This window comes from Acinetobacter sp. YH12126 (assembly GCF_013418745.1).
Taxonomy (GTDB): Bacteria; Pseudomonadota; Gammaproteobacteria; order Pseudomonadales; family Moraxellaceae; genus Acinetobacter; species Acinetobacter amyesii.
The window spans coordinates 115,344-230,686 of the sequence record NZ_VPBM01000002.1; the positions used below are offsets into that span (position 1 = coordinate 115,344).

At 41.5% G+C, this 115,343-nt stretch carries 102 protein-coding genes, 5 tRNA genes and 2 pseudogenes (2 of these 109 cut by a window edge); 43 read left to right on the forward strand and 66 right to left on the reverse strand.

All coding sequences use genetic code 11. The features are described 5' to 3' along the window. From glyQ to FTU62_RS00630, 8 genes are all read left to right on the forward strand, one after another. Nucleotides 1-823 carry the 3' portion of a glycine--tRNA ligase subunit alpha gene (glyQ, locus tag FTU62_RS00595; RefSeq protein WP_078192785.1) on the forward strand. Its footprint begins 161 nt before the window's first position, so only the last 823 of its 984 coding nucleotides appear in the window; the start codon falls outside the window, past its left edge; it ends in the stop codon at nucleotides 821-823. Then, the gene (glyS, locus tag FTU62_RS00600) at nucleotides 823-2,892 is read left to right on the forward strand and encodes a glycine--tRNA ligase subunit beta (RefSeq protein WP_180101464.1); all 2,070 of its coding nucleotides are present in this window, start codon (nucleotides 823-825) and stop codon (nucleotides 2,890-2,892) included. Before glyQ ends, glyS begins: the two co-directional genes overlap by 1 nt. A 68-nt stretch (nucleotides 2,893-2,960) precedes the next feature. Continuing rightward, nucleotides 2,961-3,689: an adenylate/guanylate cyclase domain-containing protein gene (locus FTU62_RS00605; RefSeq protein WP_180101466.1), complete on the forward strand. Its 729-nt coding sequence runs from the start codon at nucleotides 2,961-2,963 to the stop codon at nucleotides 3,687-3,689. Further along, nucleotides 3,682-4,296 carry a hypothetical protein gene (locus FTU62_RS00610; protein WP_180101468.1) on the forward strand — a complete coding sequence of 205 codons (615 nt, stop codon included), beginning with the start codon at nucleotides 3,682-3,684 and terminating at the stop codon, nucleotides 4,294-4,296. Before FTU62_RS00605 ends, FTU62_RS00610 begins: the two co-directional genes overlap by 8 nt. A gap of 58 nt (nucleotides 4,297-4,354) precedes the next feature. Further along, nucleotides 4,355-4,744, forward strand: a complete 390-nt coding sequence (locus tag FTU62_RS00615) for a hypothetical protein (RefSeq protein WP_078192789.1) — start codon at nucleotides 4,355-4,357, stop codon at nucleotides 4,742-4,744. Between the two features lie 352 nt (nucleotides 4,745-5,096). After that, nucleotides 5,097-5,744: a hypothetical protein gene (locus tag FTU62_RS00620; protein WP_180101470.1), complete on the forward strand. Its 648-nt coding sequence runs from the start codon at nucleotides 5,097-5,099 to the stop codon at nucleotides 5,742-5,744. Nucleotides 5,745-5,951: 207 nt separating this feature from the next. Beyond that, nucleotides 5,952-6,494, forward strand: coding sequence for a hypothetical protein (locus tag FTU62_RS00625; RefSeq protein ID WP_373886307.1), 543 nt, complete (start codon nucleotides 5,952-5,954; stop codon nucleotides 6,492-6,494). A gap of 111 nt (nucleotides 6,495-6,605) precedes the next feature. Continuing rightward, nucleotides 6,606-7,115 carry a hypothetical protein gene (locus tag FTU62_RS00630; protein ID WP_180101472.1) on the forward strand — a complete coding sequence of 170 codons (510 nt, stop codon included), beginning with the start codon at nucleotides 6,606-6,608 and terminating at the stop codon, nucleotides 7,113-7,115. A 30-nt stretch (nucleotides 7,116-7,145) separates the two neighbouring features. On the opposite strand, the gene FTU62_RS00635 is transcribed toward FTU62_RS00630, so the two are convergent. The 4 genes from FTU62_RS00635 to FTU62_RS00650 all read right to left on the reverse strand — a co-directional run bounded on the left by FTU62_RS00635 (nucleotide 7,146) and on the right by FTU62_RS00650 (nucleotide 10,266). Next, a complete protein-coding gene (locus tag FTU62_RS00635; protein ID WP_180101474.1) occupies nucleotides 7,146-7,571 on the reverse strand; it encodes a hypothetical protein in 426 nt (141 codons plus the stop codon). A 56-nt stretch (nucleotides 7,572-7,627) separates the two neighbouring features. Next, nucleotides 7,628-8,581: a 2-hydroxyacid dehydrogenase gene (locus tag FTU62_RS00640; protein WP_180021166.1), complete on the reverse strand. Its 954-nt coding sequence runs from the start codon at nucleotides 8,579-8,581 to the stop codon at nucleotides 7,628-7,630. A 97-nt stretch (nucleotides 8,582-8,678) separates the two neighbouring features. Further along, entirely contained in the window at nucleotides 8,679-8,870 is a 192-nt protein-coding gene (locus FTU62_RS00645; RefSeq protein ID WP_078189765.1) for a hypothetical protein, read from the reverse strand. Nucleotides 8,871-8,994: 124 nt separating this feature from the next. After that, a complete protein-coding gene (locus tag FTU62_RS00650) occupies nucleotides 8,995-10,266 on the reverse strand; it encodes an alpha/beta fold hydrolase (protein WP_180101721.1) in 1,272 nt (423 codons plus the stop codon). 116 nt (nucleotides 10,267-10,382) lie between these two features. On the opposite strand from FTU62_RS00650, the gene FTU62_RS00655 reads away from it, so the two are divergent. Continuing rightward, nucleotides 10,383-11,159, forward strand: a complete 777-nt coding sequence (locus tag FTU62_RS00655) for a class I SAM-dependent methyltransferase (protein WP_180101475.1) — start codon at nucleotides 10,383-10,385, stop codon at nucleotides 11,157-11,159. Nucleotides 11,160-11,168: 9 nt separating this feature from the next. Further along, nucleotides 11,169-11,747: a hypothetical protein gene (locus tag FTU62_RS00660; RefSeq protein WP_111885921.1), complete on the forward strand. Its 579-nt coding sequence runs from the start codon at nucleotides 11,169-11,171 to the stop codon at nucleotides 11,745-11,747. Nucleotides 11,748-11,824: 77 nt separating this feature from the next. Here FTU62_RS00660 and FTU62_RS00665 read toward each other — a convergent pair whose 3' ends face one another. The 3 genes from FTU62_RS00665 to FTU62_RS00675 form a co-directional block, all read right to left on the reverse strand. Beyond that, the gene (locus tag FTU62_RS00665; RefSeq protein ID WP_180101477.1) at nucleotides 11,825-12,235 is read right to left on the reverse strand and encodes a GFA family protein; all 411 of its coding nucleotides are present in this window, start codon (nucleotides 12,233-12,235) and stop codon (nucleotides 11,825-11,827) included. 73 nt (nucleotides 12,236-12,308) lie between these two features. Next, nucleotides 12,309-13,514: a TIGR03862 family flavoprotein gene (locus FTU62_RS00670; RefSeq protein ID WP_180101479.1), complete on the reverse strand. Its 1,206-nt coding sequence runs from the start codon at nucleotides 13,512-13,514 to the stop codon at nucleotides 12,309-12,311. 6 nt (nucleotides 13,515-13,520) lie between these two features. Further along, the gene (locus FTU62_RS00675; protein ID WP_180101722.1) at nucleotides 13,521-14,171 is read right to left on the reverse strand and encodes an SAM-dependent methyltransferase; all 651 of its coding nucleotides are present in this window, start codon (nucleotides 14,169-14,171) and stop codon (nucleotides 13,521-13,523) included. An 83-nt stretch (nucleotides 14,172-14,254) separates the two neighbouring features. On the opposite strand from FTU62_RS00675, the gene FTU62_RS00680 reads away from it, so the two are divergent. Further along, the gene (locus FTU62_RS00680; RefSeq protein ID WP_078189771.1) at nucleotides 14,255-14,440 is read left to right on the forward strand and encodes a DNA gyrase inhibitor YacG; all 186 of its coding nucleotides are present in this window, start codon (nucleotides 14,255-14,257) and stop codon (nucleotides 14,438-14,440) included. Between the two features lie 87 nt (nucleotides 14,441-14,527). Here the strand turns inward: FTU62_RS00680 and FTU62_RS00685 are convergent, their stop codons facing one another. From FTU62_RS00685 to FTU62_RS00705, 5 genes are all read right to left on the reverse strand, one after another. After that, complete coding sequence (locus FTU62_RS00685) at nucleotides 14,528-15,172, reverse strand: MBL fold metallo-hydrolase (RefSeq protein ID WP_180101481.1); 645 nt, start codon at nucleotides 15,170-15,172, stop codon at nucleotides 14,528-14,530. Nucleotides 15,173-15,184: 12 nt separating this feature from the next. After that, nucleotides 15,185-16,207: a ferrochelatase gene (gene hemH, locus FTU62_RS00690; RefSeq protein WP_180101483.1), complete on the reverse strand. Its 1,023-nt coding sequence runs from the start codon at nucleotides 16,205-16,207 to the stop codon at nucleotides 15,185-15,187. A gap of 65 nt (nucleotides 16,208-16,272) precedes the next feature. Beyond that, on the reverse strand, nucleotides 16,273-17,301 hold the full coding sequence (locus tag FTU62_RS00695; RefSeq protein WP_067764038.1) for a DUF4062 domain-containing protein: 1,029 nt from the start codon (nucleotides 17,299-17,301) through the stop codon (nucleotides 16,273-16,275). A 121-nt stretch (nucleotides 17,302-17,422) separates the two neighbouring features. Next, complete coding sequence (murI, locus tag FTU62_RS00700) at nucleotides 17,423-18,307, reverse strand: glutamate racemase (RefSeq protein ID WP_067764041.1); 885 nt, start codon at nucleotides 18,305-18,307, stop codon at nucleotides 17,423-17,425. Between the two features lie 48 nt (nucleotides 18,308-18,355). Further along, nucleotides 18,356-18,964: a DUF1285 domain-containing protein gene (locus FTU62_RS00705; RefSeq protein ID WP_180101485.1), complete on the reverse strand. Its 609-nt coding sequence runs from the start codon at nucleotides 18,962-18,964 to the stop codon at nucleotides 18,356-18,358. A 194-nt stretch (nucleotides 18,965-19,158) separates the two neighbouring features. Between FTU62_RS00705 and FTU62_RS00710 the strand changes: the two genes are divergently transcribed. Further along, on the forward strand, nucleotides 19,159-20,871 hold the full coding sequence (locus FTU62_RS00710; RefSeq protein WP_180101487.1) for an electron transfer flavoprotein-ubiquinone oxidoreductase: 1,713 nt from the start codon (nucleotides 19,159-19,161) through the stop codon (nucleotides 20,869-20,871). A gap of 222 nt (nucleotides 20,872-21,093) precedes the next feature. Here FTU62_RS00710 and FTU62_RS00715 read toward each other — a convergent pair whose 3' ends face one another. The 5 genes and pseudogenes from FTU62_RS00715 to tusA form a co-directional block, all read right to left on the reverse strand. Continuing rightward, nucleotides 21,094-21,486, reverse strand: a complete 393-nt coding sequence (locus tag FTU62_RS00715; RefSeq protein WP_180101489.1) for a hypothetical protein — start codon at nucleotides 21,484-21,486, stop codon at nucleotides 21,094-21,096. A 219-nt stretch (nucleotides 21,487-21,705) separates the two neighbouring features. Further along, entirely contained in the window at nucleotides 21,706-22,164 is a 459-nt protein-coding gene (locus FTU62_RS00720) for a hypothetical protein (protein ID WP_180101490.1), read from the reverse strand. A 26-nt stretch (nucleotides 22,165-22,190) separates the two neighbouring features. Further along, nucleotides 22,191-22,631 (reverse strand): hypothetical protein, encoded by a 441-nt coding sequence (locus tag FTU62_RS00725; protein ID WP_180101492.1) that lies wholly within the window; start codon nucleotides 22,629-22,631, stop codon nucleotides 22,191-22,193. A 1,159-nt stretch (nucleotides 22,632-23,790) separates the two neighbouring features. Next, nucleotides 23,791-26,351 (reverse strand): annotated as a pseudogene (locus FTU62_RS00730) (type VI secretion system Vgr family protein); the annotation flags it as partial. 134 nt (nucleotides 26,352-26,485) lie between these two features. Further along, complete coding sequence (gene tusA, locus FTU62_RS00735; protein ID WP_078189780.1) at nucleotides 26,486-26,743, reverse strand: sulfurtransferase TusA; 258 nt, start codon at nucleotides 26,741-26,743, stop codon at nucleotides 26,486-26,488. A gap of 200 nt (nucleotides 26,744-26,943) precedes the next feature. Between tusA and FTU62_RS00740 the strand changes: the two genes are divergently transcribed. Then, nucleotides 26,944-27,783: an HlyC/CorC family transporter gene (locus FTU62_RS00740; protein ID WP_078189781.1), complete on the forward strand. Its 840-nt coding sequence runs from the start codon at nucleotides 26,944-26,946 to the stop codon at nucleotides 27,781-27,783. Then, nucleotides 27,780-29,339 carry an apolipoprotein N-acyltransferase gene (lnt, locus tag FTU62_RS00745; RefSeq protein WP_180101494.1) on the forward strand — a complete coding sequence of 520 codons (1,560 nt, stop codon included), beginning with the start codon at nucleotides 27,780-27,782 and terminating at the stop codon, nucleotides 29,337-29,339. The genes FTU62_RS00740 and lnt overlap by 4 nt, the downstream gene beginning before the upstream one ends. 84 nt (nucleotides 29,340-29,423) lie before the next feature. On the opposite strand, the pseudogene FTU62_RS00750 reads toward lnt, so the two are convergent. From FTU62_RS00750 to gspF, 4 genes and pseudogenes are all read right to left on the reverse strand, one after another. Further along, nucleotides 29,424-29,762: pseudogene (locus tag FTU62_RS00750) on the reverse strand (tRNA-binding protein). A 250-nt stretch (nucleotides 29,763-30,012) separates the two neighbouring features. Next, nucleotides 30,013-30,348: a hypothetical protein gene (locus tag FTU62_RS00755; protein ID WP_078189783.1), complete on the reverse strand. Its 336-nt coding sequence runs from the start codon at nucleotides 30,346-30,348 to the stop codon at nucleotides 30,013-30,015. A 283-nt stretch (nucleotides 30,349-30,631) separates the two neighbouring features. Beyond that, nucleotides 30,632-31,048 carry a type II secretion system major pseudopilin GspG gene (gene gspG, locus FTU62_RS00760; protein WP_373683025.1) on the reverse strand — a complete coding sequence of 139 codons (417 nt, stop codon included), beginning with the start codon at nucleotides 31,046-31,048 and terminating at the stop codon, nucleotides 30,632-30,634. Between the two features lie 57 nt (nucleotides 31,049-31,105). Beyond that, nucleotides 31,106-32,311, reverse strand: a complete 1,206-nt coding sequence (gene gspF, locus FTU62_RS00765; RefSeq protein ID WP_078189785.1) for a type II secretion system inner membrane protein GspF — start codon at nucleotides 32,309-32,311, stop codon at nucleotides 31,106-31,108. 150 nt (nucleotides 32,312-32,461) lie between these two features. Here gspF and FTU62_RS00770 point away from each other — a divergent pair, with 150 nt between their 5' ends. From FTU62_RS00770 to FTU62_RS17305, 10 genes are all read left to right on the forward strand, one after another. Continuing rightward, nucleotides 32,462-34,684, forward strand: a complete 2,223-nt coding sequence (locus tag FTU62_RS00770; RefSeq protein ID WP_180101496.1) for a primosomal protein N' — start codon at nucleotides 32,462-32,464, stop codon at nucleotides 34,682-34,684. 79 nt (nucleotides 34,685-34,763) lie between these two features. Continuing rightward, complete coding sequence (locus tag FTU62_RS00775; protein ID WP_180101498.1) at nucleotides 34,764-36,605, forward strand: monovalent cation:proton antiporter-2 (CPA2) family protein; 1,842 nt, start codon at nucleotides 34,764-34,766, stop codon at nucleotides 36,603-36,605. Between the two features lie 50 nt (nucleotides 36,606-36,655). Beyond that, on the forward strand, nucleotides 36,656-37,531 hold the full coding sequence (gene hslO / locus FTU62_RS00780; protein WP_111885623.1) for an Hsp33 family molecular chaperone HslO: 876 nt from the start codon (nucleotides 36,656-36,658) through the stop codon (nucleotides 37,529-37,531). 244 nt (nucleotides 37,532-37,775) lie between these two features. Then, nucleotides 37,776-38,228 carry a DUF2147 domain-containing protein gene (locus tag FTU62_RS00785; protein WP_180101500.1) on the forward strand — a complete coding sequence of 151 codons (453 nt, stop codon included), beginning with the start codon at nucleotides 37,776-37,778 and terminating at the stop codon, nucleotides 38,226-38,228. A 284-nt stretch (nucleotides 38,229-38,512) separates the two neighbouring features. Continuing rightward, nucleotides 38,513-38,977 carry a DUF2147 domain-containing protein gene (locus FTU62_RS00790; RefSeq protein ID WP_180101502.1) on the forward strand — a complete coding sequence of 155 codons (465 nt, stop codon included), beginning with the start codon at nucleotides 38,513-38,515 and terminating at the stop codon, nucleotides 38,975-38,977. Nucleotides 38,978-39,164: 187 nt separating this feature from the next. Then, nucleotides 39,165-39,629: a DUF2147 domain-containing protein gene (locus tag FTU62_RS00795; RefSeq protein ID WP_078192815.1), complete on the forward strand. Its 465-nt coding sequence runs from the start codon at nucleotides 39,165-39,167 to the stop codon at nucleotides 39,627-39,629. 141 nt (nucleotides 39,630-39,770) lie between these two features. Beyond that, complete coding sequence (locus FTU62_RS00800; RefSeq protein ID WP_180101723.1) at nucleotides 39,771-40,733, forward strand: DnaJ C-terminal domain-containing protein; 963 nt, start codon at nucleotides 39,771-39,773, stop codon at nucleotides 40,731-40,733. A 10-nt stretch (nucleotides 40,734-40,743) separates the two neighbouring features. Continuing rightward, the gene (locus tag FTU62_RS00805) at nucleotides 40,744-41,082 is read left to right on the forward strand and encodes a chaperone modulator CbpM (protein ID WP_111885626.1); all 339 of its coding nucleotides are present in this window, start codon (nucleotides 40,744-40,746) and stop codon (nucleotides 41,080-41,082) included. Nucleotides 41,083-41,163: 81 nt separating this feature from the next. Continuing rightward, nucleotides 41,164-41,427: a YdcH family protein gene (locus tag FTU62_RS00810; protein ID WP_180101504.1), complete on the forward strand. Its 264-nt coding sequence runs from the start codon at nucleotides 41,164-41,166 to the stop codon at nucleotides 41,425-41,427. A gap of 400 nt (nucleotides 41,428-41,827) precedes the next feature. Beyond that, a complete protein-coding gene (locus FTU62_RS17305; RefSeq protein ID WP_180066201.1) occupies nucleotides 41,828-42,034 on the forward strand; it encodes a DUF2147 domain-containing protein in 207 nt (68 codons plus the stop codon). A gap of 35 nt (nucleotides 42,035-42,069) precedes the next feature. Here the strand turns inward: FTU62_RS17305 and FTU62_RS00820 are convergent, their stop codons facing one another. From FTU62_RS00820 to FTU62_RS00845, 6 genes are all read right to left on the reverse strand, one after another. Beyond that, complete coding sequence (locus FTU62_RS00820; RefSeq protein ID WP_180101506.1) at nucleotides 42,070-43,338, reverse strand: magnesium transporter CorA family protein; 1,269 nt, start codon at nucleotides 43,336-43,338, stop codon at nucleotides 42,070-42,072. Nucleotides 43,339-43,476: 138 nt separating this feature from the next. Then, nucleotides 43,477-45,564, reverse strand: coding sequence for a polyribonucleotide nucleotidyltransferase (gene pnp / locus FTU62_RS00825; protein WP_111885640.1), 2,088 nt, complete (start codon nucleotides 45,562-45,564; stop codon nucleotides 43,477-43,479). 272 nt (nucleotides 45,565-45,836) lie between these two features. Next, complete coding sequence (gene rpsO, locus FTU62_RS00830; RefSeq protein ID WP_067761248.1) at nucleotides 45,837-46,106, reverse strand: 30S ribosomal protein S15; 270 nt, start codon at nucleotides 46,104-46,106, stop codon at nucleotides 45,837-45,839. Between the two features lie 868 nt (nucleotides 46,107-46,974). After that, nucleotides 46,975-48,702 carry an exodeoxyribonuclease V subunit alpha gene (gene recD, locus FTU62_RS00835; RefSeq protein WP_257223030.1) on the reverse strand — a complete coding sequence of 576 codons (1,728 nt, stop codon included), beginning with the start codon at nucleotides 48,700-48,702 and terminating at the stop codon, nucleotides 46,975-46,977. A gap of 194 nt (nucleotides 48,703-48,896) precedes the next feature. Then, nucleotides 48,897-52,667: a UvrD-helicase domain-containing protein gene (locus FTU62_RS00840; protein ID WP_257223020.1), complete on the reverse strand. Its 3,771-nt coding sequence runs from the start codon at nucleotides 52,665-52,667 to the stop codon at nucleotides 48,897-48,899. Beyond that, nucleotides 52,664-56,446, reverse strand: coding sequence for an exodeoxyribonuclease V subunit gamma (locus tag FTU62_RS00845; RefSeq protein ID WP_180101508.1), 3,783 nt, complete (start codon nucleotides 56,444-56,446; stop codon nucleotides 52,664-52,666). The genes FTU62_RS00840 and FTU62_RS00845 overlap by 4 nt, the downstream gene beginning before the upstream one ends. Nucleotides 56,447-56,625: 179 nt before the next feature. On the opposite strand from FTU62_RS00845, the gene FTU62_RS00850 reads away from it, so the two are divergent. Continuing rightward, nucleotides 56,626-57,147, forward strand: coding sequence for a hypothetical protein (locus tag FTU62_RS00850; protein ID WP_180024754.1), 522 nt, complete (start codon nucleotides 56,626-56,628; stop codon nucleotides 57,145-57,147). A gap of 141 nt (nucleotides 57,148-57,288) precedes the next feature. Here FTU62_RS00850 and FTU62_RS00855 read toward each other — a convergent pair whose 3' ends face one another. Continuing rightward, nucleotides 57,289-58,707: a phosphate--AMP phosphotransferase gene (locus FTU62_RS00855; protein ID WP_078192821.1), complete on the reverse strand. Its 1,419-nt coding sequence runs from the start codon at nucleotides 58,705-58,707 to the stop codon at nucleotides 57,289-57,291. A 205-nt stretch (nucleotides 58,708-58,912) separates the two neighbouring features. Here FTU62_RS00855 and FTU62_RS00860 point away from each other — a divergent pair, with 205 nt between their 5' ends. The 7 genes from FTU62_RS00860 to FTU62_RS00890 all read left to right on the forward strand — a co-directional run bounded on the left by FTU62_RS00860 (nucleotide 58,913) and on the right by FTU62_RS00890 (nucleotide 65,204). Beyond that, nucleotides 58,913-59,626 carry a hypothetical protein gene (locus FTU62_RS00860; RefSeq protein WP_111885630.1) on the forward strand — a complete coding sequence of 238 codons (714 nt, stop codon included), beginning with the start codon at nucleotides 58,913-58,915 and terminating at the stop codon, nucleotides 59,624-59,626. Nucleotides 59,627-59,852: 226 nt separating this feature from the next. Further along, nucleotides 59,853-60,797: a bifunctional demethylmenaquinone methyltransferase/2-methoxy-6-polyprenyl-1,4-benzoquinol methylase UbiE gene (gene ubiE, locus FTU62_RS00865; protein WP_180035008.1), complete on the forward strand. Its 945-nt coding sequence runs from the start codon at nucleotides 59,853-59,855 to the stop codon at nucleotides 60,795-60,797. Between the two features lie 16 nt (nucleotides 60,798-60,813). Then, nucleotides 60,814-61,482 carry an SCP2 domain-containing protein gene (locus FTU62_RS00870; RefSeq protein WP_180035009.1) on the forward strand — a complete coding sequence of 223 codons (669 nt, stop codon included), beginning with the start codon at nucleotides 60,814-60,816 and terminating at the stop codon, nucleotides 61,480-61,482. A gap of 18 nt (nucleotides 61,483-61,500) precedes the next feature. Beyond that, nucleotides 61,501-63,120, forward strand: coding sequence for an AarF/ABC1/UbiB kinase family protein (locus FTU62_RS00875; RefSeq protein ID WP_111885633.1), 1,620 nt, complete (start codon nucleotides 61,501-61,503; stop codon nucleotides 63,118-63,120). Between the two features lie 103 nt (nucleotides 63,121-63,223). Next, nucleotides 63,224-63,631 (forward strand): hypothetical protein, encoded by a 408-nt coding sequence (locus FTU62_RS00880; RefSeq protein ID WP_180101510.1) that lies wholly within the window; start codon nucleotides 63,224-63,226, stop codon nucleotides 63,629-63,631. 106 nt (nucleotides 63,632-63,737) lie between these two features. Then, entirely contained in the window at nucleotides 63,738-64,817 is a 1,080-nt protein-coding gene (locus FTU62_RS00885; protein WP_180101512.1) for a patatin-like phospholipase family protein, read from the forward strand. Nucleotides 64,818-64,889: 72 nt separating this feature from the next. After that, nucleotides 64,890-65,204: a hypothetical protein gene (locus tag FTU62_RS00890; protein WP_078189807.1), complete on the forward strand. Its 315-nt coding sequence runs from the start codon at nucleotides 64,890-64,892 to the stop codon at nucleotides 65,202-65,204. Nucleotides 65,205-65,274: 70 nt separating this feature from the next. On the opposite strand, the gene FTU62_RS00895 is transcribed toward FTU62_RS00890, so the two are convergent. Continuing rightward, entirely contained in the window at nucleotides 65,275-67,455 is a 2,181-nt protein-coding gene (locus tag FTU62_RS00895; RefSeq protein ID WP_180101726.1) for a SulP family inorganic anion transporter, read from the reverse strand. Nucleotides 67,456-67,704: 249 nt separating this feature from the next. Beyond that, nucleotides 67,705-70,065 (reverse strand): Tex family protein, encoded by a 2,361-nt coding sequence (locus tag FTU62_RS00900; RefSeq protein ID WP_180101514.1) that lies wholly within the window; start codon nucleotides 70,063-70,065, stop codon nucleotides 67,705-67,707. Nucleotides 70,066-70,400: 335 nt separating this feature from the next. Here FTU62_RS00900 and ompR point away from each other — a divergent pair, with 335 nt between their 5' ends. The 5 genes from ompR to FTU62_RS00925 all read left to right on the forward strand — a co-directional run bounded on the left by ompR (nucleotide 70,401) and on the right by FTU62_RS00925 (nucleotide 75,977). Beyond that, complete coding sequence (gene ompR / locus FTU62_RS00905; RefSeq protein WP_078189809.1) at nucleotides 70,401-71,165, forward strand: two-component system response regulator OmpR; 765 nt, start codon at nucleotides 70,401-70,403, stop codon at nucleotides 71,163-71,165. 246 nt (nucleotides 71,166-71,411) lie between these two features. After that, a complete protein-coding gene (locus FTU62_RS00910; protein ID WP_180024744.1) occupies nucleotides 71,412-72,872 on the forward strand; it encodes an ATP-binding protein in 1,461 nt (486 codons plus the stop codon). 206 nt (nucleotides 72,873-73,078) lie between these two features. Next, a complete protein-coding gene (locus FTU62_RS00915) occupies nucleotides 73,079-74,596 on the forward strand; it encodes an acetyl-CoA hydrolase/transferase family protein (protein WP_078192882.1) in 1,518 nt (505 codons plus the stop codon). Between the two features lie 126 nt (nucleotides 74,597-74,722). Further along, nucleotides 74,723-75,142, forward strand: a complete 420-nt coding sequence (locus FTU62_RS00920) for a GNAT family acetyltransferase (protein ID WP_078189811.1) — start codon at nucleotides 74,723-74,725, stop codon at nucleotides 75,140-75,142. Nucleotides 75,143-75,290: 148 nt separating this feature from the next. Then, nucleotides 75,291-75,977 carry a DsbA family protein gene (locus FTU62_RS00925; protein WP_180101516.1) on the forward strand — a complete coding sequence of 229 codons (687 nt, stop codon included), beginning with the start codon at nucleotides 75,291-75,293 and terminating at the stop codon, nucleotides 75,975-75,977. Nucleotides 75,978-76,053: 76 nt separating this feature from the next. Here FTU62_RS00925 and FTU62_RS00930 read toward each other — a convergent pair whose 3' ends face one another. Further along, the gene (locus FTU62_RS00930; RefSeq protein ID WP_067761311.1) at nucleotides 76,054-76,254 is read right to left on the reverse strand and encodes a dodecin family protein; all 201 of its coding nucleotides are present in this window, start codon (nucleotides 76,252-76,254) and stop codon (nucleotides 76,054-76,056) included. Nucleotides 76,255-76,491: 237 nt separating this feature from the next. Here FTU62_RS00930 and FTU62_RS00935 point away from each other — a divergent pair, with 237 nt between their 5' ends. From FTU62_RS00935 to FTU62_RS00955, 5 genes are all read left to right on the forward strand, one after another. Beyond that, nucleotides 76,492-76,740 (forward strand): glycine zipper domain-containing protein, encoded by a 249-nt coding sequence (locus FTU62_RS00935; protein WP_218948552.1) that lies wholly within the window; start codon nucleotides 76,492-76,494, stop codon nucleotides 76,738-76,740. Nucleotides 76,741-76,974: 234 nt separating this feature from the next. Continuing rightward, a complete protein-coding gene (locus FTU62_RS00940) occupies nucleotides 76,975-77,163 on the forward strand; it encodes a hypothetical protein (RefSeq protein ID WP_111885834.1) in 189 nt (62 codons plus the stop codon). Between the two features lie 351 nt (nucleotides 77,164-77,514). After that, on the forward strand, nucleotides 77,515-77,694 hold the full coding sequence (locus tag FTU62_RS00945; protein WP_078189814.1) for a hypothetical protein: 180 nt from the start codon (nucleotides 77,515-77,517) through the stop codon (nucleotides 77,692-77,694). Nucleotides 77,695-77,705: 11 nt separating this feature from the next. After that, the gene (locus tag FTU62_RS00950) at nucleotides 77,706-79,154 is read left to right on the forward strand and encodes a hypothetical protein (protein WP_180101518.1); all 1,449 of its coding nucleotides are present in this window, start codon (nucleotides 77,706-77,708) and stop codon (nucleotides 79,152-79,154) included. Between the two features lie 98 nt (nucleotides 79,155-79,252). Further along, nucleotides 79,253-80,413, forward strand: a complete 1,161-nt coding sequence (locus FTU62_RS00955) for a hypothetical protein (RefSeq protein WP_180101520.1) — start codon at nucleotides 79,253-79,255, stop codon at nucleotides 80,411-80,413. A gap of 68 nt (nucleotides 80,414-80,481) precedes the next feature. Here the strand turns inward: FTU62_RS00955 and FTU62_RS00960 are convergent, their stop codons facing one another. From FTU62_RS00960 to FTU62_RS00985, 6 genes are all read right to left on the reverse strand, one after another. Further along, nucleotides 80,482-80,757, reverse strand: coding sequence for a hypothetical protein (locus FTU62_RS00960; protein ID WP_180101522.1), 276 nt, complete (start codon nucleotides 80,755-80,757; stop codon nucleotides 80,482-80,484). A gap of 154 nt (nucleotides 80,758-80,911) precedes the next feature. After that, entirely contained in the window at nucleotides 80,912-82,831 is a 1,920-nt protein-coding gene (gene htpG / locus FTU62_RS00965) for a molecular chaperone HtpG (RefSeq protein ID WP_180101524.1), read from the reverse strand. 117 nt (nucleotides 82,832-82,948) lie between these two features. Then, on the reverse strand, nucleotides 82,949-83,296 hold the full coding sequence (locus tag FTU62_RS00970; protein ID WP_078189819.1) for a lysozyme inhibitor LprI family protein: 348 nt from the start codon (nucleotides 83,294-83,296) through the stop codon (nucleotides 82,949-82,951). A gap of 157 nt (nucleotides 83,297-83,453) precedes the next feature. Next, nucleotides 83,454-84,062 (reverse strand): OmpW family protein, encoded by a 609-nt coding sequence (locus FTU62_RS00975; protein WP_180035020.1) that lies wholly within the window; start codon nucleotides 84,060-84,062, stop codon nucleotides 83,454-83,456. A 306-nt stretch (nucleotides 84,063-84,368) separates the two neighbouring features. Next, on the reverse strand, nucleotides 84,369-85,736 hold the full coding sequence (locus FTU62_RS00980) for a Na+/H+ antiporter family protein (protein ID WP_180101526.1): 1,368 nt from the start codon (nucleotides 85,734-85,736) through the stop codon (nucleotides 84,369-84,371). A gap of 97 nt (nucleotides 85,737-85,833) precedes the next feature. Then, entirely contained in the window at nucleotides 85,834-86,709 is an 876-nt protein-coding gene (locus FTU62_RS00985) for an alpha/beta fold hydrolase (protein ID WP_180101528.1), read from the reverse strand. A 128-nt stretch (nucleotides 86,710-86,837) separates the two neighbouring features. Between FTU62_RS00985 and FTU62_RS00990 the strand changes: the two genes are divergently transcribed. Then, nucleotides 86,838-87,320 carry a DUF4442 domain-containing protein gene (locus FTU62_RS00990; RefSeq protein WP_078189823.1) on the forward strand — a complete coding sequence of 161 codons (483 nt, stop codon included), beginning with the start codon at nucleotides 86,838-86,840 and terminating at the stop codon, nucleotides 87,318-87,320. Between the two features lie 50 nt (nucleotides 87,321-87,370). Here the strand turns inward: FTU62_RS00990 and FTU62_RS00995 are convergent, their stop codons facing one another. The 29 genes from FTU62_RS00995 to FTU62_RS01135 all read right to left on the reverse strand — a co-directional run. Then, complete coding sequence (locus FTU62_RS00995; protein WP_078192840.1) at nucleotides 87,371-87,727, reverse strand: DNA transfer protein p32; 357 nt, start codon at nucleotides 87,725-87,727, stop codon at nucleotides 87,371-87,373. 130 nt (nucleotides 87,728-87,857) lie between these two features. Next, a complete protein-coding gene (locus FTU62_RS01000) occupies nucleotides 87,858-88,400 on the reverse strand; it encodes a hypothetical protein (protein WP_180101530.1) in 543 nt (180 codons plus the stop codon). A 160-nt stretch (nucleotides 88,401-88,560) separates the two neighbouring features. After that, nucleotides 88,561-92,760, reverse strand: coding sequence for a DNA-directed RNA polymerase subunit beta' (gene rpoC / locus FTU62_RS01005; RefSeq protein ID WP_078192842.1), 4,200 nt, complete (start codon nucleotides 92,758-92,760; stop codon nucleotides 88,561-88,563). 141 nt (nucleotides 92,761-92,901) lie between these two features. After that, nucleotides 92,902-96,990: a DNA-directed RNA polymerase subunit beta gene (rpoB, locus tag FTU62_RS01010; RefSeq protein ID WP_180101532.1), complete on the reverse strand. Its 4,089-nt coding sequence runs from the start codon at nucleotides 96,988-96,990 to the stop codon at nucleotides 92,902-92,904. 304 nt (nucleotides 96,991-97,294) lie between these two features. Next, nucleotides 97,295-97,666, reverse strand: a complete 372-nt coding sequence (gene rplL, locus FTU62_RS01015) for a 50S ribosomal protein L7/L12 (RefSeq protein ID WP_078189828.1) — start codon at nucleotides 97,664-97,666, stop codon at nucleotides 97,295-97,297. Nucleotides 97,667-97,714: 48 nt separating this feature from the next. Continuing rightward, nucleotides 97,715-98,221 carry a 50S ribosomal protein L10 gene (gene rplJ, locus FTU62_RS01020; RefSeq protein WP_111885844.1) on the reverse strand — a complete coding sequence of 169 codons (507 nt, stop codon included), beginning with the start codon at nucleotides 98,219-98,221 and terminating at the stop codon, nucleotides 97,715-97,717. A 301-nt stretch (nucleotides 98,222-98,522) separates the two neighbouring features. Next, complete coding sequence (gene rplA / locus FTU62_RS01025) at nucleotides 98,523-99,218, reverse strand: 50S ribosomal protein L1 (protein WP_078189830.1); 696 nt, start codon at nucleotides 99,216-99,218, stop codon at nucleotides 98,523-98,525. Between the two features lie 3 nt (nucleotides 99,219-99,221). Further along, entirely contained in the window at nucleotides 99,222-99,650 is a 429-nt protein-coding gene (gene rplK / locus FTU62_RS01030; RefSeq protein WP_004868049.1) for a 50S ribosomal protein L11, read from the reverse strand. Between the two features lie 115 nt (nucleotides 99,651-99,765). After that, complete coding sequence (nusG, locus tag FTU62_RS01035) at nucleotides 99,766-100,299, reverse strand: transcription termination/antitermination protein NusG (protein WP_078189831.1); 534 nt, start codon at nucleotides 100,297-100,299, stop codon at nucleotides 99,766-99,768. Nucleotides 100,300-100,306: 7 nt separating this feature from the next. Continuing rightward, complete coding sequence (gene secE, locus FTU62_RS01040; protein WP_078189832.1) at nucleotides 100,307-100,747, reverse strand: preprotein translocase subunit SecE; 441 nt, start codon at nucleotides 100,745-100,747, stop codon at nucleotides 100,307-100,309. A gap of 76 nt (nucleotides 100,748-100,823) precedes the next feature. After that, nucleotides 100,824-100,899: transfer RNA gene (locus tag FTU62_RS01045), tRNA-Trp, on the reverse strand. 55 nt (nucleotides 100,900-100,954) lie between these two features. After that, a complete protein-coding gene (gene tuf / locus FTU62_RS01050; RefSeq protein ID WP_180077405.1) occupies nucleotides 100,955-102,145 on the reverse strand; it encodes an elongation factor Tu in 1,191 nt (396 codons plus the stop codon). A 155-nt stretch (nucleotides 102,146-102,300) separates the two neighbouring features. Continuing rightward, nucleotides 102,301-102,375: transfer RNA gene (locus FTU62_RS01055), tRNA-Thr, on the reverse strand. 23 nt (nucleotides 102,376-102,398) lie between these two features. Next, nucleotides 102,399-102,474: transfer RNA gene (locus FTU62_RS01060), tRNA-Gly, on the reverse strand. A gap of 38 nt (nucleotides 102,475-102,512) precedes the next feature. Next, a tRNA-Tyr gene (locus FTU62_RS01065) sits at nucleotides 102,513-102,596 on the reverse strand. A gap of 54 nt (nucleotides 102,597-102,650) precedes the next feature. Continuing rightward, nucleotides 102,651-102,726 (reverse strand) — tRNA-Thr (locus FTU62_RS01070). A gap of 98 nt (nucleotides 102,727-102,824) precedes the next feature. Next, nucleotides 102,825-104,318 carry an anthranilate synthase component I gene (gene trpE / locus FTU62_RS01075; protein ID WP_180101728.1) on the reverse strand — a complete coding sequence of 498 codons (1,494 nt, stop codon included), beginning with the start codon at nucleotides 104,316-104,318 and terminating at the stop codon, nucleotides 102,825-102,827. Between the two features lie 117 nt (nucleotides 104,319-104,435). Beyond that, nucleotides 104,436-105,104: a phosphoglycolate phosphatase gene (gene gph, locus FTU62_RS01080; RefSeq protein ID WP_180025946.1), complete on the reverse strand. Its 669-nt coding sequence runs from the start codon at nucleotides 105,102-105,104 to the stop codon at nucleotides 104,436-104,438. A gap of 77 nt (nucleotides 105,105-105,181) precedes the next feature. Then, a complete protein-coding gene (locus FTU62_RS01085; RefSeq protein ID WP_180101534.1) occupies nucleotides 105,182-105,931 on the reverse strand; it encodes an FHA domain-containing protein in 750 nt (249 codons plus the stop codon). Between the two features lie 77 nt (nucleotides 105,932-106,008). Next, nucleotides 106,009-108,240: a type II secretion system secretin GspD gene (gspD, locus tag FTU62_RS01090; RefSeq protein ID WP_180101536.1), complete on the reverse strand. Its 2,232-nt coding sequence runs from the start codon at nucleotides 108,238-108,240 to the stop codon at nucleotides 106,009-106,011. A gap of 42 nt (nucleotides 108,241-108,282) precedes the next feature. Continuing rightward, entirely contained in the window at nucleotides 108,283-109,149 is an 867-nt protein-coding gene (locus tag FTU62_RS01095; protein WP_180101538.1) for a type II secretion system protein N, read from the reverse strand. Then, nucleotides 109,149-109,892, reverse strand: a complete 744-nt coding sequence (gene gspN, locus FTU62_RS01100) for a type II secretion system protein N (protein WP_180101540.1) — start codon at nucleotides 109,890-109,892, stop codon at nucleotides 109,149-109,151. Before gspN ends, FTU62_RS01095 begins: the two co-directional genes overlap by 1 nt. A gap of 167 nt (nucleotides 109,893-110,059) precedes the next feature. Beyond that, nucleotides 110,060-110,386, reverse strand: a complete 327-nt coding sequence (locus FTU62_RS01105) for an H-NS family nucleoid-associated regulatory protein (protein WP_078190459.1) — start codon at nucleotides 110,384-110,386, stop codon at nucleotides 110,060-110,062. Nucleotides 110,387-110,528: 142 nt separating this feature from the next. After that, nucleotides 110,529-110,960, reverse strand: coding sequence for a thioesterase family protein (locus FTU62_RS01110; protein WP_180101542.1), 432 nt, complete (start codon nucleotides 110,958-110,960; stop codon nucleotides 110,529-110,531). Nucleotides 110,961-110,969: 9 nt separating this feature from the next. After that, entirely contained in the window at nucleotides 110,970-112,163 is a 1,194-nt protein-coding gene (locus FTU62_RS01115) for a heme biosynthesis protein HemY (RefSeq protein ID WP_180101544.1), read from the reverse strand. Nucleotides 112,164-112,169: 6 nt separating this feature from the next. Beyond that, nucleotides 112,170-113,012, reverse strand: coding sequence for a hypothetical protein (locus tag FTU62_RS01120; RefSeq protein ID WP_180101546.1), 843 nt, complete (start codon nucleotides 113,010-113,012; stop codon nucleotides 112,170-112,172). After that, a complete protein-coding gene (locus FTU62_RS01125) occupies nucleotides 113,009-113,788 on the reverse strand; it encodes a uroporphyrinogen-III synthase (RefSeq protein WP_180101548.1) in 780 nt (259 codons plus the stop codon). Before FTU62_RS01125 ends, FTU62_RS01120 begins: the two co-directional genes overlap by 4 nt. A gap of 3 nt (nucleotides 113,789-113,791) precedes the next feature. After that, nucleotides 113,792-114,709, reverse strand: coding sequence for a hydroxymethylbilane synthase (hemC, locus tag FTU62_RS01130; protein WP_218948553.1), 918 nt, complete (start codon nucleotides 114,707-114,709; stop codon nucleotides 113,792-113,794). 95 nt (nucleotides 114,710-114,804) lie between these two features. After that, nucleotides 114,805-115,343 carry the 3' portion of a LytTR family DNA-binding domain-containing protein gene (locus tag FTU62_RS01135; protein ID WP_078190465.1) on the reverse strand. Its footprint extends 202 nt past the window's final position, so only the last 539 of its 741 coding nucleotides appear in the window; its start codon lies beyond the right edge, outside the window — the gene reads right to left on this strand; its stop codon occupies nucleotides 114,805-114,807.

A 115,343-nucleotide genomic window follows, 5' to 3' on the forward strand; every position in this document is an offset into this window, starting at 1 on the left:
AACTTGGAACGCGGCTTATGTTCAGCCTTCTCGTCGTCCTAAAGATGGCCGTTATGGTGAGAACCCAAACCGCCTACAACACTACTACCAATTCCAAGTCGTGTTGAAGCCAAACCCAGACAACATCCAACAGTTGTACTTAGATTCATTAAAAGCCATTGGTATTGATACCCTTGTTCACGACATTCGTTTCGTGGAAGACAACTGGGAATCTCCAACACTTGGCGCATGGGGCTTAGGTTGGGAAGTTTGGTTAAACGGTATGGAAGTGACTCAGTTCACTTACTTCCAACAAGTCGGTGGTGTTGAATGCTACCCTGTAACTGGCGAAATCACTTACGGTCTTGAACGTCTTGCGATGTACTTGCAAGGTGTAGACTCAGTTTACGACTTGGTTTGGACCAAAGGTCAATTCGGTACAGTAACTTACGGTGACGTGTTCCACCAAAATGAAGTTGAACAATCAACTTATAACTTCGAATATGCCAACGTTGAAAAAATGTTTGAGCTATTTGACTTCTATGAAGCTGAAGCAACTCGCTTGATGGAAGCGGAACTTCCACTTCCTGCATACGAACAAGTGATTAAAGCATCTCATAGCTTTAACTTGCTTGATGCACGTGGCGCAATTTCAGTAACTGAACGTCAACGTTATATTTTACGTGTACGTACATTGGCTCGTGCGATTGCCCAAAGTTATGTCGCTGCACGTGCGAAGCTGGGCTTCCCAATGGCAGAACCTGCTTTACGTGACGAAGTATTAGCTCAGTTAAAAGCACAAGTTGAAGCGGAAGCAAAAGTAGAATCTAAGGAGAGCAAATAATGTCTAAACATACAGTATTGTTCGAATTAGGCTGCGAAGAACTTCCACCAAAAAGCTTAAAAAAATTACGTGATGCGCTTCATGCAGAAACGGTAAAAGGTTTAAAAGACGCAGGTCTAGCATTCGATTCAATCGAAGCATATGCAGCACCACGTCGCCTTGCATTGAAAATTGTCAATGTAGACGGTGCACAAGCAGACACACAAAAACGTTTTGATGGCCCTGCTAAACAAGCAGCGTTTGATGCTGAAGGTAAACCAACTAAAGCTTTAGAAGGCTTTATGCGTGGTCAAGGCATCACGGTTGATCAAGTATCGACTTTCCAAGCGGGTAAAGTTGAAAAAGTGTGCTACTTAAAAGATGTGAAAGGTCAAAGCCTTGATGTGCTTTTACCGCAAATTTTACAACACGCTTTAGATAACCTCCCTATCGCAAAACGCATGCGTTCTGCGGCAAGCCGTACTGAGTTTGTACGTCCTGTAAAATGGGTTGTGTTGTTGAAAGACAGTGATGTAATTGATGCAACCATTCAAGATCATCAAGCAGGCAACGTGACTTATGGTCACCGTTTCCATGCTCCTGAAGCAATTACACTTGCAAATGCCGATGCTTATCTTGATGCCCTTCGTACTGCAAAAGTGATTGCAAACTTTGAAGAGCGCCAAGCCATCATCGACCAACAAGTGAAAGCTTTGGCGGATGAAGTGAATGCCATTGCGATTGTCCCTTCGGACTTACGTGACGAAGTAACAGCATTGGTTGAATGGCCAGTTGCGCTTCGTGCAAGCTTTGAAGAACGCTTCCTTGCTGTTCCTCAAGAAGCACTCATCACGACGATGCAGGACAACCAAAAGTACTTCTGTTTAGTGAATAGCGACAATAAACTTCAACCGTACTTCATTACTGTGTCAAATATTGAGTCGAAAGATCCGACTCAAATTATTGAAGGTAACGAAAAAGTCGTTCGTCCACGTTTGTCAGATGCTGAATTCTTCTTCTTACAAGACCAAAAGCAACCGCTTGCAGCTCGTAAAGAGAAACTTGCAAACATGGTGTTCCAAGCTGAATTAGGTACCCTTTGGAACAAGTCTGAACGTATTGCTAAATTGGCTGTGGCTTTGTCGGCTATCACAGGTGCGAACCCTGCAGATGCTGAAAAAGCTGCGCTCCTTGCAAAATGCGACTTAACCTCTGAGTTGGTGGGTGAATTCCCAGAGCTTCAAGGTATTGCGGGTACTTACTACGCACGTATTGAAGGCGAAAATGATGAAGTCGCTGAATCTTTAGGTGAACAATACTTACCTAAATTTGCAGGTGACGTTTTACCAAAAACCAAGACCGGTACAACGCTTGCGCTTGCTGACCGTTTAGATACATTGACAGGTATTTTTGGTATTGGTCAGGCGCCGACAGGTTCTAAAGACCCGTTTGCATTACGTCGTTCTGCAATTGGTATCTTGCGTCTTGTGACTGAAAATGATTTAGACGTTTCGATTGAAGATCTAATCAAACTTGCACTTGCTGCCTATGGCGATGTATTGAAAGATCACGATAAAACTTTAGCGGATGCTGTTGCATTCCTTGAAGGTCGTTACCGTGCGAAATACGAAGACCAAGGCGTAGCAGTTGATGTGATTCAAGCAGTTCAAGCGTTGTCTCCAAAATCTCCACTTGATTTTGATAAGCGTGTAAATGCGGTAAATCATTTCCGTGACTTGCCTGAAGCTGCTGCACTTGCTGCTGCAAACAAACGTGTTGCCAATATTCTTGCGAAAGAAGCTGCGCCTGAAGGTGCTGTGGTTGAAGCAAACTTGGTTGAAGATGCTGAAAAAGCATTGTTCGCTGAACTTGCAAAAATCACACCTGTGGTTGAGCCGTTATTTGCTGCGAAGGACTACACTGCTGCCCTTTCTGCACTTGCTGCACTTCGTGCGCCAGTCGATGCATTCTTTGACGGTGTAATGGTGATGGCAGATGATGCTGACCTAAAAGCGAACCGTTTACGTATGCTTGCACAGCTTCGTGACTTGTTCACGAAAGTGGCTGATATTTCAGTGCTGCAGCACTAAGCCTTAACTGCTTGTAAAACAAACAAAACCCCGCTATAAATTAGCGGGGTTTTTATTGATGAAAAGAAATGCAAGCAAATCATAAAGCATATGACTTTGAAAAAAGTCGTAGTCGTATAGATGAGATTTTGAATTCCTCAGATAATAATTATGAGGATAGAAAGGAAATTCCTAACCGTGATAGTTTAACTTTTACGAATGGCTATTACATTTTTTGCTCTGCAATATTTATTGATATGAGAGGTTCTAAAGAATTTGCAAAAAAGCACACTCGTCCTGTTACAGCAAAAATATACAGAAGTTATATTTCTGAATTAATTGCTGTTCTTAATGGTAATACACGATTAAGAGAGATTTACATCGAAGGCGATTGTGTATGGGGGGTTTTTAACAGCCCTAAGAAAAGTGACATTGATAGTATTTTCAGTACAGCAGCTCAAGCTGCATCAATTATTGACACTCTAAATGTGAAATTAAAAAAGAAAAAATATACTCAAATAACTGCGGGTATCGCCTGCCATGATGCGGATGTTTTGATGATCAAAGCAGGATATAGTGGTAGTGGAATCAATGAAGTCACATGGATTGGAAAACTTGTTGGTGAAACTGCTGATTTATGTTCTAAAGCCAATAGATGGAATTCAAAAAGAACTCTTTACAGTAAAACTTTTTATGACAATTTAACTGATGATAAGAAAAAAAGAATCGATTGGTTAAATTGGAATTCCACTTACGAGTGTTATGAAGGTGAGACTATCAACAGCACTATGAATCAGTGGGTTATAGACAATGGATAAACTCGATTTTCTTCATTCTGCTATTCAAGATACACAACAAAATATTAGGGCTATTGATTTTAAAATTGGTGCCCTTTTAGCGGGCTGTATTGTTCCTTTTCCACAAATTAGAGAAATTTTCAAATATTTAACAATTAATGATTTTTGGTGGCAACATGCGTTAGCAGCTATAATTTTTGTAGTTTGGCTAGCAACCGTTCTTCTTTTACTTTCTGCACTGTCTGCAATTGATAATCCTAGCAAGCATATTACAGATAATACAAATCAAAAAGGGCTATATTTTGGCGGAGGATTATTTAATTTTAAATTATTAAATATTTTTTGGCGAACAAATAACTTTTCCACAAAATCTGTCCAAGACTACAAAAATGAAATTGAAGATACCTCTCTAGATATTTCAAAAGAATTAGCTTATGAACATTTAAAATTAATCTACATTCGTGATCTAAAAATTTTCCGCTTACGACATGCAGTAGTATTAATTTTTGTACTCATTATAGTTGGGTCTATAAGCTTTCTATCTACCCCGAACACAAAAAAAATTGATGTCGTAAATCAAAATATACAACATCTTCAGCCCAAACAATATTTAGACTATTTGTTATAGCCAATAATTCACCAATTCCCTATACTCAATCCAACAACACTCAACAAGAATGAACCTTATGAAATTGAAAGCATTCCTTTTGACTGGTCTTGCGGGTATAACACTTTCTGCATGTACATCTGCACCAACGATTCCACAACTTGAAACAGGTGTATTACAAGAAGTTCAAAACATTGATGTCTACCCAGATACCACAGATAACAAAGCAAAACTGACTAAATTTGTAGATAAATGCGTGATTGAATTTACAGGCAATTTAGAAGAAGCAAAATCGGTTGAACAATGGTCATTTAAAGGCTTAACCCTAATTTCAGGTGGTACAGCAACCTTTGCCAAAGATGGTACAAGTTCAGCGCACAATTTTGATTTAAATGCAGCGGATGTACAAAAGAACTTCCTTGCATTACGTGGTCATTTTGCAAAAGATGCACTTACACAATGTGAATAAATAATAAAAACCATATCTCCAAAATGGAGGTATGGTTTCATTTTTCCTTGAATCTTGAACAATAATTCGTTCAAACCCATAATTTTTAATCATGAAAATCGTAACTAGCACCACACCACAGCAACGCGCAAAACACATATAAGCCACTGTATTTTCATAAAATTACAATACTACGTTAACTTAACCAAGTTTCCACACTTGAAACTTCCGCGTATCTGAGCTGTTATTGCATTGTGTGACTTATCGCACAAAACCACTTTTTGCTTTTTTTTACTCTTAAGATGTCCTCTGCTCCAAAAGCGCTAATGCTGAGTGCAACAGCAGCGTTCAATAAAAGAGGACAAATGCAAAGATGAAACCTTTATTTAAAACAACACTGATCACCGCAGCATTATTCGCAACCACTCCACTATTTGCGAACACCGCAGTAGAAGCCAATGCGAAAGTTGAAACACAGCAACCGTCTGTACTGCAAAATCTAAAACAAGACATTAATCAGTCTGCGCATACAGCGGGTGACAAAATTGAGAAAGGCGTCAATAAGACCAAAACCTTCACCCAAGAAAAATGGCAAGACACCAAAGAATTCAGTGCAGACAAAAAGCAAGATGCTAAAAATAAATGGGCTGACCTAAAACAGTCTAAAGATGAAAAATCAGATGCAGCGAAAGCCAAGATCGATGCCAAGGCTGAGCAAAATAAAGCTAAGCTTGATGAGCGCAAAGCACAGCTCGATGAAAAAGCTGCAAAAGACAAAGCAAAACTTGATGATCGTAAAAGCAATGTCGACAACAAAGTTGATCAAACCAAGAGTTATTTAGGTGAAAAAGCTCGGGAAGGTCGCCAATTTGCCAGTGAAAAATGGCAACAAACCAAAGCGAATTTCCAAAAAGGTCAAGAAGCCAATGTGAGTGGCAGTAGCAATGTACAGTTGCAAACGCCTGTCGCACAAGCTGAAGTCCATAGCTCACATGAAGCCAGCTTAGGTGCTCACAAATAAGTAAACTGGCTTTCATACCCTCTCCTCCAGAGAGTAGGCTCACCCTTCGGTGAGCCTTTTTTTGCCTTAGGTAAAATACAAACGTGTACAAAGCTGTCATTTGCTGTATTGATTTTGCTACGGCAAGTTTTTTTCGCTGCAATTTTTCTTATAATGCGTTAAAACCATTCATCAGATAGAAAATCTATAAAATTCAGAGGTGAAGCTGTGAAGATTTCATTAAAAGCAACGCTATGCATAAGCTTAATATTCACGACACCCATGCTTTGGGCACAAGAAAACGCAGCAGCGCAAAGTACTGAGCAACAAACAAAAAAACCTGTGAGCCCTTATGGCGATAATCCAAATTTATTGCATGTGTGGGCCTATAAAGCCCAAGAAGGCGTGGTCGGTGCTGCTAAAAATATTGGTGAAATGACTGAACGTGGAATTTCTAAAATTAAGCCTTCGGTTGACCAAGCTTGGGACAATACGAAAACTGCTACTCAAAATACAGTGCAACAGGTTGATCAGGGCGCACAGCAAGCCACTCAAAACGTCAATGAAAAATTGAAACAAACCCGTGAAAATATTACAGGTAAAACCAACCAACCTGCGCCCATTAGCCAACAGTCGTTGAGTGAACCGTCTTCAGGCAATACGATTAATACGGCTCCAAGCAACAATGCGGGGCAAAATAACAATCAATATCCTCAAAGTAGCTATCCTTCGAGTTCGACGTCTACAACCTATCCTGTGACTGATTTATAATTTAACACTACATTTAAAAGCTCAACTTTGGTTGGGCTTTTTTAAAACCAAAATTAAATACTTTTGGTCTTTGGCCTATGCCTATAAAAACAATGAATTAATGAGAAAAAAATGCGAATTTTATTTGGTATCTTGCTTGGCATTCTGCTCTGTGTTGGCTCTGTGATTGGCTTACAACGTTTTCCACAATTGTTGAAAAGTTATCCACAGTTGCAAACTATTTTTCCCCAATTGTACGATTCATACCAATATAATCATGATGCCGAAGGTAAATTATTACAAACCTTAGAGATGCTAGATGACGAAGAATACAAATCGACTGAAGGCAATGAAGCGACACTGTATCAACTCGATGATCAATGCAAAATAAACCTCTATGTTTTTGGTGAATCCTATCAAAGCCTAACAAGTTATTATTTTCACAAAGGTCAGATTATACGTGCCTATGAAACATATCTGACCTATCCAAACGGTGGCTTTTACGCTGAACCCAATACCAAAGAGCCTTTTAAACTTGAAAAAAGTTATTTACAAATCATGATGCCAAACAATATCAAGACTGAACTTGAATTTGAGCAAATCAAAAATCATTTCAATGCTAAATTTTTGAAAAAATGCTGAAATTTAACTATTAAATTAAGCATTAATGCATTAAGTAGTAGGCTTGAGATATCGCCTACGTACAAACAATGCTGTACAGATTTGAATAAGCATCAACAGGCAAAATGGATAGTCAACCCAGACTGATAAATGATCAATATGAGCAACCTCTCCAAAGACAGAAAAATAGACCTGTCCCACAATAATAGGCACTACAACAAGCCATAGCCCCCAATACCAATAGCGATTTAAAAAATCAATAAGCGCTAAGACGAAATGCGCAATAAAAAATACCGAAACCAGCACAACTTGTAAGGTCGGCATGAATTTATGAACTTCAAAATCAGGATTCTGGAATAAATAATTTTCACTGATATTTAGTACATAACTGTACCATGCCCAAGTAATGCATGCGGTAAAGAGAATCAGCATGCAAAATATTCTTAAACTTTTTTTATTGGCAAGATCGACTTGCATAGACATCCCTATTTATATGGAGCATTGTTCAAAAATAATGTTCCTTAAACTCGATTTTAATTGACCTGTCGAATGACCATTCCCGCTTTAAAGGCTTCTACATTTTCCACCAATTGCTGCACAATGCGTTGTCGCGCATCGACGCTTCCCCATGCACTATGTGGGGTAATAATTAAATTTGGAATACTTGGGTCGAGCAGCACATTACCCTGCTTGGGTGGCTCAACCGTCAAGACATCGGTTGCTGCGCCTGCGATCGTCCCTAATTTTAATGCCTCGGCTAATGCCGATTCATTAACCACACCACCTCGTGCACAATTGATCACAAAGGCCGATGCTTTCATTTGAGCCAAGCTTTCATGATTGAGTAAATCACGGGTTTCCTCTGTTAAAGGGCAATGCAAACTCAGAAAATCAACCTGCGCTAACATCTCAGAAAAGGCCACTCGTTCAGCCGCCATGGGGCGATTCGGTAGTGCACCAATCATAATTTTCATGCCAAAAGCTTTAGCTAAATGTGCCACGGCTTGCCCCAATTCGCCATAGCCGACAATCCCCAAAGTCTTACCAGCCAGCTCAATAATTGGAAAATCTAGTAAGCAGAACTGATCTGCTTTTTGCCAATCTCCCTGTTGGACCGCCCGATCATACTGTCGAAATGATGTCGCCAAGTTCAACATTAACATCAAGGTATGCTGTGCCACCGCAGCGGTGCCATAAGCTTGGCAATTACACACCACGATGCCTTGTTGCTGTGCGTGTACAAGGTCAACGTTATTGGTGCCAGTGGCAGAAATTAAGATCAGTTTTAATTGCGGATTGAGCTGCATGTGCTCAGCATTGATGTGTACTTTATTGCTGATAATCACATCAGCCCCTTGTATGCGCTGAGCAACCTCTGCAGCCGTTGTTGCGGGATAGAGCGTCAAGTCATCAAACTGTGCTTCTAGTCCGCTAAAATCTAAGTCCTGTTTATCTAGAGACTGATAATCTAGAAATACCGCTTTCATGGCTGCTTCCCTTCTGGCCGATTATAAAAATTCGATTGTGGATGATTAAAACCTGTGATGCACCAAAGTGCAATCGAACAGCATATAAAAAAACCCGCTATTTCGCGGGTTTATCGAGATGATGTTGCAATGAATTTCGAATTTTGAGTATGACATAAATGGTCAGTATCGTAAGTAACAACATACTGCTGCTAAAAATCAGTATGCTTGAACTAACCCCCTGTGCATAGGCTGAACCCATGGTCAGCACTAAGATGAATAATACAGCAAGCATCTGTGTTGAATGCATACTGATACCCCTCATATTCCTCATGATGTTTTAGGTAGTATGATTGTTTTTTATACTACCTTTCTTTCATCATAATCTCTTCCTACAAATTAGCAAGCTTTGGATTTTCAACCCAATGTCGAGCTTAAATCTGTTCGGGTTGCACCACGAACTGACAAGATGCATCGGCATTTTCCACAAAGAAGACTTGACCAAATTCATCACTACTCAAACGCAGTTCTTTATAGTTGAGCGTGTAATAGCCTACATATTTCTGCATTAAAATCGGATGCATACCTGCCGCCAGTTCATCTTGAGCTAAGACCAATTTCATTACCTGACGGTCATTCATCACCACCATGTAACGCTCATCTTGGACTTGTACGTATACCAGGCCTGTGCCCTTCGGCTGCAAAGGAATCAAAAACTTGTGATTCAGCGCAATTACACCAGCTGCATAGCTTTCAATTTTTTGGCTAATCACATTAAACACTAAACCATGTTCAAACTGGTCGAGTAGCAGGCTACGATTTTCCTGTGGCAAAAAGGTCGTGATTCCTAACTTTTGTAGATCTTGCTCACTGACTTGTTTGTTATTAAACAATACCCGTAATAAGGTTTGTTTTTGTTTGGCATCAAAAAATTGTGGATCAAGCTGAAACGAATTGCTTTTTAAAATTTCACCCAAGGCATCTCGATGACGTGTCAGTAAATTTTCGATGACTTTTCGATAGTAGAATTTACTGTTTTTCTTAACCCGACGCATTTTTTGATAAAAATACGGCGCATCAAAAGGATGTCTCAAGAAATCATTTAACAGTTCTGAACTCGCCAATACCGCAATGGCATCATGCCCTGTAAACGGCAGATGCAACACATGCACATGCGGAATTAAAGCCTGTAGTTTTTCAAAGTGAGCGCGATCTTCTGGACAATAAGGATCATACACCACGATATATTCGCGTGTAGTCGATACATCTTCAGCAAGTACTCGCATATTGGCATGCAGATTAGGTTGAAAGAACATGCCATAGCGTGTATCGACAATGTCTTCAGGGTCTATGGAGAACTGTGGCACCATACTCACCACGCGCTGGAATCCAAATAAATTGGCATACTTAATGGCTGCATAGCCCCCCATGGAACCACCATAGGCAATTCGCAGCTCAAATTGCTCGAGGATCGGCTTGATGGCTTGATACATCGGTTGCATTGACGATGCTGGAAACCACGATTTTTGTTTCGGCATCACACCGATCACATTAAAATCATATTTTTGCAAAGACTTCTCTGCATTGATGCTCAAGCCCTTGGCGCGGGTAATCAAATCACCGAAGGAGAAAATAAGCTCACGAGAACTGCCTGGCTGAAAAATGACACGAATTTGATCATCTTCAAAAATGATGTGCTTTTCCATTGTACTTTGCTCCAGTCCTTGTTGCGTCACGCTTTTCCTTCCTTGTTGCATTCAAAGTTTATCTTGTTCCGAATATGCTATTTTATAGAGGCCATACAGATTAAAAAGTGCAGAATATGACACATTCAATACATCCTGCCGCACAACAAGGCTTTAGCTCTGCAGCTGAACTCTATCAACAAGCCCGCCCTGACTACCCGATTGAAATCAGTGCGTGGCTTCAACAACATTTAGCTTTAGCCCCTCAATCCCATCTGGTGGACTTAGGCGCAGGTACAGGCAAATTTCTCGAGTATATTCGCCCACTCAGTGAAAATATCACCGCGATCGAACCTGTGCATGAAATGCTGCAACAATTGCAGAAAAAACATTCGCATATTGCAACTTTAGCCGCCCAAAGTGATCAGATTCCACTGCATGATCATTCTGTAGCAGCGGTATTTTGTGCCCAATCATTTCATTGGTTTGCTACCCCTGAAACCCTCAATGAAATCAGTCGTATCTTAGTTCCCAATGGGGATCTTGTTTTGATTTGGAACCAGCGTGATATCCAAGTCAATTGGGTCAAACAACTCGCTGATGTCTTGAGTGAACTCGAAGGTGACACACCACGTTATCATAGTGGGCAATGGCAAAAAGTGTTTGAGCAGCAGCAAACATTTAAATTAATTGCCGAAACCACCTTTCAACAATTGCATCATGGTACAGTGGAACACGTGGTTTCCAAACGATTATTGTCCACCAGTTTTATTGCAGCGTTAAGCACGGATGAACAACAAAAACTGAAACAACAATTTGAAAATATCGTGGCTGAATCAACTCAAAAGACGGCACAGGATTTCATTGATTTCCCCTATATCACGCATGTCTATATCTTTAGAAAAACACATTAGGACACGATTATGCTCTTGCCAATCTCTTTAAAAAAACTTAGTGTCATCTTCCTCATGGGTACAGTCTTAGGACTCACTGCATGTGAAAAATCATCAAAAACGGTGGAACAAAATAGTGAAATCAGTTCCGATGATCAAATCATGAAAGAGCTGAGTAGTGATCCTATTAAAAACTTTGCCAAGACCCCAGATGATCTACACGACTTAACGCTTCTGACGCAATATGACGAGAGCTTTAGTCAAATTAGCGATGAGATGGAAGATGAGCTGATGAAACTGCGTGAGGAAGGCAAACTCACCGATGAATTTTCTACACAGCGTAAGCGTGACAACATCCAGTCGGCATTAAATATGCTCAAAGAACTCGAAATGAAAACTGAACAAGGCCGTTACATTCAAGGCTTGATGTACCAGTACTGGGACAATCAATCACAAATTTATCGTGAGAAAAATCAAGCAGCCGATGGTGAGTTAAAAAATCCTAGTGATAGTGTCAAAGGTCTCGGTCAGTTTATTCATGCACAAGAACAATTAGGTCATTGGCAGGAACAATATCCCGAGCTTAAACATCCTGCTCAAGCTCAATAAATTAAAAGTCGAAAAATGACTTAAACAAAAAGGGTTCCACGTGAACCCTTTTTTATTTAGAAATACAACGCAAAAAATTAAGGACGCTCTGCATATTGCGGTAAATCATCATGAATGCTTTCCCATTCTGCTTTCGAGCTGACGAATATATGGCAGACTGGTACTTGCTGTATAGGTGTATTCAGTGTTCCTATACGTAAGCGATAGTAATCCGGGGTATCGGTTTTAATACTCATAATTGGTGAACCACATTCCCCACAAAAACAACGCTGTGTGGTTGGTGAAGATTGAAACTTTTTCAATACCTGTTCACCCGACACAATTTTGAAATCTGCTTTGGCTATTGGAGCATTGGTCGCAAATGCCGTACCATTGGCTTTTCTGCACCGAGAACAATGACATTGCACGATCTCACCAATCGGACCATTGATCTCATAACAAACCGCTCCACACAAGCAGCTTCCAGTATATTGTTCTTGTAAGCGCATAGTGGTCTTTCTTAGAAGAATTTCATCTCAAAATATCACAACTTCTCAGCAAGATTGTGACAATTTGAAGCGCTTAGCTCTGCAAAGAAACCAGATAGTTTTGAACCCCTTCGCCCGCTGCTCGACCGGTTGCAAGGCATGCTGTCAGCAAATAGCCCCCAGTAGGCGCATCCCAATCCAACATTTCACCGCAAGCAAATACTGCAGGATTGCTCTTCAATTGTAAGCCATCATTTAGGACTGAACGCTTCACACCACCTGCGCAGCTAATCGCCTCATCTATCGGGCGAAATCCATCAAGGTGAATATCTAAATGTTTAATTTTCACTGCTAGTAAGGCCGGCTCATGCCACAAAAATTTATCCACCAGTTCACGAACCAGCGCAGCTTTCGCCACATCTAAACCGGCTTTACGCCAAACATTGGTTAAAGATTGCTTTTTCGAAGGCTGTAATTTCTTAGCCAATTGCTCAACACTTTGATCTGGCAATAAGTCCAAAGTCAGCTGCATGGGCTGAGCAGATTTCACCTGTTGACGCAGTGCTCGACCTTGTTTGTAGATCAATCCACTTTCCAGTCCATAGTGTGAAATGATGATATCACCTTGGGTCGGCTCGGCTTGCTCGACCCATGCATTGACCCGCTTTAAAGGCTGTCCAAACACGGGCTGCATGAACTTCGACCAAACGCGTTCCACACCGGCATTACTGGCCTGAAAAGCTTCAATACTCTCAGGCTGCAGCCATTTTTGCCATGCGCCATCACTGCCTAAACGTGACCAAGACACTGCGCCACATGCCATAATAATTGCATCAAAGCCAAGCACTTGACTTGATTCATCAACAAGGTTTTGAATCGTTAGCTGATTGGACTGTAAGTCCAAAACTTGATGTCGATAATGAAACTGCACCCCATCTAGACTGAGACGTTTTAACCATGCACGCAGCAAAGGCGCAGCTTTCATTTCAATAGGAAAGACCCGACCCGATGAACCAATATAGGTTTCAATACCCAGTCCCATCATCCATTGTTGAATCCATGCTGCATCCCACTGCTTAACCCATGGGCTCAGCCATTCCACTTGATCATAGCGCTGCACAAATTGTTCAATGGGTTCTGCATGCGAAATATTCAGCCCTGTCTTGCCCGCCATTAAAAATTTTCGCGCCGCCGACGGTTTTTGCTCATAAACATGAATGTCATAGTCAAATTGGCTAAGCACTTCCGCCGCCATCAATCCCGCAGGACCTGCCCCAATGATTGCAATACGCTGAGTCATGCCCAATTATTCCGCAGATGCTTCAGTGGGTTGCTTGCCTTGTAGCGGCTGAAAATCATCAAAACGTGTGGTGTAATCTACAGGCTTGGTAATGATTAGCTGCTGACAGAGTTCACCACGTTCAAGATATTTAATTTCAAAATGCGTGCGTGCTGAAGTCTCTGCAATGCGTTCTTTGACAAAAGGCAGCTTCCAAACATCAATTAACTGCTGCTGCGCTTCCTCAATATATTCAGGAATATTACTGGCCAAAGTAATCTGACCACCCGGCTGCAAACGCGACAATAGAAATTCAAAAAATGGCATATTTAACCAGCGCTGTGCAGGATTATGCGGTTCAGGGTTTGGATACAAAATAAAGAATTGCTGTACTTGCGCAGGATGTAAGGCATGCACCGCCCAAGGAATCGCATCTGCATGAACAGGGCTAAGATTTTGCTGCCCTTCAATTTGATGCTGTTTTTGCATCGCAACAAATTTTTCACGGGTACGCTCTACTGCGATCAGCTGAAATTCAGGATGTTGTGCAGTGAATAGTAAGGCGTGTTTTCCTTTGCCTGCACCAATTTCCACACAAATTGGAGTTGGCTGAATGGACTGAAAATCACGGGGAGCATGCATACGCTGCGCTTGAAATTGACGAATAGGCATAAACAGATCAAACTAAACAGAACGGCATAAGTCTAACAACTGCGACTGTATTTGCCTAATTGAATCATCCGTTTTTGCTGGAGTTAAGCATGCCCACCACCATGAATTGTCCACGCTGCGGCGCATTGACGACTTGGGAAAATAATGAATATCGCCCGTTTTGCTCAGATCGTTGTAAATTGATTGATCTCGGTGCATGGGCCAATGATGAATATCGTCTGCCGACACAAGATGCACCTCAGGCTGATGGTGGCCGTGAAGAAGATCAGTTCTAAATACGTTTAGCTCAGATTTAAATATAAAAAAAGGTCTAACCTAGTAGACCTTTTTTTATTTTAACGAATCCAGTTAAAGCATATTGCTTAACCGGCTTTACCCGCAACAAAAGGATTGTGCTGCTTTTCATAACCAATGGTACTCATTGGACCATGCCCTGAAATAAACTGGGTGTCATCTGGCAAGCTAAAACATTCACGCTGAATGGAGTCGAGTAATTGTTGATGGTTACCACGTGGAAAATCTGTCCGGCCTATCGAGCCTTTAAATAACACATCACCCGTCCAAAGCACGGCATATTTTGCGTTATAGAACATGACATGACCCGGTGTATGCCCCGGTGCAAAACGTACTTCAAACTCTTCTTCACCCAGTTTCAGTGTTTCGCCACCTTCTAACCACTGAGTCACATTGACATTTTCAGGGATCGGGAAACCGTATTTCGCAGAAACTTCCTGAATCATGTCCAACCAAAAAGCATCCTCTTTGTGTGGGCCAATCACCGGAACATTCCACGCTTGGGTTAATGCCCCAACCGCACCTGCATGATCTAAATGCCCATGCGTCAGCCACAATGCTTTTACCGTTAAACCAAGCGCTTCAACTTCAGCTTTTAATTTTTCCGGCTCTCCCCCTGCATCAATCAAGACCGCTTCTTTCGACTCAGAGTCCCAAACAATTGAACAGTTTTGTTGAAATGCCGTGACGGGAACGATTTTAACTTGCAACATAGGGCGAAAACCTCAAGGCGATGAATGGGCTAATGTTTGCTTTAAGGCATCAAGATTAGCTTGAAGTAATAAATTGAGCAATGCGACATGATCATCCCGCGCGTTTAATGCTGGAATATAACCATATTCGCCACCGCCTGCAGCTTGGAAAATTTCAGCATTTTGCAGCGCCAACTCTTCTAGCGTTTCCAAACAATCCGCTGAAAATGCAGGGCTCATAACCTGTACCGATTTCACGCCTTGTTTGCCCCACGCTTCCAAAGTGGCATCGGTATAAGGTTTCACCCATTCTTGCTTACCAAAGCGCGATTGGAAACTGATTTCATATTGATCTTCATTTAAACCGAGCGCTTTTGCGACCAAGTGCCCTGTTACACGGCAACGGTCAGCATAGGGATCACCTTTATCGGCATAAGGCTGTGGAATACCGTGGAATGACATCAATAATTTATCTGGTACACCATGTTTAGCTTGATAATCACGCACACTTTGCGCCAAGGCCTGTATAAACACAGGATGCTGGTAATAGTCACGAATAATGCTCAGACCAGGTAAATTACGCTGCTGTGGAATCCATTTAGCAATCGCATCATATAAAGGTGCCGTAGATGTTGCTGAATACTGTGGAAACAACGGAAATAATAGAATATGGTCTTGAGGCTGCTCAGCCAATTGCGCTAAAGCGGCAGAAATCCCCGGATTACCATAAGTCATGGCCGGAATCACATTCAGTTCAAATTCTGGATATTTTGCTGTGAGATGCTGTTTTACTGCGGCGACTTGCTCAAATAAAATTTCACGCATGGGCGAATCATTACCCCAAACCATGTCATAAGCATGTGCAACACGTTTAGGGCGAAATGGCAAAATAAACAAACGTAGAATGATTTGCCATATCGGTTTCGGGATTTCAATCACCCGCTGATCTGACAAAAACTGTTGCAGAAAACGACGCACTGCGGGCACAGTTGGCGCATCAGGCGTACCTAGATTCGCGAGAATAATGGTGACTTTAGCTTTTTCGGCAGGCAACATTACGCTTTTTCCATCAATTTGAATGACGCTAATGTAACAGCTTTTTATCTATTTAATAAAATAGATTAATATGCAGATTTAAATTGAAAAACTCGATCATTATCTAGCAAATTACTTTCTAGTAATTTTTGACCTTTACTGGTTACTTGCCACAACATCCGCTGACGGTCATCTCGGCCATTGGGCACAATCCAGTCATTCTGCCGCATCTGGCTTTTAATGCTGTGTAAAGCACGAATATTCACTTGTGCCCGCGCAACCGCATGAGCACGTGGCATCTCAATACGTGCATCATCCAGACCTGTTTCATTCAAAAACTCATTCATACGTTTAGAGAAGAATTCTTCAGGGGTTGGATTAACAAAGGTTGCGCCTAAAATCGACAAGAGCTGCGCCCACGTCATTTTCTTCTGTACTTTTAATTCTTTGAAATTACCATCTTGATAAGCGTGCATGCGGTATTCAAATGAAAATAGTTCATGCATCGACACTTTTGGTAAAGATAGGAATGGATCAACTTCGCGTTTTCCAGACTCTGTTTCGAGTTGAACTAACTGGGCTTTTAAACGATCAATTTCATCATGTAAAGCTTGAGTATTCTGTGGACGCACCCAACCTGTAACAGGATAGCGTTCTAGCATTTGTGGCATGTTCAATCGAACTGCCATTTCTAAATCACGCAAACTACGATAGGTAAAAACTTGATCGACTTCATTTTGTAATAGTTTTCTAAATTCTTTAAATTTTTCACGAAGTTCAGGTTTAGCATCATGTAAGGCATCATCACGTGAATCTGGATCATCATGCATAAACACAATGACAGGTTTTTGCTTGGTCACCGCATAGATGTATTCAAGGTGCATATAGCCCACACCAGACACAGACTGCTCACCGTATTGACTACCCAATAAAATCATCACATAGTCACAATCGTCAATTTGACGACGTGCAAAAGCAGTGCTCAATGGTGTGCGTTGTTCTAGCCCCCATGAGAAAAACCCCATTCCCACAAGCGTCTGAGCCAAAATAATCCGTTCTGGCTGCATTTCGCTACCAGATGTGGAAATGAATACTTGATAACGCTTATCGAGCATTAGTGATCCTCTCCCGCTGCATAACGCACTCAGCATCGAATTGATCTTAGCTGGAAAATGCGACATGACTACCCCAATAAAAAACTAATTTTTTCATTTAACGTTGTCCAAAATGACTGGTTTAGTCTTCTGAACTTATAAGTCCGATGTTGGCAATGTTCCAAGAAATATCATCTTGAATCAGGCGAGCCACAACCGGTTTTAAATTTTCCGCATTATTGCCACTGACATAGCATTCAATACGCAAACAATTTTCTCTTTTCTGATCAAATAATAACTCATTTTTAATCAAAATTCGGGCTGTTTGTCGTGCAACTGCAAAACCTGAGTCAATTAATGTCAGCTTCTGACCAAAAATATACTGAATTGCCGATTTTAGGAAGGGGTAATGTGTACATCCAAGCACTAAAAAATCTGCACCTTGATTTACAACTGGCTGTAAAACCTCAGTTAATGTGTTAAGACAAGCCTCACTCATCTGCGCGCCTGCTTCTACAAAGGGTACTAATTCCAAACTGGTCACAGTCAGAACATTGACCCCTGCCGGCTCAGCAAAACGATGCATCACATCTTTAATCAACTTTCCACGAAATGTCGCAGGTGTTGCAAGAACAGCCACTGTTTTACTTTTTGTTTGCAGAACGGCAGGCTTTAACGCAGGAACTAAACCAATAATGGGGAAGTTCTCCCCATAATGTTCACGTAAATAATCCAAACTAAAAGCAGATGCCGTGTTACATGCCACGACAGCGACTTTACAGCCTTGGCGGTATAACCACTCTATGGCATGTGCAGTCAATTCACGTATATTTTGATCATCACGTGGCCCATAGGGTACATGTGCAGTATCGGCATAATACACAATACGTTCATTCGGCAAATAGCGCGCAATTTCCAAGGCCACAGATAAGCCACCAATCCCCGAATCAAATAAACCGATCGGTGCATCTGCGCCAGCTTTCGGCATGGGTACATCCAGTGGGTAAATGGGGTGAATGGCGGTCATAGGGTCACTTATATATTGTTCAGAATGACAAGGTGGAAAGCTTAAACCTCAGGTGCCTAATTGCAAGCGCAAATCACCACTTTGTAACACTAAAATGGATTCACCTTTTTCATTTTCAAGCAGTTCACCCATCTCAACCAAATGAAAGAATGCGGCACGCTGGATCAGTGCATTAATTCCAAAACGCACATGTACATAAGGGCGCAATTCACCTTGATATTCACGCATAAAAATAGGATGTTCATCATCCACAACAATCACGTCTTGTGTTGTGGTCGTAAACTGGATATAGCTCTTGTTTTCTAGCTCAAGCATATCGACTTGATTAACAAATAAAGGCTCATCTTCTACCTGTATTTCAATCTGCTCGACTGGGGTCTTTAAATAGAACTTGCTGTCTTCTTTCCATAGTACTGTCGAGAACAAGTCAATAAGCGCTTGGCGTTTGATCAATTGACCATCGTGCCACCATTCTCCATTGGCTGAAACCTTCAAATCCATTGCACCACAATGCTTTGGATGCCATTGATCTAATGGAGGGATTGACCTTTTGTGACCGGACTGTCCATCTTTTAAGTATTGTGCAATGTTCATTAAATTTCTATCATCCCTATTAATGAATTTTTTCGTCGGGTTTTCGTTCAATTGCTGCTTCATCCGCCTAATAAATACCTTAGTGACGGAAAAATAATATGATTCAGCCAATTGGCTAGAACTCGGTTTAAAACTATACTAGCCCACAATATCAAAGACACGATAGAAAAATTGTGTCTGGGCATTAAGAACACTCATGGCAGCACCATTTAAATGAATTGAATGGATGCCACCTTCCGAAATATGAGGAGTCCTACATGGAACACATCGAACGTGAATCGATGGAGTTTGACGTAGTTATCGTCGGTGCAGGTCCTGCCGGCCTATCTGCTGCGATTAAAATTCGTCAACTTGCAATTGAAAATAACCTAAACGATCTGTCTGTTTGTGTCGTGGAAAAGGGCTCCGAAGTAGGTGCGCATATTCTATCGGGTGCTGTGCTTGAACCCCGCGCGATGAATGAATTGTTCCCAGATTGGAAAGAACAAGGCGCACCGTTAAATGTGCCTGTGACTGAAGATAAAACCTTCTTCTTATTGTCTGATGAAAAATCACAAGAAGCACCGCATTGGATGGTGCCAAAAACCATGTATAACGATGGCAACTATGTTATTTCGTTAGGTAACGTGGTTCGCTGGTTAGGTGCTAAAGCTGAAGAATTAGAAGTGTCTATTTTCCCAGGCTTTGCAGCATCTGAAATTCTTTACCATGAAGATGGGACTGTGAAAGGTATTCAGACTGGCGACATGGGTATTGGTAAAGATGGCGAACCAACGCACAACTTTACCCCTGGCTATGAACTTCATGCGAAATACACATTATTTGCTGAAGGCTGTCGTGGTCATTTAGGTAAACGTTTAATCCAAAAATTCAACTTGGATAAAGATGCCGATCCACAACATTACGGTATTGGTATTAAAGAATTATGGGAAATAGATCCTGCTAAACATAAACCAGGTTTGGTGATGCACGGTGCAGGTTGGCCTTTAAGTGAAACAGGTTCTTCAGGCGGTTGGTGGTTATACCACGCTGAGAACAACCAAGTGACTTTGGGCATGATCGTTGACTTATCATATACCAATCCACACATGTATCCATTTATGGAAATGCAGCGTTGGAAAACACATCCACTGATCAAGCAATATCTTGAGGGTGGTAAGCGTATTTCTTATGGCGCACGTGCGGTCGTAAAAGGTGGCTTCAACTCACTACCTAAATTCACTTTCCCAGGTGGTAGCTTAATTGGTGATGACGCAGGTTTCCTAAACTTTGCGAAAATCAAAGGCTCTCATACAGCAATGAAATCAGGCATGCTGTGCGGTGAAGCTGTATTTGAAGCGATTGCTGCGGGTGTGGAAAAAGGTGGTGACCTTGCCATTGCACGTGTGACTGAAGGTGAAGACTTCTTCGCTAAAGAGTTAACTGCGTACACAGACAAGTTCAACAACAGTTGGTTGAAAGAAGAGTTATATAACTCTCGTAACTTCGGCCCTGCTATGCATAAGTTTGGTCAATGGATGGGTGGTGCGTTCAACTTTATTGATCAAAACATCTTTAAAGTGCCGTTCACGCTGCATGACTTACAGCCCGACTTCAGCGCTTTAAAAACTGTCGATGTTGCGAACTTCAAACCGAATTATCCAAAACCAGATGGCAAGCTGACTTTTGACCGTTTGTCTTCAGTATTCGTATCGAATACCGTTCACGAAGAGAACCAGCCTGCGCATTTAAAACTGACAGACGCTTCTATTCCTGTAAATGTGAACTTACCAAAATGGGATGAGCCTGCTCAGCGCTACTGCCCTGCCGGTGTTTATGAAATTATGGAAGAGAATGACGGTTCTAAGCGTTTCCAAATTAACGCAGCAAACTGTGTTCACTGTAAGACGTGTGATATCAAAGATCCGTCTCAAAACATTACTTGGGTAACACCTGAGGGTGGCGGTGGTCCGAACTATCCGAATATGTAATCTTTTTGAGATTGAAATAAACCCGCTTAATGCGGGTTTATTTTTTAATATACAATCACACTCTTTAAATAAATATTATTACAAAAAAACTAATTCCTATAAAAACTGAATTTAATAATTAGTTTATTTTAAATAATTATCAATGTGTCATTTTATATCCATTAGATTTAGATATTTTATAAATAATTAAAAGAAATAATTTCACTAAGCCTAAATAAAAATTTAAATTTCATCTATGTAGTAATATATTCTTTTAGATCCTTCAATTTTATAATAATTAATTTTAATTTTTCTAGAACTTTCCATATTACAAAGCTTACTTACAACTTCATCTCCTCCACCGTACATTGTAACTTCCTTATTTTCAATCAGAAAGTTAAACGATGTAGGCTCTTCATGATTTCGATGAATTTTTTCCAACTTATATTTTAAGGTTAGATCTTTTATCTTAGAAAAATCAGTACTATTAAATGGAAAAATCCCCCTATTAAAACCCCCTAAAAAAATCGCCTGTTTATTTTTCTCGTATAAATATGCTATTTTTTCGTCATCAGCATATACATGCGAGCTAATGAGCACTATAAATAACAATTTAAAAACACTAACAAAATTCATCATAGCTCAATTTATTGATTAAAAATAAAAGACATAATTTTTCTAAAATCAAACCCACTAAATAAAATTAAAAAATCAATATCAACAAAAACCATTGCAAGAAAGTTTAAATAATAACAATCAGAATAAAATTCCGCCTAAAAATTTATTACTTCAAACATTAAAAATACAATTCCATTACACAAAAAAATGTAAAAAACCAAATATACGACATGTAATTCATTTAGAATAAATAAATTCATTCAAACTAGTTAAATAATGAAAATCACCTGCAATAATACTTGGCGATAGCACTCTAAGATCCATAACAACATAATATTTTAGCTCTGCATCATCTATACTTTTTTGATATTCTTCTAGCTTATCCATTTCATTTTTATCTAACTTGAAATGAATACTTTTTTTCATTTTCCCAGGTAATATTAGATTGTTTAATAAATCCTCATTTTTCTCTATCAAATTATATTTATTCAAACTAAATTTAAAAAATGCATTCAAACCATCCCTAATTACTAAATTTGATATTATTTTTCTTCTTCTATTTTCATTACTCACCTCCCAATCATTAACCCCAGTGATTGATATATCTTGCCTAGATAAATTCTCAAATATCAATTCTAAAACATAATCAGATTCACTTTTTTTTATTTTAGTATCAATTTTAAATCCTATTTCCATTTTACTGTCACTGGAATTAATAAAATTTATTTTTTTTCATTAAACCATTTTAAAACTTCCTGCCCATTACTGTCTTTTGAATTAAAAAGTATTGAAGAAACAGTATTCTCACCTGAAATTTCAAAAAATCTAAAATTTAGCTTCTTATCTTTACTACTTTTGACATCATATTTTTTATTAAGCAAGAAAATTTTTTTTCCATATTTGTCATAATCTTCAGCCTCTTTTTCGGTTAAGCTTTTAACAATCAAACCGACTCCGTTTATTTTATTATTTTTACTACCAATTCTATCTACTGTAGAATTTTTCAAATAAAATTCTTTACTATTATTAGCCCAAAATTTTTCTATAAGAGGATTACCCCAATAATTTGGATATGTACTCGTGTAAAACTCTTGATTATTTTTCGCCATTGATACAGTACTCATAAATAAAGTTGAAACCATTATAAATTTAAGATTTAACATCCCAATTAATCCCTGTTTCTTTTTCAAACCAATCTCGAATTTGATGCAGATAATATTCATGCATTTGTGGATTTTTAATTAAAGTTCCTTCACCCATTAAATTATTTTTTGAATTTCTTTTCCAAAAATCTGCAGGCTCTGTAATCTTAAGATCTATTTGATATGGTGGATTACTTGTAGCTAAAGTATACCTTTGATTTACTGCTCCCCCATAAGCAAAATACTCATCTGGCCAATTAAATAAATGACCAGATTCATGCGCATGTATATTATTCGACATCCAACTTGGCTCAAATTTCCAACATCCGAAGTCATATTGTTGAAAATCAGTTAATGAAGTTGAGTTTTCAATAAATTCATAAATTTGATAGTAATCAGTTACCTGTTTTTTCGATGCTTTGTATTCTGCTGTAGTATTTATAGACCAATTACTTGAATCCGCACGAGTACTTAATTTGTATATATTAACTTCATGACCATCTTGTGCTTCTACAACTTCCAACCAAACTGGAACTTTACACGTACATTTTGATTGAGCACAGTTTTTCGGATATAAATAAAAATTATTTTTATTTAAAATTTTCTCAATTTCAGATTTAGCTTTATTAAAGTCAAACCAATCTTTATATGGAATTTCTATATCCTCAAAAGAAAACATGGAATTTTGCAAATCTAAGCTAGAATCATATGGTAATTCTACTTCTATACCACTTTTATTAGTAACTATCTGGTTATTATTGTCAACTAAGACACGCTTTTTTCCTTTAAAAGATATCTTTGTTGTTACTGTTAAGAGGTTTTTAAGTGGATCAAACTTAATATCAAATGGTTGGCTTATCTCTGAATAATCATAAAATTTGACTTTATACCTCTTTGAATTTTCATAATAGTCAACATAACCATCTTCTAAAGTTTCATTTTTTTCTATACCTATTGATATTAAATTTCCGTTTTGATCCGTATCTACAATTTTCCCAGAAAGAGCTTCTGGTAGATAATCAACTATACTAATTGGTTGTAATAAAGATGAACAACTATTTCCATGTAATACTGAATCATTCAACGCCGTGGATGACTCAGCATTAGATATATATTCGGTATTTGAATTTGATTGTTTTAACCTTATAGGACATTCGCTCACTGAATTTTCTTTGATTTTCAGTGCAGGTAAATTTACATTCAAAGTGGGAATCTTGTTCCCTCCCACAAACTTATGCTGCCCCGCCTTCACTTCAAACTTACCGCTAGTAGTAGGCAATACACCCGCACTACTAATCTCAATCTGACTACCACCCGCAACTAAAACAATTTTTTTGCTCGCTTTGATTTCAACTTTATCTTCCGTGGAAATAATTTGAATACCTTTTCGGGCAATCAGATCTGCCCCATCTCCTTGGGCTTGGATTTCAACTTTGCCTTTGCCTGCATACGCACGTAAACCTTCTTGTGCTGCAAATAGACTGATCTTGCTTTGTGCATGGGCAATTAAAGATTTTTGACTGCTGATATTGATGCTATCGCCCGCACTTTGGCTGATCTGCCCATACGCTGAAAGATGAATATCTTCCTGACTACTCACAGCAATGGAGTTTGGTGCAGATAAAATCATTAAGGCTTGTTTAAAGGCATCGGCTTTTTCTTTACTGCCTTTTTCGATTTGGCCAAGGAAGTTTTTCAGATTATCTAAGACTTCAAGCGGGTCAGTTTGCTGGTTTTTCGCCACTTCACTTAAGGCTTTACTGCTGTTTAAGTTGGCTTCGATTTGTTCTTTCGCCGCTTGTGCGTCGAGGTGCATTGCTGCTGCTTGTTGTTGTGGGTGTGTGCTGACAAGGAGCCCCTGTCCTGCACGTACTGCGCCCCACTGGTCGGTTCTCAGTTCAAAGCCTTCGCCTCTTCCCTCACTTTCTGCGGTTTCTTTGGGATGACTGAGGTTACCGAGGTTGAGCTGAGTGGCACCATGGGTGCTTTGTAATTGTGTCGAAATTTGTCCAGTCGTGTCATCAAAGCGCAGTTGTCCAAAACCTTCACCTTGGACTTCCTTACTTTTTATTCCAGCCAATTTTTTGGTGTCAGGTAGTTTGCCTTTACTATCAAATTGGGTTGGACTGCGCTGTGCTTCATGTATGCGCCCCACCACAAATGGTCGGTCGATATTGCCGTCAAAGAAATCAATGACCACGATTTCATTAATACGTGGTAAGAAACGTGCACCATAGCCTTCACCGGCCCATGGGGTAAGCACATCTACCCATGCAGAATCCGTATCATTGTCATTACTGCCTGCACCGCCATCATGGCTGTGGTCATCTCCACGGGTAAATAAAAAGCGGACTTTGATACGCCCCCCATTCATCGACATGTATTTCTTCACCACTTGGCCCGACAACTTTAGCCCGTTGCGGATGGGTGCTTGGACGGTGTTCGAGTGGGTTATATTCAGGAACCGTCACAATATTGCGGCGTTGTAATGTGAGCTGATTGGCCTGACGCTCGGCCTGTTCATGGATGGGTTTAATGTTCCACTGACTTTGTTCAATCAGTTGATTGACTTGTTCAGAGAGATCTTTAGGTAAGTTATTTTGGTTATAGAATTTTTTTTCTGTGATTAAAAATTGTTTGTCTGCACCACTGTGTTGATCGATTTCTGGGTGTTCATTCAATTCAAACCAATAACCCACTTGGGTATCACGCACGGTCGATTGTGCATTGAATTTTTTAGATTGCAGCTCGTGGTAGCGCGTTAGGTTTTGATTCAGTTTTTCAATTTGGCTGTTGGATGAAGCCGTAGCTTGGTCTTCGCCTTTTAAGTCTTGCATCCATGCAGGGCTGACATGCCATGCTTGCTCCAAACTTAAGCTGGCATTGTCTTGGGTTTGGCTATGCTGATGTTTGCTTTGAACTGAACCTGCGCCTTCTTCTTGGTTCAGTCCATCGGCTTGCCAGCGCTGTACATGGACCGCAGTCGGCTGAATGCTACGTTCACCGATCAAGCTGATGATGCTGTCTTGCAGTGGCGCTAGAGCGATGAAAGCGGATACTACGACGGCTGAGCGCTTGATATTGGCTATTGTCATCAATCAGACGAAGTTTTTGTTTTTCAATTGGCGCTGAAGAATGCGGCACTTTCAGCTGCGCTTCATCGATGAGCCAGTTGATACGCTCACTACGCCAAAGTCGGGTTAAAAAGTCATAATCGCTTTCATTCGACTGCATAATGAAAGGTCGGACATCATAGTTCTGACTTAAACCGCTTAGATCAAGCGTTAGACTGGCAGCAAAAAGCGGACTTTTGCTTTGCCATTCTTTAAAGAGAGTTTCACTAACATCACGCACCGATTTGTTCATAAACACACGGCTGTTGCGGCGCTTATGCCACAGCGATGTTGCATCTTCTAAAGTGAGTTTATATAGGGTGAGTGAACCGTCACTCTGCCCTTGGGTGGCTTCGGTGATGATACCGGTGGTGCGGAAGAGTTCGCCCTGATCGGTTACTTGATCAACGGCGACCTGTGCGCCAATAAATTGTTTTAGCGGAATAAGGGCATTAGTAGATAGGCAAATCAAAGTCGCTTGCAGGCCTTGGTTTAAGACATGCTCCCCATCAATACGTTGAATAAAAAGCTCATCATTCAACGCAGGGTTGGAAAATTGCACATGAATGGCACGTTTTTGGGCGGATAAGCCTAATTTTTCAAGTATAAGAGCAATCGAATTTAACATTTTAAAAGTCTGTTTTTTAAACTTTGTATAATTATGCTGCGAATGATATAGGCTAGCCATCAGACTTGACCAGCCTATTTTATTAATAATAAATGTAACATCTTAATAATTATTATTTTTTACAATCTCTTTAATTAACCTTTCTGAACCAAATAATGAAATTCTTTATTTCCATTTTCATCAAGACGTTCTTCTTGAAGCAATAGCTCATGACCTAAATGCATACAAAATTTCGGAATATCCCAAGAGGTCGAATTATCTGTTGCAAAAACCTCAACAATATCGCCCGATTTTGATTTACGAATGGCTTGATGCAACATCATCACAGGCTCAGGGCAACGTAAGCCACGGGTGTTTAATTGAATTGATGGGGGCACAGAAGGCTCAGACATTAGAAAACTCAGCATTAAAATCTAAGGCTATTTTAGCATAATCCTGAAGACTGAATGTTAGCTTGAAAAATGCAGGTGAAAGTCTCTTAAAATGACTTGATCGCTCATCATCTAGATCAACATTAACAATAGACAACTGTATTTTCTACGGTATGATAAAATCATCATTTATTAGATATTAAGAGTCTTTAGGAAAGATCATGCAAGAGGAATCCGGCCCGTCGTGGGGCATGCGCGGCTTACGTAAATGGCTGGGCACTGCACCAGAAACCCGTGACGAACTGTTGAAATTGGTACAAGATTCACGTCGCTTCTTAGAACCCGATACAGTTGCCATGCTCGAAGGGGTACTCGACTTACCTGCAACTAAAATCCGCGAGGTCATGACCCCCCGTACTGCGATGATCAGCTTGCAAGAAGATGATGAGCTATTAGATATTTTGCATGTACTTGTTGAATCTGCACACTCACGTTTCCCAGTCTTTTCCTCAGACCAGCCAGACAATGTTGTCGGTATTTTGTTGGCCAAAGATTTGTTGCCATTTTTGACAGAACCGACCACCAAAGTCGATATTCGTGCATTAATGCGTCAACCCTTATTTGTACCTGAGAGCGCGCGTTCTGACCAAGTTTTACGTATGTTGAAAAATACCCAAACCCATATCGCTGTTGTTATTGATGAATATGGCACAACTTCAGGCTTAGTCACTTTAGAGGACATTCTTGAAGAAATTGTGGGTGAAATTGAAGATGAACACGACAAAGTCGATGAAGAAGCTCAATTTATCATTCCAGATGAAGACCCACTAAGTGCAAATACATGGTTGGTTCAAGCACTTACACCAATTGAACACTTTAACAATCTTTTAGATGCTGATTTTTCAGATGATGAAGTAGAAACTGTGGGCGGCTTACTGCTACAAGAAATGGGCTTGGTCAGTGATTTACAAGGTCAAGTGATTGAACTTGAAAACTGGGAATTTACCATTTTGGAGGCAGATGCACGTACCATTCATCTGATCCGAGCTGTCCGTAAATGAGAACCTACTTTGATAAGCTGCTAAACCATTCACAACAAAAAAAACAGCTACCTTTCATCTATCCTTTGCTGATCGCATTATTTTCAGGTGCCATATTCAGCTTGTCGCTGGCACCTTATCATTATTGGTGGTTGGCAATTTTATCTCCAGCCCTGTTGTATGCCTGCCTAAGTCAACGTGCACCTAAACAATCGTTTTTCATTGGTCTAGCTTATGGCTTTGGCTTATGGTTTGTCGGGGCTTTTTGGCTATATACCTCAATCCATGTCTATGGTGATACCAATTCAGCACTCAGTGTTTTGATGATTGCCATTATGGCGATTGTGATGGGGCTGTTTACCGCAGTTCAGAGTTGGCTCTACCGCCGCTTCTTTCCAGAAACCCCACTGACCTTTGCGCCACTGTGGGTGTTTTTCGAGTGGAGTAAAACTTGGGTCTTTACCGGTTTTCCATGGCTGTTTGCAGGTTATGCCTTTACTGAACGGTTCCTCGATGGCTATGCGCCATTATTCGGGATCTTTGGGGTGTCTTTTGCGGTCATTTTATTGGCCTGTGCCTTAGTTGAAATCCTGCGTAAACGCATATTTTGGATTGTTCCATCTGCCCTTGTTTTGCTCGGCGCATGGGGTGCAGCGCAACTGCAATTTGTTCAGCCTAAAAATGAAAAACCGCTGAGTGTTTCCTTAATTCAAGGCAATATTCCACAAGATTTAAAATGGTTAACAGAATACCAAGCTCAAACCTTAATGAAATATGCGTCATTAAGTCGGACCGAATGGGGGCGTGATGTCATTGTTTGGCCGGAATCCTCCATTCCAATGTTCCAAACCGATATTGAGCCGTTTCTGGATGCGATGAAAGTCCAAACCAATAAAACAGGGACGGCTTGGGTGACAGGTATTCCCTATTGGGATTTAGCGGAAACACAGCAAAACCAACACCCTATGTATTACAACACCATCATGGCAACTGGTGATGAATCTTCTGGTCTATATAAGAAGCAACGCCTAGTTCCGTTTGGTGAATACATTCCGCTTTCAGGGATGTTAAGTTGGGTACTGCCTGCCCTACAAAATGACCCGTCGATGAGTGGCTTTTCACGTGGTGAAAATAACCAAAAGCCTTTGAATGTTAAAGGTCATGATTTAGGTGCAGCGATTTGCTATGAAGTGGCTTATCCCAACTTAACGCGCCGTAATGCCAGTCAAAGTGATTATCTGGTGACCATTTCCAATGACGCATGGTTTACTGGAACAGCGAGCCCGCATCAGCACCTACAAATGGTTCAAATGCGTGCCAAAGAAAATGGCCGTTGGTTTATCCGTGCAACCAATACCGGCATTACCGCCTTTATTGATCATAATGGTCACATTGTGAAGCAGGCACCGATGGATAAAGATGCGGTACTGCGTGGTGATTTACCCGCCATGCAAGGCGAGACACTTTACACACGCTTAAGTGATTGGCCTGTGTTGATTTTCTCATTCTTGTTATTGGTTCTCGGTTGGATTTATCGCCCGCGTAAAGTTGATATTTCTTTTAAATCACGCCGTTAATTCCGCTACAAAAGATCAAAAAAACCGAGCCAAAGCTCGGTTTTTTATTGATAAACTTTCAGGGTGCCAGTTCACCCTACTTTTTCAAAGTAACTTGGTGCCTAGGGGAATCTCTGTATCAGGCACACAAAGAGCAACATGCCCCTCTGCATTATGAAAACCTGTGACCAATCACTCTGACTGGATCGGACCAATTTGTTTTTTTGGAAAATTTACGACGGCAACGACCAATTTTCCCACTAGATTTTCCGGCTGATATAGCTGTGTAATTTGTGCACTGGACTTTTTAATGCCCAGTTCCTCTCCAAAATCCACATGAAGAATGTACGCGGGTTTACGTGCTTGCTCAAAGACTTCAGCCTGCACAATTTTCCCCACACGTAATTCAACTTTCAAAAAATCTTGCCAATCGATCTGTTGCATTTTTCCCTCTTTCTTTTCTTTGTTGTACTTCATCCAACTATCTAAGATCTGATATCTAAAGATTATAAAAATTTCATTCAGGCTGACCATATGTGAAACAGACATTCGATGCGTCAAAACGGACAAAGCAAGGTTATGTTAGAGCGCGTACCATGTAGAAGTATGCACTGATGTACGCTACGAACTGTTCATTAACACGAGACATAAAAAAACTGGAGCAAGCTCCAGTTTTGAAGGTTTAATTTTGGGGTTATAACTGCGTAACTAAATAGGAAAGCATGGCAGCTAAAGACACCATTGGAATATATCGATAAAGACGAACAACCATTTGTTCGATGGCAGATGCATGTTCTTGTTTTAAATTTGCCACAGTCGCTTTTAATGCAGACCAAAAACTTAAAGCCAGTAATGAACTCATTAAGCTCATGGCAAAGAAACCCACCATAATTTGGCTACTGCCCTCAGTGCTTTGCCATAAATACACAATGCCTTGACTGATCGGCAGAATACTTAAAATCAAAAGAACAGATTTCAGCATAGACCAATGAAATTGGTTAATTTCATCCGTTAATAATAATGCTTTCATACTATCCTCCATGGCTAAAAAAGTACCATAAAAGATATTATGCGCGGTTTTATTTAAATGAAAAGCCTATATTTATTCATATTTTGCGATTATTGTAATCAATAAAATTGGGAATAATTCTTATTATAAATATCACATATTTCATATTATGTTATTTAAAGTAAATTCAACAACTTAATATTAATTTTATAATTAAGATTTATTATCACTTCACTCAATATTGAAACATCCTATTAAGTGAAGTGATTAATTCCATTAAAACTGAATTTATAATTATTCTCAGTTAGTGTTTATAGTAAATATCAGCATCATTTTCTTCACCGCCAGACTGACCATCCGCACCAAATGAATAAAGATCATAAGGACGGCCTTCAGAACCGGGAATCACATATTGGATGTCATTGTCCCAACTGTCTTTTGGATAGCCACCTTTGATATAGCCACCTGGCAACCAGTTTTTAGCAGACTCAGGTTTAGTGACCAAAGCATTTAATCCACCGTCTTGCATTGAAGGGAATTTACCATTATCCATTTTGTATTGATCTAATGAGCCAGCGACACTTTTTAAAGTAATTGCTGTGGTATCAACTTTGGCTTTTTCACCACGGCCCATCACGTTCGGTACAATCAGCGCTGCCAAAACACCTAAAATGACAATGACCACCATCACTTCAATTAAAGTAAAACCTTGTTGCTTCATATTTTTTGTCTTCACTTGCATGTTACAAATCTCTGTTCACATCATTGTTCGAATGTCTTAAATCATATTATTCATATTCACGATTGGCAGCATCACAGCAATCACGATCACCAGTACAATGCTCGCCATAAATACCAACATCAGCGGTTCAAGCAACGCCAATAAAGTTGAAATTAAAGTCGTCACTTCTCGGTCTTGCATCGTCGACGCACGTTCTAGCATCCGGTCTAATTCGCCTGAACTTTCACCACTTTTGATCATTTGTACCATCATCGGTGGGAAATAACCACTTCGCTCAAGCTGTGTTGCTAAATTACCACCTTCTGTTACTTTCTCTGCCGCAAGGTTGACCGAATCTCGAATCACCCAATTATTACTGACCGCTGCGCCAATTTTTAAAGCATCGACCAATGGCACACCAGACTTGGTTAAAATCGATAAGGTACTGGCAAAACGAGCGGCATTAATGCCTTTAGACAGTTTGGAAAATAACGGTAATTTCAAGGTCAAACGGTCAAACGCATAATGTCCCGCTGCTGTTCTGAGGAATCGAACCAAGAGAAAAATCGAGACTACGCTACCGACCAATAAAAATGGCCAGGCCATTCGAATAAAATCACTGGCTTTCATTAAAGCGACCGTTATCCACGGCAAGGCATCTTTGCTTTGATCAAAGGTTTTGACAATATCTGGGACCACATAGGTCATGAGTCCCATCACAATCCCGAAAGACATTAACATCAGGATGATCGGATAAATCATCGCACCCTGCACTTTCTTTTGCATGGCAAAGCGATTTTCGGTGTAATCGGCAAGTTGGTCGAGAATGAGATCGAGATGGCCTGAACGCTCACCTGCTGCAATCGTGGCAATATACAGTTCAGGAAAGCGTCCCGCTTGTTGTAGTGCGTTGGCTAAAGAATGTCCTTCCAAAACTTTAGAACGCACCGACATCAACAGGTTTTGCACATGGGCTTTTTCGTTTTGTTTTCCCACAGCACGAATCGCTTCTTCTAATGGAATTGCAGCGGCAACCAAAACTGAAAGTTGGCGAGTCAATAAAGCCAAGTCATAGGCATTCAGCCCTTTTTGAAACCAGCGCTGCTGCGCGTGTTTGTCTTTTTGCTCTATCGGATCGACAGCAACTGGAATGAGTGACTGATCTCTGAGCTGTTGACGAATTTGACGCGCAGAATCACCCTCAAGTACACCCTTCTGCTGCTTCCCTGAAGCGTCTATGGCAGTAAACTGATATGCAGGCATTGTAATGCTCTAATTTTCCAAAATTTCTATCAGCGCAGTTGCGTCTGACCATCAAAATCATTCATATTCTTAGATATAAAATATGAGCTCACTCTAACACAACTCCTTTACGATCACGACGAAATTTAATCAGGAACTTATCCACGTTTTATGGCAAATTCAGCGAGCATTGCAACACCTATTTACCGCGTTCGAGTCGCCGTTCCGGTATATTTATACGACTGCTTCGATTACAGCTTAAACCAAGAGCAATACCAACAAGCTGAAGTAGGTGCACGCGTTGCTGTATCTTTTGGTCGGCAAAATTTGACCGGTATCATCGTGGAAAAAATTGCTCCCGATGCACCACTCGATTCAAGCTTTAAACTCAAGGCCATTACCGAACTTCTTGATGATCGTGCCATTTTAGATGAGAAAGTTTTAAATTTATTGACATGGTCTGCACAGTATTACCAATTTCCGATTGGTGAAGTGATGCAAAGTGCCCTTCCGACGCTGTTACGCCAAGGAAAGCCCTATAATTTACTGGCACGGACATGGAATCTGATCGACCATAATGCTGAAGCCAAAATTAAACGTTCAGAGCGTCAGCAAGAAGCGTATAAAATACTAAAATTACATCCCACAGGCACAGGTGAAAATCTTTTAAATTTGTCAGGTGTGGAAACAGCAACACTCAAAGCCTTAGAGAAAAAAGGCATCTGCGAATGTGTGTTAGCAGAACAAGACTTTAGCCCGATGCCGATGAGCATGGCGCAAATGCCACTTACAGCAAACCCTGACCAAAAAAAAGCGATCGATAGCGTATTAAAAGCACGTAAAAAATATCAGGCCTTCCTGCTCGATGGCTTAACTGGCAGTGGTAAAACTGAAGTCTATTTACAAATCATGCAAGAGGTTCTAAAGCAAGGCAAACAAGTCTTGGTTTTAGTGCCTGAAATTGGACTTACCCCACAGACCATTAGCCGTTTCCAATCACGTTTTCATTGCAATATTGCTCTACTACATTCGGGTTTGAACGATTCAAAACGTATGCAAGCTTGGCAAGCTGCGCAAACAGGTAAGGCGTCAATTATCTTAGGCACACGTTCTGCAATTTATACCCCACTGCCTAATCTAGGTTTAATTGTGATTGATGAAGAGCATGATCTGTCCTTTAAACAACAAGAAGGCTTTCGCTATCACGCTCGGGATGTCGCACTTTACCGTGGGCATCTGGAACAATGCCCCGTAATTTTAGGTTCTGCCACGCCTAGCATTGAATGCTATGCCCTTGCCAAACAAGGCAAGATGACAATTTTGGAACTAAACCAACGCGCAGGCACCGCGGTCATGCCGAAAATGCACATCCTTGATCTGAAAGTGGCACAGAAGCAGCATGGAATCAGCCAATTATTAATTGGTGAAATCCGTAAACGGCTTGCAAAAAAAGAGCAAGTATTGGTGTTTTTAAACCGCCGGGGTTATGCACCTGTACTGATTTGTGAAAGTTGTGCATGGCAAGCTAAATGCCCACATTGCGATGCCAATTTCACGGTTCATCGTACACCTTATCAACATTTACATTGTCATCACTGCGGCACCATTCACCGTATGCCAGATCAATGTCCACAGTGTAATCATCAGGAGCTCAAATCTATTGGGATGGGCACAGCCAAAGTTGAAGAAAGTTTAAATGAGTTGTTTCCTGAACATGACATCATTCGAGTGGATCGTGACTCGACCAGCCGCGTTGGTAGTTGGCAAAAGATTTATGAAAAAATTCAAAAAAGTGAGCCTGCTATTTTACTTGGTACACAAATGCTGGCCAAAGGTCATCATTTCCCTTACGTCACCTTGGTGGCGATTTTAGATATCGATTCAGGTCTGCTGAGTGTGGACTTCCGTGCCATCGAACGTACCGCTCAACTCATTGTGCAAGTCACAGGGCGTGCCGGCCGTGGCGAACGTAAAGGCGATGTATTCCTACAAACATTAAGACCCGACCATCCGCTTTTGAATATTTTGGTCAATGAAAACTATCGAAAATTTGCCAAAGAAACCATGAAAGAACGGGAAATGGCACAAATGCCACCGTTTCGCTATGCCGCATTGGTGCGCTGTGAGTCCAAAAACCAAGAACTCAATACTGAATTTTTACAGCAATATGCCCAATTGTTGCGTCAGGATTCTGCTGGAATTATTGACATTTGGGGGCCGATTCCTGCCCCGATGGAGCGCAAAGCGGGACGTTATCAATCCCACATGGTTTTGCTGTCAACAGATCGTGCACGCTTACATTATTATCTGCGTTATTGGTGGCAAAACATCTTGCATAACAAGCCATCAAATATGAAATTGAGCCTCGATATAGACCCACAGGAACTCAGTTAAACGCGTACAATTCAGTCTGAAAATATCAGTCATACTGAATTGCAACTTTCGACCAAAAACACAACTCTAGGACGAGTAAATGTCACTACTGTTACAGATCACAATTTTCCTTGGCGCATCCTTATTGCTTGTCCCTTTGCTCAAGCGCTTTGGTATTGCAACGGTATTGGGATATCTGTTCACTGGTATTTTGCTCGGCCCCGATGTCTTTAACATTGCCAGTGATCCCCAAGCGATCCAAGATCTCGCTGAGTTTGGCGTGATCTTACTGATGTTCCTGATCGGCCTCGAACTCCGTCCACAGCGTCTATGGAGTATGCGTAGTTCTATTTTCGGCATGGGGAGTTTACAAGTCGGTCTGACCGGTCTTGTTTTAGCGCTAGGCAGTTTTTTTGCCTTACAACAAGGCATTGCAGCCAGTATCGTTATCGGTTTCGCTCTCGCTCTTTCTTCTACTGCCTTTGTCTTGCAGATGCTGAGTGAGAAGCAGCAATTAAACACCACCTATGGGCAACAATCCTTTTCGATTTTGCTGTTTCAAGATATGGCCGCGATTCCCCTGATTGCAGTCATTCCCCTGCTCGCAGGAACAGAATCATCACATCACGGAATCGCCTATTTCGCTGCAATCATTGCGACTTTTTCAGGCTTGTTTTTATTTAGTCGATACTTAATGCGGCCTTTTTTCCGCTTCGTCGCGAAAAGTGGTGCGCATGAACTGATCACCGCTGTCGGTTTATTTATAGTGCTGGGTGTCGTGGTGTTGATGGATGTACTTGGCATCAGTACCACACTCGGAGCATTTTTGACTGGCGTGCTATTGGCAGACTCGGAATTCCGCCATGAACTCGAAGCGAGTATTGCTCCATTTAAAGGGCTTTTACTTGGTCTGTTCTTTATGACCGTGGGCATGACCACGGAACTGTCGTTGTTTGTTGAAATGCCATGGTTCATTATCGGTGGTGCGTTGGCACTGATGCTCATCAAAATGGCGTCAGTTACCGCAATTGCACGTTATCTCAAAAATTCATGGCGCAACAGTATTTTACTGGCGACCTGTTTGGCTCAAGGCGGTGAATTTGCCTTTGTGGTCTTTAGTGTGGCGAAAAGTGAAAATGTCGTACAACAAGCCATTTTGGAGCCATTAACCCTCATCGTCACCTTGTCGATGGTGTTGACCCCTATGTTGTATTGGTTAATACAATCACAAATTTTGCCACGTTTTAATCCAAAAACCATTCCCGAATATGACGACATTCCGGATGAACATAATCCTGTGATTATTGCGGGCTTTGGACGTTTTGGACAAATCATTGCTCGTGTGGCGCATTTACAGCATTTGTCTTTTACCGCCATTGATAGCAACTTAGACAAAGTCGATTTCGTACGTAATTATGGTGGTCATCTGTATTATGGCGATGCCACACAACCAGATATTTTACGCGCTGCGGGCATTGAACATGCCAAAGTGTTTGTCCTTGCCATAGATGATATTGAAGACTCGATGAACGTGGCGCGTCATATTCGTCTGAATTACCCTCAGTTAAAATTATTGGTCCGCGCGCGTGACCGTCATCAGGTGCATTTGCTGCGTGATTTGGGGATTGAGCATATTTGGCGTGAAACCTATTTATCCTCTTTAGGGATGGCCTATCACATGCTGTGCGACTTAGGTATCAGCGATGGAGATGCCTATAAAAGTATCGAATTGTTCCGTGATTATGATGAAAAACTGCTGACTCAACAGCAGCAAATCTATACCGATGAACAAAAGATTTATGAAACGCATCGTAACGCTTTAGCTGAACTGGAACATTTGTTTGAAAGCGATGCGCAAGCCCGTGAAAAACCTACAGGTGTTGATTTACAACGCAGCTTACAGCGTCATCGTATTGATGTCACAAGAGATGATAATGAATGACTTGTGTTTTACAATATCGTCACCATTAAAGCAGGGTTATGGAGAATTTTATGTCAGATTTACGCCAACGCTTTTTTATTGAAGATAGCCCTGTTCGTGGAGAAGTGGTTCATCTTGAAGAAGCCCTACAAACGATTCTTGCACAGCGTGACTATGCACCTGCTGTACAAATTCTCTTGGGTGAAATGCTCAGCGCGACTGCCTTGTTGGCCAGTACCTTAAAAATTAAAGGTCGTATTAGCTTACAAATTCAGGCTGCAGGCACATTTAAATGGGCAATGGCGGAATGTAATCATCTCGGTGAAGTTCGCGCACTTGCCGATTATGAAGAAGACCCGCACTTTCAAGCCGCTGAAGACAGCAGCACGGTACTCAAAGCCTTGGTAAACCCAGTACTTTTCATTAATATCGAGCCTGAATTTGGTGAGCGTTATCAAGGGATTGTACCTTTAGACAAACCGACATTAGCGGGTTGCTTGATGCAATATTATGATCTATCTGCACAGATCCCAACACGTATCGTCTTAGCAAGCAGCAACAGCCGTTCAGGTGGTTTACTGATTCAATTATTACCACGTAACAACGAAGAAGAACAACGCCGTGTCGATGAAGACCTATGGCCACGTTTAACCATGCTGACAGAGACATTAAAAGCAGAAGAGTTAACGTCTTTATCCGCAAATGAAATCTTATATCGTTTATATAACGAAGAAGAAGTTCGTCTTCCTGAAACTGAGGCCTTAAAATTTGGCTGTACATGTTCAAAAGAACGCTGTGCGACAGCACTTGAACAAATCGGTGTTGCTGCAGTTCGTGAAACCTTAGAGTTTCAAAACCCAATTGAAATGGATTGCCAATTCTGTAATACAAAATATACCTTTACTGCAGAAGAAGCTTTATCCCTTTTTGGTCAACACCTTAGCTAAATCATTGCATGATTAAAAGCCTAAATCTAAGCATCCTTCGGGGTGCTTTTTTATTGTCCCGATAAAATTTAGACCTACTACTTTCTTGCGCTTAGTCGAATGGGTTCGAACTATAAAGCATCAACATGATCAGCTGTATTTGCGATCAATTTTTTTTCGAGTAGAATCGCGCCAGAAATAAAGTCAAAAAACCAACAAAGCTTTATTTTTTAATAGAAAAATAATGTAAAAAACTGGATAAAATATGAAACTCAAAACACTCGCTATTCCTTTAGCCATGTTCTGCTTTGGCCCAATAACAGCACATGCAGCAGACCTCGTCGGGACATGGAAAACCATAGATGACAAAACAGGCTATGCCCGTGCTGAAGTCCAAATCACCAAATTAAAAGACGGCAGCTATAGCGGTAAAATCACCAAAGTACATGCCATCCCTAACCGCCCTGTCACCACGATTTGTGAAAAATGCGAAGGTAAACTCAAAAATGCACCCTTAATTGGTTTACCGATCTTTTCTGGCTTTAAACATAATGCAAAAGAGAATGCCTATACCGATGGCAAGGTGATCGACCCACTTTCAGGCAATACCTATCAAGGTAAAGGGCAATTGAATGCGCGCGGCAATGTGCTGACACTTCGAGGTTATGTTGGAACCACGCTCCTCGGCCGGACGGTATCTTGGATCCGCGTCAACTAAAGCGGCCTTTTGGCTTTCATTGGCATGATAAACTCAACTCCAGACGAGTTCATCATGCCGATAACAATCTACTTTGAGATGAATTCCGACTATTTTACTAGTGCGTAGACGTTCAGCATAAACCTCATTTAGCGCCAACTCGTTCATGTTTTGGCTCAAAATATAAATACCAATTCTTAAAAAATCACTAGAATATTCATATTATTTCAGGCTACATTAAACCCATAATATTTTTATGCCTTTAAATTTTAGGCATCCGCTTTTTGTGTAATGTGGGTAATTATATGGTTGTTAAACTCCTCCCTTCTATCCTGTTCGGCATGTTCTCCATCTGCAGTTTATCCTCTGCTTTTGCAGCGATTGACCCCTTAGTGGGGACATGGAAAACCATTGATGATCGAACAGGTTATTCCCTTGCCGATGTGGTGATTCGTAAAGATAAGCATGACCTGTATTCGGCCACTATTATCCAAAGCCGAAGCGTACCGGGAACGGCAAATGTTTCGACATGCACGCAATGCACCGGTGCTCAGAAAAATAAACCCATGGTCGGTTTAACCACTTTAAGCGGCCTAAGCGCTGATCCAGAAAAGCCCAATGAATTTGTGGGTGGAGTGATGCTCGATCCCAAATCAGGCAAGCACTACAATGCACGCGCTCGTTTGATGAATAATGGCAAGCATTTGATCATCAATGGTCGTACTGAAGGCTCTGCAATTGGACGCAATGTCACTTGGGTCAAAAACTAAGCACGAGGCCTTTAAATCATTAAAGGCCTTTTTAACTTAAAAATTAGAGTAAAAACTCCATATTAAAGCAGCGTTTTAAAAAAATATGCCAAATACATCACAAACTATCACATTGATTTTGTAGGACTTTATATATAAATTAGGCAACTTACTCTAAAAACACAATTCTGAATTTTCAGGGGATGAAATGAAAAAAATATATCAACAATTATTTGCCGGAATACTACTTAGCACTTTGTCAGGATTGTCAATCGCTGCGGAAACCGATCCGCTAGTGGGGAAGTGGAAAACCGTCGATGACCGTACAGGATATTCGCGTGCAGACGTTGAAATTCGCAAAAAAGCCGATGGAAGCTATGAAGGCATCATTGTCACCACACGCAATGTCCCTGGCACTGAAAAAATGGGCGTCTGCTCGAACTGCCCAGGTGAATTGAAAAATAAACCTTTTATCGGCTTGCCATTTATTTGGGACTTTAAACAAGATCCAAAAAATCCACGTGAATTCCAAAACGGTAAAGTTCTGGACCCGATTGGTGGAAAAATCTATAAAGGCAAAGCAAGACTTAGTGCTTCAGGAAAACATTTAACTATACGTGGGTATGTTGGTGTATCTGTGATTGGTCGTAGTGTCACTTGGATAAAATATTAATTTTAAATGTGTTTTTAAAAGCCTCCTCGTGAGGCTTTTTTATTGTCATGTTTTGAAACAATAAGCTGCAGTTTGCCCCTATGACAGTTTGATGAACCCTTCTATATTGATTAAAACATGGTCAATATTTATACAGAGAGTATGCCAGACAATCACTATCAAACTTTAGGGATCGCCCGAGATGCTTCGGCAGATCAAATTAAAAAAGCCTATCGAAAATTGGCGCGTAAATATCACCCTGACGTCAGCAAAGAAGCTGATGCTGAAACGCGTATGCAAGCGATTAATGTTGCATACGACACTTTAAGTGATGCCGAAAAGAAAAAACAATACGATTTTGAACTCGATCATCCTCAAGGATTTGCTGGGTTTAATGCTGGCAACCAAGGTGGTTTTGACCAATCTCAGTTTTATCACCAATCGACGACTGATGGTCAGCATGCGGACTTTAGTGGATTTGAAGACTTGTTTGGTCGTTTTGGGCAAGGCTTTGGTGGCGGTGACTACCAGTATCAACGTGCAAACCGCCAAACCAAGAGCTTCCGTGGTGAAGACCAACACGCCAGTTTAGAAGTGGATTTAGAAATCGCATTTCATGGTGCAACGCAGAATATCACCTTACAGATTCCAAGCCTCAACGCCCATGGTGAGCCTGAAGTCCAACGTAAAACCCTGCAAGTCAAAATTCCTGCAGGTATGAAATCAGGTCAACAAATTCGACTCTCCGGCCAAGGGCAAGCTGGCTATAACGGTGGAGCCGCCGGCGATTTATACATTGAAATTTTGTATAAACAAACTGAGCAAATCCGTGTAGAAGGCGTTGATATTTTCCAACAACTGAATATCAGTCCATGGGAAGCCGCATTGGGTCAAAAAATTGCATTTACCAGTCCTGATGGCAAAACATTAGAACTACAAATTCCTAAAAATGCACGTACTGGTCAGCAGCTACGATTAAAGGACAAAGGGATACCAAATAAAACACCCGGACACCTTTACCTGATTTTAAATATACAGATACCAGCTGCACAAACCGAACAAGAGCAACAAGCATATGCGGCTTTTGCTCAAGCTTTTCCGTCATTTAATCCACGACAGTCTTAAGGAGAGCACCATGACAACAATTCATTATCGTGAAATTGTCTGTGACGGATGTAAACAGACTGAAATCGTAGACGAAAAAAGTAGTTTTGATCTACAACACTTTGCCTCTGCCTGTGGGCAAAGTCCAGAATGGGTTCTGCAACTACTCGAATACGATATTCTGCCTAGCCGTTCAGAAGACAGGATTCATCAATTTTTTGGCGATGATATATCTCGCGCACGGCGTGCGTATCGGCTTCAACGAGATTTCGATGCCAGTTTTACTGCGGTCGCTATGATGCTTGATTTAATTGACGAAGTTCAACAACTACGTCGCCAAGTCAAACACCAACAGTTTCATTCACATTAAATGTAATCATGAACGCTCTGCCTCGCAGGGCGTTTTTCTTTTCTTGTAGAGTTTGTCTTGTAGAGGAAGTGATCGACAACCATGAAAACACGAGATTGCAATAAAAAAGTCAAAAACATGTTTCCTGAGTACCGTGATTTGGTCTCTCAGTTACGTGATGAAAATCCATATTTTGCACGGATCTTTCAAGAACATGATGAGTTAGATCGTGAAATTATTCAATTGGAATTAAATCCTGTCAATCACCATAACACGGATATTGAGACCATTAAGCGTAAGAAATTAAAGCTAAAAGATGAAATTTATCGCTTGCTGAAAAGTAACGAAAATGATGATATCTCTTGAGATATCGATTCATGTATAGGGGATTTTTCATGATGCATGTCGTTCGCAGTACAACCCACAAGGCTACGCAATTGAATTACTAAGACCATAAGGATCGGTCAAATCGCGTTGTACTGCAGATTTTTAAAAAACAATAAAATCATGACAAAGGATTCATCATGCAAATACATCATGTGCTATTTGGAGCATTACTCAGTTTCAGCGGTCTGTTGCATGCCAGTGATATGACCGATGTTTGGAAAACAATTGATGACTAAGCAGGATATTCACGCGGCGATGTCACCATCGTCAAAAATGCCGACGGGACGTATAGTGGAACACTCACTGCAATACACCCGCTGCAGTACAAACCCTTGGTTGAAGTATGCTTAAAATGTAATGGCAAACTCAAAAATGGGTTTTGATAGGTTCCGAAATTATCAAAGAATTTAAACCAGACCCACAACATCCAAATCAATATAGCAATGGAACCGTGCTGGATCCCCTCTCGGGCAATGTCTATAAAGGCAAAGGCAAGCTGAGTGCAAATGGCAAACGTTTAACCATGCGCGGCTATATTGGCGTGTCTGCACTCGGACGTAGTACAACATGGATTCGTAATGATTAGCAACTAAACCCACCCATCAGAGAAACTGACGCGAACTATTTGAGTTTCGTCAGCTTCTCAATTTCTTTCATGGTTTTAACCGTACCTTTGACTGTGCCCTTCACCGTCTGTTTGATTGGTTCATAATCCATAAACCAAAACAGATTCATGTGTTGATCGCCGTGCTGCTGTGCCAACATATCAATCACGCTTTTTTCACCGCGCCCGACCAAATGCCGTCGATAAAAATAATACAGTAGTAAAATCGTGGTCATCAGCATGATGCCGAGCATGATCCAAAAACCGGTTGGCGATTTGAGTCCCGGAATAAACTCAAAGTTCATACCGTATATACCGGTTAATAAGGTTAATGGTGCGAAAATTGCCGTAATAATCGCCAGAATCCGCATATTTTCATTGGTTTGGTTAGCAACGGCTGAAAAATGCAGATCAATGGCGGCCTGCACGGCACTGCGTAATCGTGTGGTATGTTTTTGAATGCGTTCGATATGGCTGGTTAAATCATCTACGCGAACCAGCATGATATCCTGCTTTTCACTGCGCTTTTTACCTTTCAAATGCGGGTAATTATCTACAACTTCATCACGCAGTTCTTGCAAAGCTTCAATTTGCTCTTCACACAAATTTTCCACTTGCTGAAAGGCCATATTTTCCTGCAGCAGCTGATGCCACTTGGTAAAACGTCGATGGCCTTGCAGCAATTCTCGCTGCCAGAACTCGACACGGCGGGTCAAAGGAACACGTAAATCCAAGTATCCATCTACCATATTATTCAGTAAGCGCAATGCCAAATCTAAGGGTGTAATGGCTAATTTTCGTGGTTTATTTTGTTCATCAATCGGACGAGAAATTAAAGTTTCAATCCGTTGGATATAACTTTCAATGGCTTTGTTGCCTTTTTCGCGCACCGTGATCAGCACTTGGGGCGTGATCAAAAAACTGATCGGAGTGGTCGCCAAACCAAAGACCCGCTCATGCTTTTCAAGGGCTTCTGCACCTGCAACAATTTGATCATCGGGTGTGACCATTTTTCTAAAAATTAATAAATCATAATCATCGAGTGTGTCAAAAGCACAAGGATGCTCTAAATTTAAAATATCCCGCAGATGGTATTCATTGACCCGTAGATCTGATGCCTGAAAAATATCACTCTGCCATTGCTCTGGACGGTTGACGACATCTTCACGGGTACAATCAATCCAAATAAACTCAGGCTCAAGTTCAGGATGATGCTCACATTGCGCTTGGTCTTGCACATAGATATGCGCCGCTGTTGGATGCTGAAAAAAATAATAGGTTTGCATATCTCATTTATTATTGTGTTTACTTTTTGCATGATGCCATAAAAAAAGCCTTGAGCAAGTCAAAGTTCATACTCTGACTACACTCAAGGCTTTTGTGAATCCATTCACAGAGCCGAAACCCTGTGAATCAACAAACCATTAAGCTTGTTCGATGTCTTTCATAGTTAATTTGATACGACCACGGTTGTCGACATCAGCAACTTGTACTTTGATCTCTTGACCTTCAGACAATACGTCTGAAACGTTCGCAATGCGTTCGTTAGAAATTTGAGAGATGTGAAGTAAGCCATCAGTACCTGGAAGGATGTTTACAAACGCACCAAATTCAACGATACGGATTACTTTACCAGTGTAGATTGTACCTGGTTCGATTTCAGCAGTAAGCGCTTGGATTTTCGCAACAGCAGCAGAAGCAGCCGCTTTGGTTTCACCAAATACGCGAACTGTACCGTTGTCTTCGATATCAATTGCCGCTTTGGTTTCTTCAGTGATTTGACGGATTGTTGCACCGCCTTTACCAATCACGTCACGGATCTTATCAGGGTTGATGTTGATCACTTGGAATGTAGGTGCATGCATTGAAATTTCAGGACGAGCACGTGAAATCACTTGGTTCATTGCATTTAAGATGTGCATACGACCTGCATACGCTTGGTTTAATGCAACTTCCATGATTTCTTCAGTGATACCTTCGATTTTGATATCCATTTGAAGTGCAGTAATACCGTTTGCAGAACCGGCTACTTTAAAGTCCATATCACCAAGGTGGTCTTCATCACCCAAGATGTCAGAAAGCACTGCGAAACGTTCGCCTTCTTTCACAAGACCCATCGCAATACCAGCAACTGGCGCTTTAATTGGCACACCAGCATCCATAAGTGATAAAGAAGCACCACATACAGACGCCATTGAAGATGAACCATTTGATTCAGTAATATCAGATACGATACGAATCACGTACGGGAAGCGGTCAGCTGCAGGAAGAACAGCTTGTACACCACGACGCGCTAGACGACCATGACCGATTTCACGACGTTTAGGACCAGATTCACGACCAGTTTCACCTACAGAGTATGCAGGGAAGTTGTAGTGCAACATGAAGTTGTCAGTTTTCGTACCTGCTAATGTATCCACCATTAACGCATCACGTGTATTACCCAAAGTTGTTGTTACCAACGCCTGAGTTTCACCACGTGTAAATAATGCAGAACCGTGAGCACGGTCTAATACACCAACTTGTACGTCAAGCGCACGAACTGTTTTGGTATCACGGCCATCAATACGTGGCTTACCTGACAAGATATTGTCACGTACTGTACGGTATTTAAGGTCTTCGAATAATTCAGCTAAGTCGTCAGCGATACCATCAACGTCTTCTTCTGGAACGAATTGAGCAACAGCTTCAGCTTGAAGCGCATCAAGTGCTGCATAACGATCGTGTTTAACCGCGATTGTGTATGCTTCAGAGATTTTCGCTTCAAACGCTTCTTTTAATTTCGCACGAAGCTCTTCGTTTTTCGCAGGTGCAGTCCAAGTAGACTCTGTTGCACCAGCAGCTGCAGCAAATTCTTTAATCGCTTGGATCGCGATTTGCATTTCGTCATGACCGAACAATACAGCGCCAAGCATTTGGTCTTCAGAAAGTTCTTTCGCTTCTGATTCAACCATCAATACCGCAGATTCTGTACCTGCAACCACAAGGTCAAGGTCAGATTCTTTTAGCTGTTCGTGGTTCGGGTTTAGGATGTATTCACCGTTGATTAAACCAACGCGTGCACCACCGATTGGACCACGGAAAGGTGTACCCGCAATTGCAAGAGCAGCTGAAGTACCTAACATTGCAGCAATGTCAGCTTCCATTGTCTTATCAGAAGAAATAACAGTCGCAGTCACTTGAATTTCGTTGTAGTAACCTTCTGGGAACAATGGACGAATTGGACGGTCAATTAAGCGTGAAATAAGCGTTTCAGCTTCAGACGCACGGCCTTCACGTTTACCATAACCACCTGGAATACGACCTGCAGCATATTGTTTTTCTTGGTAGTTAACAGTCAATGGGAAGAAGTCTTGACCTGCTTTCGCTGTTGGCTGAGCAACAACAGCAACAAGAACTTGTACACCACCCATAGTGATGATCACAGTATTCGCTTGACGCGCAATACGACCTGTTTCTAGGACAACTTGATGCTGACCATATTGGAATTCTTTACGAATAATATTAAACATCGACATGTTTTATTTTTTCCTGATTTTATTCTAGTGGAGACCCCTAAGGTTTGGCATTCATTCAACGCCCCAAACGCTGTAACATAAATGACAAAGCTTAGAAGCCGACCTCACTAGAGATTAAAAACATTAATTTAAAATACTAATTTAAGACACAAAGAAGGAGCGAATCATCGCCCCTCCCCATTATCCAACCAAGGTTGGATAGACTTTAGTTTTCAGTAATACGGCACTTAGCATGCAATAGTCCGAAAATAAAAGTTTAAATCGAATTAACGACGTAAACCTAAAGCAGCAATCAATGCGCTGTAACGAGTAGCGTCTTTACCTTTAAGGTAGTCAAGAAGCTTACGACGTTGGTTAACCATACGAATAAGACCGCGACGGCTATGGTGGTCGTGTTTGTGCTCTTTGAAGTGACCTTGTAAATCATTGATTTGAGCAGTTAAAAGAGCTACTTGAACTTCTGGTGAACCAGTGTCGTTTTCAGCGCGAGCGAATTTTGCAATGATCTCTGCGCGATCTGCGTTTGTTAAAGCCATTCGATTTCTCCGAGATGCTTATAAAGTTAACTTTTGATACGAATCAACTGATAAATCAGCTGACTGCCGTGCATCACTACAGCAAGTGCATTATATTAAGGGAAAATCGTCTTAATTGCAAAAAGAGATGGCCGACTTCGTCAGGTTTTCATGACGACAATAGCGCCTTATTTTTCATCTCAATTTCATTATAATTTTTTTATATGTTTCGATACTTTATGCGACACAAAACCGCATATTTCTAACATGTTGAATACGATGTCATTGAATGAATTTTAAACTGATTTTTTGATATATTTTGCCACTCGATGTTTAGCATACAAAACTCAAACTGGAATAATTAAAAAAAAGCCCGAGCTGGGCTCGGGCTTTTTTGCGCTGTAGTTTCTTCTTTTTTAGTTATTGTTTTATTATTTATTGTTTTATGTGGCGCTTTTCCGCGTCCTTATGTTAAACATTCCATGTTTTAACTTGCACTTCCTTATGTGGTAGATTTTGCCACAACGGCTGTTAGATAAAAGTCGTATTTTTCGTATCTATATGTAAGCTTTTTCGTACATCGGTTAAGCTCTATTTCTTTTCTGTTACAGCATATAGGCATTTCTTATTTTCTATACATAAAAAAGCCTTGTAGTCTCTCCCAAAACTACAAGGCTTAGCGGCTGTAAGTTTCCTATTTCCTTACTTCACTGTAAGTTCGCTGTCTTTTGACGTTATTCTTATACTTTTGCGATTTTACTCAACCATCCGTGTTGAGTTCTTTTTCTGTGAAGTCATCTTCTCAAAAAGCTCTAAGAAGCTCTATGCGCAAATCTCCTGAATCAATGTAAGCTATTTCTTACAAAATACGGTACATTTTTCCCAGGCTTTACAAAGATAGGTGATTGTTAATTTTTTCTAACAAACCACTAACTCGTGCTGTTCTTTTTATAAGCGCTTTTGCCAATGCATCTTTTGCAACAAGTAAACTCACCACTTTTTTCGCACGAGTGATGGCGGTATAAATCAGCTCTTTACTCATCATTTCGGTTGCATGATTTTCCAAAACTACCGCCGTATGGGTAAATTCAGAACCTTGAGACTTATGTATGGTCAAGGCATAGGCGGTTTCTATACTTTTAGGTAGCCGTGTTGCCACAACCCATTTATCCAAACTTGGAAAATAAACCTCAAACTGCGACTTTTCCGTCATCGGTCGTTTTAAGCAAATCCCGATATCACCATTTGATAGTCCAAGTTGATAATCGTTATAGGTCATCATGACTGGACGACCGACATACCAATCCCCTTGTTTCAACACACCCAAGGCATTTAAGACCCGTAGCTCAATCTGCTGATTGAGTTCGTGTAAGCCTAATTTTCCATGTCGAATGGCCGATAGAATCCGATAATCATCAAAATAGCGAATCAATTGGGCTAACCAATCTGTATATTCAGCGGGTTGCTCTGGCCATTGTTTTAACCATGCCACATAGGGCTGAAAACCATACATCAGTTGATCATAATATTTTGCCCAATGTGCCGCACTGTTCGTGGCTTCGGGGAGATATTGCAACTGAATCACATCGCTCATATTCGGTGTCAGTTGAATCGGCTGAAGTTCGGATGCAGATACCACCTGATGTTCGAATTTCGCCAGAACTTCTGTGGTTGTTTGCTGCTGTTCTTGTTGTTGAATAAAACGAGCAAACTCACCAATGGCTGCACCCTGTACAAAACGACGGCTGGTCTGTAAATGGGTACGGTTGGCTTGTAAGGCATCGACATCCTGAAGATTAGCCAAAACTGCACCAACATCGACCGAAGCCAACTGTTCTGCATCCCCCAATAGAATCAGCTTACTGTGTTGAGGGATTGCCGCGAATAGCATCTGCGCCAAACTTAAGTCCAACATAGAGGCTTCATCGACCACAATGACGTCATAGGGTAAGCGTTGACGTTCATTAAACCGCGGGATAGCGCGCGTCCCTAATCCCAATAGACGATGCAAAGTTATAGGTTTCAGTTGTTTATGAATAATCGAATAATGCTGCAATGCAGGATCTTTAAACGCTGCTTGTAAGGCTTCCTCCATTCGCTGCGCCGCTTTTCCTGTCGGCGCTGCCATCGCAATTCTTATATTTGGATTTTGCTCATTCAACACGGCAATAATCCGTGCCAAGGTATAGGTTTTACCTGTCCCAGGCCCACCGGTAATGATATTAAAATTGTGCTGACACACCATGTGCAGTGCTTGAATCTGATGTGGATCGGTCAGTAAATCCTTTTCAATATTCAGCATCTGCGTTTGATTGAGATTTTGCTCTGTTTGCTGTTTTAAACGTGCAACTTGCTTGGCTAAAGCATTTTCTAGTGCCCAATAGCGATAAAGATAAAGTCGCTGTGAATCAAAAATAAAAGGCGCAACAGGTGTTTTTTCAGCTTGCTCGTGCTGAACCATCTGAGCCAAACATTGAATCTGCGCATCTTCGGCCAAAATACAACTATCGCCTTTTTCCACGGCTTGCATCAATTGTTGAATTAACTGATTTGCAGCAGGATGACTGGCCTGATCGGGTAAATAATGTTGGATTAAATAGTCAATCCAATCCGGCAAAACCGCATCTAAATCAGCTTTTTCTTGGGTATTTTGGGGAACTAAAACCTGCGTTTCTACAGTATTTTCTTGTCCCGCGTGCAAAGGCTGTGCTGATAAGGCTTTTTGATCATTTTCCACACAGTTATCCTCAAACTTATCCACAATGTAACTTATTGTTTCAGCGTGAATATTTTTATCTTTTTCGTGCTTATTCACGTTTTAGCCACAACCTTTTCGCTCAATATTGCATCGAGGTTTTGAATGAATGTATCCGCCGGCTTCCAGTGATATACCCCACGATCGGACTGTCCATCCATACCGCGAAGATACAAATAACTCGCCCCACCCAAATGCTGCTTCATGTCATAGTCTTTCATCACGGCTTTCAAATAACGATGTAGGGCCACCAAATATAATGCCGCCTGCAACCAGTAACTAGAATGACTCATACTTTCTCGAATATAGGCATGATTATAATGTGCGGTCTGATCGCCTAAGAAATTACTTTTATAATCGGCAATGTGATAACGCTGACCATCATAATATACCAAGTCAATCGACCCCGTCAGATAGCGTGCTGTAAACACATCATTCAAATCTTGTATCCGTAAATCTGGCTCATTTAGGCTTTCAAATAGCATGCGTATTTTACGTATTGCCAATGCACGATCTGCCATACTTAAATGAAAGTCCATTTCTGAACGATATTCACCATCGTTTAACTGATGCAGGCTAAAACCATCATGCAACGGTGTATGAATGATTTGACTGTACCATGCCTGCATTTCTTCAATCAGTTCAGCTTCGTCTTGTTCAGGGTTCGCCGTTTGCCCAAACTGTTTAATCAAATTTTGCAATATTTGCGGCGAATCAAACTCAACATCACTGTGAAAGCGCGATGCGATGGCTTTGGCCAACTTATCTTCTGGAGTGCTAAATCGAACTTTTTCCATCAACTTGTGCAAGAAACTTCCGGGCTTGGTTCCCTTTGGAAAATGCCGTTTAATCCAGCTAATTTTCTCTGCAGTTTCTGCTTCAATGATTTCAATTTGTTCAACTTCATCGGCAGCACTGTCTTCTGGCTCGGTCATGACCGCTGCCAGTTGGTCACGTTGTATATGTGCCTTATGCGTCGTGCGCGTGAGCGCGGTAAAGCTGGTGGTTTCCCGTGGATAAAAATGGCTGTTGGGAATTTCTGCCGCGTCTAATACAACAGTTTCAACCTGAGTCTGAGTCAAAATTGGTGGTGCTGCACGCAAAACATCAGCATCCACACTTTCTGCATGTTGGAACAGATCAGGTGCGCTTCCACGCCAAAAAGTCAGTCCTGAACGCGCTTCTGCCATTTGTTTCTTTTCGACTTCATGATGACGCAGCACGGCATAGACACGATAACTGGCACGGGTCAACGCCACGTACCACAAACGATGGTGCTCTGCTTCATTGCGTGCTTCATTTTGTTGAATATCATCTTCGGGTAAGTCCGAAGACTTCACGGCAATCACACGTTCTAACCCAAGGCTTTTTTGCTGATTGTCTTTAAGGGAAAAATTCAAATTGCCTTTTTCACTTAAGCCTGCATTTGCTCCCAATAAAAATACACAACCAAACTCTAAGCCTTTAGATGCATGGATCGTCATCAGTTGCACCCCCAATTGCCCAGTCAATTTTCGCTCTTGGGTGCTTTCATTATTGATGCCTAAATTGATTTGGCGAATAAACCATTGATAAAGCTTATGTGCACCTGTGTAATGTTCACTTTGCTGGCTTAATAATTCTGCGATATGGCGTAAATTCACCACTGTGCGTTCATTATCTCGACTTTGCCCAGCCACCAAACGCGTCCACACCTGAAAGACCGTCATGCAGCTATTCCACGCGCTGCGGAATCCTTGCTCATTCCAAATTTGTCGGATCTGTTCGAGTTTTTCGATAATTTCGCTCAGTCCATCTGCCTGCTGTTCGAGTGCGACCAGTTGTTTCAGATCAAAACCCAATAAACGGCTCAGCAGCGCACGTTTCACCTTGGCTTCTTGATAAGGATTTAAAATTGCGGTCAGCAAAGCGGCAACGTCTTGTGCGACGGAACTTTTATAGACGCTGTCCCGTGATGCTTTATAACAAGGAACGCCCAGCTGCAATAAACATTGTTGCACTTGCTCTAAGTCGAAATGGTTTTGCCCCAAGACCGCAATATCGTTTGCTGTCAGTGCTCGCTGGGTATTGTTGTCTTGAAAATATAAATGTCCTTGCTGAGCTTGGTTGAGCAATGACTGAATCTGCCAAGCCACTTGCTCTGCTTCATTCAGCGTTTCATCCAAAGCCAACCAACGCAGCGGTTGTGGATTGACTTGATCATGATCAATCAACGGTGGATGCTCACGCTCACCTGCTTGAATCGGGGTGTATTCAACTTGCTCACCAAAGTCCATTTGCCGATGAAACAAGGCATCCACCACTTCAACCAAGTTTTTGACTGAACGATGGTTTTTGTTCAAGGTATAACAACGCCCACCCTTGGCTTGCATATCATGACGCGCTTTACGATAGGTCAGCATGTCACCGCCACGGAACCCATAAATCGCCTGTTTGGGGTCGCCGACCATAATCATACAGCCCTGATGTAAGCGCTCCTTGACCCGCCAAATGCTAGAAAGCATGTCATCTTGATCTTGGTTGGTGTCTTGAAATTCATCGACTAAAATCAGCGGATATCGTGCTAAAACATGAGCGGCAAAACTATCTTTCCCTGCTGATGAACTTTGCTGCAAGGCTTCCGATAAAGTCCTAATTTGCTGTGAAAAGGTAGTTTCCCCAGCGTGGGACAACACTTGAGGCAAACGCTTTTTAACTTCCTGCGCCAAATAAAAATTTAGATATTGTTCTGCTTGATTGATATGTTCATAAGCGCTGAGCACCGCTCGGAGTTGTTGAACAAAAGCATGTTGATAAAATTCTTTTGAGACATCCGGCTGTTCCTCAACGATTTTGTCTTTAAAGACACGTGGCTTAAATTCAGTTTTATTCGGATCATAAAACAATGAACGAATGGCTTTCATCGTCGGTTGTAACACGTCGGACTGAGTCAAAACCCCTTGGCTACCCGCAGCTTCAAAGTGCTGTAAAAACTCGGGAATGCGTGTGTTAAAGGTGACAAAGAATGCCCCTTTATTAAAACGTCGAGCGTCGACAAGGTTCTTATAATGACTTGCGGCATCAAAACACGCTGCAAGTTCTACACGAGCAGCAGGCAGCATTTGCGCAAGCTGTTGACACATCGCTTCAAAATGCGCCAAAGCATTTTCGGGTAATTCAGGGACGCGTAAATCCACCGATGGGAAGTTTAGACTTTCCTTTACCACGCCCAGATAGTATTCAGGACCTTTCAACTGATGATTCAACATCAAATATTCAATCAAATGCGCAGGCTGCTGCTGAATCCAATCTCTTAATAAATCATGAATAATACGTTCAATATGTAGATCTTCATCTTCACTGATTTGCACCTGTTCAATACGACCACTTTCAAAAGCAAATTCACGTAATAGCTTTTGGCTAAAGCTGTCCAAGGTCCCAACAAACAATTCTTCATATTGTTGTAAAACCACATTCAGCCGATTGTAAGCATAATCTAAATGATGCCCATGATCTTTTAGTATTTGTTGATACAAAGGGTCACTCAAACTTTGCTGAAGTTCGGCCAATTCATCTTGAGATGCCGCTAACAGGCTATAAATAAAGTCACGGGTTTCTTCAATCCGCAGCCGAACTCGCGCTTTGAGTTCCGCTGTAGCCTTACGTGTAAAGGTAGTGGCAATGACCTGATTCGGCATATAACGATCGAGAAAAATCCGCACCATCAGACTGGAAAGCGTATAGGTTTTACCAGTACCCGCAGAAGCTTCAATCCAATGCAGTCCCGTAAAGCTCATGTCTGCAATCGGGTTGGTGGACATATTCATCGTTTGCTGTGGCATATTCATTTTTTCACCTCAGGCTTGATGACATTAAGTTTTTTTAGGCCGTCATCCGACTCGGTATCCATCACATAATATAAACGTTCTGCATAATAACGACAGGACAATGCCAGAAGCTCATCTGCCGCTTGTTGCTGTAAAATAAAGCTCCAATCACGATGGTGGCTATTGGCTTCATTCGACTCCAACTCCACTCCACCAAAACTATGATTTTTCAGCCATTCCTCTTGAAGCTTTGCAAAATTATCAGGCATGAGTTGGCCTGTTTCATTTTCCACCCAAGTGCATTTTTCTTGGCGAATTAAAGCAGCAGGCAGCACCACAGGACGTTTTTGCGCATGTTTCCACATCGCCAGCCATTCACTGAGCTGTAGCTTGGCTTGTGCAGAGCTTAAACCACAACAGACTATGCTTTTATCATTACAAATCACTTCCCGACGATATGCAGCCCCCTCATCACCTAAGTCTAAATAGCTCAACCACAGTAGATATTCGAGCCACGTTTGCGTCTGACGTTTAGGCTTTGCCCCAGATGCCATACAGCTTAACCAATGCATACTCTGACGGTCTTCAGGCACGGTGATGCTCAGTATCAAATGCGGTTCAAGCTGTAAGTTTTGTAAAGTGGTCGCAGTTACACAACGTCCATCTAAACGTGCTAACAATTGTGTCTGCTCTTGCAAACTGAGCTTCCACGTTGCTATTTGGCTATGTCCTACAGGCAGTACATCTTGGAATAATGCTATATCTGGTTCAGTTGGAGTCGTAGAGTTCTGATCCTCAGCTTGATTGACACGAGATGCAGGCTGCACATAATGCTTTTGCAACAAATCACGGACATGGTATTGCTGTAAACGGTCAAGTAATAAAGGCTCTTTCTGTGGTAACTGATCACCGGTATACACACTGGCCACACCAAGCGTTTTCAAATATGCCCGAGCTGGGAATACCACATCTTTAATCCATTCCTGACCATCTAACACCCTTACTTCTTGTGCATCATGCACTGGATAATCAAGGTTAATCCAGGGTTGGCGTTGTCCAGACTGATTTAAAATATGTTCCGCCACAGCAAACCATTGATCTTTATATCGTACGTTTTTCGACTGCTGAAATCCTGTCGGGTCAAATGGCTGCAAAGGATAAATATGATAGAGCGGTTCGAGTTGCTCTGGAATTCGTAATCCATCCAAATCCAACATGGCATCATGTGGCTGATCTAACTGCTGGGGTTGAATCATTCGAGCGAGGAATTGGCTAAACTCATAAATGACAGATGATGGTTCACGACTTTCACCTCCATTGACATCAAAGCCATTATAGAAAATCCATAAGGACTTTCGGGCAAATAACAAGGCATCTAAAAATGCACCTTTATCATCTTCCAAACGTGAGCGATCACCCAATACTGGCTTAAACACATCCATTAAATCAAAAGGTACTTTCTGATCACGACGTGGGAATTTTCCACTATCCATGTTCAACAACACCACCAGTGAAAATGGGACTTGACGGATTTTACCCATGTCTGCAAAGGTCACTGAACCAGTTGGTTCGATCTGATCGACAGAACCATCGATGCCTTGTTGTATCTCCTTGAGCAATAAAGATAGCGGTAAATTAAAGCTATTTGGTAGCGACTCAACTTTTTCACTTTGGGCATTTTTCAGTCGTTGTGTCATTGCACGCATCACACCGCGTATGGTTTCAAATGCTCGACCACTGGCTTCAACAAAAGGTTTTAAATCTGCATCTAGCTGTTGCAACCACGCTTTGACCGTCTGTGCACTGAGGTTCGGATTAAGCCAATCTCGACGCGCACTGATATCTTGATAGATCTGAATTAAGGTTTGCACCAACTCAAAATCACTACTCTGCACCCCTACGAAACTTAAGGTATTCTCAAATACGGCATGCTGTGGAATCGCAATCCCTAACGCCAAACGGTCTAAAGCAAATTTAAAGGTATAACGATAATCTCGGTCTTGCTCAGACAAATAAGCCAACATGTGCTGTTCATCTAAACCACGACGGAAACCGGCTTGAATTAGCAGCTCCATCATACGTTCCATTTGCACATGGTCGAGCTGATACAGTTCTTGCACCGCATTCAAATTCAACCAATCGTGAAAATCTTCGGCGGTAAAACGACCTTGGCTAATTTCAATGCGTCCAACAAAGGCTTTCCATGCATTTTGAATATCTTGACTAACCACTCCTGCAATTTTTACTGGGATATAAGGTAAATCCACAGCACTGCGACCCATGCCTCGAGTCGTCGAAAAGACCGTCCGAATATGCGGTTCCAGTTCTTTTAAATTTGGCACCAATACCAAGATATCACTCGGATGGCGTGGCTCTTGTTCCGAGCCTTCGGCCAACCAATGTACCAACTGCTCACGTAAAACTTCTAACTGACGCAGGCTAGAATGACAGACATGAAATTGAATCGATTCATCTGAACCCGCGAGTGCATATTGATGCTGTTCGGGCTCTTCTAGAGTCATGATGTCATATTGAATTTGAGCGAGCAGCGTTGTCGGCTCAGTATCTGGAAAAATATCTTCCCAGCCTTCGCCACCAGACATATTCACCAATAATGCAAAGTTATCCCGCGCACGTTTGCCTAAACGAGTCAATAATGAATGCTGTGATTCACGAAATTCCGCATTGGTCGTACTCAGATAGGCCTGAATTTGCGCTGTGCTGACATTAGGATTTCGTTCAATATAACGCTGTTGCAATTTTAGGTTATAACGATCTTTCCAAACAGGATCGACCATGTCTGCCCAATACTCACGCGATGGGTTGAAATACAACAAATGTACTTCGGTATACGCCGCCAAACGATACAAAAATTTGAGTTGTGCAGGTGGTAGTTCTAAGGTAGTAAAGACGAAAATCTGTTCAGGTAAACCGTTATAGGTTTGATGACGCTCATCATCGCGTTCATCATCCTCAGCATCCAAATCAAACTGCTGCTGCCGATTTTGCTCAGCATGCGCCAAGGCAAACCAAAATTTATTATCTATTTCCTGACGGTCATTAAAATCTTTTTTGAATACTTGATGCCACAGCCAACGCTGCCATTGCTCTAGTTGTCGAGCCTGCGTCGGTAAATATTCATCAGCTTGTTCAGGTTTCAGACCTGTGAGTTGCATAATATTTAATGGCTGGTTATGACTCCACGCTTTTAGCCAGTCGGTATCGCAATGTGGACAAATCCATTGCTCAACACCTTCATCCGGGGTATGAATACAACTGCCACGAAAGGCCATGTAGTTGGTAAAAAGCCGAGTGACTTGAGCAGCGATCCAGTACAACATTTCTTGGCGCTTTTGCTCACGTTTTTTTTGATCTGAGAGTTGTGCTGTGCTGTCAAAAATACGCTGAACTAAGGGCTGCACGTCTGTCGGAATCTGAGCAGCATCAAACTTATCAGCCGCAATAAAACCGGCTAGAGCATTATAAATACGCCATTGCATAATCAATGGCGGCATGTTGATACCTTTAATTCGCTCACGGTCTTGTTTGTTCGGCAAGGCCCAATCGTAGGCTTTCCACTGCAACCCTAAAATTTTACGATAATGCTTAATATTGGCACTAATACTGATTTTTTCAGCAACTTGTTTTTCTAACCATGCTGCAATGGCTTGATCGGGTACCACGATATGCCGTTCTTGCAAGACAGATAATGCATTAGTCGACTGATTTGATTTCAATTTTTTGATTAGACAATCCACCAAAACTTCGATTCTTTGACTCTGAATTACATGTATTGCCATGGATTACCTTTACAGCCTGAATGACCAACTACTACAAAACAACAATGATTATTTACTATACATCTTGGGCTGTCTATGCGACTTTGACAAGAGAATAGATTGCAAAAAATGCTTTTAAACAAGTATCTTAATGATACTTTATGAGAAAAAAACCAATCCAGTATTAAGGGTATTTGCTTATGAAAATTGATAACATTCCTGATTCCATCGACCCTAACTTAAATCTGGACATTATTCGCGCTGAATGCTTAGAGCTCGTTAAAAAACGTGCTTATTTTTCAGCAGGTGCAGCCATTATTCCTGTGCCATTTTTGGATGTGGTGATTGATGTCGGAATTTTGTCACAGCTCATTCCAGAAATTAATGCGCGTTTTGGTTTAGCGCCAGATCAAATTAGTGTGTATGATCCAAAAACCAAACAAATTCATTGGACTGAACTGCGTAAACGTGGTGTCGAATTTTCTGGTTTAGTGGTTGCACGAACCGCGATGAAAAAATCGCTAAATAACATTGCAGCAAAATATATTACCAAACAAGTCACTAAATTTATTCCATTAGGTGGACAATTGGTGGCAGCCAGTTTGGGTTATATTGTGATGAAAAAAGTCGCTGAAACCCATGTAGAAGAAAGCTACCAATTGGCGAAACGTATTCAACAGAAATTTCCGAACCAACCTGTCCCAACACCTAACAATGGTTAACGAAACGATGTATAGCGCATCAACAAGATTTAAGAATCAAAGTGATTTAAACCATAGATCTAAAGATTAAGTAAATCTGAAAATGAGCGAGTTTTGAAAATGAAGAAAAAAGCCACGAATTGCGTGGCTTTTTTCATAAAATCAATCTGCTTTCAACTGCGCTAAAATCGTTTTTAGCACTTGTAAACGAGCACTATGCTTATCATTGGTCGCAATCACATGCCACGGCGCATATTCTGTATTCGTGCGTTGCAACATATCTGCAGCAGCTTTGAGATAGTCATCCCAACGGTCACGATTCCGCCAGTCATCTGGAGTAATTTTAAACCGTTTATGTGCGGTTTCTTCGCGGGCTTTAAACCGCGCAGCTTGCTCATCCTTATCTATGGCTAACCAGAACTTGATGACAACCGTTTGAGTGTTATATAGGTCCTTTTCAAAGCGATTAATTTCATCGTATGCCCTCTGCCATTCAACGGTATTAGCAAATCCTTCAATCCGCTCAACCAAAACACGACCATACCAACTGCGATCAAAAATCGTGATTTTCTCTTCAGGGACAATTTTATTCCAAAAGCGCCATAAGTAAGGACGGCGTAGTTCATATTTTTCAGGTGCTGCTATGGTATGAATTTCATATTCGCGTGGGTCTAACTTTTTAACAATACGTTTAATTGCTCCGCCTTTCCCTGCGGCATCCATCCCTTCAAACACGATCACCACGTTGCGTGAATCAAAACGTAAAGCTTCAGCCACCTTACGGCTTAATTTTTTTAATTCTTTTTTATAATCGGCTTCATCAGCGACTGCTGTACTTGGCTCCAATAAAGCCTGTGGTGTTTTGGCTTGTTTCCAACGCCCTACCGCTTTAGTTTCATGTGTTGGACAATGTTTTAAAGTGCGTAAAATATACTGTGCAAATTGCTGATCACGGACTTGCTCATCTTCACAGTCGATAATGATCCAGTCATGACTAAAACGCTGACGTAAACGTTGCAAGTTGTCATATTGTTTTTTATTGCGCCAATCTAAACCATGCAATTTATGCCAACGCGCTTCACTCGGGTCCATTTCATCCAAACGTTTTTGTAAAGATTTCCAAGATAAATCGAACCAGACCTTAATCACATCGACATGATTATTTTTTAGGTCTCGTTCATAAGCCCGCATGTTCTCGACATATTCATCAAATAAGGTTTCATCCAAAGGCTTCGACACATGCATGGCGGTACTGAGCAAATCACTATACCAGTTTCCAAACATCACCATAATTTGCCCTTCGGCAGGAATAAACCGTGCATAAGACTGCCAAAAGGTTTGTTTTGGATTAAATATGATCGGGGCATCCGCTTTCACCCTTAAGTAACGTGGATCGACCCATTCGCGGAGCTGTTTGACGGCCTCGCCCTTACCCGCAAGCTCGATTCCACTGACTAAAATCAACACGCTTTTGGCATTAGGCTGACGGCTGGTATTTTTCAGTTGATATTGCGCTTCAATTAGCTCAACCGAGAGTTGTTCTTCATCCATCAATTGAAATTCTGTTTCTTTTAAGCTCATGGCGGACCCTTGGTTTTATTCTGTTTTGAGTATAACCATGCCGTTCATCACACAACAATGCTTTCATGTATATGCTGAAATGCAAAATATGACCATTTCTGCAACAAACTGACTCAGATTAACCTGTAATTTCGTCACTTTGTCATAGCCCTAAGCTACAACACCCACTAAGATTCAAACATCTAAAAAATAATTGAGACACTCAATGTCCAAACTTGCAGTATTAGATGATTTACTTGAACTGTATTACCAGTTGAACTACCACAAAAAGCCAGAAATTTTACAGCGTTTACAAGATGTCCAGCAGTGGCAAAAACAGCGTATGCAACGCACACATGCCATACAATTTGCTGAAAAACACAATGTGCTGATGTCTGAATATTTTATTAATCGTTTATATGGCGGTCCTGATTTTGATGCATTAGCAGCACAAATTGCTCGTCTCACGCGCTATGCACACAAAGCTGAAAAATTGATTCCAGACAATGCTATAAAGACTGGTACTTCGGGCGTACAACTTGCGATATTGGCCGTACAGCTTGATGAACAAGTGGCCATGCAATTATTAGAAGATTATCCATCCAATCTGACCCTAACCGATGAAATGATGCGCCAGACTTATCTTAAGCTTGATCAGGGCAAGGACCGTATGTTACAGCTGCAACTATTGGACGATTTAGGTCGTAATCTAGATAAATATATGCGCTCATTTATGGTCTATACCGCCTTTAAGATGTGCAAAGGTGCAGCAATAAAATATAACTTCGAAGTGATGTATGACTTTATGCAAGATGGCTTTCTCGCAATGAAACCACTTAAGTCAGCAGAAAAATTTGTGCGTGAATTTACCACTGTAGAACGTCAAATCATTGATCGTGTACATGCTGGAGACCCGAACCCGTTTCAGCCTGCGGCCTAACAAAATTATCATCCCCATTCAGCCCTTATTTGATATAAAACAAACAGGGCGCTCAAAGCTGAATTCAGATTTTTTATAGGGGTTTTGCAAAGCAATTACAGCAGCCCCTTATTTTTTCTGTATATTATTCACAACAAATGCAAATGACTGCTGTATAACAGCAGAGAATCTGTCATCATGCTTGCAAAGCAACATTAACCCTATTTATAAGTTAGGAGTGACTCTAATGTCTAACGAGAATCAAACGCCTGCCCCTACACCTGAGTCGGCACAAAATACAGACAAAGCGAGTCCATTCTTAACTGAACCTTTACCACAAGGGACAGCGCAAGGTCAGCAACAATCTTTAGAACAACGTCTGGCCGACACACCTGTGACAGGTTCAGTACCCAAATATAATCTGCCACGTGGCGCGAACACAGGTAATGTTGGGCCAACTACACACTTTGGTTATCAGACCGTGAGCAGCGAAGACAAAGCGCAAAAAGTCGCGGAAGTTTTCCACTCAGTGGCTGCGAAATACGACATCATGAATGATTTAATGTCATTTGGTATTCACCGTCTATGGAAACGTTTTGCCATTAACATGTCAGGTGTTCGTCGCGGTCAGCACGTACTGGATATTGCAGGCGGTACAGGTGACCTTGCTAAAGTGTTCAGTCGTGAAGTTGGTCCGACAGGTCATGTGGTGCTTTCAGACATTAACGAATCGATGCTCAATGTCGGTCGTGACCGCCTAATTGATGCTGGTTGTACCAATGTCGATTTCGTTTTGGCCAATGCTGAAACTTTAGAACCTTTTGCAGACAACAGTTTTGACCTATTAACCATTTCATTTGGTCTACGTAACGTGACTGACAAAGATGCTGCTCTTGCTGCAATGTACCGCGTTCTTAAGCCAGGTGGTCGTTTACTGATTTTAGAATTCTCTAAACCGGTATTTGAACCATTCTCAAAACTGTATGACTTATACTCATTCACTGCATTACCAATTATGGGCAAAATCGTAGCAAATGACTCTGAAAGTTATAAATACCTTGCAGAATCAATTCGTATGCACCCAGACCAACGTACTCTTAAAGGTATGATGGAAAATGCAGGCTTCCAAAACTGTGATTATCACAACTTAACGGGTGGTATCGTAGCCGTACATCGTGGTTTCAAACTTTAATACTGCAGGCTGAACTATGTGGTCGATTCTCGCACTTGGTGCAGTTGAACGCTTAATTCATCATTTCATTGATCTGGATGCTATTACTCGCATCCAACTGAATGAATTGCAAGGCAAAATGCTTCGTGTGGTGATCGATTCACCACAGTTGTCGGTGGATGTGTTTTTTGACAATCAGAAAGTTCGCTTAGAACCGACGCCAACAGGACACTCTGAAACCGCATCTATCTTTGAGCAACGCCCTTTCGAGCAGCAGTCAAGTACGACCGAAGCAACGGCGACCTTGCATGTCAAAACGGTCGTCGAGCTCCTTAAACTGCTGTTGGCTGAAGATGTCGGCAATATCCCATTGCAAGGTGATTATCATTTATTGCAGGATATCCAACGCATTATGCAGCAAGCTGAGCCCGATTTAGCTTCGCATTTAAGCCCTTGGATAGGTCCAAGCCTTGCGCATGAAATTGGTAAGTTGCAACTTGCACCCAAATATCTCAAACGTACTTTACAAAGCCATTTGTTCTTTGCTGAAGACGCGTTAAAAGAAGATTCTGGCTTGTTTGCCCCACGTTGGCAGATGGATGACCTGAATCAAGACACACGAATTTTGAATCAAAATCTGGACCGTGCAGAAGCAAAAATTCAGCAACTGCATAGCCAAATTGACTCATTACAAGACAACACTTAAGACTAGGTAATTGCACATATGATTCCGCACGTTTCACGTTTACTCGACCTTTGGCGCATCGCTGCGCACTATAGACTCGACACGTTGTTTCCTGCGGAAGAATTACCGGAAAAAGCCCGTCATATTCTTTCTCTCATTCGTATGCACCCTGCGGCATGGTCAAGCCGCGAGCGTAAAAATCCGCTCAAGCTCAAAGAAGCCATGGAAGAGATGGGCCCGCTGGCCATTAAAATGGGGCAATTACTGTCTACCCGTCGTGACTTGATTCCACCTGAAGTTTTACAGCAATTGGTACTACTACAAGACCGTGTAAAACCTTTTTCGAATGACGTTGCCAAAATGCGTATTCAGGAATCACTCAAAGCGGATGTGAATACCTTATTTGCACGCTTTGACGAGCAGCCTTTAGCAGCAGCATCTATTGCACAAGTGCATACTGCTGCCCTGCATGATGGCCGTGAAGTCGTGGTAAAAGTGACTCGCCCAAATATTCGCAATCAAATTCTGGAAGATTTTGAAATATTAGAGTGGCTTGGTCAGTTCCTTGAAAAACGTCTAGAAGCCGCTCGTGCCCTGCATTTATCTGAAATTATTCAGGACTACCGTCAAATTATTCTCAATGAATTGGATTTGACTTTAGAAGCGGATAACACCCGTCGTATGCGTCATTACTTCACCGGTTCAAGCATGATGTACGTGCCTGAAGTCTACATGGACAGCCGTGATGTAATGGTCGAAGAACGTATTACCGGTGTGCCTATTTCAGATATTGCGACCTTTGATCGTTTGGGTATGGATCGTAAAGATTTAGCCGAAAAAGGGCTCACCATTTTCTTTACCCAAGTGTTCCGCGATAACTTCTTCCATGCAGACATGCATCCGGGGAATGTCTTCGTCGAAACCATCAATCCTAGCAATCCACGCTTTATTGCCTTGGACTGCGCGATTATGGGTGAGCTTTCAAAGCACGACCAAATGACCGTTGCACGCATGTTGCTTGCAGTGATGAACAGCGACTTTATGCAGCTGATTCAAATCGTGCATCAAGCGGGTTGGATTCCACCGGGTACAGATCAAGATGCCTTAGCACGTGAAATGCGTCGCACTGTTGGACCAATGGTCTCTAAACCAATGCATGAATTGGACTTCGCCGGCATTCTGATTCAAGTGATGGATATTGCGCGTCGTTTCCATTTAGAGATTCCGCCACAACTGATGTTGCTGCTCAAAACCTTGGTCCATGTCGAAGGTTTAGGAACGGATCTCTATCCTGAATTGGATATTTGGAGTTTAGCAAAACCAATCCTCACCGATTGGATTAAAGCGCAAATGAATCCGCAGAAAAACTTAAAAGAACTCGGACAAAAAATTCCAGACTTACTTTTAGGTGCGCAAGATTTACCAACGCTGATGATCGACAGTCTGAATGGTTTAAAAAATCAGTCGGCTTGGCATGCTAAACAACTCAATGAACTGCAAAGCATGCGCTTGCAAATGGAACATCAGCAAAAGCGTAGTTGGGTCTTTGGCAGTGTTATGGCCATCTTCCTCTCCATTGCGATAATTGCGCCATGGTACGTTTCCATCGTATTAATTGCACTTTCAAGCTTACTTGCCATTTGGCGTGTGTTTAAATAATCTTTGTATTTAAACAATATGTTGTATCCATAGCCCCTTTAAGCCCTTTGACAATAAAGGGCTTAAAGCTATAAAAACAAAAAATTAAATAAGGCTGAACGCCATGTCATACAGTTCTTTAGGGGTACTGTATGGTCGAAATCCACTCAGAGCTTGTGCAACGGCCTTGCTGTATAGTTTTTCGACCCTGCTCGATGTGTTGGTTCAATTAAATATGCACATGCCTTTTCTAAACTGGCAACCGACAGCCAACACCACCCTGTATCGGATGCAACATAGCGCTGCATTTTGGTGGATCATTCTCTTTAATGCACTTCCCTGTTTATTCCTACTTTGTTTGCGACAGCAAAAACTGATAGCCGGGTTAAATTATTGGTTATTAGCTGGGGCCATGGTTTTTATCATTAATCTATTTGCTTGGGCGGTCTTTCCAATGGCGACATGGGCAATCGTCTGCCTCAGTTTGTTTCAATTGCATCGGCATAATGAACAATTATTACAGCATTCCTGAGTGATACCCTGATATGACTGAGAAGTCATTTGTCGTAAGTTTCAGCCATTGGGTCTGTGCAAAAACGCACTAGAATAATTCTACGACTGTATTTTAAGCGACTGCCATGACTCAAATTTTGCAAAAAAAACCGCCTGCGCTCAATATCCGTGCTGGCCATTTAGCCCGCCAACTGATTGAACAAGAAGGTTTAAACGCTGCTCAAGTAGATATCCTGCCCGGTGCTGCTGGTGGCCCGAAAGGCATTGGTATTCAAGGTTTAGATCAGGCGATTTTTGCTGACTTTTTGCCACGTGCGCAACAAAAGCGTACTTTAATTGGTTCATCGATTGGCAGTTGGCGCTTTGCCAGTATTGCTGCTTGGGGAGCTATCGAAGGCACGAAACGCCTCTCTGAGCTGTATACCAATCTGAGCTTTCATAAAAAGATGAGTCGTCAAGAAGTCAGCGAAGTGTGTCGTGGCATGCTGATCGATTTGATTCAAGGTCAAGAAGCTGCACTGGTTAATCATCCTGATTATCACCTCACTGTGCTTTCAGTCAAAGCTCAGCATATTTTCCAAAGTGATAAAGCCCTGCCGCTGTTAGCCTCTGTCGCAGGGATCGTGGGCACGACAGCGCTTGCACGTAAACACAGTCGTTATTTCATGCAGCGTGTGATTAGTCAGCCTGTGTCAGGTCATCAATTTACTGTGGCAGATGATGGCTTTACCACGCATTATCATGCATTGACTCAAAATAGTGTCATGCCGTGGCTTATGGCATCTGCATCTATTCCTGGTGTTATGGCCGCGATCCGTGATATCCCTGATGCACCACAAGGCAGTTACCGCGATGGCGGCCTAATCGACTATCATATTGACCTGCCATTCCAAAGTCAGGGCATCGTGCTGTATCCGCATTTCACAGATAGCATCACCCCCGGTTGGTTTGATAAATTATTTAAACGTCAGGCTAATCCAGACAATCAAGCGCGTACCTTGTTACTATCACCTTCACAAGAATACCTTGCAAGCTTGCCGCTTGGCCGACTGCCTGACCGTAAAGACTTTACCCTCAAAGGCTTAGACAACCAACAACGGATTAAAATGTGGAACCAATGTGTGGCTGAAAGTCAGCGTATGGGCGATGAGTTTTTGGAAATGGTTGAGAAGCAACACTTTCCAGCAGTCATGCAAGCACTCTAAGCGTTACAGTAATCTCTTGCGAGGGACGCTATAATCCTATTTCAGAATTTTGAGCTTATTTAGTATAGATTTATGCGGATATTTTTAACTGTTTTGCAGTATGCCTGCATCGCTTTTGCACTTTTCCTTGTTTATCAAGTGTCAACTGCCTTGATCAGCGGCCAATACGATTTAATGGAAGTGGTGGCAGATGTCGGTACCATTTTAATTTGTATCGATTTGGCGGTGTTTTTATTTACCAGTAATGCAAAACAAGGCATTAGCATCGAAGACTATGCGAAACAATTGGAACAAAAGCCGTCAAAATTGGTATATGTCACCCGTAAATTGGGACATTTCGGTATTTTGCTGATCATTACCAGTTGGATTGTACCGATGATTCGCTAATGTATTTTAGTTCAATAAAAAGGATCATCATGTGTTCATGATGATCCTTTTTTATGTCATCGGATTTTATTTATCCGAAGAAATTAACCCGTCCAGTTTTTACATCATACACTGCACCAACAATCGCCACTTTACCTTCTTGCACCAACTGCTGTAGCACTTCACTATTTTGCAAAATATAGCGGATGTTGTAATGCACATTCATTTGCGTCACTTGCTCTAAAAATGCCGGACTCAGCGTTTGTGGTTGCATCAATTCGGCAACACGCGATACAGACTCATTGAGTGGCCCCAGCACATATTGAATATGTGGCATACGCGTCAGGCTCTGAATCGATTGACCAGCTAAATGCAACTGACAAGCACTGCTAACCGCACCACAGTCCGTATGACCAAGCACCACGATCACTTTGGCGCCTTTGGCTTCGCAGGCAAATTCTAATGAACCCAAAACTTTTTGCCCCGCGACATTCCCCGCTATACGTAAACTAAATAAATCGCCAATTCCAACATCAAAGATCATTTCAGTCGGCGCACGAGAATCCATACAACCTAACACTGCCGCAATCGGATGCTGTCCTTCTTCTGCGGTCACCCGCAGTTGACGATAGATATCTCGTTGCAAACGCTCATTTTGTACAAACCGCTCATTGCCGGCTTTAAGCAAAGCGAGCACGGCCTCCGGAGTCAAACGTTGCTGTAAAGCTGCGGTACTGATATCTATATCTAATGCCGCCTCCTGCGCATCGGCATAGTGTGCCTTGAAACCAATCAACTGCACTTGCACTTTACGCTGCACAGCCTTTTCCTGTTGGTACTCTTGAATGAGTTGGAAAATATCAGCATCCATATCACTCACATGTGTGGCATCAATCACCACTTGTTCGCCGCGATGGATATGTTCCAATGCAGATATTAATGCCGAACGGTTGAGAAAACTGACTTGTGAAGGCAATTCAATCCGTGTAATCACCCCATGTAAATGATGCTCTTTATACACCTTCAGTCCCTTATTAAAATTGGCATATAAAATAAAGGCCGCACTACTGGCTAAACCAATCAAGATTCCGAGCAATAAGTCTGTGAATAAAATCGCCAGTAAGGTAATGATAAAAGGAATAAATTGTTTCCAACCTTTTAAATACAACTGTTTAAACAATTTGGGATGTGTCAGTTTAAACCCAGTGAGGATTAAAATTGCGGCTAATGCTGAAAGCGGAATCATGTTCATCAAAGGCACTAAACATAGTACGGCAAACAAGAGCAATACGCCATGAAAGATGGCAGAACATTTACTTTTAGCTCCAGCACTGGCATTGACAGAACTACGAACAATTACTGACGTTAGCGGCATCCCGCCTATAGCACCCGAAACGACATTGCCGATGCCTTGCGCCCATAACTCTCGGTTGGGGGGTGAAGAGCGCTTATGCGGATCCAATTTATCTGCTGCTTCTAAATTCAATAGAGTTTCTAATGACGCCACAACCGCCAAAGTGATAGCGCCCGTATAAATCAGAGGATTATTTAATGCGGTCCAATCCGGAAAGATCATCACATTTTGTGGCTGATCCCAAAGGTTAGGAAGTTGGATGAGATTTGATGGATGAACTGCAAAAGACGAGCCACTAAGCACCAGCACGGCATTACATAGTGCAGCGAGGACTACAGCAACCAAGGCTGAAGGCAAAACCCATTTTTTGCATGGGCTCTGCTCCCAAAGCAACATCAGTACAAGGCTACCGATACCGATCAAAATGGCACCCACATCCCATTGCAAATTGAGCGGCTGTGACTGCCACAACACTGACCATGAAAATTGGTTCAAGCCAAACAGATAAGGCATTTGACTCCCAATCAAGATCAGCCCAATGGCTGCCAATAAACCCAATATGACATTGTTCGGAATAAAGTTGGCAAAGAAACCGAGCCTAAATATGCCAAATCCAATCTGTAAGATACCGGCAAAAACAATACACAATAAAAAGGCGGCATAGTTGCCGCCCAGTAATTCAAGCTGTACCAAAATGACTGCTGTTAAACCTGCTGCTGGCCCTGCAACACTGATATGTGAGCCACTCAGTGCCCCAACTAAAATACCACCGACAATGCCGGCAATAATGCCAGAGAGAATCGGTGCGCCAGAAGCCAATGCAATGCCTAGACATAGTGGTAAAGCCACGAGAAATACCACTGTTCCAGATAAAAAGTCGTGAATATGAAATCGATGTCGTTGAATTTTAGATGTCATCATTTTACCGTTTATAATAAATATCAAATAATTAGATGTAAGTATGTAAAGCCTAAAGTTTGTGACCACTTTATGGCGTGACTTATATTGTCTGACAATCGAACGATTCTATAGTGTGTTTTGATACGTGATTTGTGTGATTTTTACACTTTATTGCGAAGTTTAAGATTCAGCTCATTTATCTTTGATAGGTCGTAAAAGAAAATAAAAAAAACCTCCCAAATGGGAGGTTTTTTTAACAGTTCAAGATTACTTCGAACCTTTAATCCCTGCTTGTAATAACAACGCACCTAAACCACCAATTTTATTTTCTTGTGGTTTCGCTGCTTGAGGTTTTTTATGACCTTGTGGGCGGTCGCCTTGCGGACGAGCATGCTGTGGACGTTTCGCATGTGGCTTACGCTCACCACGTTGTTCTTGCTGCGCATTGTCACGACGTGGTTGACGTTGTGGTTTCGCTGCAGCAGCACCTTCTGCACGCATAGACAAGTTGACACGGTTACGTTCAACATCGACATTCAAGACACGAACTTGAACAATTTGACCTGGTTTCACGACTTTGTGCGGATCTGCAACAAATTCATTTGCAAGTTCAGAAATATGCACTAAACCGTCTTGGTGAACACCTACATCAACAAATGCACCGAAGTTGGTTACATTCGTAACCACACCTTCAAGCTGTAAACCTTCAGTCAACTGCGCCACTTCTGTGATGTCTTCACGGAATTTAGCCGTGCGGAACTCTGGACGTGGGTCACGGCCTGGTTTTTCAAGTTCAGATAAAACGTCTTGAATTGTCGGTAGACCAAATTGGTCATTCACAAATTCTTCGGCGTTTACTTGGCGAATAATTTCAGTATTACCAATAATATCTTTGACTGTGGTTGCTTTCGCTGCCACAATTTTTTCTACTAAACCATAAGATTCAGGGTGAACAGCAGAAGCATCAAGTGGCTCAGACCCATCTTGAATACGCAAGAAGCCTGCTGCTTGTTCAAAGGTCCGCTCGCCTAAACGAGGAACTTTTTTCAAACTTTGGCGGTTGTCAAAACGACCATTTTCTTTACGGAAATCCACAATTTGTTGTGCAATTGATTTATTCAAACCCGCGATATAACCCAAGATTGCAGATGATGCTGTGTTCACATCTACACCAACTGAGTTCACGCAGTCTTCAACTACTGCTTCTAGTGTTTTTGCTAAACCGGTTTGGTTCACGTCATGTTGGTATTGACCTACACCAATCGATTTCGGATCAATTTTAACAAGCTCCGCCAATGGATCTTGTAAACGACGAGCAATCGACACTGCACCGCGAATAGATACATCTAGCTCTGGCAATTCTTGAGATGCCAATTCAGATGCTGAATAAACAGATGCACCCGCTTCAGAGACAGACACACGAATCAAATTCAAATCCGTATTCGCAGCCATCATTTCGGCCACAACCGCTTCAGTTTCACGGCTTGCAGTACCATTACCAATCGCAATTAATTCAACATTGAATTCGCGGCAAAGGCGCGCAAGTTCAGCAACTGAACCAGCTTTATCTTCTTTCGGGGCAAACGGGTAAATAGTACTGTGTGCAAGTACATCACCTGATGCATTGACAACAGCCAATTTCACACCCGTACGGATACCAGGGTCAACACCCAGAGTGGTACGCGCGCCTGCTGGTGCAGAAAGTAATAAATGACGTAGGTTTTCAGCAAATACATCCATCGCTTCAGCTTCGGCAGCCAAACGTTTTTCAGTCAATAATGAATGCTCAATAGCAGGACGTACTTTGCCCAACCAGAACAGTTTTGCTGTTTGTTTTAAGAAATCTGCACGCGCTTGTGGCTGAGCTGTTTCTATATTATATTCAGTTTCAATACGTGCCAATGGTGCATCATCTTCACCATCGACTTTTAAACCCAAGACATTTTCTTGACGGCCACGGAGCATCGCCAGTAAACGGTGTGAAGGGACTTTGTTTAAGCTTTCAGAGAAATCAAAGTAATCACGGAATTTTTTACCGACTTCCTTTTTCTCATCACTTGCAACTAAACTTTTCAACACTGCAGTTTTCGCAAATGTCGCTTTTAGCTCAGTGGTTAATGCAATATTTTGTGCCCAGTCATCAATTAAAATGTGTTGAATCGCGTCTAATTGGCTTTCAACATCAGCATAATCTTCATGACTAAAACCAGCTAAAGCTTCGGTTGGATCAACCGCTTCATTAAAGATTTTTTCAGCGATTGGGCCTAAACCCGCTTCTTTGGCTTTAAATGATTTACTGGTACGTTTTGGACGGTACGGCGCGTAAATCTCTTCTAAAGCATTTTTCGTTTCTGCTGCATTCACGCGAGCAAGTAAGTCATCAGATAACTTGTTTTGTTCTTTTAGAGATTCGATTACCTTCTCACGGCGCTCAAATAAATCACGCAGGTAAGTCAGACGTGTATCAAGCTGACGTAATTGAGTATCGTCCAGACCTTGCGTCACTTCTTTACGGTAACGTGCGATAAATGGAACACTGGCACCTTCATCAATGAGCTTGATGGCAGCTTCAATTTGATTTGGACGTACGGCAATTTCTTTTGCCAACTGCTGAACTAAGTCAGTCATCGTATTAGATCCCTGCAAGGATAAGTTCTAAAAGCCATGATTATAAAGACCAAGACCATAAAATCCACAATTGTTTTTATAAATTTATTCGTGGTTTTTAATGCCAGTTCATCTCAAATACACATTTTTTTACGAAACTGACTATGAAACAGCAAATTAGCGAGACTTAGATAAGCAAACTGATTCGAACAACATGTATACATTTGGTATCTATGTCTTGATTTTAACTGCAATATTTGTTGCTTTAGAGCATAGTAAATTTATATAAATGAATCGTATACTCAAGTGAAATCGACTTTTTGTTTACGATGACAATAAAGAATAAGGAGCACGTCATGAGTTTAGTTGTACCTGCTGAAAAAACAGATGCCGTACAAGCCGAAACCGACCGAGTCGAACGCATTCTAGTTGTCGATGATGATGTGCGTCTACGCACCCTCTTACAACGCTTCCTAGAAGATAAAGGTTTTGTGGTCAAAACCGCACATGATGCGACTCAGATGGATCGTCTGTTGCAGCGGGAACTCTTTTCCCTGATTGTGCTCGACTTTATGTTGCCTGTTGAAGATGGCTTGAGTATTTGCCGCCGTCTGCGCCAATCTAGCATCGATACCCCGATCATTATGCTGACCGCTCGTGGTAGCGATTCAGACCGTATTGCAGGACTTGAAGCCGGTGCAGATGACTATTTACCAAAACCATTTAACCCGAATGAGCTATTAGCTCGTATTCGTGCGGTCCTACGTCGCCAAGTGCGTGAAGTTCCGGGCGCACCAAGCCAACAAATGGAAGTGGTGTCTTTTGGTCCTTGGTCACTCGACCTGTCTACTCGTACATTAACCCGTGAAGGTCAAGTCGTCACATTAACAACGGGTGAATTTGCCGTACTCAAAGCATTAGTTCAACACCCACGTGAACCACTGACACGCGACAAGTTAATGAATCTTGCTCGTGGTCGTGAATGGGGCGCGATGGAACGTTCAATTGACGTTCAGGTTTCTCGCCTGCGTCGTTTGGTTGAAGAAAACCCAGCACGTGCGCGCTATATTCAAACCGTTTGGGGCGTAGGTTATGTCTTTGTTCCAGATGGTGCTGAATAAGCCATAAAATAAGACCTGAGAATCGAGTCACCGTACCTCATGTCCGGAAATACCATTCGCTGCTGTCTGAGCCACTTGAAATTGAATGAATAAAAGTAATGTGCGCGAGTTCAGCGAATGGCAAAAATTTTGGTTACTTTTTTAAAAAGTAACATAACGAACTCCTCCCGAAGAACGTTCCAGCAGTAAGATTCCATCGCAAAGAATAAAAACTGCCTTTCAAAAAATTTGCTTAAAGGATTCTGCGTGAAACTCGAACCCATCGACCCACAGGAATTTACCGACTACGTTACCTACTCCGAAAAAAAACGGACACCTTGGGAACGCTTCCTCGATAAAATCAAACCCCGCTCTGCAGCCATGCGGACCACCGTATTGGTCTTATTTGTGGTGTTTTTTAGCCTGTTTATGTCCTTATGGTTCTTTTGGCGCACACTCTATTTACCCGAAATTCAACAACATGCTCGTTACCTCGCGGTCGAGCTTGAAATCATTAACAATCCAGATTTACGGATATTTCATAACAATGCCGAAGTAGATGTCGACGACTGGATGCGCAATCGCGTCGGGATCGAATATGTGACCGATCCGAAAGAATTCCCCAATGTCAAAGACAAAGTCATTGCAGAGTTCTTTACCAATCAAATTGAAAAGAAACTGGCCAAAGAAATGCGCATTGATAATGCGACCGTGTATTTCCAATTTAAACCTGACCCACGCATCTGGATTCAAACTCCAGAAATGAATGGCAACTGGGTTCGCGAGCCTTTAAAAACCTATGCCAACTATAGCGCAGAGCTGATTTTAGGCTGGTTATTGGGTATTCCGCTGATTGCTGGCATCATTATCTTAACCTTGGTTCGTCAGCTCAACCGTCCACTAAAACGTTTACAAGATGCGGCAAACAACTATAGTAAACAAGGCACTGCTCCTTATTTAGAAACCAACCATGGGCCACAAGAAATCCGTGAAGTAAACCAAGCCTTTAACCACATGGTCTACACGCTGGAACAAACTGAACGTGATCGTCGCATCATGTTGGCCGGTATTTCCCACGATTTGCGTACTCCGCTGACCCGTATTCGACTCAGCGCAGAAATGATGCCTGATGATGACTTCCTAAAAGAAGGTCTGATTTACGATGTTGAAGATATGGATGCGATTCTGAATCAGTTCATTTCGTATATGCGAGATGGCTCTGATGAAGTTCCGCAAGATACTGATTTAAATGCGCTATTGCAGGAATTAGTGATTCAATTTAAACCTTTAGATATTCGCTTTGAACCTCAAGACTTACCGATTATTCAAGCACGTAGCCTGTCCTTAAAACGACTAATAGGCAACTTAATCAATAACTCAAAACGCTATGGTGCCGAGCCGATTGAACTGTCTACCGAATATGAAGGTGACCATATTCAAATTCGCGTTGCCGATAATGGCGAAGGGATTCCTGAAGACCAAATTGAAGACCTGATGCAACCTTTTGTACGTGGTAATGATGCACGTACCATTCAAGGCAGTGGACTCGGTTTAGCCATTGTAAAACGTATTGTGGATATTCACGAAGGTCAACTTTCAATTCACAATCGAGCAGAAGGTGGACTCGAAGCGATCATTTCTTTACCACTGCAAAAACTCGAAAATGATGAAATATTAAACAACAGCCCATTGGAAAAAATTAAGCAAAGTTTAACTGAACGCTTTTAACAAGCGTTCAAAAAAGCAACGAACAGTTTTGTTCAATCCTTAATCATTGGTATTTTTAACTTTATTATTCATCAACTTAGAAATCATAATAAAATCTTATACCCACATTTTTTCAAAAAATTAGACCTTAGCCTAACAGGGATGCAAAATGGCTTTTTTGATCGGTACAATCCGTATCAGTTTTGAGAATTTCACGAGAGTATATGATGTCTTTAGATCGCATCCGTTTAGCTGCCCTTCACGACAAAGTTATCAGCGCAGAAAAAGCTGCTGAATTCATTCAGGATGGTATGACGGTAGGTATGAGTGGTTTCACACGCGCAGGTGAAGCGAAAGCTGTACCTTTAGCGTTGGTTCAACAGGCTCATGCTAATCCTCTTAAAATCACCCTAATTACTGGCGCGAGCTTGGGTAACGATTTGGACAAAAAATTGACTGAAGCAGGTGTTCTTGCTCGTCGTTTACCGTTCCAAGTAGACAATACATTACGTAAAGCGATCAACAAAGGCGAAGTAATGTTCATCGATCAGCATTTGTCTGAAACAGTTGAACAAATGCGTAACCTTCAGCTTAAAAAGCCTGATGTAGCAATTATTGAAGCTGTTGCGATCACTGAAGATGGTGGCATCATCCCTACAACTTCTGTAGGTAACTCTGCAAGCTTCGCAATTTTTGCTGAAAAAGTGATTGTTGAAATCAACACCAACTTAAGCCCAGCATTTGAAGGCTTACACGATATTTATATCCCAACATATCGTCCAACACGTCAAGCTATTCCATTGACTCATGTTGACGAACGTATTGGTACACATGCAATCAACATCGATCCTTCAAAAATCGTAGGTATCGTATTTAACAACGAATTGCATGACTCTCCATCTACAGTTACTGCCCCTGATGATGAAACTCAAGGTATTGCAAACCACCTTATCGCTTTCTTTGAAAAAGAAGTCGCTGAAGGTCGTTTACCGAAAAACCTAGGTCCATTACAAGCAGGTATTGGTTCAATTGCAAACGCAGTATTGACTGGTCTTAAAGATTCAAACTTTGAAGACTTGATCATGTACTCTGAAGTACTTCAAGACTGTACATTTGAATTGATCGACGCAGGCAAAATGAAATTTGCTTCAGGTTCTTCTATTACGCTTTCTGCGAAATATGGCGAAAAAGTATTTAATAACCTTGAACAATACAAAGACAAACTTGTATTACGTCCACAAGAAATTTCTAACCACCCAGAACTTGTACGTCGTTTAGGTATTATCGGTATCAACACAGCACTTGAGTTTGACATTTACGGTAATGTGAACTCAACTCACGTTTGCGGTACAAAAATGATGAACGGTATTGGTGGTTCAGGTGACTTCGCACGTAATGCGCACTTGGCGATCTTCGTGACTAAATCAATTGCAAAAGGTGGCGACATTTCTTCTGTTGTTCCATTTGCTTCTCACGTTGACCATGCAGAACACGACGTTGACATCTTGGTAACTGAACAAGGTCTTGCTGACTTACGTGGTCTTGCTCCACGTGAACGTGCTCGTGCTGTAATCGACAACTGTGCACACCCAAGCTACCGTGCAGCATTAAACGATTACTTCGACCGTGCTTGTGCGAAAGGTGGTCAAACACCTCACCTTCTACGTGAAGCATTGTCTTGGCACATCAACTTCGAAGAGAACGGCCATATGTTAGCTGCTCAACCTGAAGTGAAAACGGCTTAATTGACAGTGAAATAAAAAACGCTCTTCGGAGCGTTTTTTTATGGCTTTTATTTTTCAATATGACTTATCAAGTCTGCAAAACTCGACTAATCTAAATTGGTCAAAATACATGCTAAAACAAAAATTATGTTTATTATCCGCCCCTATCTCGAATCTGATTTAGATGATGTGATTGCACTTTGGGAACTGTGTGATCTGACCCGCCCATGGAATAACCCTGAAATTGATATATTTCGAAAATTGGCTCAACGTGATCAATTATTCTTGTTGGCGGTCAAAGATGATCAACTGATTGCAACTGTCATGGGTGGCTATGATGGACACCGAGGCTGGGTCAATTATCTTGCCGTACATCCACATTTTCAACGTAATGGCGTCGCTACCGCCCTCATTCAACAATTAGAAAAACGCTTAATTGCTTTAGGCTGCCCAAAACTTCAATTACTGATTCGCCAAGACAACATTGACGTACAAAATTTTTATGAACAATTGGGCTATGAAGAGGTTGAAGTGATTTGTTTGGGTAAACGTTTAATCACGGATTAATCGTTCGACAAATCTTCATTCAATCCTTGTAACAAAATCAAAAAAAACCGACATTGCGCCATCGAAACAAAAATGGATTGCATTGCTTGGCTTTAAATTTTAGGATTTGCCCCCATCATTTTCCCAGAACATAGAAAAGAGATTTCCCATGCGTGTAGATATCTGGTCAGACGTGGTTTGCCCATTTTGTTATATTGCGAAAAAACGCCTTGAAGCTGCTGCCGAAGAATCGGGTGTAGAGCTTGAAGTGTTTTGGCATAGCTATCAACTTGATGCAGATGCGCCCGCTCGCCTAGAAATTTCTAATACTGAACGTCTAGCTCAAAAATATGGCCGCAGTCTTGAAGAAGTAGAGGAAATGCAGCGCAATATTGCCGAAATGGCAAAAGCTGAAGGTATTGAATTTAACTGGCAAAAAGCTAATTCAGGCAATACTTTCAACGCGCACCGCTTGATTCATCTTGCACAAAGCAAAGGTCTCGGCAGTGAAGCCAAAGAAGCTTTCTTCTATAGCTATATGACGCAAGGCTTGGCCATTGGTGAACGTGAAACCTTAGAAGACGTTGCATCTCGTATTGGTCTAAACCCTGTTGAAGTCGATGACTTATTAGACTCAGATGAATTTGCTGATTTCGTCAAATACGACGAAGAAGTAGCACGCGATCAACTTAAAGTTACGGGTGTACCGTTCTTTGTATTTGAGCAACGCATTGCTTTAGCAGGCGCTCAACCGAAAGATGTATTTAAAAAAGTGATGGACAAAGCTGCGGAACTCCCTGAGCTTGCTCCTACACCTGTCTGTAATGATGAAAGCTGTGAAACACCTGAAAAATAATTCAGCGCGTTCAATCAAAAATCCCCGAACTTCGGGGATTTTTTATGATCAGTTTTTAACATCAATAAAATGAAACTTATTCCACCAAGAAGCTGATTTTTAAGTTCACTCGATATTCCGCAATTTTATTGTCTTTCACCACAACTTTTTGTTCATTAATCCATGCACCCTGAACGTTCTTTACGGTTTCAGTGACTTTATTAATTCCCGTTTGGATGGCATCTTCAAAACTTTTTGTGCTACTTGCATTTACTTCAACGACTTTAGCAACAGACATTGTATTTATCCTCATTGTTATGATTTTGAATCTTCATCATATGATTAAGTCACTTATTTTGGTTATTTTTTAAACATCAAAACAGCAAAATATTACATGTCTTACACAGGAGTGAATTCCACTTCGAGGGATTACAAACTGACCATCATTTATTACATGCTTTCTGTTTAAGCCAAGGCCACTACCGATTAGGCTAAAAGCTTCATTCTTCAAACGATCATGCTCGGGAGTAATGTCATGACTATTGAACCTCAAGCAACTTCTGCTGAAACCGAACTATCTACCAATACACCCCCTCAAACAACCACCAACAAGTCCCAAACAGGGAAGAATAGCTTTCTCTCACGTTTTTCTCCGACCGTCAAAGGTGCTGCGATCGGCGCTGTTGCAGGCAGTATTTTGCCTGTTTTTGGTACGATTAGTGGTGCCATTATTGGTGGTATCGCAGGCAAAGTCTATGAAAAGAAATGTGCCAAACATTCATAGATTTTTCATCTATATCTGAGTGATACGCCGCTGTCACTCAGCCACTAAAAACTCTAGAGCAATAACTCTAATATATTGTTTTATATAAATATTGAATCCTACCATTTATCTTGTGTTGCCGAATCGATCATTTTTAATTGATTATTTTTTGATATTATTTTCACATAAATTCAAGTGATTAATTTTCTCCCTGACTCAATTTTTGAGTTACTAATGATTGATAGGAATACACAAATGAACGCAATCAAATATGCTATGGCTGTTGCTGTGATGGCGCTTTCTGCAACTGTTTCTGCACAAATCGTTTACGTACCAGATTTTCCAGTAAAAAAAGCTGTAACTGCTGAAACTGCCAATGCAGAGAGCCAAGCTCCAGCTGCTGATACAACTGAAGTTATAACAAACACAGAAAAAAAAGCTTAATTTTTAGCTGATTTTTCCATAAAAAAACCGATGGCTCCCACCATCGGTTTTTTATTTTATGTGCCTTTACTTTGGGCTTTATTCTTTACTTAACATTAAAAATGAACATCTAAAAGCGCTCGATCGCTGATGATGACTTCAAAAAAATTGATCAAACCATACCGCTATATCTTTTGCAAAACCTATCTTTAAGCTAATGATTTGGTATTATTTTTAAACAAAATGCGCATTAATTGTCATATTTAACGCTTAATTTGTAGAAGCTGACATTTATTTCCATGTTTTTTTTAATGAAATCTCTATAATCAAATGAACTAATCGACTTCTTTATTTTTAAATTTACATTGTCCTATGCAAGAACTTCAGGCACTGATACAAGGAAAAATTTCACCGCAGGTCATCGATATTGAACGCCTGATTGAATTGGCCAATACATATCGAAACCCGAACTCGGCTGAATATAAATTAGTGGAACTTGCAACCAATATTGTATTGGCTAAATATTTAGAAAAAGCACAAAAAGTCCTTTAGGAAGCGGACAAATGAATCTACAAGAGAAAGTACAATTAATAAAAGAAATCCATGTACTGACCCATCAACTTGAACATCGTGCTTTGAGTTTTTATGAAACTGCGCTTTCTAAACGTCGGATTCATGAAATTTTTGCCTTATGTGACGAACCGATTTTTCAAAAGCAAATATTAAGTTATCGCGCATTAACTGAACCACAGATGGCTGCCACTGAATTTGCCAAACAGACGCCATATTCATGGTTATTTCGTGGCTATTTTAACCATGACGCTGCACTCGAAAGTGCTTTATATCAATATCCTGAGATGGGTTGGGCCTTGCTGCATGACCATGAGTTAGGTTGGCAAGTATGGATGATTCCAGCCAAACAGCGTACGGCATTACTCAGTGAATGGGGCAATTTTAGCGAATGCTATGATTGGTTAATTGAGCAACAACAGCTATATAAATGTTTAATCAGTGATACTGATCTACGCCTACATGCCGTACTCCTAAAAGAAGAAGTCAGCACAGCACCAAACACTGTTGCAGCAAGTGTGGATGCCCTACTGCCGATTGAAACGATAAATAATGACGTATCTGTCGATCCAGATCATTGCGATAAGCAAATCAATGAAGCAGATACGTTGCTTGATAACTCAAATACAAATAAACCGGAGCCTTCTGCACCTGATACCGCTCCTCTTGTTCTAATTGAGCAGCCAACACATGCGCCATCAGAGGAACATCTCAACTCGACAGCGGCAGTCGTTGAACTTCCTGAACAGATTCAAATCGCTCAATACACCGCTCGTGTTCAAACGTTGCAAAACATCGATGCGCAATTGGCCTTGTATGAATTGCAGTTTATGGATCAACCTGAACTCACAACACAGCTTGATGTTCTATTGCATACGACAGATGGTACAGATTGGAAAAACCAGCCGCTGTATTTAGCAGAGCAAATCAATACCGAAGGTCGCTTCATCAAATATCTCTTGTTGTTTGGTGCGCAAACGCAGATGGAAGCCATTCGACTCTCCCAACTGTTTTGCCAACAACACCAACATGAACTTGCTGCGATTAAAGTCATGACATGGGACAATCTAGAGCAACTTTGTGCTGCACCTGATCAGCTCTATCAACATTCTCAGCAGGCTGAAATGATTTGGTCGCAAAACGACTATTACCCCTTTATCCCGGCACAGTTAGTTCATACGCAAAAATTCATTCATTTTGATGAACCTGAACCGACGCTACATACTCCGTTATTATTATTACAAGAACGTCAAAAAATACGGTTAATCCACGGTCAAAAACGCATGGCACTCTTGCGTACCGAACAAGCCCTTCCCTATTTGATCCTTCATCGACAGCAAGGTTTAAATTGGCAAAGCATCCAAAATGTGATCCAACAATTGCCTCAACCCATTGATGTGATTTCGCTTTATCAAGCACTTAAGCAAATGACCGAAGAATAATTGCATTTATTTTGTAGTTTGGCTTGCATTTATCCGACAAAAATAACAAAACTACAGATGCAGGATACTCAGATGATAATTAAATAGAGCCAAAACATATGCATAAAAAACAACAGTACTTTATTCGGACTTTGCTTTTTTCCGCATCAATGAGCTTGATGTATCAAGTTGCTTGGGCCAATGAAACTGATGCTGTCGTCAATGAAACTGAGGGTGAACATTCGCAGGATGTGCCTGTAACTGACCAAAATTCACCGTATATCACGCCAAAGACCTATGATTTTTTAGATCAAATTCCACGTTGGATTGATGCAACACCGACCTTCTTACCTGAACAATCAGATCACCCCATTGTTCCGACAATAGAACAAACGGAAAATAATAGCTGGACCGATCGACAACAGAAGAAAGTCCGAAATTGGGCAGATCGAACGGCCGTTCGCATGGATAACTGGTTTGGGCAAAGTGAGCCTGATAAACCAGCCAATGCTACCCTTAGGGTGATTTTAGACAACAGTTGGAATAAGCACGATGAATACGAAATTAAGCCACGTATTCGCGGTAAAATTAAGCTTCCCACTTTAGAAAAAAAATTGAGTGTGGTCTTTGGTGATGACTCACTTGATAATGAATTAGAAAATAATGCTGCAATTACCAATGAAAACCCTGCGGGGCGTAGTGATAAAAATTATGACAATAAGCAAACCCGTGAAGATAACAGTTCACTGGCTTTACGTTGGTCAGAAATTTCAGATCGACTGCCCTTCGAAACTGACGTTGATCTCGGTTTACGTTCTGGTGATGACCTATATGTCCGCTTAAAAGCAGCTAAAAAATGGCAACTCGACAATGATTACAGTTTTTTAGCCGAACAAATTTATCGTTATGGTATCGATAGTGAAAATTATCTAAGAACCAATTTAGAATTAACCCATGCCCGTCCAGGCCAACCCTTTATCTCAAACCAATTCAACCTAACCTATGCAGATGCACAGGATGATGATCTGAAATGGGATAACTTCAGTTACCGCCAACACCAATTTTTTAAAGGTAACCGATTCAACTACGGCCTATATACAGGTGGTTTTTACAATAACGATCAACTGCGTTTAAACAGTTGGGGACCCTATGTATCATGGCGACAGCCCTTCCTACGGGAATGGTTTTATATCCAAGGTGATCTCAACTACCTCAACAACCATCGTGACGATAAAAGCCACTTTGTGGGCGCTTTAGTGCGCCTTGAAGCCTTGTTCTAGAACCCGCTATTTCACAGCGAATAAAAAGCCCATTTCAACAGGATGGGCTTTTTTTAAATAACTCAGCTTCAATTTTTCTTAATCACACGCACACGATCATTACGTAGAATACTCGGCTGTTTTTCAGCGACTTTTTTCACTTTAGGAAAACTATACTGAACACGATCATTTCGCATCACACGGCGACTATCTACAAAAGGATTAATATCATATTGTGCGATCTGTTTTGAAACCTGCACAGGGTCATTACGCACCATTTTTTGCTTAGCGCTGTCTGCCTGAGCAGATTGCATGAGGCCCATAGACAGCAGCGAGCCCATTGCAGCGATCACTAAAATTTTCATCTTAAGATTCCCAATACTTAACGATCGTTATTATGGATTAATTATTTATTTTTAATTCATTTTAAAGATTAAGACATGGACGTTTTTATTCATATGCTCTATCGAAAAACCAAATAAAAAAACCTCCCGAAGGAGGTTCATTTCATATCTACCATTACTTCAGCAATAAGCTGTTAATCCGTTTGATGTATTGGGCAGGATCTTCGGGTAAACCGCCTTCAGCAATCAACGCTTGATCGAAGATCACATTCGCCAAATCATCAAATTGCGCTGAACCTTCTAATTTTTGTACCAACGGATGGGATGGATTGATTTCCAAGACTGGTTTTGACTCGGGAACCGCTTGTCCTGCTTGTTTTAGCATACGGACCAGTTGCGGTGATAACTCACCCTCAGCCACCACCAAACACGCAGGAGAGTCCACTAAACGTGTTGTTACACGCACTTCAGAGGTCTTATCTTTTAACGCATCCGACAGTTTTTCAACAACAGGTTTAAACTGCTCAGCAGCTTCCTCAAGTGCTTTCTTCTCTTCAGCATCTTGTAGATCACCCAAATCAACTGCACCTTTTGATACATTCTGTAATGGTGTTCCATCAAACTCAAAAACAAATTCCATCGCCCACTCATCCACTCGTTCAGTCATGAGCAGCACTTCGATACCTTTTTTCTTGAACAATTCAAGTTGTGGTGAGTTTTTCGCAGCATTTAAACTATCAGCAGTCACATAGTAAATTGCCTTTTGGCCTTCTTTCATATTGGCTTTATAGTCTGCAAATGATGTTTTCACTTCATCATTATTTGACGAAGCAAAGCGTAATAATTTTAGAATACGCTCACGATTCGCCATGTCTTCGCCTAAGCCTTCTTTTAAGACTGAACCAAACTCAGCGTAGAATTTTGCAAACTTTTCTTGATCAGCAACATCTTCAGATTTCGCCAAACCATCTAGCACCGTTAAAATACGGCGGGCGTTACCTTCACGAATCGTTTTAACGTCGCGACTTTCTTGTAATAATTCACGGCTTACATTAAGTGGTAAGTCTGCGCTATCAACCACACCTTGAACAAAACGTAAATAATTTGGAATCAAATTATCCGCATCATCCATGATAAATACACGTTTCACATACAGCTTAATTCCTGCTTTAGCTTCACGTGTGAAAATATTGCTTGGTGCGCGAGATGGAATATAAAGTAACTGTGTATATTCCGTACTTCCCTCTACACGGTTGTGTGTCCATGCAAGCGGGGCTTCAAAATCATGGCTCAGGTTTTTATAAAACTCAGTATATTGTTCTTCACTGATCTCATTTTTATTACGCGTCCATAATGCACTTGCTGAGTTAATCGCTTCCCACTCATCCGTCAGTACATATTGACCAGGTTTTGCTTCTTCGCCTTCGGCAGCTTCCTCTTGTTGCCAAACTTCTTTCTGCATCTCAATTGGTAAACTAATATGATCAGAGTATTTATTAATAATCTGCTTAACTTTGTAACGATCTAAATAATCTAAAGCATCCTCGCGTAAATGCAAAATGATGTCGGTTCCACGTGAAGCCTTATTAATTGGCTCTACATCAAACTCACCTGTACCATTACTAACCCAACGTACCCCTTCAGCGGTATTTACCCCAGCACGACGTGATTCCACTGTAATTTTTTCAGCAACAATAAAACCTGAATAGAAGCCCACACCAAATTGACCAATCAATTGTGCATCTGACTTTTGATCACCCGTAAGCTTCGACATAAAATCTTTAGTGCCAGACTTAGCAATCGTACCCAAATGATCAATCGCTTCTTGTTGTGTCATACCAATACCATTATCCGAAATGGTAATTGTCTTCTGCTCTTTATTTAAATGAATACGCACATGTAAATCTGGATCATTTTCATAATATTCAGGATGGTTAATCCCTTCAAAACGTAATTTATCACAGGCATCAGATGCGTTTGATACTAACTCACGAAGGAAAATTTCAGGATTTGAATATAAAGAATGTGTTACTAAATGCAGTAACTGAGCCACTTCCGCTTGGAAGCTGTGTTTTTGAGATTGTTGTTCGCTCATCAGTCTCTCCGTTCATACTGAGTAAAATTATCAATTGCCTATATGAATGGAGGGACTTCACTATTTTTCAATAGTGTGAATGGAAAATTTTTATTCTGTCGCACTAAATTTTAAGGTTTAAAAAGGTCCTTGTTTATAAACGCGGTCCATGTAGAGATCCAGTTTTTGCTGCCGCATTTTATATACATCACTTAAACAACTGACATTGTCACGGCACTGATCGCGTAGTTGTAGCCATTTTATTTGTTGATCTTGAATTGCACCACGTGTCCCCATGGGAACTAAATGACGAATAATCGTATAGGTCGTGGCCATTTTGACATCGGCATCATTAATACTCCGGTTATCACAAACCGCATGTTCGGTAATGGTTTTCGCCTTTTTACAATCAAAACTTGCGGCATAACTTGTCGAAATAAAATAAGCACTGCCCAAGACCAGCATACCCTGAATAATTTTTTTCATCGTCTTTTCTCTTCTTCCAACCTGCTGATTTATTTCGACTCTAACAGTTCTACCTAAATTTTCTATTGCCTATTTGTTCAATTCGATCAACTGATGGATGGAATATGCTGCATAAAAAAACCCTGCCATTCGACAGGGTTTTAAAATTAGCTACAGCTTAGAATTTGTAGCTATAACCAATTGTATACACCATTGGATCGATATCTAAATCAAAAGTTGTAACATCTTTAATTTCAACTTCTGGGCTGATCTGTGCATAACGCGCATCAAAGAAAACACCCCAGTTTTTTGCATCAGCTGGCTGGTAGTTAAAACCGACTTGACCTGCAAAACCAAAGTCTTCTTTTACTTTTACTTTAGCACCAGCTAAATCACCACTTGCTTTTTCATCCCACGCAACAAATGCTGTACCACCTACACCAATATACGGTGTGAAACGTGTTGAATTTTTAAAGTTATATTTTGCAGTAATTGTAGGTGGCAAATGTTTAACCTTCACACCAGCATCTACAGCACCTGTAACATTTACATCATGACTTATTGGCGTTGCCAAAAGTAATTCAGCTGAAATGTTGTCATTAAAGAAATATTCAATTGATGGTGTAAATGCATATTCATGATCTGCTTCAACATTTACTGCGCCGTTTAAAATACTTGTGTCGGAAGTAGGGGCTACCACAGAACCACCAACTTTCACTTGCCATTGACCAGCCATAGCTGATGCAGACATACCCAATAATGCAATAAGAGCAGCTTGTTTTAACATTTTTAAGCAACCTTCTAGAATGAATAATTAATATTAAACATTAGTATTAAAATTATGCAATAACATTATTTAATAATTTATTACACTATTATATAAGTTATTATTAATTAACTATATTTATTTTAATCATAGTTCAAAGGTTGGTTTTATTTATCAACCATTATAATTAATTTATTATTCATAATATACCAACCTTTTTAATCAGAATTAATAAAATGAATTATTTTAATCCAACCAAAATCCTCAGAATTAAATAATAAAAAAGGCGATTATATAATCGCCTTTTTATTTATCTTTGAAAATTTTTTAGAGTACCATTGCGGCAATCCAACCAAAGATCATTAATGGAATATTGTAGTGAATGAAGGTCGGGACCACACTGTCTTTCATGTGGTCATGCTGACCATCCATATTAAGGCCTGATGTTGGGCCTAAAGTTGAGTCTGATGCCGGAGAACCTGCATCTCCTAAAGCTGCTGCTGTACCAATAATGGCAATCGTTGCCGCTGGGCTAAAACCAAATTGAATACAAAGTGGTACATAAATAATGGCCAAAATTGGGATTGTTGAGAATGAAGAACCAATACCTAAGGTAATTAATAGCCCTATCAATAGCATCCAAAATGCAGCTAAACCTCGGCTGTTTCCAATCCATTCAACCGAAGCTTGTACCAGTATTGGTACTTGATTCGTAGCCTCAATCACAGATGCAAAGCCCTGCGCAGAAATCATAATGAAACCCACCAGTGCCATCATGCGCATACCACTGATAATGACATCGTCGGCTTCTTTCCACTTAAAGATACCTGCACAGCTTAAGATCGCAACACCAACGAGACCGGCCAAAATCATCGACTCAGATATGACTTGAACAGAAAGCGTAGCAACCACTGCAACCGCAGCCATAATCAAAGTAAATTTAGCGACTTGTGGTTTACCATTTTCATCTGCTTTTACATCAGATGAGATGGTGTGCTGTGATTCCTTAATCTGAACGTCAGCATACTCTCGTGGTTTACGGTAGCTATAAAAAACAGCAATTAATAAGCCAACAAACATCCCAAATACTGGAATTGCCATAGCAGTTGGAATTTGATCATAGCTGATGTTGAAACCGTATGGCTTACCAAAGTTATTGATGTTTTGACCTAAAATATCATTAAGGAAAATAGCACCAAAACCAAAAGGTACCAGCATATAAGTCGCCACAAGACCAAAAGTCAGAACACAAGCAATCAAACGACGGTCAAGTTTTAAATGATTAAATACGCTGAGTAATGGTGGAATTAATACTGGAATAAACGCAATGTGCACTGGAATCACGTTTTGTGAACATACGGCGGCTAAAGCGATAGTAGCGAAAATTACGTATTTCACGCGATTCTGGGCTTTCACATTACTGTTACCTTTGAGTTTAGTAATGAGTTGATAAGCCAGTAAATCTGGCAAACCTGAACGCGCAAGTGCCAAAGCAAATGCCCCCAACACGCCATAAGCAAGTGCGATTTGAGCACCGTTGCCTAAGCCACTATTAAACGCTTCGATGGTGCCATGAATACCAAGACCAGCTAACAAGCCACCTGTTACTGCACCAATGATCAGCGCAAATACAACAGGCACGCGTGCCAGCGACAGTCCAAACATGACTGTAATTGCGGCAAGAATAGCAAACATAAGAAAAAAAGGGAGTCTGACAAAAAACCGTATTTTATCAGAATTTGCTCGCTATTTAGCCCCCTATCGATGAAACTGCCACTGTTGAACGATTTACTTAAAGCTGCTGTGATTGCGCAAATTGAGCGATGTAACTTGCAATTTTTTCGGGTTGGCTCAGCACGGCCCAATGATTGGCATTGACTTCAACTACAGATAAATCCTCAACCCATTTAGGTAATTCTTTAATGTAATCTGGACTGACAAAATTATCATGTTTCAACACAATCGCTTGTACAGGACAGACCGCATGACGTTGTCTAGGCTGAGTTAAGCGGGGAATAAAATTAGCACGGTAAAGCGCAATACCGTGTTTACCATCATGCTGAATATTATGATTCAAAGGCAATTCTTGAGTACGTTCTAAATCATTCACAATTTTTCCCCAACGTTCAGCATTCAAAAAATGCCACGCCGTCGGTGCCAAAAATGGTAATTGGAATACCCCGATGTACCATGACTTACTTAATAATTTGAGTAATTTTTTCTGCTGATGCTTAAAGCTATTTCTGAGCAAAAATGCCGCATGATCCAAACATGGCCCAGAAATAGTTGAATAAGACAAAATACGTGAGCGAAATTTTGGCTCAGTCACCGATTCCCAAGATTGGATAGAGCCCCAATCATGCGCGGCCAAATGAAAACTACGTTCGCCTAATACCCCTTGCGTTACACTATCCAAATCAAGTGATAATTGCTCCAAACGATAATCTCGTACTTTACGGGGCACAGATGACTGCCCTGCACCTCGCACGTCATAGCTCACAATATAAAATTCAGAACCAAGATGTTCAATAACCGGTTCCCATACTTCCTGATTATCAGGATAACCATGAACCAAAACCAAAGCGGGCTTGGTTTCATCACCCCATGTCTTTACATAGAGCCGTTGTTGATCTGTGGTATTCACCCATTGCGTATTTAGTGGTTGCATTCTTCTAGTCCTTTTATCGATTCCATCGAATTGACGTTTTATTTGTGAACATGGGCAATGTGATCAATGCCACAGTTTTGAAACTCATTTAGTATGCAAAGTTCAGCATAAAAAAAAATTGACCCAGTATGAGCATAATCCAGAAAATAATGACAATGCCTATTGTCTCTAAATTCTTACTCAATCATTATGCCCCTTATAAAGGTGCTGGCATTTCGATTGATAAAATTGATCTCGCCAATTATCACATTCGCGTCAAAATGCCATTAACTCGTAAAAATCAAAATATCGTCGGTGTACATTTTGGCGGTAGTCTTTATTCAATGGTTGACCCATTTTATATGTTGATTTTGATGCATCACCTTGGCTCACGTTATATCGTGTGGGACAAAGCTGCAAATATCCAATTTTTATCCCCTGGGCGTGGAACGGTATACGCTGACATCCAGCTCGACCCAAATGAAATCAACCATATTAAAAACTTAGCAGATAACCACGCACCTGTACTACGGAACTATAGCTTAAATATTTTTGATGAAGCAGGCTTACGTATCGCTGAAGTTCAAAAAACCCTATACATTCGTCGCAAGCAACCCCGTCCACGCAAATAAAAAAGGCGCTTATCTTTAAGCGCCTTTTCATTCAAATTTATCGGATTGGATTAGCGATTTTGCTCAATTGCAGCACCTGCGCCACCACCGATTGCACCACCAATCGCAGCACCAGTGTTACCACCAAAGATACTTTTACCGACTGCAGAACCAATCGCACCACCTACACCACTATATGTGGCATTTCGGTTTGAACCGTTTTGAGTTTTACTACCGACAGCTGCACCAGCACCACCACCAACGGCTGCACCTACACCACCACCGACATTATTACCCACACCACCACCTATGGCACCACCTAAAGCTGCAGCACCAATACGTTGTTCATTTGGCGACATGCTTTCACAACCAGCAAGCATTAGGGTCGACATCATCGCGACTGCGCATACGCTCATTACTTTTTTCATTGTGATGTTCCTTGTCTTCTTCAATACCTATGATTCTAAAACCATTGTATGAAACAATTAAACATAGCTTGTTACGGCTTGGAGCATAAATGCTGCATTTTGTAAAAAATCACGCCTAATCGCTCACGAATCACTCAGGGTTTTCATCCAAAATCATCAAATCTTTTGTGGTTTCACCATTTTCAGTCAGCACAGCATGAGAGAGTTTGGCTTTGCTTTCTGGATCTGTTGCCTGATCTAGTTTTAGCGTGCGTTTAATCGGGTCTTGCCCTTTCTTAAACTCTACACCTTCTGCATCAATATTGGTGTTTTGACGAATAATCTGACCGTCCTGCTTCACCGTAGTCTTGGTTTCAATTTTAGAAGTCGGGACGATGACACCACCACGTTGTAGTACTGGAATCGATAATTTCTTTTCAGAAAAATCACTTTGATGGTCTGAAAGTTCAATTTCACGTGCCACGACATCCTGACCTTTATTGGTCATTTCTAACACTGTTGCAGTCACTTGGCGTACAGGTTCTTGACCTGCAACACGGCGAATCACTTCTGTTTTTAGTACTGGAACTACAGCTTTATCTTCCACCACAATCGAATTGGGCATAGGTGCAGCAATCGCTGTCAATGAGCTGAATAATGCAGAAACTGCGAATAATTGCTGTGCGAATTTCATCAAAAGACCCCGTTATGTTTAAGTTTAAAAATCAAGAGATTTGTTATGTTCTATTTTTACTATAGGAAATAAATCAACATTAGGAAAGCTTTAATTTTCAATTCATCCGCATAAAAAAAGCCACCCGAAGGTGGCTTTTTTGGAATGATTTAAGGGCTAATTAAAGACCGTTAAATTCATCGCTAAATGCTTGGCTTAATGCTTGATCTACATCAGAGAAATCATTGTGAAGCTCAAGCTCTGCAGCTTCAGACTCTTGACGACGACGTTCTAAGTGGTAAGCCAAACCTGTACCCGCTGGGATCAGACGACCTACAACTACGTTTTCTTTCAGACCACGTAATTCATCTTCTTTACCTGTTACAGCAGCTTCAGTTAACACACGAGTTGTTTCCTGGAACGATGCAGCAGAAATGAACGAGTCAGTAGAAAGCGACGCTTTGGTAATACCCATCAATTGACGTTCAAACTTCGCTGGGAACTTGTTCTGAGCTGCCACAGCTTGGTTTTCTTGAACAACGCGGATGTATTCCACTTGCTCGCCTTTGATGAAGCTTGTATCACCACCGTCAGTGATTTCAACTTTACGAAGCATTTGACGTACGATCACTTCAATGTGCTTGTCGTTGATTTTTACACCTTGCAGACGGTATACGTCCTGAACTTCGTTCACGATGTAGTTTGTCAGTGCAACTTCGCCTTTCAAACGCAAGATGTCGTGTGGGTTTTGCGGACCATCAGAAATGGTTTCACCACGGTTCACATGCTCGCCTTCGAACACGTTAATCGTACGCCATTTCGGAATTAGCTCTTCGTAAATCTCAGAGCCATCATCCGGAGTAATCACAAGACGGTTCTTACCTTTGGTCTCTTTACCGAAGCTTACGATACCTGAAATTTCAGCAAGGATCGCATGTTCTTTCGGTTTACGTGCTTCGAACAAGTCAGCTACACGCGGTAGACCACCGGTAATATCACGTGTACGTGAAGATTCCTGTGGTACACGACCAATAACGTCACCGACACCAATTGTTTCGCCGTCGCGCACAGTCAGAATCGTGTTTTGTGGTAGGAAGTAGAACTGTTCGCCGCCATCTGTTGTATCCAATACAACAGCTGGACGCATATCTTTACCAGATGCTGGACGTGAAGTTACTGGAAGTACCTCAATAGTCGTCATACCTGTTGCATCATCAGTTTTCGATGTCACAGTTACGCCATCAGCGATTTGGCTGAAACGCACTTTACCTGCAACTTCGGTAACCAATGGATGTGTATGCGGATCCCAAGTCGCTACGATACCGCCAGCTTCCACAGCTTCTCCATCTTTAATGATGATTGAAGCACCGTATGGAATTTTGTAACGTTCGCGTTCACGACCGATGTCATCTGCGATACCGATTTCACCTGAACGTGAAGTTGATACCAAGTGACCTTTAGCGTGTTGTACTGTTTTCACATTGTGGAAACGTACTGTACCTTTGTTTCGAACTTGTACGCTGTTAGCAGCAGAAGTTCGGCTCGCAGCACCACCTACGTGGAACGTACGCATTGTTAACTGTGTACCTGGCTCACCAATTGATTGAGCAGCCATTACACCCACAGATTCACCTGGATTCACCAAGTGACCGCGAGCAAGGTCACGACCGTAACATTTCGCACATACACCGAAAGTAGATTCACAGTTTACAACTGAACGTACTTTCACTTCATCGACACCTTGCTCTTCTAAGTAGTTTGCAAGTTTTTCGTCGATTAAAGTATTACGTGGAAGAATCACATCATCCGAACCTGGTTTCTTCGCATCTTCAGCAAGTACACGACCCAATACTCGAGTACCTAAGTTCTCGATGACATCGCCACCTTGAATGAACGGAGTCATTACAAGACCGTCGAAAGTACCACAATCTGGCTCAGTAATTACCAAGTCTTGTGCAACGTCAACCAAACGACGAGTCAAGTAACCTGAGTTCGCAGTTTTCAATGCAGTATCGGCCAAACCTTTACGTGCACCGTGTGTTGAAATGAAGTACTGAAGTACGGTCAAACCTTCACGGAAGTTTGCTTTAATTGGTGTTTCAATGATCGAGCCATCTGGTTTCGCCATCAAACCACGCATACCCGCTAACTGACGAATCTGAGCTGCCGAACCACGGGCACCTGAGTCAGACATCATGTAGATCGAGTTGAATGATTTTTGTTTCTCGTCTTCACCCTGTTTATTTTTAACAGTTGTGAATGACAAGTTGTCCATCATCGCTTTCGCTACTTGGTCGTTTGTACGCGCCCAAATATCGACAACTTTGTTATAACGTTCGCCGGCAGTTACGAAACCTTGCTCGAATTGTTGTTCAATTTCACGAACTTCAACTTCAGCTTTTTCGATAATTGCTTGTTTTTGTGGCGGAATCAACATGTCTTCCATACCAACAGACACACCTGAGTGAGTCGCTTGACGGAAGCCCAAGTACATCAATTGGTCAGCGAAGATAACAGTATCTTTAAGACCTAATTTACGGTAGCAAGAGTTGATCAATTTAGAGATGTTCTTTTTAGTCATCTCAACGTTGATTTGTTGGAAATCCATACCTTCAGGTACAACTTCCCAAAGTAAACAACGACCTGGAGTTGTGTCTACAACAATGGTTTGTTGTTCACGGTTACCATTTTCGTCAATGACAGTTTGGTGTACACGTGCTTTTACGCGAGCGTGTAAATCAACTTGACCTGTTGCAAGTGCACGGTTTACTTCGTCAGTATCCGCAAACACCATGCCTTCACCTTTGGCATTGATCGCATCACGAGTGATGTAGTACAAGCCTAAGACAACGTCCTGAGAAGGTACGATGATTGGCTCACCGTTCGCAGGAGAAAGAATGTTGTTTGTTGACATCATTAACGCACGAGCTTCTAACTGAGCTTCAAGTGTTAATGGTACGTGTACCGCCATTTGGTCACCGTCGAAGTCGGCGTTAAATGCCGCACAAACTAACGGGTGAAGACGGATCGCTTTACCTTCAATCAGGGTTGGTTCAAATGCTTGAAGACCCAAACGGTGAAGTGTAGGCGCACGGTTCAACATCACTGGATGTTGACGAATTACGTGAGCAAGTACGTCCCAAACTTCTGGAGTTTCACGCTCAACCATTTTCTTCGCAGCTTTAATGGTTGTCGCTTGGCCAGATGCTTGTAGTTTCGCAAAAATGAATGGTTTGAATAATTCAAGTGCCATTTTTTTCGGAAGACCACATTGGTGCAGACGTAAAGTTGGACCTACAGTAATTACCGAACGACCAGAGTAATCGACACGTTTACCCAATAAGTTTTGACGGAAACGACCTTGTTTACCTTTGATCATGTCTGCCAAAGATTTAAGAGGACGTTTATTCGAACCAGTAATCGCGCGACCACGACGACCGTTATCAAGCAATGCATCAACAGACTCTTGTAACATACGTTTTTCGTTACGTACGATAATGTCTGGTGCTGCAAGGTCTAGTAGACGTTTTAAACGGTTGTTACGGTTGATCACACGACGGTAAAGATCGTTCAAGTCAGAAGTCGCAAAACGACCACCTTCTAGAGGAACCAACGGACGAAGATCAGGTGGAAGTACTGGAAGTACATTCATCACCATCCATTCTGGCTTATTGTTCGATTCTTTGAACGCTTCCATCAATTTCAGACGTTTAGAAGCTTTTTTAAGCTTCGTTTCTGAAGTTGTATTTGGAATTTCTTCACGAAGACGTGAAATTTCAGCTTCAAGATCGATGTCTTTCAACAAATCTTGAACTGCTTCTGCACCCATTTTCGCAGTGAATTCATCACCGTGTTCTTCTAAAGCAGTGAAGTATTCTTCATCGTTTAGAAGTTGGTATTTCTCAAGTGGAGTCATACCTGGGTCAGTTACAACGTATGATTCGAAATACAATACACGTTCGATATCACGTAAAGTCATGTCTAAAAGCAGACCAATACGGCTAGGAAGTGATTTTAAGAACCAAATATGTGCAACTGGAGAAGCAAGGTCAATATGCCCCATACGCTCACGACGTACTTTTGCAGTTGTTACTTCAACGCCACATTTTTCACAAATGACGCCTTTGTATTTCATACGCTTGTATTTACCACACAAGCATTCGTAATCTTTTACTGGACCAAAGATTTTGGCACAGAATAAACCATCACGTTCAGGTTTGAACGTACGGTAGTTAATGGTTTCAGGCTTTTTAACTTCACCATGAGACCACGACTTAATCATTTCTGGTGACGCAAGACCAATACGGATGCGATCAAACTCTACAGGAGCATGACCGTCTGAATCCGTCTTTTTGCGCATGATATCGAGCAAGTCTTTCAATTTTTTTCTCCGTGTGTTGTGGAGATTTTCACTTCACAACTGGGTCACAAATATTGTTTTTTTAACTGAGAAATCCCCCTTGCCCCTCTTGATTAAAGAGGTGAGAAGCACTGCTTCACAAGGGAGATTCAATGGAGCTAATTAGTCACCATTTTTCAGTTCAATGTTGATACCTAAAGAACGGATCTCTTTGGTCAATACGTTGAACGATTCAGGCATACCTGGGTCCATGTAATGGTTACCATCTACAATGTTCTTATAGATACGGGTACGACCTTCAACGTCATCCGACTTCACAGTAAGCATTTCTTGAAGTGTATATGCTGCACCGTAAGCTTCGAGTGCCCATACTTCCATCTCACCGAAACGCTGACCACCGAATTGTGCTTTACCACCAAGCGGCTGTTGAGTTACTAGAGAGTAAGAACCAGTAGAACGCGCATGCATCTTGTCGTCAACCAAGTGGTTCAGTTTCAACATGTACATGTAACCCACAGTTACTGGACGATCAAAACGTTCACCTGTACGACCATCATACAATACTGTTTGACCAGTACGTGAAATGCCACCAAGTTCTAACAATTCTTTGATTTGTGATTCTTCAGCACCATCAAATACCGGTGTTGCTAAAGGAACACCTTTACGCAAGTTACCTGAAAGCACCAAGATTTCTTCATCAGTCAAGCTATCAAGATCTTCTTGTTCGCCACCAACTTTATTGTAAATCTTGTCTAAGAAATCACGAAGCTCAAGTACAGTACGTTGCTCTTTCATCATCTTGTCGATTTGATCGCCAAGACCTTTAGCCGCCATACCTAAGTGAGTTTCAAGAATCTGACCCACGTTCATACGTGATGGTACACCCAGTGGGTTAAGTACAACATCAACTGGAACACCGTTTGCATCGTGTGGCATGTCTTCTACAGGTAGGATGTTTGATACAACACCTTTGTTACCGTGACGACCCGCCATTTTATCACCCGGTTGGATGCGACGTTTTACAGCCAAGTAAACTTTAACAACTTTCAATACGCCAGTTGTCAGTTCATCGCCTGTAGACAATTTACGTTTTTTCTCTGCAAATTTTTCGTCAATTTCAAGGCTCTTCTCTTTCAAGAACACTTGAATTTGAGTTAAACGCTCAGCAATCGCTTCGTCAACTGGTTGGATTTCAATAAGATCAACCAACTCAAGACCAGACAATAACTCTTCAGTTAATTTGTCACCGCGTTTAGTTGTACCGCCACCATTCGATTCTTGACCCTTCAACAAACGAACAATACGTTCACGAGCTGCTTCTTCAAAGATTTTGAATTCTTCTTTCAGATCTTTACGGTAAGCATCAAGTTGTGCTTTCTCAATTGCTTGAGCACGTTCGTCTTTTTCAAGACCATCACGTGTAAACACTTGAACGTCAATAACAGTACCTTTAACACCAGAAGATACACGTAAAGATGAATCTTTAACGTCAGCCGCTTTTTCGCCGAAGATTGCACGAAGAAGTTTTTCTTCCGGAGTAAGTTGGGTTTCACCCTTAGGTGTTACTTTACCTACAAGGATATCGCCCGCTGTTACTTCTGCACCGATGTAAACAATACCTGACTCATCAAGTTTAGAAAGTGCTGCTTCACCCACGTTCGGGATATCGGCAGTAATTTCTTCCGCACCCAATTTAGTATCACGTGCTACACATGACAATTCTTGAATGTGGATTGATGTTAAACGATCTTCTTGAAGCACACGCTCAGATAATAAGATCGAGTCTTCATAGTTGTAACCGTTCCAAGTCATGAATGCTACGCGCATGTTTTGACCCAATGCCAATTCACCGCCATCTGTAGATGGACCATCAGCTAATACGTCACCACGACCCACTTGATCACCAAGGCCTACAAGCACTTTTTGGTTAATACAAGTGTTTTGGTTAGAACGTGTATATTTGATCAGGTTGTAGATATCTACACCTGCTTCACCCGCGATCATTTCGTCTTCGTTTACACGAATAACAACACGAGACGCGTCGACGAATTCAATACGGCCACCACGTTTCGCAAGAACACATACACCTGAGTCGTGCGCTACGTTTGCTTCCATACCTGTACCAACAAGCGGCTTGTCAGCGATCAACGTAGGTACTGCCTGACGTTGCATGTTTGAACCCATCAATGCACGGTTGGCATCATCGTGTTCAAGGAATGGAATAAGTGATGCAGCAACAGATACAACCTGCTGTGCAGATACGTCCATATGCGTCACTTTTTCAGGAGGCATACGTACGAAATCACCTTGGTGACGTACAGAAACAAATTCTTCTGTTAAATTACCGTCTTTATCTACACCTGAATCGGCCTGTGCAATCACAGTACCTACTTCTTCAATCGCAGAAAGGTATTCAACGTCATCCGTTACACGACCATCAACAACTTTACGGTAAGGCGTTTCTAAGAAACCAAAATCATTCGCTTTCGCATAAACAGAAAGTGAGTTGATCAAACCAATGTTTGGACCCTCAGGAGTCTCAATTGGACATACACGACCATAATGAGTTTGATGTACGTCACGTACTTCGAAGCCCGCACGCTCACGAGTCAAACCACCTGGGCCCAATGCTGATACACGACGTTTGTGTGTAATTTCAGACAACGGGTTGTTTTGGTCCATGAACTGAGACAACTGGCTTGAACCAAAGAATTCTTTGATTGCAGCAGCAACTGGTTTCGCATTGATTAAATCTTGCGGAGACAAGTTATCAGTTTCAGCTTGAGATAAACGTTCTTTAACAGCACGTTCAACACGAACTAGACCAACACGGAATTGGTTTTCTGTCATTTCACCAACAGAACGAACACGACGGTTACCCAAGTGATCGATATCATCGACTTCACCTTTACCGTTACGGATTTCAACTAATGTTTTCAATACATCAGTGATGTCTTCGTTCGAAAGAATACCTTCAACTTCACGAGACTTCTGATCCGTGCCCACTTCGTAAGGACGACCCAAACGACGGTTGAACTTCATACGACCTACTGGTGATAAGTCATAACGTTCAGAAGAGAAGAATAAATTGTTGAATAAGTTTTCAGCAGCTTCTTTTGTTGGTGGCTCACCCGGACGCATCACTTTGTAGATTTCTACAAGTGCTTCTTCACGACCAGTTGTAGTATCTGCACGTAAAGAGTCCGCAATGAATGGGCCACGGTCGATGTCATTGGTATAAAGTACGTTGAATTGTTTAACGCCGCCTTCAGCCAATTTCACCATAATTTCATGGCTTAGTACTGTATTTGCAGCAATTACTTCGCCATCACGTAACGTTACATCTTCAGCAACAATACGTTCATATAGGTATTCATCAGGAACAGAAAGTTTTTCAAGACCTGCTGCTTCCATTTGACGAACATGGCGCGCGTTAATACGTTTACCTTGTTCAACAATTGTCTTACCGTCTGTACCCACGATATCAAACTGTGCCATTTCGCCACGTAGACGTTCTGGAACCAAGTCAATTTGATAGCTACCCATATCAAGATATACAGGTACTTTTTCGTAGAACATGTCTAGGATTTGTTCGTTGTTATAACCCAAGGCACGAAGCACAACAGTCGCAAGTAATTTACGACGACGGTCAATACGAACATATACAAGATCTTTTGCATCGAATTCAAAGTCTAACCATGAACCACGGTAAGGAATGATACGAGCAGAGTAAAGAACTTTACCGCTAGAGTGAGTTTTGCCTTTATCGTGGTCAAAGAATACACCTGGTGAACGGTGTAATTGAGATACGATTACACGCTCAGTACCATTGATCACAAAGGTACCGTTGTCTGTCATAAGTGGCATTTCACCCATGTAGACTTCTTGCTCACGCACATCTTTGATTGTTTTAGTTTCGCGATCTTTAATGATCAGACGAATTTTTACACGCATTGGCGCCGCATAAGTTGAGCCACGAAGAATACATTCGCGCACATCAAATTCAGGCTTACCAAGACTATACTCAACAAATTCTAAAGCAGCATTGCCAGAATAACTTTCAATAGGAAAAACTGAACGAAATGCGGCTTGGAGACCGATATCTTCGCGGTTTTTTGGAGTTTTGCCGTCTTGAAGGAAAGTTCGGTACGAGTCGACTTGAATCGCGAGCAAGTACGGAACATCCATTACCTTGGGCAATTTACCAAAATTCTTACGGATCCGTTTCTTTTCGGTATATGAGTATGCCATCTGGAGTCCTCGGAAAGTAAACTAAGTCCGCCTGCAGAACGAACTTAGAAGGAATTACGCAGGCCGATATGGCCACCACTTTCACAAATGCTGCAATTTTTAGTGGTATTAAAACGCTTAACAATATTTTTTTACTGAAAAATATTGGTAAGCGTTTGGTTTTATAAATTATTTTTAATTTGTATGATTTTTATATCATGCAAACAAAAATCGAGCCGATTATTGTAACGCAAAAAGGCTGATGACCCAAGGGCCACCAGCCATTTTTTGGAGCCGATTATAAAAAAATCGACTCCCCTTAAGATTACTTAAGTGTAACTGTAGCACCAGCTTCTTCAAGTTTTTTCTTAAGTTCTTCGCCTTCTTCTTTAGAAACGCCTTCTTTAAGAACTGAAGGAGCGCTTTCAACAAGATCTTTAGCTTCTTTAAGACCAAGGCCAGTAGCTTCACGAACTGCTTTAATTACAGCAACTTTGTTAGCACCGAAAGAAGTCAACTCAACGTTGAATTCTGATTGTTCTTCAGCAGCAGCACCAGCAGCGCCAGGAGCAGCAGCAACTGCTACAGCAGCAGCAGATACGTTGAATTTTTCTTCGAAAGCAGAAATAAGTTCAACAAGTTCAAGAACAGTTTTTTCAGCAACTGCGTTTAAGATTTCTTCGTTTGTTAAAGCCATGAGAGTAACTCCAAATGGGTATTGAATGGTGTGTAAATTGATTTAAGCTTAAGCAGCTTCTGACTCGTTTTTCTCTTTGAGCGCAGTAATAAGGCGACCCAATTTCGAAATAGGAGCTTGAAGAACGTTTGCAAGCATAGTAAGCGCTTTCTCTTGGTTTGGAAGGTTCGCGATAACGCTAACTTCAGCACCTTGATAAACCTTACCGTCAAATGCAGCAGCTTTAAGTTCAAATGCTTTATTAGTTTTAGCAAATTCTTCGAACAAACGAGCAGCTGCGCCCATGTCGTCTTCAGAAGTTGAGAAAGCTAAGATTGTTGGGCCAACAAGGTTGTCGCTCAAGATATTGAATTGAGTATCTTGAAGAGCACGTTTAGCCAAAGTGTTACGAACTACACGAGTAGCAACACCTAGTTTACGAGCTTCAACACGTAGAGCAGTTAATTGCTCAACAGTTAAACCTTGATAGTCAGCAACAACAGCAGCATACGCAGTAGAAGCAACTTCAGTTACTTCAGCTACGATCTGTTTTTTGCCTTCGATAAGAAGAGCCATTGTAAAACCTCCTAACGGTGATTTATGCACCTATACAGATGCACTCCCAATTCGTTAGCTCATCACTGAACCAACACGCGGAGGAGGAACAAATCACACCACCGCGTCTACTCAGGCTGGGCTATTAAGAAGAAAGCATAAAACTCCCCTCGCCTGAGGTCTTTGACGCTGATAAATCTAAATTTATCAATTCAAAGTTTGCCTGAATTACGCAATATACGACGAAGCGCTTCTTGCGTAATATTTAAAGCAGCGCTTTAAATATTACTCAGGGCTTTAAAATTCTGTAATAAGTCGAAACTTATTTAGAAACGTTTGCTACATCAACAACAAGACCAGGACCCATAGTAGAGCTTAGAGTGATCTTTTGGATGTAAACACCTTTAGAAGTAGCAGGTTTTGCTTTCTTAAGGTCAGCTACAAGAGCTTCAACGTTTGAACGAACAGCTTCAGCAGTAAAACCCACTTGACCGATCGCAGCGTGGATAATACCCGCTTTGTCTACACGGTAACGTGCTTGACCAGCTTTCGCGTTTTTAACAGCAGAAGCTACGTCAGGAGTTACAGTACCCACTTTAGGGTTTGGCATTAAGCCACGTGGACCAAGAATCGTACCTAACTTACCAACAACGCGCATTGCATCCGGAGCTGCAATTACTACGTCAAAGTCAAGGTTACCCGCTTGGATGCTTTCAGCAAGATCATCAAAACCAACAACGTCCGCGCCTTCAGCTTTAGCAGCTTCAGCAGCAGCGCCTTGAGCAAACACAGCTACACGTACAGTTTTACCAGTACCTGCAGGAAGTGTAGTCGCACCACGAACAACTTGGTCAGATTTACGAGGATCAACACCTAGGTTTACAGCAACATCCAAAGATTCTTTGAATTTTACTGCTGGAAGGCCGTTAAGAACTGCAACTGCTTCTTCCAAAGTGTAAACTTTGTTAGCTTCAACAGCAGCAACAATGGCTTTTTGACGTTTAGTTAATTTAGCCATGTCTTATAGCTCCACTTCCAAGCCCATAGAACGCGCAGAACCAGCAATGGTACGTACACGTGCGTCTAAATCAGCACCAGTAAGATCTGGTTCTTTAGTAGTCGCAATTTCTTCTAATTGAGCGCGAGTCAACTTACCAACTTTAGTTTTGTTAGGTACAGCTGAACCCTTTTGGATGCCCGCAGCTTTCTTAAGAAGAATCGCAGCAGGAGGAGTTTTCATGATGAATGTGAACGACTTGTCGTTGTACACAGTGATCACTACTGGAATTGGAAGACCAGCTTCAACTTTTTGTGTCGCAGCATTGAATTCTTTACAGAATGCCATGATGTTAACACCACGTTGACCTAGTGCAGGACCAATCGGTGGAGATGGATTTGCTTTACCAGCTGGAACTTGCAGCTTGATATAGCCGTCAATCTTCTTAGCCATTTCAATTACCTCTGGGTACTAACGCCGCTAGGCTCCCCATACATATAAGTAACGATACCGTTACAACAACAATGCCCGACTCATAACAAATCGGGCGTTTATCAACCAAGTTAAATTAAACCGATTTTTCGACTTGGCGAAATTCCAGCTCAACCTGAGTTGGTCGATTAAATACATTAATCGTCAACGTCAAACGTGACTTATCGTATAGAACTTCTTCCACCACGCCTTTAAAATCGGTGAATGGACCGTCAATTACGAGTAATTCTTCACCTGGTTCAAACATCGTCTTAGGACGAGGTGCTTCGCCAGTATTGCGTACACGTGCAAGAATCGCATCAGCTTCTTTTTGCGTAATTGGTGCAGGCTTTTCTGCAGTACCACCGATGAAACCTAATACTTTTGGACATTCTTTAACAATGTGCCAAGTTTCATCATTCATTTCCATCTCGACTAACACATAGCCGGGAAAGAATTTACGCTCAGATTTACGTTTCTTACCATCCTTCATTTCCACTACTTCTTCAGTAGGGACAAGGACTTCACCAAAGCTATCGGCTACAGCGCTACGCTGGATTCGATCATTAAGTGAGCGTAACACTTGTTTTTCATAACCAGAATAGGCATGAATAATGTACCAACGTTTCATAGCTCTCTTACCCGATAATAAACTTCATTAACCAGCTCAAAGCATAGTCAAAGCACCATAATAAAATAGATGCCACTAAGACTACCGCAAGTACCTGCCAAGATGTGGTCATGGTCTCTTGCTTGGTTGGCCAAGTCACTCGACGTAACTCAATTCGAGCATCTTTCAACAATCGAACAAAGCCTTTGCCTTGATGGGTGGCGTATAATAAACCTAAAGCCACGATGATACAAGCCAAAATTACCCCAACACGGACCCAAACATCATTCGCTGGTGCCCAGTATGCTGGCAAATGTTGATTCACCATCATAGAACTACCGAGTAAAATCAACGCGATAACCCACAGAACATAGTCTAAAGGGGAACCAGAATTAACAACTTCAGCAGGATTATTTCTTTGAGGAATTGGCGCGTCGCTTAATGCGTCACGCGATTTATCATTCGACATTTTTGTACTCGTCGTAGGATTCGCGACTTATTATATGACCAGTTGAGCCAGCATCAAGCTTCTTTTTAAAAAAATTTGGCAGGCCAGGAGGGACTCGAACCCCCAACATTCGGTTTTGGAGACCGACGCTCTACCAATTGAACTACTGACCTGCAGAGCAAATCGAGAGTCGAAACTCTCGATCTGTACAAAGATAACTGTATTATATTATGCAGTTACTTTAGAAACAACACCCGCACCAACTGTACGGCCACCTTCACGGATCGCAAAGCGTAAGCCAGCGTCCATTGCGATTGGGTGGATTAATTCTACTGACATTTCTACGTTGTCACCAGGCATAACCATTTCAACGCCTTCTTTAAGCGAGATCGCACCAGTTACGTCAGTTGTACGGAAGTAGAACTGTGGACGGTAACCGTTAAGGAATGGAGTATGACGGCCACCTTCGTCTTTAGAAAGTACGTATACTTCTGCGTCGAATTTAGTATGCGGTTTGATTGTACCTGGTTTAGCAAGTACTTGACCACGTTGAACGTCTTCACGTTTAGTACCACGTAGAAGAACACCACAGTTCTCGCCCGCACGACCTTCGTCAAGAAGTTTACGGAACATTTCTACGCCAGTTACAGTTGTTTTAACTGTATCTTTAATACCAACGATTTCAACTTCTTCGCCTACTTTCACGATACCAGTTTCAACACGGCCAGTTACTACTGTACCACGACCTGAAATTGAGAATACGTCTTCGATTGGCATAAGGAATGCTTGGTCGATAGCACGTTCTGGTTCTGGGATGTAAGAGTCAAGAGCTTCAACAAGAGCAACTACAGCATCTTCGCCGTATTGACCAGCTTCACCATTAAGCGCTGCAAGAGCAGAACCACGGATTACTGGAGTGTCGTCGCCTGGGAAGTCATAAGTAGAAAGAAGTTCACGAACTTCCATTTCTACTAATTCAATTAATTCTTCGTCGTCTACGATATCGCATTTGTTTAGGAATACAACGATATAAGGTACACCTACCTGACGAGAAAGGAGGATGTGTTCACGAGTTTGTGGCATTGGACCATCAGTCGCCGAACAAACAAGGATCGCACCATCCATTTGCGCAGCACCAGTAATCATGTTTTTAACATAATCGGCGTGACCTGGGCAGTCTACGTGAGCGTAGTGACGGATTGGAGAATCGTATTCTACGTGTGAAGTATTAATTGTAATACCACGTGCTTTTTCTTCTGGTGCAGAGTCGATTGCAGCGTAATCTTTCGCTTCACCACCGAATTTTTTTGCACATACAGTTGCAATTGCAGCTGTTAAAGTCGTTTTACCATGGTCAACGTGACCGATTGTGCCCACGTTAACGTGCGGCTTATTACGTTCAAACTTAGCCTTAGCCATGCTTTTCTTCCTCGTTTACGTCGAACACAATTCTGAGTAAAACCCAGCTCCGACATATCGCCTAAAAAAAATAAACACCCAATACTTGAAAAGCAGACTAAAAAGCCTGCTTCTGGAATCTTGCGCAACATTTAAAGTTGCTAAACTGTAAAATCTGGAGCTCTTATCGAGATTTGAACTCGAGACCTCTCCCTTACCAAGGGAGTGCTCTACCACTGAGCTATAAGAGCAAATATAAGCACTTCAATAGATATGGAGCGGGAGACGAGGGTCGAACTCGCGACATGTAGCTTGGAAGGCTACCGCTCTACCAACTGAGCTACTCCCGCACGATGTTGGTACAAACCACTTATTGAAGTCTTAAAATTGGTGGTGAGGGAAGGATTCGAACCTTCGAAACTTTCGTAGCGGAGTTACAGTCCGCCCCCTTTGACCGCTCGGGAACCTCACCATTTTACACTTACTTCAGTGTTGTTCTCTCTACTCACTCTCAAACTTTCTAAGATGGTGCCGGCACACGGATTCGAACTGTGGACCTACTGATTACAAGTCAGTTGCTCTACCAACTGAGCTATGCCGGCGTTTCTTAGTGTTTCGTACGTTTCGTATCGGAACGGTGTGCAGTTTAGCAAATCTTGAAATCCTTGCAAGTGTTTTTTCTAAAAAAAACGTGAAAAACTCATAAAATCAATCCATTTGACGATAATTCAACCGCTTTGATCACTGCGCGAGCTTTTATTTGGGTTTCATTCCACTCTGATTCAGGATTTGAGTCGTACACCACCCCTGCTCCAGCTTGAACATAGACCTTATTTTGACGAATTACACAGGTACGAATCGCAATCGACATGTCCATTTCGCCATGCCAGCCTAAATAACCAACAGCACCACCAAAAATTCCACGTTTTACTGGTTCAACTTCGTCAATAATTTCCATAGCACGGATTTTTGGTGCGCCTGAAAGCGTACCCGCAGGGAATGTTGCCTTAAAAACATCCAAAGCATCGACATCATCACGTACTTCACCTTGCACATTTGACACAATGTGCATGACATGCGAATAACGTTCGATCACCATTTGATCAGTCACGTGAACTTTACCGATTTTAGAAACGCGTCCAACATCATTTCGCCCCAAATCGATCAACATCAAATGCTCTGCAATTTCTTTTTCATCAGATAGCAAATCTTTTTCTAGCGCTAAATCTTCTTCTTTTGTTTTACCCCGTGGTCGCGTTCCCGCCAAAGGACGAACTGTTGCCACACCATTTTCTAAACGAGACAAAATTTCAGGTGATGAACCAACAATATGAAAAGGAATGTCATTTTCAAGTGTCTGCCCTTGCACCAAGAACAAATATGGCGATGGATTGAGGTGACGTAGTGCACGATAGACCTGTAAAGGCTCACCATCAAAATCGGATACCATACGATGACCTGGCACAACCTGCATCACATCACCGGCTTTAATGTACTCTTTTACTTTTGCAATAGAGTCAATAAAGTTATCGTGTCCGGTGATGGATTCAAACTGTGGTGCAGTATGCTTATTTGCTTTGAGTGCAATTGGGGTTGCCAAAAGTTCTTCTAGCTCATCCAATTGTTGCTGCGCCTTGGTATAGGCCTCAGCATCATTTACATCGGCATGCACAATTAAGAATAAGGTATCCTTAAGGTTATCAAAGACGATGACGGTTTTTGATAGCATCATCCAAATATCCGGAATCCCGACCGGGTCAGCTTCTGGAACATTATTGAGCTTTGGTTCGATATAACGTACAGCATCATAACCAAAGTATCCAACCAATCCACCGGTAAAGCTCGGCAACGCTGGCAAATCTTGCTGTGTAGGCACTTTATATTGTGCTTGGAAGTCACGAATGTATTGAAATGGGTCAGCACATTGTTGTTTTTCAACCGAGCCATCAGCATGTTGAACGGTCAACTGCCCTTCATTGCACGAAAATACGGTGGACTCGCCCAAGCCAATAATGGAGTAACGCGCCCAGTTTTCGCCACCCTCTACAGATTCAAATAAATAGGCTTGTTTATGTTGTTTTAATCTCGCAAAGACAGAAAGTGGAGTTTCTGTATCTGCCAAACGCTGACGATATACTGGAATCAAGTTATATCCAGCAGTTTTCAGTTGTTCAAATTGAGTTTGTGTAGTCATTTCGGTTTCTCTATATTTCGCGTGGTCAATTTCAGTTAATTTCTTCTCATGCTGATTGAGTGACGCCATCGAAAACCTACACACTTGCTCATTTTCACTTCCTTAACCCTACTTATTTCAACCCAATAATTCTTTTAAGTTATCAACCACGTGCTGCGGCTGACAATCTCGAATATTTTCACCATGATTATAGCCATAGCTGACCACAATACAATCAATACCCGCACGACGTGCTGCCTCTACATCATTGACAGAATCACCCACCATCAAAATTTGCTGTTTCGGCAAGGCATAATGCTCCGCACAATACTCTAGCTGCTTGGGATGTGGTTTACGCTCTTCAAAACGATCTCCGCCAATCACATCATCAAAGTATTCATGCATACCTAGTGCCTGCACAATACTGCGTGCCGGTTGCTCTGGTTTATTGGTCACACAAATCAGAATTTTCTCTTCTGCTTTTGCCCAATCCAAGAACTCTAGAATGCCGTCAAAGGGCTGCGTCAAAACACAAGGATCTGCATTGTAAATCTTTAGAAAAGTTTCCAGTAAAAGATGGTGCTGTGCGGCATCCACCTTCCCGGTCAAGTATTCAAGTACGCTATGACAAAACAATGAAGTTCCTTTCCCAATCCAGTTTCGCACCTGCGCTTCTGTGACCAACGGTAATTGCAACGCATTTAAACTCATATTCATCGCACGATGTAAGTCAGATGCTGAATCGACTAGCGTTCCATCCAGATCAAATAAAATCATTTGGCGTTCTGCTAAACGAACTTCAAACATAATGTCCCTCTATTTTTTTGTAAATTTTCCCCATAAAAAAGGCATGCCCATGCATGCCTTTTGAGGAATGTCTCGGTTTATTTAAACAAGACCCATGCAATAATTGCAAGAATGATTAAAACAATGACTGAGATTAAACCCACAGAGGCATTTTTTTGCGCTTCACGCTCTTGCTCTACACATGTCGCTGGAATCTCTACATCACATGCTTCATTTTTCGAAGCAGCAGTAATATCAATTCCCTCAGGAATTGGTGCAGGTTTAGGCACACCTACATTGGTCGGCATACCATCACGAGTCAATTGAACCGAGCCATCTCGCTCTTTCAACTCAGGCATACCTTGATCATTCATTTGTTGTGCTGCGGTTTTAACAACAGGCTCTTGTGCCTTAGTCTCAGACGTGTTTGCTACAGACTCTTGTGCCACAGTTTCAGAAACTGCAACAGCTTCAGACGGCTGCTGAACAGGTGTAATTTCTTCTGTTTGCAACGCTTCAATGCTTTGTTCAATATCCGCTGGGATCTGAACAGCTTTAGCTGGAGCCAATAAACTAAACTTCACACTGGCAAACTGTACAATATCACCTTCTTTTAAAAGTGATTCACCAGTCAAACGGACATCATTAATAAACGTCCCATTGGATGAATTAAGATCTTGCAACCAGAGTGCCTGATCTTTCAGTATAAAAGCAGCATGTTTACGCGACACATCAGATTCTTGCAAAACAATATCTGCTTGCTGGTGGCGACCCACCAACATATCTCGTTCAATACTAATTTCTTGTCCTGTTAAATCACCAGAAATTGCTTGAATTTTCCAAGTCATGAAGTTAATTCTCTATTGCTCGTTTTTTTCATCATAGCATGCTGTGGTTTTAAAGCTAAACCACCCTGCTGTATCACCTAAGGCATGCCCGCCACTTTGCCATTCGGTACGGTAATGGTTTGGCGCTTCACCGCAGGCTCAATGGCGACTGGCGTGGAGACCACTGCCGCTGGCTGTGTCGTTTGTGGTGCTGTGGGTACCGTCTTATACACAGGGGCTGGTGCTATACCCTTTGAAACAGGTATGCGCTGCTGATACACATCATCAACATTTTCAGGCAATTTCGCAAAATTACCATCATTATCCAGTGCCAGTTGCAGACTATAGAGCTGACTGTAGCGCTGCTGAGACATTTTCTTCACATCAGCAGAATTTCCAACAATAGTCGGATGAATAAAGATCAGTAAATTGCGTTTACTGTTGGACTTTCCTTCCGAGCTAAAAAGTTTACCCAGTACAGGAATAGCCCCTAGCCCCGGAACGGATTGACGCCCATGCAATGTATTATCAGAGATCAAACCACCCAACACAATTGTTTGACCATGCTCTGCCAAGATCGAGGTTTTGATCGCGCGTTTAGTCGTAACCAAATCCGAAGCTTGACCTTTATTGTCTTTTACATCAGAAACTTCTTGCTCTACCTCTAAACGCACAGAGCCGCCGTCGCCAATATGCGGTACAACTTTCAAAGTTACACCGACATCTTTACGCTCAATCGATGTATATGGATTGGCTGTACCACCATTGGTGGTGACCGAGCCTGTCACAAATGGAACGTTCTCACCCACCACAATATAGGCTTCTTCGTTATCCATCGTCACAATAGACGGTGTAGATAATAAATTGGATTTGGTTTTTTCTTTTAGGGCCTGAATCATCGCACCATAGAGTTTGCGTGAACCATCACTGCCTTCACGATAATCACCAAGGACCAAAGAAGTACCGGCACTCACCGCGCTACCTGCACCCGCAGCGCCGCCAGTTAAATATCCTGCGGCAATATTTTTTAAACTCGAACCAAAGTTATCAAAGTTAATTAAGCCGATACCACTACTGATATCACCCAACGCCCATTGCACACCGAGTTGATCGGTATCCGTGCCTTCGACTTCAATAATCGCCGCTTCGATCAGCACTTGCTGACGACGAATATCGAGCTGTTGAATCGCAGATTCAATTTCACGCATGAGCTGCGGATCTGCTTTCACAATCAGTGCATTTTGTGTGGTATCGGCAATAATACTGACGCCATTGGCATTAAAACTTGAAATACCGTTTTGCGTATTATTGGAAGAGTTATTGCTGTTGAGGTTAATACCTGAACTGGTGTTATTTTGTGAACTGAATGACTGTGAATTTGAACTGTTATTATCATTCATTAAGCTGTTCATCGTGCTGCTATTTGAGCTATTCGATGAATTCGTACTCGAAACGGCCTGCCCCGTGACCAAGCCTTGTAAGATTTCCGACAAGTTTTTGGCACTTGCATACTTTAGACGAAAAACTTTCAATCCACCCAATCGATCTGCCGCAGGCACATCTAAGGTTTCAATAATTTTACGAATACGCTTACGTGTCGCTGTATCACCTTTAATGATAATACGATTGGTTCGATTGTCCGCAATAATACGAATTCGTGACCCTTTCGGGTCTTTTGATGCGCCGGTCGAACTCATCGACTCTAACAGCCCAATCATTTCTTCGGCCTGACTCGATTGCAGCGTCACTGCTTCGATATCATTTTGACCCGTTCCATCTAAATTACGAATAATCGTTTCGAGCTGGTAAATATTACTAGCACGGTCTGAGACGATCAGCGCATTGGTCCCTGCCACTGCCGACAAATGTGCAAATTGTGGCATCAAGGGACGTAGGGCTGGAATTAAGTCATTCGCATTGGTGTTATCGAGCCAAATTACTCGGGTGACAATTTGGTCTCCAGACGCACGGTGGCGCGCATCATAAGGAATGCCCGAGCTTTTTACATTACTGTCTGGAACCAGTTTAATGGTGTTGCCCGATGGAATTGCCACTACACCATTCACATTCAACACACCGAGAAACAGGTCATAGACTTCATTTTTATTTAAAGGCTTATTGGAAATAACCGTTACATTTCCTCGTACCCGTGGATCAACTGCAAAATTTTTCCCCGTGATATCTGCGACTTCATTAATGAATGCCGTAAGATCTGCATCACGTAAATTGATTTTCCAAGTTTGTGCATAACTTGCTGTGCTGACCATAGCAACCAAGGGCACCATGGCATAGGCAGCTAAAGTTGAACGGTTATTATTAAATAAAGCCATATACGCCTGTGTTTCCTAACCCTATAAAGTGATGAGACATCACTAAAAATCCTGTTGTATGGTCATCACTTGATCACCACGTTTGACTTCAAGTTTCACCTGCCCTTCACGGCGGGCTTGTTCTAATAATTGCGCCTCAGATTGTCCCGCACCGACCGCCTGCCCATTTAAAGACATGATGCGGTCACCCGGCTGCAAACCCAATTTATTTCTTAAGGCTGCAGGTGTTCGATTTGAAACCTCAAACCCACCATTAACTGATGGATTTACCCCCATTTCCTGCATATATTGTTCACGATTTTCAGTCATGCGTTGTACGGCCTGACCAATCGCGGACTGCGTTGTGCTTTGCCCTAAATTTGCAGGATCAGTTGTATTTTGCATGCTGTTATTCTGCAAAGATCCGCCTGATGTTGCATTGGCTGTAGGGACAATCGGTTGATCTAATCCGTTTTCAATACCTTGGAACGCCAATTCACGCCGTGCACCATTACCCTGCGTTAAAATCACCTTATCCCAATAAACTTCAGCCAGTTGATATGATGAACCTTGAATGGTTTCTCCAACCAAGTAGCGATCTGAACTCTCATTGACCTTAATCACTGCCGACGAGTAGCGACTTGGCTGTCCAACCACCACACCTTGTAACACCATATTTAACTGCGCGTCAGCTGCTGAACTGCGGTTTTCCTGAAACAAGGCAAAAGAGCTAATATTAGGAACTTGCGTTTGCTGTGAACCCAATTCAACTCGGTCTAACTGCATGGCTTGTGGCGGTGCAATCAATAACCAAAATAAAGCGGCTAACTTCCAGCACAGGTACAAAATTATTAAAACCAAGACCACAGGTGCAAGTCGATCTGTTTGCTTCCAATTGATCTCGCGGATTTTTTCTAAATAGTCAGCCATCAGTTCACCCCACTCAATAGAGGTTGACGCGAACTAATCACATACGTATCTAATCCAGCCTTACCTTCATAGGAAGCAACATTCATCAAAAAGCGCTGGGTTAATTGCACATCCAACATGAGGTCTGGCTCAAGTGACAAATTCATCATTTTTTGTTCACGTTGATCTCGAACATCAATCGACAATTTGCCATTATCATCTTTTAATTGGGCCAACATGGCAGGCACATTCATTGACTCTTGACGCTGTGCAAAGCTAAAGGATAAATCCCCGCCTGCCCACTGCATCTCACCTGATGAACGACTAAATCCCTGTTGTGGCTTATATTTAAACTGCACATCTTTTAATTGAATGGCATTCGTTGGCCATTGCCAATCGGCAAAACTTTTTAAGGTTTCAGGGGCAATTTGACCCTCTAAGTTTTTAATACTAATACTTTTACCAAAACCATAACCCATCACACCTTGTAGTTTGGTATTGCCACTATGAATTTCAACATTTGCACCCAAGCGCAATAAAATCAAATCCCACGGGCGCGTGTTCCAGTTTAACGAGCCTTTCAAGTTTCCTCGTGTCCAATCTGCTTGCCCGTGCCAAATATTGCCACTGACGTTATGTAGCATTTGGTTATTTTTATAAAACTTTGTAATGAGCCACGCTGCTGGTACTTGCAGCATAACGAAAATTAAAAAACTGATCGCAGCAAAAATGAGCCACCGAATATTATTAGTTTTATTGATCATCCCACCACAACCGATCCATCAATTTTTTTCCATCATTTAAACATTTTTCTTTATAGACACATTATGCATACTTTTTCTGCATAGCCAATTCAAAGAGATAAAAAAACCAGGCATTTGCCTGGTTTAATTATCCTGAACTCAGGATATGACGATTTCATGAATTGTTCTTAAATTAAGAAGTCTTCTAGTTTCGCGCCTTTTTCTAACTCAGCCACTAACCAACGTGGTTGTTTACCACGACCAGTCCAAGTGTCATCTGCATTAGTTTTGCTACGGTAACGTGGCTCAACAGCTTTACGAGTTGATTTTTTACGTTTGCTTGAACCAAATTCAAGGATTTGTTCAACGCTTAAATCTAAATTTTCTGCAATTTCAACAATACGGTTGTACGCATCTTCAATCGCTTGATCTTTTTTAGATGCAATCAGCGCTTCAGCTTCTACTTGAAGCTTCTTTAACTCTTCAACTGATAAATTACTAATATCAGGCATAATCTTTAACTCCGAAATTTCATTTTAATAATGCTTATGAAAACTCGCTCATAATATTATAATAAAATTTTTATTCAATAAATAACTTTCATTTTACTACAATATTTTAACACGACTCATTAAAATATATAAAGTTAAATTGTATTTAAATATTATTTCCCACTGAAATCTCTAAAGCTTTTATTTTGGTCTTTATACTTTCTGGAATTGAAGTTTTTTGTAGGGTAGTTTTATCCACGCACACAATAACTGCATCGCCTGTTGCAACGATTTTTTGTTGCTGTTCACTCCATAATATATAACTCATACGAAATGCACTATTCCTTAACTCTTCAACGCGCGTTGCCACTTTTAAAATATCAGGATAAACCACGGGGCTTAAATATTTACATTGGCTTGAAGCCACAACCGTAACCACAGACTGATCAAATATATCCAACTGATCTAAATAACCAATCCGCGCACTTTCCATATAACGATAATAATGCACGTTATTTACATGACCAAAAGCATCCATATCCCCCCAAGCGACGTGTTGAGTATGAACCAATGAATATTGAGCTAAATCTTCTCGCATATAATGTCCTTATATTCGAATTTCCATAAAATTGGCATTATTTTCAAATATTAAATTTAATTGTTTGATCAAGTCATCCTGCTGATTTAAGGCTGACTTGATGCGTAAATAACTCATTAATACATCATTTGGATATAATTCTAACAATGCATCTGCTTCAGCTTGACGTGCTGTCGCTTGGTAAATATTCCATTTTGCAAAACTAAAAACAGGCAGCGCAGGATACTTTTCTTCCCAACGTTGAATCTGCTGTTCTACAGCCACATAGTCAGGGTTTTGCTTCAGCATTTTTTGCTGGAACCACAAAAAGAACACTTCTTTGTTAAATTGCTGTTCCAGCAAATGAATGGCCAATTGCTCATGCTCCTGACTCATCTCTGGCATACGAGACAAGACTTTTAACCAAAGCACCTTGACCGCATATTTACGCTCTGTAATTTGATCTTGCAAATCCAAATAACGCTGCTTTAAATGCTGTAAGTCATCGACATCAGCTTGATCAAACGCTGATAATAATTGTTCCAACCAAGCTTGTTTTGTCAGCTCATCTAAATGTCCATAACGTGTCGAACGCAAATACAACCAAGGAAACTGCAACGCAAACATGCCCCATAGCGTGGTTAGGCGCTGCTCATAGGCACTACTGACTTTTTGCAACCATGGCGATAGTTCATGTTGATTTAAAAATTCAAGATGCGTTAAAGCCTTTTCACCCTCTTGTTGAGATAAATAAATTTCAATCCGTTGCAATTCTGCAAGTTCAAAAGCCATTGGATTGGTCTGAGTTAATGCATTTAATGCTGTTTCATATTGCTGCTGAATCCAATATAAACGCGCATCGATCACCCCTTTTAATAATCCAGACTCAGTAAAAGCTTGCTGAATAAAGTTTTTTTGATCTTGCGCAGCATTTAAAAGCCAAATGACAGCCAATTGCTCATAGGGATGTAGTTTATTAAAACTAAAGACTGTTTCAGCTTTACGCTGTTCTCGACTTAAATAGCGTTTAACCGCATACCAAAGCATTTGCACGACTAAACTCAGTAATGCCAGCAATAATGCTAAAAACCAAATATTAGATTGAACTTGCCATTCACGCCAGTATAAATAGACATAGCCTGCACCATGTCCAAAACTCAGCAAACTAATAATGGCAACAACCAATAAGCTAATAAATAAATAGGCCAATAAAATATGTTTCATAGTCGATTATCCTATGAGTGCCCGAGTATTTAATAGCGGTACAGAAATAACCGGAATGTCCTTTAATTGTTCTAAACGTTGGCGTATCAGTTTTAATGAAGCATCTGGCAATTGCTGCATAATTTTAATAATTTCAGTGATTTCTTGTTGAAATTGAGGATATTGTCCTTGATTTAAAACCTGCTGAGCCAAAATTAAACGTAACTGCATTTCTTTTAATACCAAGCTACGCTGCATTAATACGGGACTCGGTTGTTCGACTGATTCGACTTGAATCCATTTTTGCCAAAAAGAAAGACCTTTTTGCTGCTCTTTTGAACTATAGGGCTTTAATATTTCTTTTTCTAACAATTGATCGATCGATTGCAGAGTATTTTTCACTTTATCAGACTGCAACTGACGCTCTGTCACATATTGCTTTAAGGTTTCACGGTCTTTTTGAATTACCTGATGCAAACTCATGCGCAGTGCAGGTGCCAAGCTCAACTGATCTAATTGTTGGTCTAATTGGTTTAATTTTTCCAAAGCAACAGCAAATTGTTGTTGCTGCATGGCAAATTCAACCAAATCAAGTTGCTGGCCCACAACCAACATCGGCTCAATACTATGGGTCGCCTCAGCAGCAATCGAAGCATTCGATGTCGTTGAAGCCGACATCTCGGTCGTTGTGCCGCTCAACTGGCGTTTCAAAGCCACGACCTGATCATTCAAACCTGCATTGCGCTGTTGCAATAAAGTTTGCTGTTGCATCAGTTCGGTTTGTTGAGCATTGACTTGAAATAGGTCAAAACTGAGTTTAGCCAACCAAAGTACGGCGACAATGACCACAACGACAAACAACTTCTTCATGTATTTCCCTGCACGACTTGCACATGCTGCAATATGTGTGTCGCGTTTAAATCTTCGAGTTGAATAATTTTAAAATCTTTGTTCAGTGTTATACGACTTTGCTCAAGTAGCTCGAACAACCTTACACCTAAAACTAAAAAATGTGCATGGCGCAGTACTGATAAATGCGACTGAATCAGGTCAAGCCAATTGAGCCAACTGGCCTCACTGGTGATCAACATACAATATGGAGATGACAACTGATGTTCAGAAATGAGTGTTTTTACTTTTTGAGTGGTCTCTTCCGGTAGATGCCGTTCATATAGCACAAAATTGAGAATCTGAATGCCACGTGCTAGCAACTGCTGCATCATAAATTGACGACCACCTTCACCGCGCCAAAATGCAACGCAAGCCCCGGCCTCTAATTGTTCTAAATGGCTTAAGGTGAGCATTCCCTCCGAGGTTTCCACCTGCGGTACGACACTGTGAATGCCATAATCAGCCAGCTTTGCTGCAGTTGCATCACCGACTGCAACCCATTGAATATGTTCGAGCTGATCAAGTGAAATGCCTGCCTTACGCAAACCTTGCATTCCAAAGGTAACCGCAGAGGGGCTCACCACAACCAATACATCAGCAGCACTCAACTGGGCGTAGCACGCTGCCAATGCTTCTGACCATGCCCGTGGCTTGAGCTCAAGTAATGGAAGCTCGACCACAGCGACACCCGCAGAGCGCAGCGTCAAGCTAAGCTGCGTTGCACGATCTGCTGGACGTGTATTGATAAAAAGCATGTATTAATACAGTGCCTTTAAAATTTCACCTGCACCTTGGGCTAACAAGTCTTGTGCCAATTTGACACCGAGCTGTTCAGCTTGTTCAGGAAAACCTACTTGCTGTGCTTTCAACAAGGTTTGACCGTCAACACTACCGACACGACCTTCCAAATGAATCTGACCATTTTCTAAGGTTGCATAACCTGCAATCGGTACTTGGCAGCCACCTTCTAGATATGCATTAAATGCACGTTCTGCGCGTACACAGGCATTGGTCTCTGTATGCATTAAGGGCAAAATTAAATCCAATACAGTTTGATCTTGGCTACGACATTCTAGGCCCAATGCACCTTGTCCAACTGCAGGTAAACTCACAACAGGCTCAAGAGTATGACGAATACGCTCTCCTAAACCCAGACGCTTCAACCCTGCACTGGCCAAAATAATCGCATCATAGTTGCCCGCATCAAGTTTAGATAAACGCGTACCCACATTGCCACGCAGATCAATAATCTCAAGATCAGGACGTTGTTTTAAAATTTGGCATTTGCGGCGCAAGCTCGATGTCCCAACCTTCGCACCTTGTGGTAAATCATCAAAACTGTTATAGGTATTTGAAACGAAAGCATCTAATGGGTCTTCACGCTCACAAATCACGGCCAAACTTAAACCTTCAGGCAAAGCCATTGGCACATCTTTCATCGAATGAACTGCCAAGTCTGCACGACCATCCAACAACGCCGCTTCTAATTCTTTTACAAATAATCCTTTTCCCCCAATTTTGGCTAAAGGGGTATCTAGAATCTTGTCACCTTGGGTCACAAAGGTCACCAACTCAACTTTCAAATTTGCATGAAGTGCTTCTAAGCGTGCACGAATATGTTCCGCCTGCCAAAGTGCAAGCGGGCTTTGTCGAGTTGCGATCTTAAGGATATTCATAAATTTTAAAATACAGTCTATAGGGCTATTATTCTAAACTTAACTTGCTCAGTTGAAAATGCAAGCTTAATTCGCAATGTACTTTGACCCTTGCCCTATAATTTTTGTATTCGCTCACGCAAATTCGGTAAATGTCGACGGCTGACCGCCAAACGTTCTTCCAAATCTCGACAACGCACCTGATATTGCCCCGAGCTTACGACTTCCAAACCATCTAAAAAGCTCACAGACACCAAGGCATTGCGATGAATGCGTATAAAACGATCACCAAATTCATGCTCTAAATCTTTCAGCGTTTCATCAATGAGTACGCTGCCATTTTTGTGCCGAACAGTGACATATTTCTGATCTGCAAGAAAATAGTAAATATTTTCCACAGGTACCAACTCTACACCACGATAGGTCTTTGCCGCGATTTGATGGCGGCTGATTTTAATTTCGTCCATATTTTCTTTTTGTTTTATCGTGCTCAATTGAGCTTGGGTTAATTTAGTTAAATGATCTAAAACCTGCTGCAATTCCTGTTGCATAACCGGTTTTAGTAAATATCCCTCTGCATTCGATTTAAATGCATCAAGTGCATGATGATCATATGCAGTGCAAAAAATAATAGCGGGCATGGGGTCTAATTCAC

Coding starts and splice junctions, on each gene's coding strand:
- glyS (WP_180101464.1), top strand. CDS start 823: ATGTCTAAACATACAGTATTGTTCGAATTAGGCTGCGAAGAACTTCCA.
- FTU62_RS00605 (WP_180101466.1), top strand. CDS start 2,961: ATGCAAGCAAATCATAAAGCATATGACTTTGAAAAAAGTCGTAGTCGT.
- FTU62_RS00610 (WP_180101468.1), top strand. CDS start 3,682: ATGGATAAACTCGATTTTCTTCATTCTGCTATTCAAGATACACAACAA.
- FTU62_RS00615 (WP_078192789.1), top strand. CDS start 4,355: ATGAAATTGAAAGCATTCCTTTTGACTGGTCTTGCGGGTATAACACTT.
- FTU62_RS00620 (WP_180101470.1), top strand. CDS start 5,097: ATGAAACCTTTATTTAAAACAACACTGATCACCGCAGCATTATTCGCA.
- FTU62_RS00630 (WP_180101472.1), top strand. CDS start 6,606: ATGCGAATTTTATTTGGTATCTTGCTTGGCATTCTGCTCTGTGTTGGC.
- FTU62_RS00635 (WP_180101474.1), bottom strand. CDS start 7,571: ATGCAAGTCGATCTTGCCAATAAAAAAAGTTTAAGAATATTTTGCATG.
- FTU62_RS00640 (WP_180021166.1), bottom strand. CDS start 8,581: ATGAAAGCGGTATTTCTAGATTATCAGTCTCTAGATAAACAGGACTTA.
- FTU62_RS00645 (WP_078189765.1), bottom strand. CDS start 8,870: ATGCATTCAACACAGATGCTTGCTGTATTATTCATCTTAGTGCTGACC.
- FTU62_RS00650 (WP_180101721.1), bottom strand. CDS start 10,266: ATGGAAAAGCACATCATTTTTGAAGATGATCAAATTCGTGTCATTTTT.
- FTU62_RS00655 (WP_180101475.1), top strand. CDS start 10,383: ATGACACATTCAATACATCCTGCCGCACAACAAGGCTTTAGCTCTGCA.
- FTU62_RS00660 (WP_111885921.1), top strand. CDS start 11,169: ATGCTCTTGCCAATCTCTTTAAAAAAACTTAGTGTCATCTTCCTCATG.
- FTU62_RS00665 (WP_180101477.1), bottom strand. CDS start 12,235: ATGCGCTTACAAGAACAATATACTGGAAGCTGCTTGTGTGGAGCGGTT.
- FTU62_RS00670 (WP_180101479.1), bottom strand. CDS start 13,514: ATGACTCAGCGTATTGCAATCATTGGGGCAGGTCCTGCGGGATTGATG.
- FTU62_RS00680 (WP_078189771.1), top strand. CDS start 14,255: ATGCCCACCACCATGAATTGTCCACGCTGCGGCGCATTGACGACTTGG.
- FTU62_RS00685 (WP_180101481.1), bottom strand. CDS start 15,172: ATGTTGCAAGTTAAAATCGTTCCCGTCACGGCATTTCAACAAAACTGT.
- hemH (WP_180101483.1), bottom strand. CDS start 16,207: ATGTTGCCTGCCGAAAAAGCTAAAGTCACCATTATTCTCGCGAATCTA.
- FTU62_RS00695 (WP_067764038.1), bottom strand. CDS start 17,301: ATGCTCGATAAGCGTTATCAAGTATTCATTTCCACATCTGGTAGCGAA.
- murI (WP_067764041.1), bottom strand. CDS start 18,307: ATGACCGCCATTCACCCCATTTACCCACTGGATGTACCCATGCCGAAA.
- FTU62_RS00705 (WP_180101485.1), bottom strand. CDS start 18,964: ATGAAGCAGCAATTGAACGAAAACCCGACGAAAAAATTCATTAATAGG.
- FTU62_RS00710 (WP_180101487.1), top strand. CDS start 19,159: ATGGAACACATCGAACGTGAATCGATGGAGTTTGACGTAGTTATCGTC.
- FTU62_RS00715 (WP_180101489.1), bottom strand. CDS start 21,486: ATGAATTTTGTTAGTGTTTTTAAATTGTTATTTATAGTGCTCATTAGC.
- FTU62_RS00720 (WP_180101490.1), bottom strand. CDS start 22,164: ATGGAAATAGGATTTAAAATTGATACTAAAATAAAAAAAAGTGAATCT.
- FTU62_RS00725 (WP_180101492.1), bottom strand. CDS start 22,631: ATGTTAAATCTTAAATTTATAATGGTTTCAACTTTATTTATGAGTACT.
- tusA (WP_078189780.1), bottom strand. CDS start 26,743: ATGTCTGAGCCTTCTGTGCCCCCATCAATTCAATTAAACACCCGTGGC.
- FTU62_RS00740 (WP_078189781.1), top strand. CDS start 26,944: ATGCAAGAGGAATCCGGCCCGTCGTGGGGCATGCGCGGCTTACGTAAA.
- lnt (WP_180101494.1), top strand. CDS start 27,780: ATGAGAACCTACTTTGATAAGCTGCTAAACCATTCACAACAAAAAAAA.
- FTU62_RS00755 (WP_078189783.1), bottom strand. CDS start 30,348: ATGAAAGCATTATTATTAACGGATGAAATTAACCAATTTCATTGGTCT.
- gspG (WP_373683025.1), bottom strand. CDS start 31,048: ATGAAGCAACAAGGTTTTACTTTAATTGAAGTGATGGTGGTCATTGTC.
- gspF (WP_078189785.1), bottom strand. CDS start 32,311: ATGCCTGCATATCAGTTTACTGCCATAGACGCTTCAGGGAAGCAGCAG.
- FTU62_RS00770 (WP_180101496.1), top strand. CDS start 32,462: ATGGCAAATTCAGCGAGCATTGCAACACCTATTTACCGCGTTCGAGTC.
- FTU62_RS00775 (WP_180101498.1), top strand. CDS start 34,764: ATGTCACTACTGTTACAGATCACAATTTTCCTTGGCGCATCCTTATTG.
- hslO (WP_111885623.1), top strand. CDS start 36,656: ATGTCAGATTTACGCCAACGCTTTTTTATTGAAGATAGCCCTGTTCGT.
- FTU62_RS00785 (WP_180101500.1), top strand. CDS start 37,776: ATGAAACTCAAAACACTCGCTATTCCTTTAGCCATGTTCTGCTTTGGC.
- FTU62_RS00790 (WP_180101502.1), top strand. CDS start 38,513: ATGGTTGTTAAACTCCTCCCTTCTATCCTGTTCGGCATGTTCTCCATC.
- FTU62_RS00795 (WP_078192815.1), top strand. CDS start 39,165: ATGAAAAAAATATATCAACAATTATTTGCCGGAATACTACTTAGCACT.
- FTU62_RS00800 (WP_180101723.1), top strand. CDS start 39,771: ATGCCAGACAATCACTATCAAACTTTAGGGATCGCCCGAGATGCTTCG.
- FTU62_RS00805 (WP_111885626.1), top strand. CDS start 40,744: ATGACAACAATTCATTATCGTGAAATTGTCTGTGACGGATGTAAACAG.
- FTU62_RS00810 (WP_180101504.1), top strand. CDS start 41,164: ATGAAAACACGAGATTGCAATAAAAAAGTCAAAAACATGTTTCCTGAG.
- FTU62_RS00820 (WP_180101506.1), bottom strand. CDS start 43,338: ATGCAAACCTATTATTTTTTTCAGCATCCAACAGCGGCGCATATCTAT.
- pnp (WP_111885640.1), bottom strand. CDS start 45,564: ATGTTTAATATTATTCGTAAAGAATTCCAATATGGTCAGCATCAAGTT.
- rpsO (WP_067761248.1), bottom strand. CDS start 46,106: ATGGCTTTAACAAACGCAGATCGCGCAGAGATCATTGCAAAATTCGCT.
- FTU62_RS00840 (WP_257223020.1), bottom strand. CDS start 52,667: ATGAATATGCCACAGCAAACGATGAATATGTCCACCAACCCGATTGCA.
- FTU62_RS00845 (WP_180101508.1), bottom strand. CDS start 56,446: ATGGCAATACATGTAATTCAGAGTCAAAGAATCGAAGTTTTGGTGGAT.
- FTU62_RS00850 (WP_180024754.1), top strand. CDS start 56,626: ATGAAAATTGATAACATTCCTGATTCCATCGACCCTAACTTAAATCTG.
- FTU62_RS00855 (WP_078192821.1), bottom strand. CDS start 58,707: ATGAGCTTAAAAGAAACAGAATTTCAATTGATGGATGAAGAACAACTC.
- FTU62_RS00860 (WP_111885630.1), top strand. CDS start 58,913: ATGTCCAAACTTGCAGTATTAGATGATTTACTTGAACTGTATTACCAG.
- ubiE (WP_180035008.1), top strand. CDS start 59,853: ATGTCTAACGAGAATCAAACGCCTGCCCCTACACCTGAGTCGGCACAA.
- FTU62_RS00870 (WP_180035009.1), top strand. CDS start 60,814: ATGTGGTCGATTCTCGCACTTGGTGCAGTTGAACGCTTAATTCATCAT.
- FTU62_RS00875 (WP_111885633.1), top strand. CDS start 61,501: ATGATTCCGCACGTTTCACGTTTACTCGACCTTTGGCGCATCGCTGCG.
- FTU62_RS00880 (WP_180101510.1), top strand. CDS start 63,224: ATGTCATACAGTTCTTTAGGGGTACTGTATGGTCGAAATCCACTCAGA.
- FTU62_RS00885 (WP_180101512.1), top strand. CDS start 63,738: ATGACTCAAATTTTGCAAAAAAAACCGCCTGCGCTCAATATCCGTGCT.
- FTU62_RS00890 (WP_078189807.1), top strand. CDS start 64,890: ATGCGGATATTTTTAACTGTTTTGCAGTATGCCTGCATCGCTTTTGCA.
- FTU62_RS00895 (WP_180101726.1), bottom strand. CDS start 67,455: ATGACATCTAAAATTCAACGACATCGATTTCATATTCACGACTTTTTA.
- FTU62_RS00900 (WP_180101514.1), bottom strand. CDS start 70,065: ATGACTGACTTAGTTCAGCAGTTGGCAAAAGAAATTGCCGTACGTCCA.
- ompR (WP_078189809.1), top strand. CDS start 70,401: ATGAGTTTAGTTGTACCTGCTGAAAAAACAGATGCCGTACAAGCCGAA.
- FTU62_RS00915 (WP_078192882.1), top strand. CDS start 73,079: ATGTCTTTAGATCGCATCCGTTTAGCTGCCCTTCACGACAAAGTTATC.
- FTU62_RS00920 (WP_078189811.1), top strand. CDS start 74,723: ATGTTTATTATCCGCCCCTATCTCGAATCTGATTTAGATGATGTGATT.
- FTU62_RS00925 (WP_180101516.1), top strand. CDS start 75,291: ATGCGTGTAGATATCTGGTCAGACGTGGTTTGCCCATTTTGTTATATT.
- FTU62_RS00930 (WP_067761311.1), bottom strand. CDS start 76,254: ATGTCTGTTGCTAAAGTCGTTGAAGTAAATGCAAGTAGCACAAAAAGT.
- FTU62_RS00935 (WP_218948552.1), top strand. CDS start 76,492: ATGACTATTGAACCTCAAGCAACTTCTGCTGAAACCGAACTATCTACC.
- FTU62_RS00940 (WP_111885834.1), top strand. CDS start 76,975: ATGAACGCAATCAAATATGCTATGGCTGTTGCTGTGATGGCGCTTTCT.
- FTU62_RS00945 (WP_078189814.1), top strand. CDS start 77,515: ATGCAAGAACTTCAGGCACTGATACAAGGAAAAATTTCACCGCAGGTC.
- FTU62_RS00950 (WP_180101518.1), top strand. CDS start 77,706: ATGAATCTACAAGAGAAAGTACAATTAATAAAAGAAATCCATGTACTG.
- FTU62_RS00955 (WP_180101520.1), top strand. CDS start 79,253: ATGCATAAAAAACAACAGTACTTTATTCGGACTTTGCTTTTTTCCGCA.
- FTU62_RS00960 (WP_180101522.1), bottom strand. CDS start 80,757: ATGAAAATTTTAGTGATCGCTGCAATGGGCTCGCTGCTGTCTATGGGC.
- htpG (WP_180101524.1), bottom strand. CDS start 82,831: ATGAGCGAACAACAATCTCAAAAACACAGCTTCCAAGCGGAAGTGGCT.
- FTU62_RS00970 (WP_078189819.1), bottom strand. CDS start 83,296: ATGAAAAAAATTATTCAGGGTATGCTGGTCTTGGGCAGTGCTTATTTT.
- FTU62_RS00975 (WP_180035020.1), bottom strand. CDS start 84,062: ATGTTAAAACAAGCTGCTCTTATTGCATTATTGGGTATGTCTGCATCA.
- FTU62_RS00980 (WP_180101526.1), bottom strand. CDS start 85,736: ATGTTTGCTATTCTTGCCGCAATTACAGTCATGTTTGGACTGTCGCTG.
- FTU62_RS00985 (WP_180101528.1), bottom strand. CDS start 86,709: ATGCAACCACTAAATACGCAATGGGTGAATACCACAGATCAACAACGG.
- FTU62_RS00990 (WP_078189823.1), top strand. CDS start 86,838: ATGAGCATAATCCAGAAAATAATGACAATGCCTATTGTCTCTAAATTC.
- FTU62_RS00995 (WP_078192840.1), bottom strand. CDS start 87,727: ATGAAAAAAGTAATGAGCGTATGCGCAGTCGCGATGATGTCGACCCTA.
- FTU62_RS01000 (WP_180101530.1), bottom strand. CDS start 88,400: ATGAAATTCGCACAGCAATTATTCGCAGTTTCTGCATTATTCAGCTCA.
- rpoB (WP_180101532.1), bottom strand. CDS start 96,990: ATGGCATACTCATATACCGAAAAGAAACGGATCCGTAAGAATTTTGGT.
- rplL (WP_078189828.1), bottom strand. CDS start 97,666: ATGGCTTTAACAAACGAAGAAATCTTAAACGCAGTTGCTGAAAAAACT.
- rplJ (WP_111885844.1), bottom strand. CDS start 98,221: ATGGCTCTTCTTATCGAAGGCAAAAAACAGATCGTAGCTGAAGTAACT.
- rplA (WP_078189830.1), bottom strand. CDS start 99,218: ATGGCTAAATTAACTAAACGTCAAAAAGCCATTGTTGCTGCTGTTGAA.
- rplK (WP_004868049.1), bottom strand. CDS start 99,650: ATGGCTAAGAAGATTGACGGCTATATCAAGCTGCAAGTTCCAGCTGGT.
- nusG (WP_078189831.1), bottom strand. CDS start 100,299: ATGAAACGTTGGTACATTATTCATGCCTATTCTGGTTATGAAAAACAA.
- secE (WP_078189832.1), bottom strand. CDS start 100,747: ATGTCGAATGATAAATCGCGTGACGCATTAAGCGACGCGCCAATTCCT.
- tuf (WP_180077405.1), bottom strand. CDS start 102,145: ATGGCTAAGGCTAAGTTTGAACGTAATAAGCCGCACGTTAACGTGGGC.
- trpE (WP_180101728.1), bottom strand. CDS start 104,318: ATGACTACACAAACTCAATTTGAACAACTGAAAACTGCTGGATATAAC.
- gph (WP_180025946.1), bottom strand. CDS start 105,104: ATGTTTGAAGTTCGTTTAGCAGAACGCCAAATGATTTTATTTGATCTG.
- FTU62_RS01085 (WP_180101534.1), bottom strand. CDS start 105,931: ATGACTTGGAAAATTCAAGCAATTTCTGGTGATTTAACAGGACAAGAA.
- gspD (WP_180101536.1), bottom strand. CDS start 108,240: ATGGCTTTATTTAATAATAACCGTTCAACTTTAGCTGCCTATGCCATG.
- FTU62_RS01095 (WP_180101538.1), bottom strand. CDS start 109,149: ATGGCTGACTATTTAGAAAAAATCCGCGAGATCAATTGGAAGCAAACA.
- gspN (WP_180101540.1), bottom strand. CDS start 109,892: ATGATCAATAAAACTAATAATATTCGGTGGCTCATTTTTGCTGCGATC.
- FTU62_RS01110 (WP_180101542.1), bottom strand. CDS start 110,960: ATGCGAGAAGATTTAGCTCAATATTCATTGGTTCATACTCAACACGTC.
- FTU62_RS01115 (WP_180101544.1), bottom strand. CDS start 112,163: ATGAAACATATTTTATTGGCCTATTTATTTATTAGCTTATTGGTTGTT.
- FTU62_RS01120 (WP_180101546.1), bottom strand. CDS start 113,012: ATGAAGAAGTTGTTTGTCGTTGTGGTCATTGTCGCCGTACTTTGGTTG.
- FTU62_RS01125 (WP_180101548.1), bottom strand. CDS start 113,788: ATGCTTTTTATCAATACACGTCCAGCAGATCGTGCAACGCAGCTTAGC.
- hemC (WP_218948553.1), bottom strand. CDS start 114,709: ATGAATATCCTTAAGATCGCAACTCGACAAAGCCCGCTTGCACTTTGG.